The organism is Eubacteriaceae bacterium Marseille-Q4139 (assembly GCA_018223415.1).
Taxonomy (GTDB): Bacteria; Bacillota; Clostridia; order Lachnospirales; family Lachnospiraceae; genus CABSIM01.
In genome coordinates this window covers 2,954,708-3,070,050 of record JAGTTQ010000001.1, presented here as the reverse complement: position 1 = coordinate 3,070,050, position 115,343 = coordinate 2,954,708, and the positions used below count along the sequence as shown (strand labels likewise).

At 48.7% G+C, this 115,343-nt stretch carries 115 protein-coding genes and 4 pseudogenes (2 of these 119 running past the window's edge); 19 read left to right on the top strand and 100 right to left on the bottom strand.

The features are described from left to right. Positions 1-173, top strand: partial view of a hypothetical protein gene (locus KE531_14580; GenBank protein MBR9954814.1) — the end only. 2,017 nt of this gene lie to the left of the window's left edge; only the last 173 of its 2,190 coding nucleotides appear in the window; the start codon falls outside the window, past its left edge; its stop codon occupies positions 171-173. Beyond that, positions 166-888 (top strand): hypothetical protein, encoded by a 723-nt coding sequence (locus KE531_14575; GenBank protein MBR9954813.1) that lies wholly within the window; start codon positions 166-168, stop codon positions 886-888. The genes KE531_14580 and KE531_14575 overlap by 8 nt, the downstream gene beginning before the upstream one ends. 32 nt (positions 889-920) lie before the next feature. Here the strand turns inward: KE531_14575 and KE531_14570 are convergent, their stop codons facing one another. From KE531_14570 to KE531_14530, 9 genes and pseudogenes are all read right to left on the bottom strand, one after another. After that, positions 921-2,195, bottom strand: a complete 1,275-nt coding sequence (locus KE531_14570) for a hypothetical protein (protein ID MBR9954812.1) — start codon at positions 2,193-2,195, stop codon at positions 921-923. Between the two features lie 9 nt (positions 2,196-2,204). Beyond that, entirely contained in the window at positions 2,205-2,738 is a 534-nt protein-coding gene (locus tag KE531_14565) for a methylated-DNA--[protein]-cysteine S-methyltransferase (protein MBR9954811.1), read from the bottom strand. 145 nt (positions 2,739-2,883) lie between these two features. Continuing rightward, positions 2,884-3,768: a hypothetical protein gene (locus tag KE531_14560; protein ID MBR9954810.1), complete on the bottom strand. Its 885-nt coding sequence runs from the start codon at positions 3,766-3,768 to the stop codon at positions 2,884-2,886. 52 nt (positions 3,769-3,820) lie between these two features. After that, on the bottom strand, positions 3,821-5,734 hold the full coding sequence (locus tag KE531_14555; protein ID MBR9954809.1) for a hypothetical protein: 1,914 nt from the start codon (positions 5,732-5,734) through the stop codon (positions 3,821-3,823). A gap of 65 nt (positions 5,735-5,799) precedes the next feature. After that, the gene (locus tag KE531_14550; GenBank protein ID MBR9954808.1) at positions 5,800-6,747 is read right to left on the bottom strand and encodes a hypothetical protein; all 948 of its coding nucleotides are present in this window, start codon (positions 6,745-6,747) and stop codon (positions 5,800-5,802) included. Between the two features lie 219 nt (positions 6,748-6,966). Continuing rightward, positions 6,967-7,566, bottom strand: coding sequence for a recombinase family protein (locus tag KE531_14545; protein MBR9954807.1), 600 nt, complete (start codon positions 7,564-7,566; stop codon positions 6,967-6,969). Between the two features lie 302 nt (positions 7,567-7,868). After that, entirely contained in the window at positions 7,869-8,135 is a 267-nt protein-coding gene (locus KE531_14540; protein MBR9954806.1) for a hypothetical protein, read from the bottom strand. A gap of 111 nt (positions 8,136-8,246) precedes the next feature. Further along, complete coding sequence (locus tag KE531_14535; GenBank protein ID MBR9954805.1) at positions 8,247-8,492, bottom strand: helix-turn-helix transcriptional regulator; 246 nt, start codon at positions 8,490-8,492, stop codon at positions 8,247-8,249. A gap of 354 nt (positions 8,493-8,846) precedes the next feature. After that, a pseudogene (locus KE531_14530) lies at positions 8,847-9,546 on the bottom strand (Rpn family recombination-promoting nuclease/putative transposase). Between the two features lie 267 nt (positions 9,547-9,813). On the opposite strand from KE531_14530, the gene KE531_14525 reads away from it, so the two are divergent. Next, positions 9,814-9,954: a hypothetical protein gene (locus tag KE531_14525; GenBank protein ID MBR9954804.1), complete on the top strand. Its 141-nt coding sequence runs from the start codon at positions 9,814-9,816 to the stop codon at positions 9,952-9,954. A gap of 226 nt (positions 9,955-10,180) precedes the next feature. Here KE531_14525 and KE531_14520 read toward each other — a convergent pair whose 3' ends face one another. From KE531_14520 to KE531_14485, 8 genes are all read right to left on the bottom strand, one after another. Then, on the bottom strand, positions 10,181-11,200 hold the full coding sequence (locus tag KE531_14520) for a GGGtGRT protein (protein MBR9954803.1): 1,020 nt from the start codon (positions 11,198-11,200) through the stop codon (positions 10,181-10,183). Between the two features lie 191 nt (positions 11,201-11,391). Further along, entirely contained in the window at positions 11,392-12,084 is a 693-nt protein-coding gene (locus tag KE531_14515) for a hypothetical protein (protein ID MBR9954802.1), read from the bottom strand. A 109-nt stretch (positions 12,085-12,193) separates the two neighbouring features. Then, the gene (locus KE531_14510; protein ID MBR9954801.1) at positions 12,194-13,582 is read right to left on the bottom strand and encodes an MATE family efflux transporter; all 1,389 of its coding nucleotides are present in this window, start codon (positions 13,580-13,582) and stop codon (positions 12,194-12,196) included. Positions 13,583-13,623: 41 nt separating this feature from the next. Continuing rightward, complete coding sequence (locus KE531_14505; GenBank protein MBR9954800.1) at positions 13,624-14,973, bottom strand: MATE family efflux transporter; 1,350 nt, start codon at positions 14,971-14,973, stop codon at positions 13,624-13,626. A 108-nt stretch (positions 14,974-15,081) separates the two neighbouring features. Continuing rightward, a complete protein-coding gene (gene gltA / locus KE531_14500) occupies positions 15,082-16,467 on the bottom strand; it encodes an NADPH-dependent glutamate synthase (protein ID MBR9954799.1) in 1,386 nt (461 codons plus the stop codon). 25 nt (positions 16,468-16,492) lie between these two features. Then, complete coding sequence (locus KE531_14495) at positions 16,493-17,380, bottom strand: sulfide/dihydroorotate dehydrogenase-like FAD/NAD-binding protein (GenBank protein ID MBR9954798.1); 888 nt, start codon at positions 17,378-17,380, stop codon at positions 16,493-16,495. Positions 17,381-17,471: 91 nt separating this feature from the next. Beyond that, the gene (locus KE531_14490; protein ID MBR9954797.1) at positions 17,472-17,966 is read right to left on the bottom strand and encodes a dihydrofolate reductase; all 495 of its coding nucleotides are present in this window, start codon (positions 17,964-17,966) and stop codon (positions 17,472-17,474) included. Continuing rightward, positions 17,963-18,832, bottom strand: a complete 870-nt coding sequence (locus KE531_14485; protein ID MBR9954796.1) for an MBL fold metallo-hydrolase — start codon at positions 18,830-18,832, stop codon at positions 17,963-17,965. Before KE531_14485 ends, KE531_14490 begins: the two co-directional genes overlap by 4 nt. Positions 18,833-19,072: 240 nt before the next feature. Here KE531_14485 and KE531_14480 point away from each other — a divergent pair, with 240 nt between their 5' ends. After that, positions 19,073-19,693: a hypothetical protein gene (locus KE531_14480; GenBank protein ID MBR9954795.1), complete on the top strand. Its 621-nt coding sequence runs from the start codon at positions 19,073-19,075 to the stop codon at positions 19,691-19,693. Between the two features lie 2 nt (positions 19,694-19,695). On the opposite strand, the gene glsA is transcribed toward KE531_14480, so the two are convergent. Next, the gene (glsA, locus tag KE531_14475) at positions 19,696-20,613 is read right to left on the bottom strand and encodes a glutaminase A (GenBank protein ID MBR9954794.1); all 918 of its coding nucleotides are present in this window, start codon (positions 20,611-20,613) and stop codon (positions 19,696-19,698) included. A 135-nt stretch (positions 20,614-20,748) separates the two neighbouring features. Here glsA and KE531_14470 point away from each other — a divergent pair, with 135 nt between their 5' ends. Then, positions 20,749-21,684 (top strand): LysR family transcriptional regulator, encoded by a 936-nt coding sequence (locus tag KE531_14470; GenBank protein ID MBR9954793.1) that lies wholly within the window; start codon positions 20,749-20,751, stop codon positions 21,682-21,684. On the opposite strand, the gene addA is transcribed toward KE531_14470, so the two are convergent. Both addA and addB read right to left on the bottom strand, forming a co-directional pair. Then, positions 21,671-25,387 (bottom strand): helicase-exonuclease AddAB subunit AddA, encoded by a 3,717-nt coding sequence (gene addA, locus KE531_14465; GenBank protein MBR9954792.1) that lies wholly within the window; start codon positions 25,385-25,387, stop codon positions 21,671-21,673. The two genes, KE531_14470 and addA, sit on opposite strands and share 14 nt — an antisense overlap. Position 25,388: 1 nt before the next feature. Beyond that, positions 25,389-28,784 carry a helicase-exonuclease AddAB subunit AddB gene (gene addB, locus KE531_14460; protein MBR9954791.1) on the bottom strand — a complete coding sequence of 1,132 codons (3,396 nt, stop codon included), beginning with the start codon at positions 28,782-28,784 and terminating at the stop codon, positions 25,389-25,391. Between the two features lie 207 nt (positions 28,785-28,991). Here addB and KE531_14455 point away from each other — a divergent pair, with 207 nt between their 5' ends. Beyond that, positions 28,992-29,438, top strand: a complete 447-nt coding sequence (locus KE531_14455; GenBank protein ID MBR9954790.1) for a hypothetical protein — start codon at positions 28,992-28,994, stop codon at positions 29,436-29,438. A 69-nt stretch (positions 29,439-29,507) separates the two neighbouring features. Here KE531_14455 and KE531_14450 read toward each other — a convergent pair whose 3' ends face one another. The 12 genes from KE531_14450 to KE531_14395 all read right to left on the bottom strand — a co-directional run bounded on the left by KE531_14450 (position 29,508) and on the right by KE531_14395 (position 41,472). Further along, positions 29,508-29,726: a hypothetical protein gene (locus KE531_14450; protein ID MBR9954789.1), complete on the bottom strand. Its 219-nt coding sequence runs from the start codon at positions 29,724-29,726 to the stop codon at positions 29,508-29,510. Between the two features lie 370 nt (positions 29,727-30,096). Beyond that, positions 30,097-32,040, bottom strand: a complete 1,944-nt coding sequence (locus KE531_14445) for a hypothetical protein (GenBank protein MBR9954788.1) — start codon at positions 32,038-32,040, stop codon at positions 30,097-30,099. 123 nt (positions 32,041-32,163) lie between these two features. Continuing rightward, positions 32,164-32,547, bottom strand: a complete 384-nt coding sequence (locus KE531_14440) for a hypothetical protein (protein ID MBR9954787.1) — start codon at positions 32,545-32,547, stop codon at positions 32,164-32,166. Beyond that, on the bottom strand, positions 32,522-34,030 hold the full coding sequence (locus KE531_14435) for a site-specific integrase (protein ID MBR9954786.1): 1,509 nt from the start codon (positions 34,028-34,030) through the stop codon (positions 32,522-32,524). Before KE531_14435 ends, KE531_14440 begins: the two co-directional genes overlap by 26 nt. Then, positions 34,020-35,195: a tyrosine-type recombinase/integrase gene (locus KE531_14430; GenBank protein ID MBR9954785.1), complete on the bottom strand. Its 1,176-nt coding sequence runs from the start codon at positions 35,193-35,195 to the stop codon at positions 34,020-34,022. Before KE531_14430 ends, KE531_14435 begins: the two co-directional genes overlap by 11 nt. A gap of 595 nt (positions 35,196-35,790) precedes the next feature. Further along, on the bottom strand, positions 35,791-36,909 hold the full coding sequence (locus KE531_14425; protein MBR9954784.1) for a tyrosine-type recombinase/integrase: 1,119 nt from the start codon (positions 36,907-36,909) through the stop codon (positions 35,791-35,793). Between the two features lie 260 nt (positions 36,910-37,169). Further along, the gene (locus KE531_14420) at positions 37,170-37,565 is read right to left on the bottom strand and encodes a hypothetical protein (protein MBR9954783.1); all 396 of its coding nucleotides are present in this window, start codon (positions 37,563-37,565) and stop codon (positions 37,170-37,172) included. Between the two features lie 4 nt (positions 37,566-37,569). Next, positions 37,570-37,932 carry a hypothetical protein gene (locus KE531_14415; GenBank protein MBR9954782.1) on the bottom strand — a complete coding sequence of 121 codons (363 nt, stop codon included), beginning with the start codon at positions 37,930-37,932 and terminating at the stop codon, positions 37,570-37,572. Then, positions 37,933-38,331 carry a type II toxin-antitoxin system PemK/MazF family toxin gene (locus KE531_14410; protein MBR9954781.1) on the bottom strand — a complete coding sequence of 133 codons (399 nt, stop codon included), beginning with the start codon at positions 38,329-38,331 and terminating at the stop codon, positions 37,933-37,935. 610 nt (positions 38,332-38,941) lie between these two features. Beyond that, positions 38,942-39,394 carry a sigma-70 family RNA polymerase sigma factor gene (locus KE531_14405; protein ID MBR9954780.1) on the bottom strand — a complete coding sequence of 151 codons (453 nt, stop codon included), beginning with the start codon at positions 39,392-39,394 and terminating at the stop codon, positions 38,942-38,944. A gap of 582 nt (positions 39,395-39,976) precedes the next feature. Next, positions 39,977-40,393, bottom strand: a complete 417-nt coding sequence (locus KE531_14400; protein MBR9954779.1) for a response regulator transcription factor — start codon at positions 40,391-40,393, stop codon at positions 39,977-39,979. A 26-nt stretch (positions 40,394-40,419) separates the two neighbouring features. Then, the gene (locus KE531_14395) at positions 40,420-41,472 is read right to left on the bottom strand and encodes a helix-turn-helix transcriptional regulator (GenBank protein MBR9954778.1); all 1,053 of its coding nucleotides are present in this window, start codon (positions 41,470-41,472) and stop codon (positions 40,420-40,422) included. 368 nt (positions 41,473-41,840) lie between these two features. Between KE531_14395 and KE531_14390 the strand changes: the two genes are divergently transcribed. Beyond that, positions 41,841-42,422, top strand: coding sequence for an isoprenylcysteine carboxylmethyltransferase family protein (locus KE531_14390; protein MBR9954777.1), 582 nt, complete (start codon positions 41,841-41,843; stop codon positions 42,420-42,422). 258 nt (positions 42,423-42,680) lie between these two features. Here the strand turns inward: KE531_14390 and KE531_14385 are convergent, their stop codons facing one another. The 7 genes from KE531_14385 to KE531_14355 form a co-directional block, all read right to left on the bottom strand. Further along, entirely contained in the window at positions 42,681-42,824 is a 144-nt protein-coding gene (locus tag KE531_14385; GenBank protein ID MBR9954776.1) for a FeoB-associated Cys-rich membrane protein, read from the bottom strand. Next, entirely contained in the window at positions 42,825-44,177 is a 1,353-nt protein-coding gene (locus KE531_14380; protein MBR9954775.1) for a radical SAM protein, read from the bottom strand. It abuts the gene before it with no gap. A gap of 151 nt (positions 44,178-44,328) precedes the next feature. Continuing rightward, the gene (gene feoB, locus KE531_14375) at positions 44,329-46,368 is read right to left on the bottom strand and encodes a ferrous iron transport protein B (protein ID MBR9954774.1); all 2,040 of its coding nucleotides are present in this window, start codon (positions 46,366-46,368) and stop codon (positions 44,329-44,331) included. Positions 46,369-46,374: 6 nt separating this feature from the next. Next, complete coding sequence (locus KE531_14370) at positions 46,375-46,590, bottom strand: FeoA domain-containing protein (GenBank protein ID MBR9954773.1); 216 nt, start codon at positions 46,588-46,590, stop codon at positions 46,375-46,377. Between the two features lie 12 nt (positions 46,591-46,602). Further along, positions 46,603-47,976, bottom strand: a complete 1,374-nt coding sequence (locus KE531_14365; protein ID MBR9954772.1) for an MATE family efflux transporter — start codon at positions 47,974-47,976, stop codon at positions 46,603-46,605. Between the two features lie 151 nt (positions 47,977-48,127). Beyond that, on the bottom strand, positions 48,128-48,391 hold the full coding sequence (locus KE531_14360) for a metal-sensing transcriptional repressor (protein ID MBR9954771.1): 264 nt from the start codon (positions 48,389-48,391) through the stop codon (positions 48,128-48,130). A gap of 11 nt (positions 48,392-48,402) precedes the next feature. Beyond that, a complete protein-coding gene (locus KE531_14355; protein MBR9954770.1) occupies positions 48,403-50,976 on the bottom strand; it encodes a heavy metal translocating P-type ATPase in 2,574 nt (857 codons plus the stop codon). Positions 50,977-51,416: 440 nt separating this feature from the next. Between KE531_14355 and KE531_14350 the strand changes: the two genes are divergently transcribed. Together KE531_14350 and cadA are read left to right on the top strand one after the other, a co-directional pair. Further along, positions 51,417-51,635: a cation transporter gene (locus tag KE531_14350; GenBank protein ID MBR9954769.1), complete on the top strand. Its 219-nt coding sequence runs from the start codon at positions 51,417-51,419 to the stop codon at positions 51,633-51,635. Positions 51,636-51,698: 63 nt separating this feature from the next. Continuing rightward, a complete protein-coding gene (gene cadA / locus KE531_14345) occupies positions 51,699-53,564 on the top strand; it encodes a cadmium-translocating P-type ATPase (GenBank protein MBR9954768.1) in 1,866 nt (621 codons plus the stop codon). A 64-nt stretch (positions 53,565-53,628) separates the two neighbouring features. On the opposite strand, the gene KE531_14340 is transcribed toward cadA, so the two are convergent. Further along, the gene (locus tag KE531_14340) at positions 53,629-53,991 is read right to left on the bottom strand and encodes a winged helix-turn-helix transcriptional regulator (GenBank protein MBR9954767.1); all 363 of its coding nucleotides are present in this window, start codon (positions 53,989-53,991) and stop codon (positions 53,629-53,631) included. A 75-nt stretch (positions 53,992-54,066) separates the two neighbouring features. On the opposite strand from KE531_14340, the gene KE531_14335 reads away from it, so the two are divergent. Beyond that, positions 54,067-54,384 (top strand): winged helix-turn-helix transcriptional regulator, encoded by a 318-nt coding sequence (locus tag KE531_14335; protein ID MBR9954766.1) that lies wholly within the window; start codon positions 54,067-54,069, stop codon positions 54,382-54,384. Between the two features lie 48 nt (positions 54,385-54,432). On the opposite strand, the gene KE531_14330 is transcribed toward KE531_14335, so the two are convergent. Further along, positions 54,433-54,951: a nitroreductase family protein gene (locus KE531_14330; GenBank protein MBR9954765.1), complete on the bottom strand. Its 519-nt coding sequence runs from the start codon at positions 54,949-54,951 to the stop codon at positions 54,433-54,435. 145 nt (positions 54,952-55,096) lie between these two features. On the opposite strand from KE531_14330, the gene KE531_14325 reads away from it, so the two are divergent. Beyond that, positions 55,097-55,450: a helix-turn-helix transcriptional regulator gene (locus tag KE531_14325; protein ID MBR9954764.1), complete on the top strand. Its 354-nt coding sequence runs from the start codon at positions 55,097-55,099 to the stop codon at positions 55,448-55,450. 50 nt (positions 55,451-55,500) lie between these two features. Here KE531_14325 and KE531_14320 read toward each other — a convergent pair whose 3' ends face one another. Further along, positions 55,501-56,526, bottom strand: a complete 1,026-nt coding sequence (locus KE531_14320; GenBank protein ID MBR9954763.1) for a radical SAM protein — start codon at positions 56,524-56,526, stop codon at positions 55,501-55,503. 344 nt (positions 56,527-56,870) lie between these two features. On the opposite strand from KE531_14320, the gene KE531_14315 reads away from it, so the two are divergent. Next, the gene (locus KE531_14315; GenBank protein ID MBR9954762.1) at positions 56,871-58,166 is read left to right on the top strand and encodes an IS30 family transposase; all 1,296 of its coding nucleotides are present in this window, start codon (positions 56,871-56,873) and stop codon (positions 58,164-58,166) included. A 425-nt stretch (positions 58,167-58,591) separates the two neighbouring features. After that, on the top strand, positions 58,592-58,945 hold the full coding sequence (locus tag KE531_14310; protein MBR9954761.1) for a helix-turn-helix transcriptional regulator: 354 nt from the start codon (positions 58,592-58,594) through the stop codon (positions 58,943-58,945). A 117-nt stretch (positions 58,946-59,062) separates the two neighbouring features. On the opposite strand, the gene KE531_14305 is transcribed toward KE531_14310, so the two are convergent. The 9 genes from KE531_14305 to KE531_14265 form a co-directional block, all read right to left on the bottom strand. Then, on the bottom strand, positions 59,063-59,467 hold the full coding sequence (locus tag KE531_14305; protein MBR9954760.1) for a helix-turn-helix domain-containing protein: 405 nt from the start codon (positions 59,465-59,467) through the stop codon (positions 59,063-59,065). Between the two features lie 96 nt (positions 59,468-59,563). Then, the gene (locus KE531_14300; protein ID MBR9954759.1) at positions 59,564-61,162 is read right to left on the bottom strand and encodes a type IV secretory system conjugative DNA transfer family protein; all 1,599 of its coding nucleotides are present in this window, start codon (positions 61,160-61,162) and stop codon (positions 59,564-59,566) included. Between the two features lie 13 nt (positions 61,163-61,175). Then, positions 61,176-62,114 (bottom strand): DUF3991 and TOPRIM domain-containing protein, encoded by a 939-nt coding sequence (locus KE531_14295; protein MBR9954758.1) that lies wholly within the window; start codon positions 62,112-62,114, stop codon positions 61,176-61,178. A 120-nt stretch (positions 62,115-62,234) separates the two neighbouring features. Further along, entirely contained in the window at positions 62,235-63,542 is a 1,308-nt protein-coding gene (locus KE531_14290) for a sel1 repeat family protein (protein ID MBR9954757.1), read from the bottom strand. A gap of 114 nt (positions 63,543-63,656) precedes the next feature. Then, positions 63,657-65,279: a recombinase family protein gene (locus tag KE531_14285; GenBank protein MBR9954756.1), complete on the bottom strand. Its 1,623-nt coding sequence runs from the start codon at positions 65,277-65,279 to the stop codon at positions 63,657-63,659. A gap of 99 nt (positions 65,280-65,378) precedes the next feature. Then, on the bottom strand, positions 65,379-65,573 hold the full coding sequence (locus KE531_14280) for a hypothetical protein (GenBank protein ID MBR9954755.1): 195 nt from the start codon (positions 65,571-65,573) through the stop codon (positions 65,379-65,381). Between the two features lie 72 nt (positions 65,574-65,645). After that, a complete protein-coding gene (locus KE531_14275; GenBank protein MBR9954754.1) occupies positions 65,646-66,590 on the bottom strand; it encodes a plasmid recombination protein in 945 nt (314 codons plus the stop codon). A gap of 182 nt (positions 66,591-66,772) precedes the next feature. Next, the gene (locus KE531_14270) at positions 66,773-67,168 is read right to left on the bottom strand and encodes a replication initiator protein A (GenBank protein ID MBR9954753.1); all 396 of its coding nucleotides are present in this window, start codon (positions 67,166-67,168) and stop codon (positions 66,773-66,775) included. A 111-nt stretch (positions 67,169-67,279) separates the two neighbouring features. Further along, entirely contained in the window at positions 67,280-67,693 is a 414-nt protein-coding gene (locus KE531_14265) for a cysteine-rich VLP domain-containing protein (protein ID MBR9954752.1), read from the bottom strand. 441 nt (positions 67,694-68,134) lie between these two features. Here KE531_14265 and KE531_14260 point away from each other — a divergent pair, with 441 nt between their 5' ends. The 4 genes from KE531_14260 to KE531_14245 all read left to right on the top strand — a co-directional run bounded on the left by KE531_14260 (position 68,135) and on the right by KE531_14245 (position 70,950). Next, positions 68,135-68,476 (top strand): hypothetical protein, encoded by a 342-nt coding sequence (locus tag KE531_14260; protein MBR9954751.1) that lies wholly within the window; start codon positions 68,135-68,137, stop codon positions 68,474-68,476. A gap of 15 nt (positions 68,477-68,491) precedes the next feature. Further along, entirely contained in the window at positions 68,492-69,292 is an 801-nt protein-coding gene (locus tag KE531_14255; protein MBR9954750.1) for a helix-turn-helix transcriptional regulator, read from the top strand. A 39-nt stretch (positions 69,293-69,331) separates the two neighbouring features. Further along, positions 69,332-69,901 carry a DNA-3-methyladenine glycosylase I gene (locus KE531_14250; GenBank protein ID MBR9954749.1) on the top strand — a complete coding sequence of 190 codons (570 nt, stop codon included), beginning with the start codon at positions 69,332-69,334 and terminating at the stop codon, positions 69,899-69,901. 182 nt (positions 69,902-70,083) lie between these two features. After that, a complete protein-coding gene (locus KE531_14245) occupies positions 70,084-70,950 on the top strand; it encodes an aminoglycoside 6-adenylyltransferase AadE (protein ID MBR9954748.1) in 867 nt (288 codons plus the stop codon). 601 nt (positions 70,951-71,551) lie between these two features. Here the strand turns inward: KE531_14245 and KE531_14240 are convergent. The 8 genes from KE531_14240 to KE531_14205 form a co-directional block, all read right to left on the bottom strand. Continuing rightward, on the bottom strand, positions 71,552-73,060 hold the full coding sequence (locus tag KE531_14240; protein MBR9954747.1) for a hypothetical protein: 1,509 nt from the start codon (positions 73,058-73,060) through the stop codon (positions 71,552-71,554). Positions 73,061-73,123: 63 nt separating this feature from the next. Continuing rightward, on the bottom strand, positions 73,124-73,465 hold the full coding sequence (locus KE531_14235) for a hypothetical protein (GenBank protein MBR9954746.1): 342 nt from the start codon (positions 73,463-73,465) through the stop codon (positions 73,124-73,126). Next, a complete protein-coding gene (locus KE531_14230) occupies positions 73,465-73,800 on the bottom strand; it encodes a hypothetical protein (protein ID MBR9954745.1) in 336 nt (111 codons plus the stop codon). The genes KE531_14235 and KE531_14230 overlap by 1 nt, the downstream gene beginning before the upstream one ends. Positions 73,801-73,895: 95 nt before the next feature. After that, positions 73,896-74,183, bottom strand: a complete 288-nt coding sequence (locus KE531_14225; protein MBR9954744.1) for a hypothetical protein — start codon at positions 74,181-74,183, stop codon at positions 73,896-73,898. Between the two features lie 86 nt (positions 74,184-74,269). Then, complete coding sequence (locus tag KE531_14220) at positions 74,270-74,683, bottom strand: hypothetical protein (protein ID MBR9954743.1); 414 nt, start codon at positions 74,681-74,683, stop codon at positions 74,270-74,272. Positions 74,684-75,041: 358 nt separating this feature from the next. Further along, a complete protein-coding gene (locus KE531_14215) occupies positions 75,042-75,338 on the bottom strand; it encodes a hypothetical protein (protein MBR9954742.1) in 297 nt (98 codons plus the stop codon). A 76-nt stretch (positions 75,339-75,414) separates the two neighbouring features. Continuing rightward, complete coding sequence (locus KE531_14210; protein MBR9954741.1) at positions 75,415-75,693, bottom strand: chemotaxis protein; 279 nt, start codon at positions 75,691-75,693, stop codon at positions 75,415-75,417. Positions 75,694-75,813: 120 nt separating this feature from the next. Continuing rightward, positions 75,814-76,833: a C40 family peptidase gene (locus tag KE531_14205; protein ID MBR9954740.1), complete on the bottom strand. Its 1,020-nt coding sequence runs from the start codon at positions 76,831-76,833 to the stop codon at positions 75,814-75,816. A gap of 304 nt (positions 76,834-77,137) precedes the next feature. Between KE531_14205 and KE531_14200 the strand changes: the two genes are divergently transcribed. Continuing rightward, positions 77,138-77,473 carry a helix-turn-helix transcriptional regulator gene (locus KE531_14200; GenBank protein MBR9954739.1) on the top strand — a complete coding sequence of 112 codons (336 nt, stop codon included), beginning with the start codon at positions 77,138-77,140 and terminating at the stop codon, positions 77,471-77,473. A gap of 35 nt (positions 77,474-77,508) precedes the next feature. Here the strand turns inward: KE531_14200 and KE531_14195 are convergent, their stop codons facing one another. From KE531_14195 to KE531_14020, 36 genes and pseudogenes are all read right to left on the bottom strand, one after another. Beyond that, positions 77,509-78,024 carry a gamma-glutamylcyclotransferase gene (locus tag KE531_14195; protein ID MBR9954738.1) on the bottom strand — a complete coding sequence of 172 codons (516 nt, stop codon included), beginning with the start codon at positions 78,022-78,024 and terminating at the stop codon, positions 77,509-77,511. An 18-nt stretch (positions 78,025-78,042) separates the two neighbouring features. Continuing rightward, a complete protein-coding gene (locus tag KE531_14190; protein MBR9954737.1) occupies positions 78,043-79,107 on the bottom strand; it encodes an amidoligase family protein in 1,065 nt (354 codons plus the stop codon). A gap of 15 nt (positions 79,108-79,122) precedes the next feature. Then, positions 79,123-80,955 (bottom strand): DUF87 domain-containing protein, encoded by a 1,833-nt coding sequence (locus tag KE531_14185; protein MBR9954736.1) that lies wholly within the window; start codon positions 80,953-80,955, stop codon positions 79,123-79,125. A gap of 72 nt (positions 80,956-81,027) precedes the next feature. Next, positions 81,028-81,627 carry a hypothetical protein gene (locus tag KE531_14180; protein MBR9954735.1) on the bottom strand — a complete coding sequence of 200 codons (600 nt, stop codon included), beginning with the start codon at positions 81,625-81,627 and terminating at the stop codon, positions 81,028-81,030. Continuing rightward, positions 81,605-81,889: a hypothetical protein gene (locus KE531_14175; GenBank protein MBR9954734.1), complete on the bottom strand. Its 285-nt coding sequence runs from the start codon at positions 81,887-81,889 to the stop codon at positions 81,605-81,607. Before KE531_14175 ends, KE531_14180 begins: the two co-directional genes overlap by 23 nt. 62 nt (positions 81,890-81,951) lie before the next feature. Beyond that, the gene (locus KE531_14170) at positions 81,952-82,266 is read right to left on the bottom strand and encodes a 4-oxalocrotonate tautomerase (protein ID MBR9954733.1); all 315 of its coding nucleotides are present in this window, start codon (positions 82,264-82,266) and stop codon (positions 81,952-81,954) included. Positions 82,267-82,384: 118 nt separating this feature from the next. Further along, entirely contained in the window at positions 82,385-84,319 is a 1,935-nt protein-coding gene (locus KE531_14165; protein MBR9954732.1) for a DNA cytosine methyltransferase, read from the bottom strand. After that, the gene (locus tag KE531_14160) at positions 84,313-84,696 is read right to left on the bottom strand and encodes a DUF4406 domain-containing protein (protein ID MBR9954731.1); all 384 of its coding nucleotides are present in this window, start codon (positions 84,694-84,696) and stop codon (positions 84,313-84,315) included. Before KE531_14160 ends, KE531_14165 begins: the two co-directional genes overlap by 7 nt. Before the next feature lie 11 nt (positions 84,697-84,707). Continuing rightward, complete coding sequence (locus KE531_14155; protein MBR9954730.1) at positions 84,708-85,610, bottom strand: hypothetical protein; 903 nt, start codon at positions 85,608-85,610, stop codon at positions 84,708-84,710. A gap of 55 nt (positions 85,611-85,665) precedes the next feature. Next, complete coding sequence (locus tag KE531_14150) at positions 85,666-86,127, bottom strand: hypothetical protein (GenBank protein MBR9954729.1); 462 nt, start codon at positions 86,125-86,127, stop codon at positions 85,666-85,668. A gap of 10 nt (positions 86,128-86,137) precedes the next feature. Then, positions 86,138-87,150 (bottom strand): annotated as a pseudogene (locus tag KE531_14145) (DUF4259 domain-containing protein). A 12-nt stretch (positions 87,151-87,162) separates the two neighbouring features. Beyond that, the gene (locus KE531_14140; protein MBR9954728.1) at positions 87,163-87,498 is read right to left on the bottom strand and encodes a DUF3852 domain-containing protein; all 336 of its coding nucleotides are present in this window, start codon (positions 87,496-87,498) and stop codon (positions 87,163-87,165) included. A 71-nt stretch (positions 87,499-87,569) separates the two neighbouring features. Next, complete coding sequence (locus tag KE531_14135; protein MBR9954727.1) at positions 87,570-89,273, bottom strand: hypothetical protein; 1,704 nt, start codon at positions 89,271-89,273, stop codon at positions 87,570-87,572. 80 nt (positions 89,274-89,353) lie between these two features. After that, entirely contained in the window at positions 89,354-89,950 is a 597-nt protein-coding gene (locus tag KE531_14130; protein ID MBR9954726.1) for a hypothetical protein, read from the bottom strand. Between the two features lie 101 nt (positions 89,951-90,051). After that, positions 90,052-90,558 carry a hypothetical protein gene (locus KE531_14125; protein MBR9954725.1) on the bottom strand — a complete coding sequence of 169 codons (507 nt, stop codon included), beginning with the start codon at positions 90,556-90,558 and terminating at the stop codon, positions 90,052-90,054. Positions 90,559-90,622: 64 nt separating this feature from the next. Then, positions 90,623-91,030, bottom strand: coding sequence for a DUF4320 family protein (locus KE531_14120; protein ID MBR9954724.1), 408 nt, complete (start codon positions 91,028-91,030; stop codon positions 90,623-90,625). Positions 91,031-91,041: 11 nt separating this feature from the next. Beyond that, entirely contained in the window at positions 91,042-91,914 is an 873-nt protein-coding gene (locus tag KE531_14115; GenBank protein ID MBR9954723.1) for a secretion protein F, read from the bottom strand. Positions 91,915-91,919: 5 nt separating this feature from the next. Next, entirely contained in the window at positions 91,920-92,849 is a 930-nt protein-coding gene (locus KE531_14110) for a hypothetical protein (GenBank protein MBR9954722.1), read from the bottom strand. Beyond that, positions 92,846-94,468, bottom strand: coding sequence for a type II/IV secretion system ATPase subunit (locus KE531_14105; protein MBR9954721.1), 1,623 nt, complete (start codon positions 94,466-94,468; stop codon positions 92,846-92,848). Before KE531_14105 ends, KE531_14110 begins: the two co-directional genes overlap by 4 nt. Beyond that, complete coding sequence (locus KE531_14100; protein ID MBR9954720.1) at positions 94,462-95,274, bottom strand: ParA family protein; 813 nt, start codon at positions 95,272-95,274, stop codon at positions 94,462-94,464. The genes KE531_14105 and KE531_14100 overlap by 7 nt, the downstream gene beginning before the upstream one ends. A 3-nt stretch (positions 95,275-95,277) precedes the next feature. Further along, a complete protein-coding gene (gene cpaB, locus KE531_14095) occupies positions 95,278-96,129 on the bottom strand; it encodes a Flp pilus assembly protein CpaB (protein MBR9954719.1) in 852 nt (283 codons plus the stop codon). Positions 96,130-96,279: 150 nt separating this feature from the next. Further along, complete coding sequence (locus KE531_14090; protein ID MBR9954718.1) at positions 96,280-96,741, bottom strand: prepilin peptidase; 462 nt, start codon at positions 96,739-96,741, stop codon at positions 96,280-96,282. Beyond that, entirely contained in the window at positions 96,731-96,970 is a 240-nt protein-coding gene (locus tag KE531_14085; protein ID MBR9954717.1) for a hypothetical protein, read from the bottom strand. Before KE531_14085 ends, KE531_14090 begins: the two co-directional genes overlap by 11 nt. Positions 96,971-97,005: 35 nt before the next feature. After that, on the bottom strand, positions 97,006-97,353 hold the full coding sequence (locus tag KE531_14080; protein ID MBR9954716.1) for a SpoVG family protein: 348 nt from the start codon (positions 97,351-97,353) through the stop codon (positions 97,006-97,008). 82 nt (positions 97,354-97,435) lie between these two features. Next, positions 97,436-97,993 (bottom strand): hypothetical protein, encoded by a 558-nt coding sequence (locus tag KE531_14075; protein ID MBR9954715.1) that lies wholly within the window; start codon positions 97,991-97,993, stop codon positions 97,436-97,438. Positions 97,994-98,008: 15 nt separating this feature from the next. Then, entirely contained in the window at positions 98,009-98,575 is a 567-nt protein-coding gene (locus KE531_14070) for a hypothetical protein (GenBank protein MBR9954714.1), read from the bottom strand. Positions 98,576-98,578: 3 nt separating this feature from the next. Continuing rightward, a complete protein-coding gene (locus tag KE531_14065; protein ID MBR9954713.1) occupies positions 98,579-98,863 on the bottom strand; it encodes an AbrB family transcriptional regulator in 285 nt (94 codons plus the stop codon). Next, a complete protein-coding gene (locus KE531_14060; GenBank protein MBR9954712.1) occupies positions 98,850-98,996 on the bottom strand; it encodes a hypothetical protein in 147 nt (48 codons plus the stop codon). Before KE531_14060 ends, KE531_14065 begins: the two co-directional genes overlap by 14 nt. Further along, entirely contained in the window at positions 98,993-99,937 is a 945-nt protein-coding gene (locus KE531_14055; protein ID MBR9954711.1) for a DNA adenine methylase, read from the bottom strand. Before KE531_14055 ends, KE531_14060 begins: the two co-directional genes overlap by 4 nt. Before the next feature lie 68 nt (positions 99,938-100,005). After that, positions 100,006-101,196, bottom strand: coding sequence for a hypothetical protein (locus tag KE531_14050; protein ID MBR9954710.1), 1,191 nt, complete (start codon positions 101,194-101,196; stop codon positions 100,006-100,008). Between the two features lie 9 nt (positions 101,197-101,205). Continuing rightward, on the bottom strand, positions 101,206-101,670 hold the full coding sequence (locus KE531_14045; protein ID MBR9954709.1) for a hypothetical protein: 465 nt from the start codon (positions 101,668-101,670) through the stop codon (positions 101,206-101,208). Positions 101,671-102,296: 626 nt separating this feature from the next. Next, entirely contained in the window at positions 102,297-102,992 is a 696-nt protein-coding gene (locus KE531_14040; protein ID MBR9954708.1) for a hypothetical protein, read from the bottom strand. Positions 102,993-103,278: 286 nt separating this feature from the next. Beyond that, complete coding sequence (locus tag KE531_14035) at positions 103,279-103,845, bottom strand: hypothetical protein (protein ID MBR9954707.1); 567 nt, start codon at positions 103,843-103,845, stop codon at positions 103,279-103,281. 17 nt (positions 103,846-103,862) lie between these two features. Further along, positions 103,863-104,891 (bottom strand): hypothetical protein, encoded by a 1,029-nt coding sequence (locus tag KE531_14030; protein MBR9954706.1) that lies wholly within the window; start codon positions 104,889-104,891, stop codon positions 103,863-103,865. Positions 104,892-105,011: 120 nt separating this feature from the next. Then, on the bottom strand, positions 105,012-106,337 hold the full coding sequence (locus KE531_14025; GenBank protein ID MBR9954705.1) for a hypothetical protein: 1,326 nt from the start codon (positions 106,335-106,337) through the stop codon (positions 105,012-105,014). Positions 106,338-106,614: 277 nt separating this feature from the next. After that, positions 106,615-107,490: pseudogene (locus tag KE531_14020) on the bottom strand (IS30 family transposase). A 116-nt stretch (positions 107,491-107,606) separates the two neighbouring features. Between KE531_14020 and KE531_14015 the strand changes: the two are divergent. Further along, positions 107,607-108,797 (top strand): IS256 family transposase, encoded by a 1,191-nt coding sequence (locus KE531_14015; GenBank protein ID MBR9954704.1) that lies wholly within the window; start codon positions 107,607-107,609, stop codon positions 108,795-108,797. Between the two features lie 64 nt (positions 108,798-108,861). Here the strand turns inward: KE531_14015 and KE531_14010 are convergent. From KE531_14010 to KE531_13990, 5 genes and pseudogenes are all read right to left on the bottom strand, one after another. Beyond that, a pseudogene (locus KE531_14010) lies at positions 108,862-109,275 on the bottom strand (helix-turn-helix domain-containing protein). 118 nt (positions 109,276-109,393) lie between these two features. Further along, positions 109,394-112,636: a hypothetical protein gene (locus KE531_14005; GenBank protein ID MBR9954703.1), complete on the bottom strand. Its 3,243-nt coding sequence runs from the start codon at positions 112,634-112,636 to the stop codon at positions 109,394-109,396. A 220-nt stretch (positions 112,637-112,856) separates the two neighbouring features. Next, positions 112,857-114,608: a recombinase family protein gene (locus tag KE531_14000; GenBank protein MBR9954702.1), complete on the bottom strand. Its 1,752-nt coding sequence runs from the start codon at positions 114,606-114,608 to the stop codon at positions 112,857-112,859. Further along, the gene (locus KE531_13995) at positions 114,605-114,910 is read right to left on the bottom strand and encodes a hypothetical protein (protein MBR9954701.1); all 306 of its coding nucleotides are present in this window, start codon (positions 114,908-114,910) and stop codon (positions 114,605-114,607) included. Before KE531_13995 ends, KE531_14000 begins: the two co-directional genes overlap by 4 nt. A 19-nt stretch (positions 114,911-114,929) precedes the next feature. Beyond that, positions 114,930-115,343, bottom strand: partial view of a plasmid recombination protein gene (locus tag KE531_13990; GenBank protein MBR9954700.1) — the 3' end only. The gene runs 873 nt beyond the window's last position; the window shows 414 of its 1,287 coding nt (coding positions 874-1,287); its start codon lies beyond the right edge, outside the window; it ends in the stop codon at positions 114,930-114,932.

Genomic DNA, 115,343 nt, shown 5'->3' with positions numbered 1-115,343 from the left:
AAATGCCTCTTAAAATTTTGAAAGCGGAAACGCTGGTTGGCGGGGAAGCGGCCATGGATCAGATTCTTTTCAGGCTCTTTAACCGGGAGCCGGATCCCATGGCGCCGTATTTGACGTATGAAGAATTTTTAGATGCCTGCGGGCTTAGAGAGGAGGACTTGAACCTTGCTTAAGATTTATTTCTATGAATGCCGGAGACTTCTGTTCAACAAATTTTTTGCCGGGCTGGCCTTTACCCTGCTGTTTTACGGCTGGCAGGTGTTAAACCGTGTGACGGTTCTCGGCGTTTCCCATACGGCGCCGTTTTCCGCCTGGAGCTTCGGGGACTATCTCTGCCGTCTCCTTCCGTTTTTATGGAGCGGCACATTGCTTTTCCTGACCTTTTTCACCGCTCCCGCGGCCAGGCGGGCGGCTGTCCTCACGAGGGCGGCTGCCATGTCCCCCCGCCGGTACGGCGCAGTACGCTGCGCCGCCGCCTTATCCGGTACTTGCCTCCTGACGGTTCTTGTATTTTCTGAGGCCGCGGTCTTTTACGGCGTGTATTTTCACTGGCATTCCTGGGGAGAGCTGTTTCTGCCTGCCATGGCGGCCGCCGTCCCGCCGCTTCTTTTTTCGCTCGGGAGCGGCTGGCTTCTGGGGCAGAGGCATCACGTTCTCCTTCTTATCTGGATGGCCGTCCTGCTTCTGCTCCTGGTGCTCCCGCTCCCGGACGCCTTCGGCATGTGGAACGGCAGCTTCTTTCGCCAGTATCCCTTAGCGTGCGGGACGTTAGATCCGGCGTTCTCCGTGCCAGCGGCCGTCGGGACGGTACAGGCGGCGTTCGCTGCGGCAGGAATCGCTGCGCTTTTCCTTAGGATCAGCCGCAGCGATTCCTGTTGCCGGAAGTGAAATTCCATTAAGAAGAGGCGGCAGGCGGCATGTCAGCCCAAATTCTTCCATATCCAGAACTCCGGGTTTTCTTCGGTGATATCCGGATGCATGCCAAAGTCCATGCAGCTTCCGTCTTCGTTCAGGATATAATACGGGGCATATCGGACAATCAGGCCGCTGTTTGGAAGCATCATGGCCGCCTGCATGGGCGGCAGCAGCCCGCCGCCGATCTTTCCGCCTGTTTCCGGGCCGATGACCGCGGCAAGCCCGGCGCTTTTTAGCGTCCATGCAAAGCTCGCGGCCGCCGATGCCGTTGACGAATCAATCAGGCACCAGAGGTTCCCTTCTGCCGCCCAGCATTCCTCTTCTGAAAAGGTCTGCCGTTTTGTCACCTTTAAAAACAGGTCGCAGCGTTCAAGTTCCGAGACGCTGAGCGCCTCCATTTCCATGCCGGTAAGCGCCTCAAGGTCTGTGTCCTCCTCGAGCCGGAAGCTTTCGATTTCATACGTTGTGTCTCGATACCGCGGCTCTGCTGAAAAGTCGATGGGAAACATGCTCCGGTTCAGCTCCCCATTGATGCTTGCCTGGTAAGACGTCATCACCAGCTCGTCCTTTCCCAAATATGGAAGAAAGCCGTTTGTCCACACCAGTGTGTTTCCGCCGCTGTTTCCTCTGAGGTCAATTACAATGTCCGGCGCCTGACTGCACTCCTTTAAGACGGATTTCAGCTTTTCTGCCATGTTCCCGGCCTGCTCCATGTCGGCGCAGGCAAAGGACTCGATGACAATCGCCGGGACTTCTCCGTAATATTTAAGGTAGATACCATTTTCCGGCGCAGAGCTGGCTTTTCCTTTCGTGTCCTGCTGTTTTTCGTCTTCGAGCTGTTTCTGCTCCAGATATGCGTAGGCCTGTTCCGCCTTTTCTTCCCCGTATGCCGCCAGTTCTGCGTTGGAAAACCGGGTATGCGCCTCCTGGTTAAGCCGGAACACTTCCGTATCGGCGACGGAAAGATGGCACGTATAACGGAATTCACTGAGGCAGCCGGACAAAAGCTCATAAAATTCTGTTACATCCATGTCCGACGTCCGGAGCAGGGCGTCTTTGTATCTGGCGTAAATTTCCTTTCTGTCGATCCCATAGCGGTTTTCGGCCGCCTCGAATAAGGGGAAATTTTCCTCCAGAGCAGACCACATATACTCATAATCTTCCAGCAGATCCGCCCGGGAAAAGCTGCCGCTATGGAAGTTTGCCGGGCGGAGCCACAGATATGCAAGAACCAGCAGGAAAAGGGATACGAAAAATGGGATGCATTTTCGGTGCTTCATATGTCTCCTTTACGGTGCCGTACTGTGTCTGGGGATGAAGTATTCTTCCTTCAGGGCGCCTTCCAGCTTAAGGAGCGCAATCTTCTTATCAATGCCGCCAGCGTATCCGGTCAGGCTTCCGTTTGTCCCCACAACCCGGTGGCAGGGGACGAGGATGGAAATCTCATTGTGGCTCACGGCCCCGCCGACCGCCTGCGCCGACATGTGTTCTAATCCGCGCTTTGCCGCCAGCTGCTTTGCAATTTCCCCGTAGGTCGTCGTCTGTCCATAAGGGATGGAATAGAGGATTTCCCACACTTCTTTCTGGAAATCCGTTCCGATGAAATGAAGCGGCACTTTAAAATCCGGCTCTCTGCCTGAAAAATAGACGTCAAGCCATTGTTTCGCCTGCTCGAACACGGGAAGTTCTCTTTCCTCGTGCTCTTTGTCCAGATAAAGGCCGAAATATTTCTGCCCTTCAAACCATAAGCCGGTCAAGCCGGTATCGTCTGCGGCCAGCAGGATCTTTCCGATGGGGGATTGGCAGCGGTTCACGTACTGCATGGGAGACCTCCTTCGCTTCTTTTTGCTCTTTGTTTTATTTTATCACATGCAAAGGCAAAATGCGATGATAAATGTCGTTTTTCCTTCCTGCTGCCGCACCGCAATTCTGCACACCACCTTTCCCCTCACCGGCAAAACCCAATTTCTATTTCTCAAAAAACGGAAACTGATGGGTTTGGCCGTCTGCACCCGTGTAAACTGCGTAGGGATGGCAGGCCTTCAGTTCCGCACACATGCTTTTATTCTTCGCCTCATCCTTTGTGCCGTCATCCTGATACAGGTACACGTACATGGACAAATGGCGCGGCTCCAGCTTTAAGGTGTAGCCGTCAAAATACTCTCCCAGAGGCGTTCCGTCCCCGGCAAAGAAAGAAAAGCGATCCATACGGAATCCCTCAATCTCATCCGGCTCTTTCCCATGATTATCATCAAAAAAGGAAATCGAGAAGAACATTCCGAAACAGTCCTTGCCATAAATGCCGCGCGCATTACCGACGATACAGCATGCCCCATCAAGGAAAGAAAATCCAATTTCTTTTAACTCTTCTTCGGTCATGGGCTCTCCCAAATCAGGAAACAGCCTTTCGGCATATGTACCATCAGGCATTTTTTCAGCGTCATAATCGGAGACACTGAGTCCTAAATCATCAGCCGTATAGTTCTCAGACAATTCGTAGGTGATTCCCAGTGTCCATCCATTGCCTAAATCGCCATAGCCTAAAAAAGCATTCGGCGCCAATTCGCTTCCGTCCGACTGGCAAAAAGACATGCCAATATCTTCCGGGCCGTGAAACGCCACTGCAACAAAATTGTCCTTGGCATAGACAAACCGAAGCTCCGACTCCTCCAGCGTCAGAGGCTTCTCCTCCACATGGGCCGAGGTTTCAACGCTTTTCTCAGAGCTGGCCTGCTCTGTCACCTCCCTGCTCTCACTGGCAGGTTTGTCTGTGCTGGCCTCCTTTTTAGCGCAGGCCGCCGTCATTCCCGCAAGCATTGCGGTTAGAATCAGAAATACGAACCTTTTCTTCATTTTATCTTTTTCCTTTCGATATAGAATATACGGTTCCACATAAGAGCTGCGTTTACCAGTGGAAGGTATGGGTGAAGGTCTCCGCCGTATTCCCGTGAATATGCCGCTGGCTGATCCAGGCCTCCACATGATCGTCCAGCACATCCAGGGAATCGACTCCGGGGATGGCCTCCGATTGATTTTCCAGACAATATTTTACGGCGTCCCCCAGAACCCCGGTGTAGGCCCAGCGGCGGTTCATCTCATCAAAAATATAGTGCGGCATATCCTGAATACGGCAGTCGTTTTCCTGCAAAACGGCGGTCTGTTCCACAGGCGATGCCGCCGCCCGAGCCACAAGCGGACGGATGTCGTCCGGGATGATGCCTTTTCGTATCAGCTCCAGATCCGGAAGTCCTGGCATGGCAAGGGCGATGCTGCACACCCGGCGTTCTCTCTCGACCTTTTCATACGCGGCCTGCTCCTGTTTCGGGGTCTTTCTGTCGGCATCGGTATAGAAACGTTCCACATAACGGCCCCAATAGGTGTCTCTTTCCTTCTGGAGATTGTACAGATGTCTTGCCTTGGCGTAGTCGTGTCTCCATGCCTCTTCTCCCGTCCATTGGTATCCATTCTCTGTTCTCTCCGCAAAATGGCTGCGCTGAAGCTCGTAGCTGGCCGGACTGTAATTTCCCGCAACGGAAAATTTGCCGGATTTATCTACATCCCCCGCGCACCAGAAAAGAAGCGTCTCCTCCCGCATGTCGCCCCGGGCTCTCGCCAGTTTGTATTTCCAGACCATGCCATGATAATCCTTCCGCTCCCGGCAGTCGCCGATCAGGTTCCATGCCATATTCCAGATCATAAAAGCGGCGGCAGGGGAAGCGGGGCCTCCATAGCCTTTTTCCACCATATGCCCCAGGTCGTACAGCGCTTCTATGTTCCCGGTACAGGCTAACGCGGCCATGGCGGACGCGTCTGTTTTCTTCGGATCCAGAAGATACTGGGCCAGGGCGTCTCCCGCGTCCGCGGCTTTCTGAAGCCACTGGATTCCGCGGGTATCCTCATCGCTTCCCGGGTAGGAGGAACACACATCCCGGAGAAGCTGTCCGGCGCGGCGCATGGCCTCCACGTCCCCTCCCTCTGCAAGCTCCTCATAATCTGAGGAGTTATCCATGTACCCGCTCACTTCGTTGCTCTCAATCAGTTCTTGCAGGGCCTGAGAGCGGGAAATGGCCGGGGCCGGGCCCGGAGCAGGCCAGCCGATCTTTTTAAGCAGCCAGGGCAGCCCCTTCGCCGATTTCTCATCAAATCCCGCCTCGAAAAATTCCGGCTCCAGCTTTTCTATCTCGGCCAGGCGCACGGTCTGGAAAGCGTACTGATCCAACAGTTTTTTTGTTTGAAGAAGTTTCAGGGCGTCCACGTATTTCTGGTAATTCGCCTCATAGTCCGAGCGAAGGAATTCGTTCTTTCCCGGCGCATCATCGGGGAGCTGCTGGCGGATGATGTCCTGACGTAAGTACACAGCTTTTGGTTCTCCCGCGTCGATCAGCTTATTCACGATGCCCATGGCCCGTTCCGGATCTCTGGGCACATAGGTTCCATCCAGGAAAAAATCCACCATCTTATCCACGTCGAAGGAATGAAATTTCTCATCACTGCTGCCCCAGCCGCCGATCTTCACAAACAGGGCCACGTCCACGGCTTCCTCCCAGAGACGGCATGCAAGCTCCGTATCCTGCGCCACGCCCTGCCCCTGCGCCGTAAGCCTCGCCAGCTCCTGCAAATTATATACATATGCCGGAGAATACCCCTCGTATCTGTCATTAAGCATTTCCCGGATTCCTTTCAGTTTCTTTTCCAGTTTCTTTTCCAGCTTCTTATCCGTAAGCGGTTTTTCCGCCGCTTCCGCATTCGATTCCCCTTTCTTTCCCGCAAAGTAGAAAAAGACAATCACCGCTGCGACAAGAAGAATAATAAACAGCATGTTAAATCCCCCTTATATCATAAATTTTTCTCTGCTTTCTCAAAGCCTCCCGCCCCGCATGGAGACTATTCTCCGGGGAAGAGCGGGAACTGTTTCGTTGTGCCGTCCTTTGCAGTGTAGAGCGCATACGGCTTCAATGCCCGAAATTCCTCGCACATGGCTTCATTCGCCTCTGCATTATAATCTTTGTCCTTGTTCTTGAAATATAAGGAAATATAATCTCTCTTTGTCTCCCGCTCCATCGTACAGTCCTCAGACCACTCTTCGAGAGGCGTTCCGTCCTCCGTATAAAAGCTGAACCGGTCAGCAAGTCCGTCCATATCCATAAGAATCTCATCATGATATTCGTCATAAAAGAATATATACAGCCGGGGAGCTTCAAAGCCGTGACCGTCGCAGTGAGCTTCGCCAGCGAGAACCTTTCCAATATGTCCCTCCAGGACATCCAGGCCAATTGTCTCAGCTTCTTCTTCCGTCAGCGTCTCTGTCAGGGGATAGAATTCCTCTGGCTCCGAGCTGACCGAGTAATCCGTCACAGAAAGCAGCACATCGTCTGCGCTGTGTCCCTCTCCCGGGAATTCCTCCGAGGTAAACAGGCCCCAGGCTTCGTTTCCGGCTGTCCATTCACGGAACAGGGAACCTAAAGATTCGCCGTTCTTATCCTCCAAATGTTTGCCGGTATCTTCGTAAGGCCCATAGTACATCAGCGAAATGTAGGCATCATCCATATAAATCAGCTTGGCCGCGCCGTCCGCCAGCGTAAGTTCCTGTCCGTCTTCATTTCCTGCATCTGTCTGCGCCTCTGCCTGTGACTCCGTACTGGTATCGGCCTGTGCCTGCTCGTTTGCCTTACTGCCCGCCGTGCCGGAAGCCGAAGGGCTGCTGCTGTTGCTGCCGCAGCCGGCAAGTCCAATGGACATTAACAGCAAAAATGCAGACACCGTAACCCTGCCTCTGAGCTTTTTTAGATGGCTTCGCCTGCCTGCTTGCTCCTGATTCCTTGTTTTTTTCATGGATAGATCCTCCTCCTGTTTTTTGGCTGTGTCATAAGGTACACCTTTTGACAATGGCCGGTATCAGTCCCCCTGCGGCAGTCCGTCCGGCAAAAAATAGCACTTTTATCCATAAAATCCGTGAAATAGATTGAAAAAATGGCCTGTTTGGGTTATATTAAAGAGGTATTGAAAGGCTGTCAAAAGGTGTACTTTATGACAGTCTTTTTATGTCTGTTCTTATTCCGGACGCCGATATTCCCGCAGGCGGCGGTAAAATGTAGCCTCGCTCATGCCGCACCGCTTCAGCACTTCCTGAAACGAGAGCTGCCGTTTTTCCCACTTTCCCACAATCTGCCCGAAATCGGCCGGCACCGCAATTTCCGGCCTGCCGAATTTTACGCCTTTTTCTTTGGCGGCGGCAATCCCCTCCGCCTGCCGCTTTTTGATGTTCTCGCACTCCGTCTGCGCCACAAACGATAAAATCTGAAGTACCAGGTCTGCAATAAATGTGCCCATCAAATCCTTTCCCTGCCCGGTGTCCAGTAGCGGCATGTCGATGACAGAAACATCAATTCCCTTTTCCTTTGTTAAAACACGCCACTGTTCCTGGATTTCTTCATAATTGCGCCCGAGGCGGTCAATGCTGAGAATATAGAGAAGATCGCCCTCCTTAAGCTTCTGAACCAACCGCCTGTATTCCGGGCGCTTAAAATCCTTCCCGGACAGTTTGTCCACAAAGACGTTTTGGGGCGGCACCGCCTTTTTCTGCATCGCTGCCATCTGCCTGTCCTCATTCTGATCTGTGCTGGAAACCCGTACATAGCCATAAATCGTCATACACTCCTCCTTAAAAATCGTTCGTATGTTCATGCGGTTTGTAATAACAAGCTATCCAAATCATACAATCTGCGATTTTGTTCGGGAATAGAGCGTGAGGAAACAGATATCTGCCCGGAGTGTGAAAAAGTACAAAAATAAGGGCCTGCCAGAACCTTTTTGTTCTTGGCAAACCCTCGATGTATATCCTTCACACCCCCTGAAGGGTTCGTGCGGTCTCCTACAAATATGGGAAGACTGGCTGTCATCATTCCGGAAGATGCAGACAGGAGGATTGGTGATGACTTTTCCTCCAGACAGGTCTATCTCTTGTCGCTTATTTTTGTGATGACATCTTTCAATTTCTCTTTCGCATAATCCGAAATACCGCCGCTCACACTGTCCAGTTCTTCCTCCGTCAGCTCATTCTGCTTCTCCAGCAGGAAGGCTTTCAGCTCCTCTTTTGCCGCTTCACAGCCGTTGGCCTTTAGAAAAGACTCCGCACTGTTCTTCTGCATCGCTTCGGCAAAGGCATTCTTCAATTCGTCGCTTGACAATACCTCCTGGTACAATTCTTCCAAGGTTTTCATGCTGTTTCCTCTCTTTCCTTTTTTTGATCTCGTTACTTTGAACCACTCTGCTTCTTTATACGAAGCAGATTCGGAAAAGGACGGTATTTCAACAAAAAATTATGCATTAAATCAATTTAGCAGTTTATCATAACTAATCCCCAGCACCTCCGCAATCACCTTCAACTCAATATCCGTCACGAACCGTTTCCCACTTTCAATCCGCTGCACCGCATTCTTATCAATATCCAATCCTGCCAGTTGCAGCATATCTGCCAGTTTCCGCTGGGAAGTTTTCTCTGGCAGATTCTCCCGGATTTCCTTTATCCTCTGGCCGCAAATATTATTTCCACCGTTTTCCGCCTTGTTTTTATACATAAAACGCTCCTCAATTGACATTCAGTGATTGTCATTTTCTCTATTATTGCGTAGAATTTATAAAACGGCTAAAATGATTGTATGCCTGCAAAGGGGCGTCTCCTGATTGAAAGTTATTCCCACCCGCAAATAGCCATTTAATTGCTCAACTGCAATCTTTTCCACTTTCATTAAATCAGCGGTATCTTTCCGGTCGCCAAATTCTCTTAAAGTTTCATCCGTGTTAAACCGTGTAAGATTGTCCTGATGATGCATTGTCTGGTATAAGGTGTATTTTCCAGGATCATACCATCTCTTAATTCAAGAAGCCGGTCATCGCTCAATTTTGAGCTTTGACCGGCTCTTTGATATCTATTAAAGTTTTTTCATAAGAATGCCTTTGTCCGTTTCAGAAACCCCCATAGCAGTCAATGCCTGCTCTGCCGTCCAGCCTACATTTTTCATAAGGTTACGAAGCGTTTTTAGCAATTCTTCAACAGCAGCTTCTTTTCTCATCTCCTCCATAGCACGGCACATAGTTTCCACTCCTTTCGCATTCCGTTTCATCTTTTATCTGGGAATTTACATATATGATATGTGCTTCATCCCCAAACATTACGCCCGTTTCTTTAATCGTCCGATCTATGTGATAAATAGGCAGGCCCGCTTTCAGTACGTCATTCTCTGTAATAAAAATAATATACGTCTCTATAAGGTTCTCATAATCATCACCTGGCTCTGTTACATTTGCATCCAACAGGCTGCTGTTATATCTGGCCCTCTTAATACTGGCTCCCTTATCACTTCTTTGGATTTCAATATTATACACCCGTCCGTTTTCGTCAGTCGCTACAATATCCAAACGGATGGAACGTCCCTGCAAATTCTTTACATCATGCTGGGCGTGTACCTTTTGAACGCTTAAACCTTTTTTGTCTAAAATGATCTGTAATAAAAACTGTGAACACGCTTTATCTTCAAAGACCTTGCTCATAAAATCATCATCCAGAAGGCGGAATCCCCGCAGTCTCTGCAAATCTTCTGCGTGTTTTCTATCAAAATCCAGTTCTGCCATACTCCCACCGGCCTTCCTCTTCGCTAAAGTCAAGTAACAAAAACCTTTTCTGCTACTTTTATCATATCATAGAAAATTCCTCTTTACAATCAGTGTAATTTTTCTGATTGTAAATTTTTCATAAATCTCCGATTTGTTTCTGCTCCTGCTTTTAAAAGATAATCCTTCCAAAGAAGAATGCTTGCTATGAAACCAGATATTGAGGCACTGCGCAAAAAATATATAGAACACCCACCGAAAGGAGTGACATCCGAGAATATTCACCATATGAGCGAGATTAACCTTCTGGATATGGATTACTTTTTAATGAAGATGACCCATTTGACGATTTGTTTGGAGAAGAAGGTCTCTATATCTTCTAAATCCAACCACCGTCTTATTGTCATGTTCATTTCTCTGCTGATCTAACATATGTTCGATCAACAGGGCTTCTTTTTTTCCTATCCAAAATCAGAATTTCCTATAAAGCAACAAAATAAGAGATGTTTCGCTCAGAAAATCTCAGGAAACATCTCTTATCCATTCTTTCAAACATCAGTATCTTTGTACACTGCGTAATGTGTGCTGCACACTGATTTTCACACCATTTCAGCACACCTCAGAAATTCAGAAACCCTTATAAAATGGGCATTCCTTAGAACTTCCCAGCCTTCGCTGCCTCCTCAATCGAAACAGCCACAGCCACCGTAGCCCCAACCATCGGGTTATTTCCCATTCCGATCAGTCCCATCATTTCCACATGGGCCGGAACGGAGGAGGAGCCTGCAAACTGTGCGTCGGAGTGCATGCGTCCCATGGTGTCGGTCATGCCGTAGGAAGCCGGGCCGGCTGCCATGTTGTCCGGATGAAGGGTACGGCCTGTGCCGCCGCCGGATGCAACGGAGAAGTATTTCTTGCCTTTCTCCACGCACTCTTTCTTGTAGGTACCGGCTACCGGGTGCTGGAAGCGGGTCGGATTGGTGGAGTTTCCGGTGATGGAAACGTCAACGCCCTCTTTCCACATGATCGCAACGCCCTCGGTAACGTCATTGGCGCCGTAGCAGTTTACCTTTGCGCGCGGGCTCTCCGGGTCTGCGGAGTAGCACTTGCGGAACACTTCCTTCACTTCGCCGGTATAATAATCCATCTGGGTCTCCACGTATGTAAAGCCGTTAATGCGGGAGATGATCTGTGCTGCATCTTTTCCAAGGCCGTTTAAGATGACGCGGAGCGGTTTTTTGCGAACCTTGTTTGCCTTCTCGGCGATGCCGATGGCGCCTTCTGCCGCTGCGAAGGACTCGTGTCCGGCTAAGAAGCAGAAGCACTCTGTGTCTTCTTCAAGCAGCATCTTTCCAAGGTTTCCATGGCCCAGTCCAACCTTTCTCTGGTCGGCAACGGAGCCCGGGATACAGAAGGCCTGAAGACCCTCTCCGATAGCTGCTGCGGCATCTGCTGCGCGGCGGCAGCCCTTCTTGATGGCGATGGCTGCGCCTACGGTGTAAGCCCAGCATGCATTTTCAAAGCAAATCGGCTGGATCTTTTTTACCTGCTCATATACGTTCAAGCCAGCATCTTTTGTGATCTTCTCTGCTTCTTCAATCGAAGAGATTCCATAGCTGTTCAAAACAGAATTGATCTTGTCAATTCTTCTCTCATATGATTCAAATAATGCCATGATTCTATTTTCCTCCTTAAAAATATGGGAACTTCATTTTCTGACGTTTTTCACGCCAATTCCAAATACGGGGAACGCGGATTCCGCCCTTCAGGGGATTCGTTCCCGCCAATTCTAAAAACGGGAAACGCGAACTCCGCTTCGCTCCGTTTGCGTAGCGGAATTTTTTGCGCCGCGCGCAAAAAATTCCTTTACTCCTGTCTCGGGTCGATAATCTTGACTGCGTCGGCGACACGGCCGTACTGGCCTTTTGCCTTCTCGTATGCAGTGTTCGGGTCATCGCCTTTCTTGATGAAGTCCGTCATTTTTCCGAGGTTCACGAACTGGTATCCGATGATCTGGTCGTCAGCGTCCAGGGCGATGCCGGTTACATAGCCCTCTGCCATCTCCAGATAACGCGGGCCCTTCTTTAAGGTGCCGTACATGGTTCCGATCTGGGAGCGAAGCCCTTTTCCAAGATCCTCAAGGCCGGCTCCAATCGGAAGCCCTTCCTCGGAGAAAGCGCTCTGGGTTCTTCCGTAAACGATCTGAAGGAACAGCTCTCTCATGGCCGTGTTGATGGCGTCACAGACAAGGTCCGTGTTCAGTGCCTCTAAAACAGTTCTTCCCGGAAGGATTTCGGCTGCCATGGCTGCGGAATGGGTCATACCGGAACAGCCGATGGTCTCCACTAACGCCTCCTGGATGATTCCTTCTTTTACGTTTAAGGTCAGCTTACATGCACCCTGCTGCGGCGCGCACCAGCCGATGCCGTGGGTCAGGCCGGAAATATCCTTGATTTCCTTGGACTGCACCCATTTTGCCTCCTCCGGGATCGGAGCGGCGCCATGGTTCACGCCCTGGGCAACCGTACACATCTGTTCTACTTCATGTGAATAAATCATGATAAAACTCCTTTCAATTTATAGTACCTGGACAGGCCTGTATCGTTAAAAAAATCACACAATACTCGCTCTTATTCTCTCACAAAATACCGGATTCGTCCAGTGGTTTTTACGACAAATTCTGCTCTTTTTTCTGCTCTTCGTTTTTCTGCTTCAGCTCCTTTAAGACACTTCCCACGATCAGGGCCGCCATGATGCAGGTGCAGATATCCGACACCGGCTGGGAAATCTGAAGGCCGCGGATCCCAAAAATCCCTGGAAGGATCATGAGTGCCGGAAGCAGGAAGATGCCCTGGCGCCCGGCCGCCACGATGGAGGCGCGGAAGCCGTAGCCGATGGACTGGGTCAGCATGTTGGACATGATGATCCAAGCCTGGAACGGAAGGGCAAGACACTGGAACCGCATGGCCCAGGTGCCGATTGCAATAACCTCCAGGTCATCCTTCCGGAACATGGACATGATCTGTCCGGCCCCAATGAAGCTGATGACGCCGAGGGTCGTCAAAAGGATCACGGCCACCTTCACGCAGAACCAGAACGCCTCCAGTACCCGATCATACCGCTTGGCGCCGAAGTTGAAGCCGCAGACAGGCTGGAAGCCCTGGCCGAAGCCGATTAAGGCCGAGTTGATGAACATCATGTACCTGGTCACGATGGACATGGCCGCGATGGCCGCGTCGCCAAAGGGATTCGCCGCCACGTTGAGGGCCACAGCCGCCGCGCTGGCAAGGCCCTGCCGACAAAGGGACGGGAGCCCCGCGTGGAGAATCTCGCCGTAAAGCCCGGCTTTAAACGTGAATTTCGAGGGCTTTAAGTGGATGCAGCCCTTCCTGAAATTGCACTGGCCGAACAGGATGCAGAAGCTGATGCACTGGCTCAAAACCGTCGCAATGGCCGCCCCGGCAATGCCCATATCAAAACCGAAAATAAAAATCGGATCCAGGATCATGTTTAAAATACCGCCTGTTGTGATGCCGAACATGGCGTAAAACGCAAAGCCCTGGGAACGCAGCAGATTGTTCATGACAAAGGAGCCTGTCATAATCGGCGCGCCGAACAAGATGTACTTCGCATAATCCTTTGCATACGGCGCAATGGTCTCCGTGGCGCCGAGCATTCGCACCAGCGGATCCAGAAATACAAGGCCGGACACCGTAATCAAAAGTCCCACTGCCACAGCCGTAAAAAAGGCCGTGGCCGCCGTCCGCTCCGCCGTATCCTCATCCCGCTTCCCGAGGGAGCGGGAAATATAGTTTCCGCCGCCCATGCCAAGGGTAAAGCCCACAGCCTGAATCATCGCCATCAGCGAAAAAATGATGCCGACGGCCGCCGACGCGCTGGTGCTGATCTGGCTCACGAAAAAGGTGTCTGCCATGTTGTAAATGGACGTCACCAGCATGCTGATGATCGTCGGCACCGCAAGCCTCGGGATCAGCTTTGACACAGGCGTCTCCAGCATCTCCCGGTACCGTTCTTCTCTCGTAACACTTTTTGCCACTTTTCTATCCCCTCCAGTCTTCTGCTCCTTACCTGCTGTCACTAAGACGCCGACGGCATCCGCCGCATCGTGGCGGAAAAGCTGATGACATAGACAATTCCTTTTACGATGCTGGAGATCGTAATCGCCCACCAGATACCGTTGAGTCCCAGAGGTGTCCCGAGAAGGAGGAGCGCCAGAGGGATCCTGGCCGAAGTAAGGAGAACGCTGATGACCGACGCCTGCATGGTCTTTCCCAGACCGGAAAAAGCGCCCACGGTCAAAAGCTCTTCACACATAAACATCTGGGACACGCCCAGGATCTTCAGATAATCCATGCCGTTTCTCACAACCTCCGGCTCATGGATAAAGATCCTGAAAATGGGCTCCGCCCCGAAAATCAAAAGCGCGCTGCAAAAAAGCCCCCAGACAAAGTTGATTTTCACTGCCGTAAAATATCCGTCCTTCACCCGCTTTAACTGTCCGGCGCCGTAATTCTGTCCCACAAACGAGTTGATGGCCGCGGCAAAGCCGTCCGCCGTCATCCAGGAAATCGACTCGATCTGGCCGCCGACCCGCTGGACTGCAATGGCCGTGTCGCCGAAAGCCGTCACCATTCTCGTGATAATCATTGAAATGCCGCTGTAAATCATGGTCTGGACGGCCGATGGGAAGCCGATTTTCAAAATCACCGAAAGCCGTTTTGCCTTCGTGGGCTTCCAGATCTTTACCTTGTCAAAAATAAGCGTATCCTTCCGTATGGAAATCAGGAAAACAGCCGTCACAAGGGCCTGGGCAGACACGGTCGCAGCGGCGGCGCCCGCCACTTCAAGCCTTGGAAACGGCCCGATTCCGAAAATCAGAACCGGATCCAGCACCATGTTGAGGCACAGTCCGATGACATTGGCAAGAAACGGAGTCCTGCTGTCGCCGGCAGCCGTCAGGATTCCGGTAAAAATCGCATTCAGGAAGGAAAAAAGAATCAATCCGCAGGTGATAATCAGATAAATTTCAGCATCAGAAATGATATCGGGATTCTGCATATTAAAAAAGCCAATCAGCCCTTTGTGGAACAGGATGGCCGCAAGCCCGTAGAGGACGGCGGACACGATCCCGATCTGGAGGGCTCCCTGGGCATACTCCGCGGCTTCCCCGTGTTTGCCTTCGCCCAATGCATGAGCCGCCTTGACCTGGCCGCCCATTTTGGACAGGGCGCTGACTCCCTGGGAAAACCAGGAAAACATGGAGGCAGAGCCCACGGCTGCCACGGCATCCGCGCCAATCTGCCCGATCCAGGCCATATCCGTCAGATTGTATGCCGTCTGGACTAAGGACGTCGCCATGATCGGAAGCGCCAGCTTTGTAAGCGCCGGCAGAATCGGCTCCTTTAAAAGATCAATATTCTTTTTCATGTCATTTGCTCCATGAAGAAGGCAGCCCTTTTCAGGTATCTGCCTGCAAAAAATAAAGTGGGGGCTGCCGTCCGGGAGAAATCCCCCATCCGGCAGCCTCGTATGCTTTTATTTTGCGGAAAGGTACTCGTGGATTCCGCGGGCACCGGCTCTTCCTGCCTCCATGGCGAGGATAACCGTAGCAGCGCCTGTCACGGCATCGCCGCCGGCGAATACGCCTTCACGGCTTGTCTTTCCGTTTTCCTCATCGGCAACGATGCACTTATGGCTGTTGGTTTCAAGTCCCTTCGTCGTAGCGGAGATAAGCGGGTTCGGGGAAGTACCCAGAGCCATGATAACCGTATCCACTTCGATGGTAAAGTCGGAACCTTCCACCTCAACCGGGCGTCTTCTTCCGGACGCATCCGGCTCGCCGAGCTCCATCTTCCTTACAACCATGCCCTTAACCCAGCCCTTTTCGTCGGTCTGGATCTCAACCGGGTTCGTTAAGAGGTTGAAGATGATGCCCTCTTCTTTTGCATGGTGAACTTCCTCAGCTCTTGCCGGAAGCTCTGCCTCACTTCTTCTGTAAACAACGTGAACCTCTGCGCCGAGACGGAGAGCCGTTCTGGCAGCATCCATGGCCACGTTTCCGCCGCCGACAACGACAACCTTCTTGCTCGTTGCAATCGGGGTATCATAGTCATCGCGGAAAGCCTTCATCAGGTTGCTTCTCGTCAGGTACTCGTTTGCGGAGAATACGCCGTTTGCGTTCTCGCCCGGGATTCCCATGAACTTCGGAAGGCCTGCGCCGGATCCGATGAAGACAGCGGAATAGCCCTCTTCGTCCATGAGCTCGTCGATGGTAACGGACTTGCCGATGATGACGTTTGTCTCGATCTTAACGCCAAGCTTTCTCACGTTGTCGATCTCCGGCTGTACGACAGCCTGCTTCGGAAGACGGAACTCCGGAATTCCGTATGTAAGAACTCCGCCCGGCTCATGAAGGGCCTCGAAAATCGTCACCTCATAGCCCATCTTTGCAAGGTCGCCTGCACACGTTAAGCCGGCAGGGCCGGAACCGATGACAGCTACCTTCTTGCCGTTCTTTGTCTCCGGAGCCTTCGGCACAAAGCCATTCTCTCTCGACCAGTCAGCTACGAAACGCTCCAGCTTTCCGATGGAGATCGCCTCGCCCTTGATGCCGCGGATGCACTTTCCTTCACACTGGCTCTCCTGCGGGCAAACACGGCCGCAGACTGCCGGAAGCGCGGAGGATTTTGCGATAGTCTCAGCAGCTCCCGTATAATCTTTCTCTTTTACCTGATGGATAAAAGTCGGGATATCAATCTTAACCGGACATCCCTCAATACATTTTGCGTTCTTGCAGTTTAAGCAGCGCTCTGCTTCCATCACTGCCTCTTCTTCATTATATCCGTAGCAGACTTCCTCGAAATTCGTCGCCCTAACCTTCGGATCCTGTTCTCTGACAGGTACTTTTTTCATAACGTCCATGTCTTTACCTCCAAAAAGTTCCATCCTATTTGCCGTCGCAGTTGCCGCAGCCGCCGTGGTGGGTATCGCCCTCCTGAAGCTTAAGAAGCGCGCGGCCCTCTTCGGTCTTATACATGAGCTGGCGTTTCATCGCCTCGTCAAAGTTTACTTCATGGCCGTCAAATTCCGGACCGTCTACGCAGGCGAATTTCACCTTGCCGCCTACGGTTACACGGCAGGCGCCGCACATGCCGGTGCCGTCCACCATGATCGGGTTTAAGCTGACGATAGTCGGGATTCCCAGCTCTTTCGTCAGAAGACATGTGAATTTCATCATGATCATCGGGCCGATGGCAACACAGACATCATATTTCTTGCCCTGGTTCTCCACAAGATCCTTGATAACCTCCGTAACCATTCCCTTTCTCTCATAGGAACCGTCATCGGTGGTAATGTAGAGGTTTCCGGCAACCGCCTTCATCTCGTCGGTCAGGATCAGAAGATCCTTCGTCTTGGAGCCGACGATAACGTCTACGTCGATGCCGTTCTCCTTCATCCACTTCACCTGCGGATATACGGGAGCTGCGCCGACGCCGCCTGCTACAAACAGATATTTTTTCTTTTTGAGTTCTTCCACATCCTCATGAACGAACTCGGATGCGTTTCCAAGGGGGCCTACCACATCATGGAACGCCTCGCCTGCCTTCAGATAGGACATACGCTCTGTGGATGCGCCTACGGTCTGGAATACGATGGTAATCGTTCCCTTTTCCCTGTCATAGTCACAGATAGTAAGCGGGATTCTCTCCCCCACCTCGTCGATCTTCACGATGACGAATTCGCCTGGCTGGCAGTTCTTAGCAATGCGCGGAGCTTCCACAACCATGAGGAAAATTTTATCCGCCAGCTTCCTCGCCTCAATAATCGGATACATATACCTTAACCTCCTGTATAATGCCCGGTCTCTCCTGAGCCGGTTGATATATTCCAGTTTACCACCCATTAGACAAGATGGCAACCTGATTTCACTTTTGTTTTCGTTCATAACGGCGAAATTCGTAGCAAATGTTAAAATATGTCTGCTCATCACTCTCCGCCGTCAGCTCCCATCCAGAATCTTTTTCCAGATTTACAAAATAAGTATCGGCCTCATAGGCATAGTCGATCCATGTCACATGGGCCGTATTGCAGTATGGAAGGAACTGTTCATAGATCTCCGCCCCGCCGATGATGAAGATGTCGTCTGTCGGGACGTCCTTTAAAAGCTCCAGGGCCTCGTCCACGCTGTGAACCACCTTAGCGCCCTTTTTCCGGTAATCCGGGTTTCTCGAAAGCACGATGTTCGTCCGTCCGTAGAGGGGCTGTCCGCCCGGAAGGCTCTCCATGGTTTTCCTGCCCATGACGATGACCTTTCCGATGGTCTCTTCCCGAAACAGCCTCTGATCCTCGGGGATCGAGACGAGAAGCTTCCCGTTCTTTCCGATGGCCCAGTTTTTGTCTGCCGCAACAATCAGGTTCATCCGATTCCCTCCATGCATTCCCGCCGCACCACGTCCAGGGTGGCCGCCGCATTTAATAAAAACGCGAAATCCGGCTGCGCCTTTTCCGGAACGCCGGAGTGGTACCGCTCCAGCATGGCCGTCATCTGCGCCTCTTTCGTGGGGATGGTTTTTATGATTTCGATGATCTCGTCCTTTGTCGCAAGGAGCTCCCGCTCCAGATAGTCCCAGACGGCCGGAAGGTCCGTTTCCGGCAGGATTCCCCTGTGGGTGATGAAAATCCGCTTCGCCGGGGCTTTTTTTAACTTTCTCACCGAGTCCACGGACATCTGATACCCCACAAGGTAGCATGGCATGTAGGTCTCGTCCGTAAACACGCCGACGGTCTCGCTGGCAAAGAGAAGGTCTCTGTCCACCAGGTATGACAGGGAACAGCGGGTATGCCCCGGCGTCTCATAAACCAGGATCCTGTGGTTTCCAAGGACAAGCTCGTCCCCGTCTCCCACAACCACGTCCACATCCAGTCCGTCCTCGTCATACTCCGGCGCGGCAGGAAGCCCGGCGCCCTTTGCCGCCGCATCGCTTAATTCCCGCATGGTCTTCCTGGCTGACGGTTTTTCTAAAATTTTCTTTGCGTAGGCGCTCCCGTAGGACTTAAGCCCCGGCCATTCTTCCCTTAAAAACGGAAGCCCGGCCACATGGTCATAATGGGAGTGGGACAAAAGCACGTGCATAAGGGGCGCACCGTCCAGCTCCCGTTTGATGTTTTCTATGGTTTTCGCGGCGCCGTAGGCCATGCCCGTATCATAGAGCACCGGCTCGTCTCCCATGATTAGGAAGGCGCTCCGGCAGCCGTCGCCGCTTACGTCTTTGATGATCGTCTCCATGTTTCCTCCATGTCCGGGCAAAACTGCCCATCCTTATGGATTATACTAGGATTTCGGAAAGAAAGCAAGAAGGGAAATCGCACGGAACCGTTTTAGACGGCGCGGGATGAGAAAAATATGTCTTGAATATCCATGCCCGGCCGGATATAATGGATAAGAAAACGCTGACGAGGTCACTGTTTCCCCAAAAGGCCGCCTTCCGGGCCGCCTCCCATTAAGATAAGAAAGGAAATCATTTCCATGATCCGATTTGAACGTACAAGCGTCATGAACCTTGAAAACGCCATCCGCGGCGCCAGGAACCCCATGAATAGCTGGGCCCGCATGGACAGCTATTACGATGAAGACGGGAATTTCGTGCTCGGCCCCAACGACTTAGACCTGGCAAAGCGCTTAAGAAAGGCCGGAAGCGATCACCGGAAATACATCCGCCAGGTGTTCGTGTCCGTGGACATCACGGCGCCGATTTACTGGTGGAAGGAGTACGACACCTATAAAATCGCAACGGTGGCTAACTCCACCAGCACCATGCATAAAATCCACAGCAAACCCTTTTCCATGGACGATTTCAGCCACGATCATATGACTCCGGAAACGCTTGCCTTCATGGAAACCGTCGTGGAACGGCTGGAGGCCATCCGCTTAAAATATGTAAACGAAGGGAAAAACAAGGAAGACTGGTACGATCTGATCCAGCTTCTTCCGGAAAGCTACAACCAGATGCGTACCTGCACGCTGAATTATGAGACTCTCATCAATATCTATTTTGCGAGAAAGGGCCACAAGCTTTCCGAATGGCATGATTTCTGTGACTGGATTTTGACGCTTCCTTACGGAAAAGAACTGATCGCGGGGGAATAGGCTCACCTTCCCCCGCCGAAAATGTGAAGATGCAGCATCTCTGACAGGTATTCCAGCATATGCCTGCCGGCGATGCTGTTTCCTTTTTCATCGAGGGCCGGCCCGTAGATGCCGATTCCCATCCGCCGCTCCACCACGGAGAGGAGGCCGCCGCCGACGCCGCTCTTTGTGGGGATGCCGACGCGGACGGCAAATTCGCCGGAACCGTCGTACATGCCGCAGGTGAACATGATGGTTTTTACGATGCGGACGGCGTCCGAGTCCAGAAGCCGCTCGCCGGTCTTCGGGTGGATCCCGTCGTTTGCGAGGACGAGGCCAAGCCCCGCCAGGCTCTCCGCCGTCACGCTTAAGGAGCACATGCGGATGTAGAGATCCAGGCTTTCCTCCACGTCGTTTTCCAGGATCCCTTTGCTCTGAAGCAGATAGGCGATGGCGCGGTTTCTGGCGCAGTGGCTCATCTCCGACTGGTAGACCGTCTCGTCCAGGACGATTCCATCGTCCATGCAGATGCGCCTGGCGTAGGAAAGCATGTCCTCAAAGCTTGTATCTTTTACAAGATACCCGGCTGTCGTGATGGCACCGGCGTTAATCATGGGATTAAAGGGCTTGTCACTGGCAAGATCCAGCTTCACAAGGGAGTTGAAGGCGTCGCCGGACGGCTCCATGCTCATTTTCTCAAAGACGCGGTCAAAGCCGCAGCGCTCCAGGGCCGCCGCCAGGGAAATCACCTTGGAAATGCTCTGGATCGTGAACCGCGTCTTCGTATCTCCGGCCGCGTACCGCTCGCCCGACTCCGTAAGCACACAGATTCCCAGGCTGTTTTTGTCGGCGCGGGAGAGTTCCGGGATATAGGAGGCCACCTTGCCGTCCTTTATGTACTCCCGTCCGATTGTAAGGGCTTTTTCTAAAAATTTCTGCATGTTCCCGCACCTCCGATTGCATTTTTCTTCTGCTTCCAGTATAATCAGTCCAGTTATAACTGTATAGTACGAATCTGTTATAACCCTTATATCCCCTGGATTTAAGGGCGGAACATGGCACATGGAGGCGATTTTTTGGATCTCAATTTAAACATCAAGCATCTGGAATACTTTCTGACCGTGGCCCAGGCAGGCTCCATCAACAAGGCCGCCCAGGCCCTCTATATCTCACAGCCCTATCTTGGGAAGCTCATCACCGACCTGGAAAACGATCTGGGCACCGTGCTGATGCAGCGCACAAGAAGCGGGATCATCCTGACGCCGGACGGGGAACGGTTCCTCTCCGGCGCCGAGGCCGTCGTCCGGGAGGCGAGAAAGCTTAGGACTTCCTTTTCCCAACCGGCCCTTTCCCCGGCGCCCCTCATCGTTTCCTGCACGAAATGGTCGCACATCATGGACTCCTTTATCCATGTGGTTCAGAGCCATGGCCATGAACCGGCCTTCTCCCACCAGTTGAAGGAAGGGAGCACCGAGGAAGTCATCGACGACGTATTCTCCGGTCAGGCCAACGTGGGCGTCATCCATTTCGACAGCCGGAAATCCGGCGAGGTCAAGGAAAACCTGGCCGCAAAGGGGTTAGCCTACCATTTTATCTCCCAGGTTGTCCCCCACATCATCCTCTCCGGCCGCCACCCGCTCATCCGGGATGGAAAGCCTGTCACCCTGGAAAACCTCGCTCCCTACGGCCTCGTCCGCTACACCGGCCAGTATGAAGATTTTTCCTTTCAGATTAACTGCGGCTCTTCCTATTATAATCTCAACAGGAGCCCGAAAATCGTGTACTTATCCGACCGGGCCTCGCTTCTCCATCTGATCTCGGAAAGCGATTTTTACAGCATCGGGATCCACGATTTTTCCGGCCAGCGCGCCCTTTACGACCTGATTTCCGTGCCGGTGGAGGGGTGCAGCTTCATGCTGGAGTTCGGCTACCTGCTGCCGGCCGGCACAGCCGTGAACCCGGTTACGGAGGAGTTCCTTTCGGAGGTGGAAAAACGGCTCACTTCACTCTGATGGCCTTCTGGAGCGTCAGGGAGTAAAGGAGCGCTTCTTTCACCGGCTTTCCCGTGATCTGGGACAGGGCGCGGCTGTAATACTGCATCTGGGCGCCGTACCGGTCGATGAGAATCTGTTCCCCGCCCTCCGGCACCCGGTCAGTCTTATAATCCACAAGGACGGCGCCGTCCTCTTCCTCGAACCAGGCGTCCATGATTCCCTGGATCAGTACCAGCTCATCGGAGTCCGCCTCGTCCATCTCCCTGGCCGGGATGCCGATGACAAACTGGCGCTCTTTATAGAGGCGGCCTTTTTTGTCTGCCGCGCGCATCCGCTCTGCCAGCGGGGATTTTAAGAACTGTTCCAGCACATAGGGGCGCACCAGCTTTACGGCAGCCGCATCCATCCGGCCGCTTTCCTCCCATTCTTTTAACTGGCTTCGGATGTCATCCGCGCATTCCGTGTTTTTAAAGTCCAGAAGCTCCAGCGCCCGGTGGTAGGCAGTTCCCCGGAAGGCGCCTCCGGCGCCGGAAAGGCGGGGCAGCGGGGCGGCGGGCAGGTCTTTGACAGCGGGTTTGGGGGCCGGTGCCGTGGGAGCGGCTTCGCCCGGGGACGATTCTCCCGCATCCGGCCTCCGCCGCGGTTCCTCCTCCCGCATAAACGCCGGGATCGTCGGCAGGAAATCGCTCTCGGCATCGTCGGCAAACTGCCCCCGCTCCTTTAATTCCGAAACCGACAGCTTCGCATGGAGCGTTTTGTCGGCCTCGTAAGGATACCGGAAATCCAAAAGCTCTTTTAACTTCTCCCGCTCCGCTTCTTCCACAATTCCCTGTTCTCTGAGCTCCTTTAAATACCACCAGAGGCTCTCCTTCTCCCCCTGCATCTTCTTTTCTTCCGACAATAACGTCTCCGCCTTCACCTCGGCCATGCGGATACTGTCCTTCGTCTGCCCGGCGGCCATGAGAAGCCACTCAAGATAAGAGCCTGCGCCGGAAAGTGCCGTAAAGGGAAGCGGCCCGGAGGTTTCCGAAACACCGGCCCATTTTTCCAGCTTGTTTTCCAGGTATTTGTCTCCGGCCGTGATGATGAGCTTCTCCCTGGCCCGTGTCATGGCAACGTACAAAATACGCAGTTCTTCTCCCATGTTTTCCAGATTCATCCTGCGGCTTAGGACGTTCTTTTTTAAGGTCGGCGCCTTGAGCTTTAATTCCGGGTCAAAAAAGTCCGCCGCAATGCCAAGGGCGTCGTCAATCAGGATTTTCCCTCTGGAATCCTGGCGATTAAACTGCTTTCCCGCTCCGGCCAGGAACACCACCGGGAACTCCAGCCCCTTGCTCTTATGGATGCTCATGATCCGCACGGCATCCTCGTTTTCCCCGAACCTGGCGGCTTCCCCGAAATCCGTGTTGTATTTTTTCAGCTTCTCAATGTAGCGGATAAAGTCAAACAGGCTCTGATAGCTGGTCTTTTCATAGGCCGACGCCCGCTGGATTAGCATGTCCAGGTTGGCCTTCCTCGTCTTCCCCGCCGGCATGGCCGACACATAGTCGTAGTATCCGGTCGCGTCGAAGATCCGGTAGATCAGCCGGTGGACGGGAAGATGGACGGCCTCTTTCCGAAGGGAATCTAAAAGCTCCCAGAATTTCTCCAGCTTCCCTTTTATCTCCGCCTCGGAGCCCATGGAACGATAATCGCGGACGGCCGCATAAAGCCCTCTGTCCTGTCCCTTTTCCGGATTTTTCTTAAAAGCCGCCTGGATTTTTGCAAGCTCTTCCTCCGTCATTCCCACCATGGGCGAGCGGAGGACGCCGGCCAGGGGGATGTCCTGCATGGGGTTATCCACCAGAGCCAGCATGTTTAAGACCGTTTCCACCTCAATAGCCGAAAAATATCCGGTGCGGGACTCGGCAAAGGCCGGGATCCCCTCGGAGCTTAATACGCTTAAAAATTCCTCGGCCCACCCGGAAAGGCTCCGAAGAAGAATCACGATGTCCCGTTTTTTTAACGGCTCATAGACGCCTTTTTTCTGGTTCCAGACCTTCATACCCGTCTCCGGGTCGGTGAGCTCCCGGATTTTGGAAGCCACAAGCCTGGCCTCCGCCTCCTTTGCCGTATAGTCGGCCTTTTCCTCGTCAAGGCCGGAAAAAAAGCTGTCGCCGGTGTTTAAAAGATAAAGCTCCGTCCCCATGTCGCTCTCCGGCTCCGGGTAGGCGGCGCCGGGGTAGAGGGCCGCGTCGTCGGTGTATGCAATGTCCCCGAGGCTCTTTGTCATGATGCCGTAAAACAGGTCATTGACGCTTTTTAAGACCTGGGGGCGGCTCCTAAAGTTTTTATGGAGCTCGATTTTCTGGTACGGCCCGTCCTCTTTGGGGTATTCCTCATATTTTTTTAAGAAAAGCTCCGGCTTTGCCAGGCGGAATTTATAGATGCTCTGCTTCACGTCGCCCACCATGAAGACGTTTGGCGTGCCAAACCGCTTTCTTGAGATGCAGTCCACGATGGTTTCCTGAACCTGGTTGCTGTCCTGGTACTCGTCTACGAGGATTTCCTCGTAAAACCGGCTTAACTCGTCGGCCGCCGGCCCCGGCGCATGGTCGGGGGAATCTCCCGTGAGGATTTTTAAGGCAAAGTGCTCCATGTCATTAAAATCTACCAGATCCTTTTCCTTTTTGGCCTCCTGGTAGCGGCGCATAAATTCCTCCGAAAGCTCCAAAAGCATGGAAACCGGCCCGAGGCAGGCGGCCATGTCAGCGGCCACTTCCGTGACGGTGCCCGGAAGGTAGAGCGCCTTTACTTTCTTTACGCCGTCCTTTGCCCGGTTTCGGAGTCCGGCTGCAAATTCTTTCTTTGCCGGATCCACGTTTTTTCCGCGGACGGCTGCCAGGCGGCCGAACATGGGCTTTTCAAGAGCTTCGCAGATTTCCTCGTAGGTCTCTGCCACGGAAAGCGCCTCCATGGCCCTCACGTCCTCCGAAAGCATCGGAAGGTACGCCTGGGGGCCGTCGTCCTCCTCTGCCGTCTCCACGGCCTCAGAGAGCAGTTCCAGATACTCTCCCGCCTGTTTTTTCACGTCGGCAATCAGGAATTTCATCCATTCTGTCTCTTTAAAATCCCCGTCCGCCTCCATGGAAAGCTCGTTTCTGCACTTTAAAAACCATTCCTCCGGCCACGGGCTGCTCTGGGCAAACTGCCAGACCTTAAGAATATATTCCTCAAGCCCGGCGTCGGTGCGCCCCTGGGCGTAGGTGTCCACGAACCGGAAAAAGGCCTCGTCCCCGCGGCCGTAATAGTTCTCCAAAAGCTCCTTCATCACGTCGGCCTGGATTAAAAGCAGCTCGCCCTCATCGCCGGTGCGAAAGCCCGGGTCGATGTCCAGCTCGTGAAAGTGTTCCTTTAAAAGCGACAGGCAGAAGCTGTCGATGGTGGTAATCCGCGCATGGTTTAAAAGCGTGGACTGGCGTTCCAGGTTCTCATCCCCCGGCGATTCCTCCAGGCGCTTTTCAAGCGCCTCTCCGATCCGTTCCCGCATCTCGGCCGCCGCCGCCTTCGTAAATGTCATGACGAGGAGCCGGTCGATGTCCACCGGGTGTTCCCTATCGGTAATCATCTGGAGAATCCGCTCCACGAGGACGGCCGTCTTCCCGCTGCCCGCGGCCGCCGACACGAGAAGGTTCCGGTTCCTTAAGTCAATGACTTTTTTCTGTTCCTCTGTCCATGTCATCTCAGCCATTTTCGCCGTCCTCCTCTTCTTCACCCTCGATTTCCTTCCAGATTTCCTCAGCCTTCATGGGGCGGAACCGCCTGAAGCCGTAGCCCTTTGTCTTTAAGTCAAAGCCGCAGATGCTGTGGTAAGGGCAGTAGTCGCAGGCCGTCCGGTTCCCCTGCTTATAGGGATTGACTGCCGTCTCTCCGTCTAAAATTTCTTCTCCCATGCGGATGAGGCTGTCCTTCACAAAGCCGGTCAGGCGGGAGAACCGCTTCCCGCCGGCTGCCGACGATTTCGCCTCCTGGAGAATGCCGTTTTTAAGAGCCACGGGAATCACGTCCGACTCGGTCTCGATCTCCTTATCCATGTGACGGATCACCTCGAGGTTACTGTTTGCCAGGCCGTTCATCCGAAGCTTTCTAAGAATCGCCGCTTCGGCAGCTTCTTCCGTCATGCCTTCCTCCCGCTCCACCGACGGATCGGCGATATGATAGTAAAAAATCCCGGCCGGTTCCACCTGCTTTCCCGGGTTCCTGCGCTTTAAAAGATCCATAGCCGCATCCAGATAGACAACAAGCTGAAGCTGGAGGCCGCGGTAAAGGAGCGCCAGGTCAAAGGAGGTGCTGCCGGACTTATAATCCATGATTTTCACGTAAATGGTGTCGCCGTCCTCGCAGGTATCCAGCCGGTCGATGCGGCCCTTTAAGTTCATGGCCCCGCCGTCCGCAAGGGCAAACCGGCTGTTTACCTCCACCTCGAAGGCGGCCGGCTCGAAATCGCCTTTCTTAATCTGGTAGATCAAAGCGCGGATCGTCCTGTCGGTGATCGCCTCCACCTTTTTTATCAGATAGCTGTTCCTGGCGGAGCTTTTTAGAATCGTGTTCCGGTATTTCGCCGAAACCTGCCCGACACAGTCTGCCACAAGGCGCTTTCGCTCCTCGTCGCCGATGGCGCGGAAGTCCTCGCCGTTTTCCTTAACGGTACGGAAAAACAGGTCTAAGGACTGATGGAACAGGTTTCCCATGTCCGAGAGGTCGATTTCGTATTCCCGCCGTTTTTTAAGTTCCAGCCCGTAGCTTAAAAAGTGGGCGCAGGCGCAGGCCGCGTACTGCTCGAGTCGGGTGACGCTGCCGTTTAACATCTGACCATAAAGCTCCAGGGCGGCCGCATGTCCGATTCCGTGGGCCTTATAGGCATAGGAGGCCGCCTCTGCCAGCCGCTCCATCCGTTCTTTCTCACCGCCCTCGCCGGAAAGCCAGCCGTAGAGGGCTGCAAACTCCCGGTTTTCTAAAATTGTCCCCGGCTCCTCCAGCGCGCGGACGACGGCCTTTCTCGCCGAAGGCCTGGCGGCGGCCGGCTTCCTTAAGGCTACCGCTTCGAGAACGGGATTTTCCGGGAACCGCTTTCTCATCTGGTTTATGACGCTTGACGGACGCATGGTTTTTCCCTCGGCGGAAAGCCCCGACCAGGAAAGGTAGAGCCGCTCCGAAGGCTTCGTCATGGCAAGGTATAAGTAAAACCGCTGCATGAAGCCCTCTTCCCTTGCCGTGGGCGCCAGCTCGATCTCATGGCTTTTTAAAAGCTCCCGCTCCTGTTCCGTGAGAATCCCGCCGCGGCCCGCATCGGCCGGGACGATGCCCTCATTGACACCAACGAAAAACAGGGCACGGATGTTTTCCAGACGCGTCCTCTTTAAATCTCCGGCTGCCGTACGGTCGACGCAGGCCGGAATCAGCCCCACCTGGAGCCTGGAAAGGCCAGCCGAAAGAATCCCGCCGTACTCCTTTTTCGACACAGTCTCGTCCCCCAGAAGGTCATACAGTTTCTCGAAAAGCTCCATGACGAGGCCGTAAATCTGTTCATACTCCTTTGCCATGGCATAGTCTCCGGCCGCAGCAAAGTCCGCGCTTATTTTTAAGAGCTTCTGCTCGACGGAAAGCTCCTCCAAAAGCCCCGTAAGCGCCTTCGTCATCGTGCCGATGTCCGCCTGCCCTTCCGTTTTCTCACGAAAGCTTTTGAGCGGCGCCAGGATTTCCTCCCGGAATTCGTTTAATTCCACAAGGTTTATGTGCTCCCCGCCTTCATAAACCCGCTCCCAGGCCGAATCCCACTTAGAAAAACCACGGATCCCCAACGCCCGCACATAATTCTCCAGTCGGTCTATTTTTTCCGTTTCCCCGCTCACAAGGCCCGTCCGCAGGTACTGGAACATGCTCTCGTAGTCGAAGCCGCCCTGGAGGACGGACAGGCTGCTTTTTATGAGACGGATCATGGGATTTCCCGTCACGTCCTTTTTCTCGTCCAGGAAAAACGGGATGCCGTATTCCTCGAACCGGCGCACCAGCTCCCTGGAATAGCCGGACAAGTCGCCGCAGACGACGGCCATGTCCCGGTAGCGGTACCCCTCTTCCTTGACAAGCCGCTCCATCTCGCAGGCCGCAAACTCCGCCTCGTCGGCCGGGTTCTCCGCCTGCACGAAGAAAAGCTCCCCGGCCTTTCCCTTAAAGGGGCGGTAGGGATAGCGGAAGGCTGTCCGCTCCAGATAATCGAGGGCCGGGCTCTTTTGAAACCGCGCAAGCGGCCGCGTCCTTAAAACCTCGCTCTGTTCCAGCTCTGTTCCGGCTTCCTTACAGATGGCCGCCAGCTTCCCGGCCATCTTCCGGCTCATGTCAAACAGGTCGGACTCGCGCCCGGCCTCAAACAGATTTTCATTTTCCGTCGCCGTCACCGTGACGAAAAGCCTGCGGCAGGTTTTTAAAAGCAGGCCGATGAGCCGGTACTGCACCGGCGTAAAGCCCGTATAGCCATCGAGGGCGATGACGCTGTCCTTTAGTATTTTGGAGCGCGGCACTTCCCGGCAAAGCACGTCAAGGAGCTCTTCCATGGTGATGTACCGCTCCTTTGTGAACTCCTTAAAGGCCTCATAAAGCAGGCACATGTCATCGAGCTTTCCCGAGAGAATCCTGCTTGTACCCGGCTTTTTCGTCTCTGCCCTCAGCGTTTCCGGGCTCACGCCGTACTGGTAAAGCTCCGAGAGCATGGACTTTACCTCGTCCAGAAACCCCGGCTGGTTTAAGTGGGACGAGAACATGGAAAGTTCCTTTTTCTTCTCTCCGGCCAGCTTTCTTAACACCATCACCTTCCCCGTATCGTCGAGAAGGGCCGGCTGCGGCAGGGAAAGCTCGGAAAAGACGCGGTAGGCCAGTCGCTTAAAGCTTAACACGTCGATGTTCATGGTGCCGTGCTGCGGATGGAGGCGGATTAACTCCTTCTGGGCCTGCATCGTGGCCTGCTCCGGGACAATGATGAAAAACCGGCCGTCCGGCTCCGCCAGGGACATATCAATCATATTTTTATACAGAAGCTCCGTCTTTCCGGAACCGGAGCCGCCGATCATAAGTTTCAGTGACACGATATCCTCCTTTCAGGTAGGTCTTATACCATTATCGGAAGAATGCGCCCGTTTGTCAACGGTTTCGTCAAGACGGTTTTCATGTCGTTTCAAAGCAGTTTCCATACAATCTGGCAGTTGCCGAAAAACCGCTTTTCAGGCGTTCCCGGAATATCCCGCCTGCGCGTTTCATAAACTATAACAAAACTCTTACCGAAGGACCTTGCCATGAGCGCCAAAACGAAAATTATCGTCCTGCGAATGAAGGAAATCATTTACACCGCCATTTTCATCGGACTTGCAATCCTTCTGATCCTGCTGTTTCTATTCATGTTCCGGCCGAAGGAGAAGGAAGCCCAGTCCGCCGGGGCCGAAGCCGTCTCCCGCTACACGCCGGGGCTTTATTCCGCCTCCATTGTCCTCGGGAGCCAGAATGTCAACGTGGAAGTGGCCGTGGATAAAGACCACATCAATTCCATTGCCCTGGTGCCCTTAAGCGACGCGGTTGCCACCATGTACCCGCTCATGCAGCCGGCCATGGACTCTCTGGCCGAACAGATCTGCGCCTCCCAGTCTTTGGAGGGCATTGAATACCCGGCCAATTCCCAGTACACGTCCATGGCCCTCATGAATGCCATCGAGACGGCTCTAAAGAAGGCGGAAAATGACGGGTAGCAGGTACATAAAAGGGGAAGTGGAAACCTTTTTTCCCGGTTTTCACTTCCCCTTTTTTCCGTGCTCTTATTAGTACCCAAGTCCGGCCAGCCAGCTCTCGATTTCTTCTCTGGAGCCGGAGGCCTCTTCCTCATAGCAGTCAAAAACAGAATCGGATATCTCTGCATCCGGCAGCGCCTCTGTGATGATGTCCACGCTCCGCGCAAGTCCGCCTGTGCCGTGGGAACAGAACAGGTACACCTGCTTTCCTGACAGGTCGCTGTTTTCCAAAAAGGTTAAAAGAGCCATGGGGACGCCATACCACCAGTTAGGGTACTAAAATGTAGCCCGCCCCTCCAACTCTTTGAAAATACTGGACTTAACGCTATACAAAAATGTGTTTTGTGTTACCAGATTTTCAAATATTATTGAAACTGGAGTTGCTTTTATAGTACTATCTATCAACCCTTTTATCAAATGCTTGTAGCGTATAGATAATAATGCTTACAGCGCATAGCAGTAGCAAATTCTTATGTTCTATCATAGCGTTATATAAATTTTCCAAAAACCAAATCCTAAAAAATGAACCAATAAAAACAAAATCTCATAATTATAAAAGGCCAGTAGATTTTACCTACCAGCCTTATGTATATGTTCATATAATGAGCTTTGGGGCGCGTTATGTTTCTTCCATCATTTCAATAGCTTCTTCCCGTAAACAAAATTCTTCGTTAATTTTTGTGATAACAAGAATCATAATCTTTAACAACTTTATGTAATCCATAAATTGCACCCTTTCATTTTCGGGATATGTACTATGTGCATATTTATTACGCAAATCATGCCCATTACTATATGCAGATTTATTCAGCTCATAATTAAGATAGTTTTGTTCGGGTTCTGAAAAAAGGCTATTCTCCAATCTCAAATTGCCATTTTTGTACCATTCATCAATTACATTTCTTAATTCACCATTATAATAGTGCGGGCAAATCACATCATGATCATATAAATCTTTCAAAATAAAAGCTTTAGGACCATTTAGTTTCAGATAACCGTTAGAACTTTCTATAACAATGTCCTTTTCAATGAGCCATTGAATTTGTGTTTGCTGATATCCGTTAAAATCAGATATTGATACATCTTCTTGGATTACCAAGTCACAAAAACGATTATACTTATTCTTAGTTTTTCTTATATAATACAGATGACTCTGGTTAGAAAAAAGCAAAAACTGTTCATGTCGAATATCATCACTATTTCCATAAGCATATTTATCTTTTATAAAGCCCGAAAGATTTGAGAATATAGTATGACTTGAAGACATCTCAAATAATTCTCGATCAATCTTACCATCTTGTACATACATACGAAACTGTTTGAGTACTCCATCCATTTCTGAAGAAATGGTTCGACATTTTTCCGCCATCATTGTACCCTCTGATGGAGGGTTAAATCGAAAACCATTAGCGCCAAACTCTTGTGATAAATACTCTTCAAAAAACCATTTTAAAACATCTTCTAACCGTACCTTGTTTCTTTTTAATATTTCATAACAAGCTTGCACTTGCATTGTGGAGAGATTCTCGCCCGCAATAAAATGGTTTCCTGCGATAAATTCTTTAATACCTCTGGTTGAAAGAATTCTTTCAAAAAGCCCTAACTTTGATTCTACTGACACTAGAGTACTCCTCCAGCAGTCATCAAATTGTTCAAAAACATATCGAAAATTATTTAGAAGTGTAGGATAATCCAAATTATCAAGTAGCCATTTTATATCATAAGTAATTTTATAGTTATTATTATCTAGTTTTTTAACTCTTTTTATTTCTGGTATATCTGCAAATTCTACCTCTAATCCATATCCTATTTGTACACCGGTAAAAGGATGCTTTTCCCAATAAGTATCGCATGCTCTTTTAGCAGATAACCTCAATTTATCACTAATAGGGCATTCTTTTGTGCTTTGGGCATAAATTAACAGCTGAAGGTGATTCAAGTTTGCTCTATCTGAATTAACATATTTAGTTAAAATATCTTCGTACTCTGACGGAACTAATTCCTTAGGAAAGTAATAATGGCATTTCTGATCATGCTTTTCCAAAAACTTACTTATAATCAAACGTGGTGACTGTTCGGATATACGCATTACATCTGCCAATTCTTTGCCATAATATTTTACCAGCTCTTTCTGCTGCAGTAATATCCAAAGTGCTGTTTCTGGATCGTTGATATAGATTGCAAATATTTCACCAGACACTCTTTCAAACACCTTAAACTCAGCAAACAATTTCCAATAATCTTCAACATAGTCAATACAAACGGAACGAGTAATTTTCTGAAAATTCTCGTCATTAATCATCCCAAAAAATTTTCCAAAAATTTTTCTAAATAACGAGCAGATTTCCTTATAACGCGCAATTTTCTTTTCATCCCAATCTTGAAGATATACTCCACTTTCAATTAATTGTTGAATATTATATAGCTCAATTACCTCATTGATATCTTTGTAATCTTCATTTTCATCAAACGATTCGAGTATTTTGGCTGATTTCTTCAAATTTTCTCCTGTACTCCAATCATTAATACTATAAAATTTAACACCATCATATTCTGGACGCATTGTATTTTACCCCCATAATTAGTCTGCTTAAAAAATAACAAATATATTTCCATATGTCTATATTCTTTAAGTCGAAAAACAAATTCAGTAATAAAAATTTACTACTGGTTTTATGTAAAGTTTTTACAGATTCTTAAATACGCTCCAATCCTTCTTTTCCTGGCTCTTTCTCAGCTTCTGGTTCTCTTTCCGCAGGCTTTCATTTTCTCTTTTCAGTTCCGCCACCTGTCGCTGCAGCAATTCAATCCTGCCGTCCATCGCCTTATCCAGAATGTTTCTTCTCGGATCAATCACTCCGGCCTGCTGTTCTAGGGCGCGGTTGATTTCAGAACGTATCTCCGGATTTTTATAAAAAAAACCTCTGGAAAGTCCGGTCATCTGCATAAGCCTTGGAACCGAAACCCGTTCTTCATCTTCAAGCATTCGCCGGATTGCAGCTTTGGCCGCTGTGATTTTTTCTTCACTCCGCTTTTTGTTGACCTCAATCATCCTGTCGTATTTGCTCATACTCGTCCTCCCATCCATCTAAGTTTTCAAGCAGAATTCTAGTCTGTTCTTCTCTTGCCCTGCGGGTTTCTGCCGCCAGAATCAGGTTGTTCATTTTTCGGTAATGCACTACCGTATGGACACCTCTGTGTCCGAGTAGTTTTGATATCGTCCAGTCATCCAGATGCAGTTCTGTCAGCTTTGCTCCATAGGTTCTGCGGAACATATGGGATGGGAACCGGAAGTGCTTTCCCTCATCATCCCGCAGGTTTTCTCTCTGAATCAGGGCGAGAACCTTATGTTTGATTGTCGTATACTGCAGGGGGCGGCTTGTATCCTTTTCATCTACAAAAATATATACCGCATCCCCGTACCGTTCCTTTGAATACTGGATTGCCTTTCGGATCAGCGCCGCCAGTTCTGCGCTGATTGGCTTTTCATATACTGTACTCTTTACCTGGCGGATTTTAATCATATCCATGCCATTTGACTGCGACAGGCAGTCCCGCTGTAAGGTCAGCGTATCCGATATTCTGGTCCCCAGCATCTGATGGATGACCATACATCTGGTTATCTGTTCATCCAGCTTTGTAATCTGCTCATTCAGCCGTTTTAACTCATTGTCCGAATAAACCTTGAATTCTGGCTGTATCTCTTGCGGAATATCTGTATTGATGAATAGCTTCTCCAGATGTGGCCAGTCAAAAAGTTTTCCCACTGTTTCCAGAACCGAACGCAGTTTAATTATGTTATCACTGTTTGATTTTCCGGACCCTCCGCTGGTGGCCATATAGGTCAGATATTCTTCTACTAATGTACGGTCAATCTCTTTGCAGGAAGTGATTCCTTTCTGCTGTTCTTCCAGATATTTTGAGAACATTCGCAGCGATGACATTTCTCTTTTTACTGTCCCCAGGTTTTCATATTTTAGATGCAAATAAATCGCCTGCTTGACTTCTTCCCGGATATCCGTTTGACGAATCCCCGTAAAATTCAGTGTATTTGTCCTGTAAATCGGATTCTGCTCAATTTCGATATCCAGTTTATCCAAATGCCAAATATCTTTTTCCTGTTCTTGCCGTTCATCCTCTGGCTGTAAAAATTGGATCAGTCTCCTTACAAACATGATCTGTCGTGCCTGCACAATATGAGCCGTTCCATAAACACTCATCTTATTCTGTGTAAGGGGTATCCCATTCTGCAGCATATAACCTTTCAGAAGCTGTACCCACTTGCTTTCTTCCCATCCCAGCAAGCTGTCGGGCAATTTCCGGCGTCCCTGCATTGCCTGACAAAATAATGTGTAATACGCTTTTTCATGAATTACGGTTCGGAGGCTTACTTGAGTACCTCTATACCGGAAGTACCTGCTTACTTCTTCTTTCATTTTTTTCGTTGGAAGCAGGGACAAATCCAAATAATCTGCATTTCCACACTTCCGTAACAATACGCCATCGGCATCTTTATAACACTCCAGTTCACGATAATAAAGTCTATCTTCCACGCTTTCCTCCTTTCCTTAAGCCGGCCGCAAGATTGTTCCCTGGCTGCTTAAAATATTCATCGTTTGCTTTAGCAATTTTTTGAGGCACATAATCAATGTACTGCTCCGTCATTTCCTGGTAGCTGTGTCCCAGATAATCCCTGACACTTTGCAGAGATGCCCCGCTTTCATAAAAGAATGTCGCCACCGTATGTCGGTAATCATGTGTCTGAAATAAATATTCTCCTTCCGCTATACCCTGCTCCTTGCAGAATTTTTTCATCCGCTCCCGAAAGGTCTGTGTCAGACATGCGCCCCCATTTTTATTCTTAAACAGATATTCATCGGGTCCGATATTGTTCCGTCTGATATATACCTGCATAATCTTATATAACCCTTCTGCTATCGGGATACGTTTATATGTTTTCATCTTGGTCTGATAGAGCTGTATCCACGTTTCATCGTCTTTTTTGTAGTAGCTGTTTCCTTTTAAGGTACAAACCTCGCTGATTCGCAATCCAAGACACCAGAGGTGCAGGTACATACACCGCAGATGTTCCGGCAGCAGATGAAGCAACCCAAGCAGTTCGGTGCAGATCTCCGGCGAAACACTCCTGTCATGATGCCGGCGTATGACTTTCTTTATGTAATATTCCGGGTGGAACGGCATCCGTTCCATATAGCCCCGCACCGTCATAAAGTGGTAAAACTGACTTAATCCGGTAACATATTCATTAAAAGTCTTTGGTATAATCCCCCGCTCCTGTATTTCCTGTAAGTATCTGTCAATCTGTTCTTCTGAACAGGAGCAGGCACTCTCTTTCCTTTCACAGAGCCAGATGAGAAACTGCTTAATCCCGCCAAATTTTATAACCATTGTGCTAACGGACTGCCCAGTGATTCCAATCTGGTACTTCATAAACTCCTGAGCATATCTGCGATTTTCCGGCATGGTTATCTCGATAAACGAAACTGTGACGAATGCACTGCTCGGGTTGACCCGGTGTTCCGGTAACCTCATCCGCTCCAAGTACCAGATATTTGCATCCCAGTGAATGGTTTCATTTTGGAGAAACACGGTTTCCCTGCAATACCCCAAAATGGGAAGCAGCAGCATTCTTCTGCTCTCAGAATCAGTATGCTGTTCCAGGTAGGATTCAAATTCTTCCACCTGGATCTGCTCCATTTTTTCAATATCCTCTATACCGGACTCTGCGCAGAAATGGTATAAATATTGCAGTCCCGACAGCCGCTGTTCTCGTTTTCTCAGTTCTTTAAACTGACTTAATACTGCATTCAATGTAATAAAAATCTGATTTTTCAGAACGGAGGAGCAAGGTTTCGTAAAGTCCCATACCATGTTTTTCCGGTTCCTGACGGTATCAAATTCCATCGCCAGCGTCTGATCTGGATGGTAAGGAATAAATAGGACCTTATTCTCCAGTTTCCACTGACATCGGGTTCGTCCGGAGAGGGTCTGCATCTGCTGGCGGATGGAATATTGCTTAACTCTGTCATATGCTAAGATGTACCGGTCGATTTTCTTTAAATGTTGTTCTTCCAAAAGATACTGTTCGAACCTTTTTCGCAGCAAATAATCCATCTCTGCAATGCTTGTAATTCCTTCGGTAATTAAAAACTTTCTTAACTTCTTTTTTTCATATTTACAAACTTCTGTACAGTTTTCCAGCTCCGTATCAATCTGACGTGGAAACAAACGCGGTTTTTGTTCTTGTTCTATGAGCTGTACTGCTCGAACAGGCACTTATTTTCACTCCCTTCTACAACAGCTCTTTTACACCATATAGGGCAGAATTCCTTGCGTAGAATTCTTCGCTGGCCTCTATCAGCTCATCATCCACAATCTTTAAATACCGGATTGTTGTATCGATGTGCTTGTGTCCGAGGGCCTGCTGGATCAGTTCCAGCCTCCAACCGGCTTTGCGCCGCATATTAGCAAAATACCTGCGGAGCATGTGGGGTGTCAAATCGATTCCTGTCTTTTTCTCCATCCGTTTCAGCATATCGTAAACACTGTCCACCTTTAATGGTTGTCCCGCATTCTTCCCCGCGATATTGATGAACAGGAACCTCTGATGCTGGAGGAGTTCCCGGTATTCTGCCAGATAATACATCAGAAATTCAAAGGTTTCCTCACTGATTCTGGCTTTCCGATACTCTGCATTCTTTGCTCTGGCCTCGTTGTCATTATCCTCCCGGAAGTAAACGCCTATCATGCGGTTCTGGTAATCGATGTCGTGGGTATAATCCACACCGAGGATTTCTCCAATCCGAAACCCTGTTTCCGCGATCATCAGAAGGAGAAGCTGATCCCGGCAGTTGGTACATGCCTGCAAAACCTGGATAATTTCTTCGTGTTCTGCCGGCCGCACATCCCGCTCTTCTGCTTTCATATATCCTTTGAATGCCTGAAACCGCAGTTTCTTCTGGACGCCAACAGCATTGACTGCCATATGATAGCTGTAAGAAAGCACTTTTAAACTGCCGAGCCGTTCATCCATGGATTCCATAAAAAGATAGAACCTGAACACATCCTCCAGGTATGCGTTACAGGTTCCATTATGAATAACCCTTAAATTGTTTTCTTTCGTATGGTTTCCGGCCTTCAGCCACTGCAGAAAACCAGTAAAATGATCGTTCTGGCTCTCGAAGTTTAGCTCATAGACCTGTTCCGGCTCCATTGGAATTTCTTTCAGATATTCCAGATAATAACAGATTGCGAATGCTGCCCGCTTTACGGTGTTTGGTGAGCGGTTGGCCTTGATTTTATGCTTCAGATACTTGGAGGGAAGCAGTACAATCTCCATTGTGTCACAGTCACGGATAAAAAAGTATTTGACTTTCCCTTCTGACAGCGTTTCCACTTCATATCTTCTCATCTGCTCCTCCTCCTTTCCTCTGACGCTATACACAGTATATCGTGTTAGCTGCTATATAGCTATCACGAAATGCACTGAATATCCAACAAAGTTTTCTGCTCCAGATTAAGCATTACCAATAAACATTCAATCCGTCTGATAGCTCCCCGCAATGCGGAATGCCCTCACTGTGAAACCAATAAAGCCTGCTATCAGTAGAATGCCTAAGCCCACTGTTCCCATAATCCATCCCATATCACATCCTCCAATAAGTCTGTGTGTCATTGCATTCCCAGCTCTGCCATTGCTACGAACCGATCTTCTTCAGCAAAGTATTCATCTGCCGTATCACGGCCTACCGCAAGAACAGATCCTGCCTCTGTTTCTCCCAGCTGAATAGGTGCTAAATAACCAATGATTTCCTGACACAACTCCTGATTCGGGCAAGTATCAAGAAACACCATACTGGTATTCACTACCAGCCGATCTGCCACATCTGTAATAATGATTTTTTCTGCATCGAATCCATGTTTCCCTATGAAGTTTGCTATATTCTCAGGAGACAGAGAAATCAGATATTCCTGTCTGATGTTCCCACCCATAGGATACACATAAGCATATCCCATACTTTCTGAATCGAAAATGTCAGAGATCATTTTTTTATCCGCTTCTGTCATCGTTTTACCCTCTTTTCTGGTAATCTCTTAAGTTTATTTTTCCTTCCTGGGGTGACCAAATCTCTATCTGCAAAGACTCTGCCATAGCGCCGAGCTGTGCCATTTGTATGGATGAATATGTCAGAGAATTTCGGCTCACTACCAGCAGGATACTTGCTTTTCCTTCTTTTGCTGCTACTATAAAACGACGAAATCCCGAACGCGCCAGCAATGGTTTTCCACCGCAATCGCTGGAACTGCCAACGGTTTCAACCATCATCTGCTCCGCATAATCACAGAGCTGTTTGAGTTGTTTTTTTAGCACGCCATGTGCATCCTCTGGTGCATCAATGGCACAATAAATCCATGCCTGCTTTCTTTTTTTCACTCAGACCTCTCTCCTTTCTGCTCCATCGTCGGAATCTGCATATTGTTCCAGAACACCTTCAAGTCCAAAGCTGACCGCAATGGCATGGTCGATGTCATGCATGGTGTTAGCATTCAACCGTCCTATGTACTCTTTTAGCCGTACCCGGTCTATGGTCCGTACCTGTTCCAGCAAAACTATGGAATTATCATGCAAGCCCTGCAAATTGGATTTCAGCCGAATATGAGTGGGCAGCGCACGTTTTCCCTGGCGGCTGGTAATGGCTGCCGCAATGACAGTAGGACTGAACCGATTCCCTACATCATTCTGGATAATCAGTACAGGACGTACCCCTCCCTGCTCCGATCCAACCACCGGTGTCAGATCTGCATAGTAAACATCGCCTTTTTTAATTCCCAACATAAAACCTCCCTTCTGCTTTCATATCACAAGGACAGCGACAGGCGCCATTGGACCGTAGTTTAAAAATTTGCTTCCATGGATGGACGCCTGTCACCGTAGTTTCTAATATGAAAACATTTCGTTGTTCTTCGTTTCGCGTGGCTCCTATTCGACACTACTTCCCGGAGCCGGATGTATTTCATGCATCCGTGGGCGGTAAACACAGACCGGTCCTGGCTCCAGACCGTCATGGGACTCTCACCCCTCCGGGGATCTCCCGGAGCCGCCCTCATTGCGTGTTCCCGCGACTGCGGGGCTGTGACTAGACGGAAGTATCATTATAGGCTGTTCAGGTTGTGGCAGGCAGCCGGCCAGGGCTGCTTTGGGATGGACAGTTCTCGCTCTGCACCTTTGATGCGATCTTATTGACAGGCACTTTTGTTCCCTGCAGGTGGTCTTCGCGTATCCTCCACGATGCTTTTCCTTTTGGGCTGAACAACTAAGGTATCTGTGTTGCCGGATATGACCGCCTGCGGCGGTATTTCTCAAAGAGCAGATAAGGGAATTTTATCCCCTCAATTATTTCCACGTTGGCAGAAGCATTTGAGAACCAAAAAGAAGAAAAAAATTAAATTTCTTCCATTAATTTTTTTAGGTGATTAATAATCCGTTTCTTCCGCTTATTAATTCCTTTCTGGGACAGGCGCAATTCCTCCGCCAGATCCCGCTCGGTTCGTTCCTCAAAATAAAGTTGGCAGATCAGATAGCGGTCATCCTCAGATAAACGAGAGATTGCCATATGTAACTGTTTTATTTCTATGCGGTTTATGACCTGTTCTTCTATTCCTGGAGCCTGTTCTACGAATTGAACGGCTGATTCTGATAATCGCTCATAGGAATCTTCTCTGCTGGGGATGACTGTTACAGTCTGTTTTTCTTCATCTATAATGGTCTGTTCAACCTTCAGGTCATATTCCTGATACTGCATTTTTCTTTCTGTCGTTTTTAACACAGCAATGACTTCTTCACTGGCTTCCGGATACATCTTCTTAAAATCCGGAATTCTATATGGCTTTGCCATAGCTTGTCCTCCTTCATTTTCGAATTTGCGCGAAAACGAAGGGCAAGCGGCGGGCCACGGCACCGCAGATATTCTTGAAAACAGCAAAAAAGAACGGCTGCACAGATACTGTTACCTGTGCAGTCGTCCCTTTCCGGTTTTACCTGTTCTGTTGGTTCACTTTTACAGTTGCAAAATGCTGCGGCATAAGCTAAAATTTTTTTGGCTGTTTACCACACAACCAACTTAGATGTATTACAATAGAATGTCGCTGCTACGAATCAGCAGCAACGCGCTAACATTCCAGCGCATATAAAACCTCCAATCTCGATAACGAATTGGAGGGAATCTGTTTAATCTATCAAACCTGCCAAATCGATATCCCCATTTGGCGGTTATCCTCAAAATTAGGGGAAACAGAACATATCTGCAGACTAGAATTGAGATAAACTGCCACATGTTCAGTTTATCTGTAAGATTTCACCGTAATTTCACTGACTCTTGTATAGTTTGCGAGGATTGACATCCCTCTTTGAGCATATTTTCCTTTAAAATAAATCTGACGACTATCATCCCTCTTAAAAATGATAGCCGTCAAGTCTACTAAGTTTCCATTGGTTCAATTTTATAACCAACACGAAACACCGTTTTTATATGAATCGGATTTTTGGGATCTGGTTCCAATTTCTTCCGCAAACGCCATATCGTGTTTTCTACTGTTGTCATACCATATTGGTATTCTTCTCCCCAGGCCGCTGAATATAATTGCTCTTTGGTATATACTCTCCCAAGGGATTTTGCCATACAATGAAGAATAGAGTATTCACTGTGATTCAAACGTATTTCCCTGCCTGCTCTTAGTACACGCCTAGACGCAGGATGAATTTCAATCTCACCAAATGTTAATACCGGAGATGTTATTTCTGTCATATGAATATTACTTCCATGTAAGGCGTCCATAATCCTCTTAAACGAACTCCCATCTGAGTCAAATGTTCGTATTATAATAATTTCATCCATTTATCCATCCCCCTAGTTACTATCCATTACAAATGTTGGTTATCAGAATTTATTTTTCGATACTCAGCTGGGGATATTTTCAAAATATCTCTAAAAGCCGTAGCAAATTTACTCTGATTTTCATATCCAACTTGATTCGCAATTTCGGCTATGGTTGCTTGTGTCTGTCTCAATAAAATTGCAGCCTGTTTAATACGGTATTCTTTCATATATGTTCCGATAGGCTGTCCATAAATGCCTTTAAAGGTATCTTTTAAGGTTGTAGTGTTTATCAAATATTCCTTAGAAAGATCTTCAATGGTTGGCCGCTCTTGGAGATTTGTTGTCAGTCTTTTGTGGATTGTCTTGATAATCTCTACTTGCGGAGAAGTGTATATCTCTCTCCTTTTCTCTTTGGAAACATCGACCATACACAAAAACAAAAGCAGTTCCTGTACTTTTAATCGAAAATAAGGTTTCTGTAAGCAATCCGGTACAGAGTAAAGTTCTGAAAATATGTGTTCAATCTCATCTTTTGTCCGCATGATAAAACAGTTTCCATCAGAACAAAACTTATCTTTAAATTGTAAAATATCTATACCGCTATCGGAGAGAATTTCCGGCGGATTTTTCACTACCACAGACAAATTGATAACAACGGAAATCCCCCGATAATGTTTCAATGGGAATGACATTTCCGCTGCACAATTATCCATGGTATGGATTGAAAAATCGCCTTCTCCAAGATAAAGACAAGAGCCACTTGCTAAGCGACAACCTTCCCGGCCTTCCCGACAATGATTGATCTCCAATATGTTTTTATCAATGTTCCCATCCCAATAACAGCTTGTCGCTTCAAAATCGTTATAGATGAGCTGAATGCCGGGATAGACCTGATAGACTGTCATAAGTCCGAGGCCATCCGCACAATCCATTTTATAGACGGTACAGTAGCCGTCATTATCTTTCGGAATGACTGCGGATAACCCCGTTGATGAAAGAGGAGTATTTTCCATAGCTGTCCTTTCCGTTGTATCTAAGTTGTTTATCTGTTGTGCCAAAGTTTTCCTGGCATCTTTTATTATATAGTTTTTTCTCATATTGAACCGCTCCAATCAGCAGGATTTGAAATCCAAATAGAATACATTTTGAATTATAGTACGTCATGGCTAACTGTGCAAATGGAAAACCTATATCCTTTGTCGGTTCTGCTGTATGATGGCCTTTTCTGACCTGGGTGTTTTCATACACAGACAACTACTGTGTGGAGAAAAGAAGCTGACGGAGTAACCGCACTTTCTATAAATCTCTGCCCCGGCCACCACTGTTGGGCCGGGAATTTTGCTTGTTGGGGAAGGCCCCAATTTCCTGCTGCCATTCATCAAGTGTTTACAAAGTTCTGCTATGCTTGTCTTGATGAATGAGGTATAATCAATCCAGTGATAAAAATAAATTTGGAGGTTGCAGTATGGCATATAAAATTATTGCAATATTGATACTGGCTGCGTTTTACGGTATTTATTACATAAAACTTATTAGTCAGCGAAAGCAGGGAATACAAACAAATTTATTGGGCAAGGGAAAGAAAGGCTTTGTAAAGGCCATAGAAGATTCATTGAAAATTGTAACATTTGTAGCGCCCATTGTTGAGTTGATTAGTATTTTTATGGACACATATATTGATTTGACATGGATAAGGGTATTTGGCTGTATATTGGGAATATTAGGAGTTGTGGTGTTTGCGGTATCCGTACTTACGATGCGTGATAGTTGGAGAACTGGTGTCCCTGATGATAAAAAAACAGAACTTGTCACGTCTGGAATATATGCATATAGCCGCAATCCTGCCTTTTTGGGTTTTGATTTAATCTATTTATCCATCCTTTTTATATTTTTTAATTGGGGCTTGTTAGTGATAACAGTGTTGACGGTTGTTATGTTTCACTTACAGATTGTTAAAGTGGAGGAAGATTTCTTGATAAAAACATTCGGAGACGAATACTTGGAATATAGAAAGAAAGTATGTAGATATATTGGAAGAAAGAGGTAGCAAAATCCATATTTATAAAGAGCGCCGGACGCAGAGGCCAAACAGCCCCACGTCCGGCGTTTCGATTTTATTTGATTACCCGTCTGTAAACTGAAACCGCCGCGCCTCAAAGTCGGTGTCGCTCATGGCGTCCTGTTTGACAGGCCAGCGCCCGCATTTCCCCGTCCATATCCGGACAGCTGCCGCCATCCTGCGCCGGTCGCCTTTGTGATACAGTCTGACACCCTTTGTCAAACATGGGCATCGGCCAGATACAGTTTATTTATTGCAATATTCCTTACCTACACAGCCGGAGCAACCACCACTGCAGCAGGAACCATTCTTCCGATCCCGATGGATCTTCCGAACAGCCCATACCGCATAGAGAACAATCCCGACTGCAATTACGCCTGTTACAATCATTCAGACTCCTTTCTGGCCGGCACTCCACAACTCATCCGCCGTGGGCTGCCAGTTCTTTGCATACAGTTCGCACTTGTCGCAGAGATGGTCTACCGATTCCGGTGACTGCAAATCTGTCGATTTTGCACCGGTGCGCTTTACCATCTCTCTCAAGATCTGCGGGTTCTCCAGCAGAGGGCAGGGCCGCAACATATTCTTGTTGAATGGCTGCCCATCATGGTAAGCCATAAAGATTGGACTTTTCAGTGCCTCCAGCAAAGTGCAGTCATGGATGTTCACATTAGAGTAGTGAATGAATACGCAAGGCTCAACATCCCCGGCAGCATTGATATGTAGGTAATTACGCCCTCCGGCGATGCAGCCGCCCACATACTCCGCATCATTCTGAAAATCCATACTGAAGATCGGCTTCGTACTCCGAAATGCCCGAATACGCTCATAGACTGTTCTTCTCTGCTCCGGTGTTGGCAAAAGCTCTGGAACCGCCTCATTGCCAACGGGCATATAGTGGAAAAACCACACGAACATAGCGCCCATGTTAATCATCATATCGAAAAATGATTCACTGCTGATGTCCTCATAGTTCGCGCTGGTATAGCAGGTGGAAACGCCAAAAGGCAGGTTATGTTCCCGCAGCAAATCCATGGCGCGCATGACCTTTTCAAAAACGCCGCTGCCTCTGCGCCCGTCATTTGCCGTTTCAAATCCTTCCAAGCTGATCGCCGGGACAAAGTTTTTTACCCGCAGCATCTCCTGGCAGAATGTTTCATCAATCAGCGTACCATTTGTAAATGACAGGAATGCACAATCAGGGTGCCGTTCACAGAGGGTAATCAGATCCTTTTTGCGAACCATTGGCTCCCCGCCTGTGTAGATATACATATAAACGCCTAAATCCTTACCCTGCTGGATGATACGGTCAATCGCTTCCAGGCCCAAGTTCAGCTTGTGGCCGTACTCGGCAGCCCAGCAGCCGGTACAATGCAGATTGCAGGCTGATGTAGGGTCCAGCAGAATTGCCCATGGAACATTGCATTTTTCTTTTTTCCGCATCTCTTCCTGGATGGCTCCGCCTTTTAAGGCCGAATTGATGATGAAATTCTGGAACAAGGTTTTTCGCACGCCGGTATCCAACTGGTAGACTTTCAAAATCAGCTCATACCAATTTCCCTTTTCATCAATCGCCTTTCGGAAGGCCGCCCGCTGGCTCTCATACCAGCCATCAGGCAAAGCCTTATCAATCAGATTCATGGTTTTGGGGATATTGGTTTCCGGATCTTTCTCCAGGTAATTCAATGCCATATTGACGGCCGCAGTGAAGGCCGTGTTTTTTACAGATTCAATAATACTCATTTTGTCTTTCTGCCGACAGAAATGGACTCTGCCAGCTTTCTCCCATTTTTATTCTTCGCGCAGAAGATTCCTTACTGCTAAAAATCCAACGCCAATCGCAGAAATAATGATGGCGAAACGTAAAAACTTTTTAAATGTCATAATTCCCACCTCACACAAGAAGTCCTATTCGATAAATAATAAAGGTAATGATCCATGCTACAACTAACTGGAACAGGGCGGACAACAGCATCCACCGGGTGCTGGCCGCTTCTTTACGGATTGTTGCCAATGTAGCGGCACAAGGAATGTACAGCAGGCAAAAAATCATCAGACAGAAGGCATTAAGCTGCCCAAAGCCTGCTGCACCCAGGATACCAACCAGCGTGTCCATCCCCGCAGCAGAATTGATATTCGGGACCCCGAACAAGACGGCGCAGCTGGATACCACCACTTCTTTCGCGGAAATACCGGCAATCAAAGCGACGGCAATCTGCCAGAACCCCAATCCAATGGGAGCAAAGAACGGAACCAGCCAATGTCCCAAAATAGCTCCGAAACTCTCCGTCATTTCTGTTGTGTAGCCATGCGGCCCGAAATTCAGGATGATCCACATGAGAATAGAGGCCACAAAAATGGTGGTGCCTGCTTTGGTCAGATAGTCTTTTACCTTTTCCCAAACATAAATTGCAACGGTTCTGGAGCTGGGTGCTTTGTATTCCGGCAGCTCAATCAAAAGATAGTTTTCTGAAGTCCTGCGGTCAATCAAATGGATGACCGCCGCCACGAGGATTGCAACCACCAGGCCGATCAGGTACATGGAATATGCCACCAGCATCGCACGCTCTGCGAAGAACATCTCTGCAAACAGGATGTAGATTGGCAAACGGGCGCTGCAGCTCATAAAGGGAGTAACCAGCATGACCTTAAAACGGTCTCGCCGGTTTTCCAGAGTTCGTGATGCCATAATTGCCGGGACGGTACATCCAAAGCCCAGTATCATCGGAATAAAGGCCCTGCCGGATAACCCCAGCTTGCTCATAATCCCCTCCATGACATAAGCAACACGCGCCATATAACCGCTGTCCTCAAGAAAGGCCAGAGCAAGAAACAGGATGAAAATATTTGGAAGGAAGGTCAGAATACCACCTACGCCAGCGATGATGCCATCTACCAATAGAGAACGCAGCACATCGTTGACGCCAGCAGCAATCAATCCGCTGTTGACTGCGCCAGACAGGCTTTCTATTCCCATTTCAAAATATCCCTTCAGCCAGTCTCCAATCGTAAAGGTAAGGAAAAAGACTAAGGCCATAATTGCCAGGAAAATAGGGATACTCCATACCCGGTGGGTCAGCACACGATCTACTTTCTGTGTCAAAGCATCCTGGCGGTCTTTATTGACCAGCACTTCACGGATGACTTCCTGAATGAAATCGTACTTCTCGTTGATAATGTCGGATTCATAATTCCGGTCCAGCACATCTGGCAGATCCACCGGGTAATGCTCCGTGATTTCCTTATCCTGCTCCAACAGCTTGATTGCATACCAACGGTAATTCGTCAGACCGGGATACTTCTTTTTCAGTTCCGCCATAATGAGGTCAATCTTATCCTCAATGGTATCGCTGTAAACCATTGCATACTCGGAATGGTGGTCATGCCGGTGTTTTGACGTATAGTTGTGATGATGGATCAGGCAATCCGGGTCTTTGCAGTCTTTATGATGTGCCGCCGCATGGAGCAGCACATCAAGACCGGTCCGCTTTCTGGCGGAAACCGGAATGACCGGAATCCCCAGCATTTCCGGGAGCCTGTGCGTGTCGATCTCCATGCCCCGCTTTTCCACAATGTCCATCATGTTCAGTGCCAGTACAACCGGCTTGCCAAGTTCCAGAAGCTGTAGGGTCAGATACAGATTGCGCTCAAGTGCGGAGGCATCTGCAACATCAATAATTACATCGACTTCATCGCTAAGTATGAACTGTCTGGAAACCTGCTCCTCCATCGTATAAGAAGTCAGGCTGTAAGTACCGGGAAGGTCAACCAGGCGAATGGTCATATCATGGTCCTTGATGGCACCTTCCACCTTTTCAACGGTGACTCCCGGCCAGTTTGCCACTTTTAGGTTTGCGCCCGTATAGGCATTAAACAGTGTGGTTTTTCCGCAGTTTGGATTTCCGATGAAACCGATTGTCATACTTTCACTCATCAGAATTTACCCCACTAAAATATTCTTCGTGATATTGCGCCCCAACGCAAACCGGGTTCCTCGTATTTTCACAATCAGGATTCCATGCCCCTTGCTGTTCAGTACATCAATGGGCGTTCCTTGTGTCATTCCCAATGCTTCAAGGCGCTTTTCAATGTTGATCGGTAACTTTATTTCTTTTACTTTATAGCTGTTTCCTACGGTTCCGTCACAGAGATACATAGCCGCCCCTCCTTACCGCAAAGCCTGCAAAGTGCGCGGCATTTTACGAAATTCAGACGCCATCATCGCAATCGTGATTACAACCAGAACCGCATCTGTCAGAGCAATCGCCAGCCATACGCCGCGAATGCCCAGGCCGCCGATCATCGGCAAGAGGACACACAGCGGAATAAAGAGGATAATCTGGCGGAACAGCACCAGCCATGTGGCCTTATTCGCCTTACCCAAGGACTGGAACAGTGTGACCGCAATCAGAAAACTTCCCTGTAAAATGTAGGTGCTGAACATAATGCGGAAATTCGTCACTCCTGACGCTGCCACCCCCGACGTTGTAATGAACATAGAAAGCACGTGCTCCGGGAGCAGCTCGGCGGGAATCCAGAACAGCAGGGACAGGACGGTGGCCGCCGCAATGAATACTTTGGTCAGTAGCTTTACACGGTCATAATCCTTTGCTCCGTAGTTCGTACCGGCCGCAGGCTGGAATCCCTGACTGATTCCCCACAGAGGGACAAAGGAGAAATTCCAGAACCGCAGGGCAGCACCCAAAAGGATCTGTGAAGTCTCTCCGCCATAGTTGGCAGCTACACGGTAAATCACGGTCTGCTGAACAAGGGTCAAAACTTGCATCAACAGAGCAGAGATGCCAACCGCAAGCACCTGACGGAGAATAGGCCCATCAATACGGATACGGCCTATTTTTACATTTGGACTTTTCTTTTTGAAGTACCACACAGTAATCGCAGCCTGGACAAACTGGGACAGCACAGTAGCATAAGCAGCAGCCTCAATCCCCATCCCATAAGGATTCAGAATGGAAATAAAAATGGGGTCAAGAATAATGTTCAGGATAGCACCGCTGGCGATGATGAACATTGCTTTCTTGAGCTGGCCTTCTCCTCGGATCACCATGTTTGCGCTTTGGAAGAAGTTGACCAGCAGAGAACCAGCAAATATAATCCGCAGATACTTTTCGGCGTAGTTCAGGATATTGTCACTGGCTCCGGCCAGAGATAAAAGCTGACGGGTAAAGACCATGCCGATGACTGTGTAAATCACAGATAGGATCACAACAGCAGCAACCAGATTGCCCATGATCTTCTTTACCGTATCGTTGTCCTTTTTGCCAATGGCTCTCGATAAGATTGAGGCGGAACCCACGCCCAACATGGCTGCGGAACCGGCGTTGATCAGGGTAAACGGATAGGAAACCGATACGGCTCCCATCTGAATATCCCCAACCATCTGTCCGACAAAGATGGAATCCATCATGTTATAGAGGCCCACAACAACCATGCCGAGGACCGCAGGGATGCTCAGCTCCAGCATCAGCGAGAAGGGGCGCTGTGTAAGCAGCTTTGTTCTTGTATCCAGTGATTGTTTCATCACGTTACCTCCTATTTGATATTAGCCACGTCTAACCATAAAAAGTATATAAAATTGCGGGGCGTTTGTACGCTCCAAACCGCAGGAATAGCAATCCAAATTGACACAAAATCAGGAGCGGAAAAGGCTGAACGCCTTTCCGCTCCCGGTATCATTGTGCCATTTTCTCCAGCAGTTTCAAGGCTTCTTCCAACTTTGGATTTTCAGCATCCGTTTGCAGCGCCTCCCGGACACAACTCCGAATATGGGCTTGCAATATCTGTTGGTTGGCGCTTTTAAGCAATGCCATTGTTGCCTGAATTTGGGTAGATATATCCACACAATAGCGATCTTCCTCCACCATTTGCAGGATTCCGTCTATCTGCCCTCTCGCAATTTTCAGTTTGTGGGTGATGTCGCTCCTTTTTGCTTTCATAGGCAGGCCGCTTACTGGATCTCGACAACCTGATAGCCAGCATCTTCGATAGCCGCCTTCAGCACATCGTCCGATACGGTACAACCCATCTGTACCTTTGCCGACTTATCCTCCAGGCTGACTTCAACCTGTTCCACGCCCTGGATTTCCCGCAGCGCCTTATCGACGTGCTTTACGCAGTTCCCGCAAACCATACCTTCAATCTTCAGTGTCTTTTCCATGTGAATTTCTCCTTTTCTATCTTCTTTGCTATTTGATGAGCTGTCTGACTGGAATGTCCCCAACTCCATAGAGGAAATGTGTTTCGCCTTAAACCATCTTAACCGCAGCGCATTGGATACAACAAATACGGAACTGAAACTCATGGCAAAGGCTCCAATCATCGGGTTCAACTTCAACCCAAAAGACAAATAGAACAATCCGGCAGCTACCGGAATCCCGATGACATTATAAATAAATGCCCAGAACAGATTTTGCTTGATATTACGGATAACCGCTTTGCTGAGCTGTACGGCGGTAGACACATCCAGCAGATCGCTTTTCATCAAAACAATATCCGCTGACTCAATCGCAACATCTGTACCTGCTCCGATGGCGATACCAACATCGGCTCTGGCAAGGGCAGGAGCGTCATTGATACCGTCTCCCACCATGGCAACCTTTTTCCCTTCGCTTTGCAGCCGCCGTATCTCTTTTTCTTTATCCTGCGGAAACACTTCCGCTACAACTCGATCCACGCCGACTTGACGCCGGATGGCCTCTGCGGTCTTAGCGTTATCCCCGGTCAGCATAACTACTTCAAGCCCTAATCGGCTCAACTCCTGCACCGCCTGCTTGCTGGTGGGTTTCACCACATCTGCCACGGCAATCACACCGATCAACTCTCCTCCACGGGCAAAGAACAATGGCGTTTTTCCGTCCATAGCCATGTCCTCGCCAAGCTGAAGAAGATGGCCGCCTTCAATCTGATGGTTGTTCAGCAACCGGCGATTTCCGGCCAAACAGAGGTCAGTCCCGATTCTTCCGACAATTCCCTGGCCTGGAATCTGTGTAAATTCACTGGCCGGCAGCAGCGGAAGTTTCTCATTATCTGCCTCTGCCACAATCGCATCTGCCAGAGGGTGTTCCGACAGCTTTTCCAGGGAAGCTGCAATCTGCAAAAGTTCCTTTTTCTGAATGCCTGCTTTGCAGAGCAGATCCGTTACCACCGGGGTTCCCTGTGTAATGGTTCCTGTTTTATCCAGAACAACCGTATTGATGTCGTGAGCCGTTTCCAGGGCCTCCGCCGATTTGATTAAAATCCCGTTTGTTGCGCCTTTTCCGGTTCCCACCATGATGGCGGTGGGAGTAGCCAGCCCCAACGCGCAGGGACAGGAAATGACTAAAATAGAGATGCCGATGGACAGGGCAAATTCAAATCCGTACCCCAACAGCAGCCATATAATGATTGCAATCAGGGAAATGCTGATGACTACCGGCACAAACACACCGCTGACCTTATCTGCCATTTTTGCAATGGGAGCTTTGGAGCTGGTCGCTTCATCCACCAGCCGGACGATTTGAGCCAATGTGGTATCATCCCCCACTTTGGTGGCCTGCATTTTGAAATAGCCGGACTTACTGGTCGTTGCGCCGATCACTTTGTCCCCAATGTGTTTTTCCACAGGGATGCTTTCGCCGGTCAAGGCGGATTCATCAATGGACGCAAAGCCTTCGATAACGGTTCCATCCACCGGCACCGATTCACCGGCTTTTACGATTATGGTTTCACCCAACTGCACTTCTTCCACAGGTATCTGGAGTTCCTGACCATCCCGTTCCACCGTAGCGGTCTTAGGGGCCAGATTCATCAGCTTTGTGATCGCATCTGAGGTCTTACCCTTGGCGCGGGCCTCCAGCGTTTTCCCCAAAGTGATGAGCGTGAGGATCATGCCTGCGGATTCAAAATACAGGTCCATCATAAAGCTATGGACCGTAGCCATATCCCCATGGCCGAACCCAATGCCGATCTTATATATGGCGTAGATGCCATAAATAATTGCGGCGCTGGAGCCTATGGCAATCAAGGAATCCATGTTGGGGGAGCCATGGAATAAGGTCTTAAACCCCATCCGGTAATATTTGAAATTGATAAATACCACCGGAATCAACAAAAGAAACTGGGTAAATGCAAAGCTGATTGCATTTTCCATTCCCAGCAGAAAACCGGGGAGCGGCCACCCCATCATGTGTCCCATGGAGATGTAAAACAGTGGAATCGTAAAAAGCGCGGAAAGCAACAGTCTCTGTTTCATTTGCTTGTATTCGGCTTGAACCGTACTGACTTCCGCTTTCGATGCTGGTGCAGGTGAGCGGTTTTTGCTTTGAGCAGAGGTCTTTGGTATGGCTCCATATCCGGCCTTTTCAACAGCCTGGACAATTCCTGCCGTATCCAGAATGGCTTCGTCGTAAGAGGCAACCATGCTGTTTTTCAACAAATTGACCGATACTTCTTTGATTCCGGGCAGCTTGCCGACACTCTTTTCAATCCTGGCAGAGCAGGCCGAACAGGTCATGCCTGTAATGTCGAATTGTTCTTTTTGCAAAATCATCCCTTTTTTCTCAATTATATTTTTGCGCCGCAGTACCCCTCCCCCGTGGGGAACTAAAAACTGTTATGAAAAGGGGCTTTCGGTATCTTGGGGGAAAGATGCCGCCGCCCCGGTCACAAAGTCTGCGTGCAAGGTCATTGGACCATTTTTCATTATAGGCATTGTCTTAATTGTTTGTCCGCTCCGATAGGCAGGTTTTCAAATCCAATCAGCTTAATTTTGAAAAATCAGATGGTAAATGTCTGTGAAAATGTGTGGCCTTTAAATCTTAAATCCAATCAGCAGGTTTTATAATCCAAAGGGCAGAACCCTTTCCAAATCCGTTGACTTTAAGCCGTTGTGTGAATATACTGTGCCCGTAACAGTTAAATGAACGTTTAATTGTTCAGCCATGTCAAACCAACCAAATACTAAAAGGAAAGGGGGTCTTTGTGATGAAAAAGACCATTAAGCTGATCGACCTTGACTGCGGCCACTGTGCCGCCAAGATTCAGAAAGCCGTACAGAAAATCGACGGCGTAAATGACGTGGAAGTGAACTTCCTGAGCCAGAAGATGGTTCTGGATGCTCCGGATGACCGCTTCGACGCAATTCTGGCTGAGGCCAAGGCGCTTATCAAAAAGATTGAGCCGGATGTGACGGTCAAGGCGTAAGAAAAGCTGAACACCGGCTGCCAGAAACGGCAGCCGGTGTTTGACTGAAAGGAGATGTTTATTATGACACGAAAACAAAAGCACCTGCTTTTCCGCATTATCATTGCGGCAGTGCTGTTCGCTGCCGGCAGTCTGCTCACACTTGATCCGACTGCGGAAATGGCAGTATTTCTGGTCTGCTATGTTGTAATCGGCTGGGATATTGTCTGGAAGGCTCTCACCAATATCCTGCATGGACAGGTATTCGATGAAAACTTTCTGATGACGATTGCCACTATTGGCGCACTGATCTTAGGAGAACACTCCGAGGGCGTAGCCGTTATGCTGTTCTATCAGGTAGGGGAATGGTTCCAGTCCTATGCGGTTTCCAAATCCAGAAAATCCATTGCAAGCCTGATGGATATTCGCCCTGACTATGCAAATGTAGAACGGAATGGAAAACTTGAACAGGTCGATCCTGAAGAAGTAAACATCGGGGATACGATTGTAGTAAAGCCTGGTGAACGGGTGCCGCTGGATGGTAAAATCATCAAAGGCACGTCCGCTTTGGATACATCTGCTCTCACCGGCGAATCCATGCCCCGTGACGTGGAACCTGGGATGGAAGTAATCAGCGGGTGCATCAACCAGACAGGCATCCTGACCATTCAGACCACTAAAAAGTATGGGGAATCCACTGTTGCAAAAATTTTGGACCTTGTGGAGAATGCCAGTGATAAAAAAGGAAAAACAGAAAACTTTATCAGCCGTTTTGCCCGCTACTACACCCCGATTGTGGTCTTTGCAGCGATTGCCCTTGCAGTTCTGCCGCCTCTTGTCACTGGACAGCCATTCACAGTCTGGATTTACCGGGCGCTGACCTTCCTTGTGATTTCCTGCCCCTGCGCTCTGGTTATCTCTATTCCGCTTAGTTTCTTTGGCGGCATCGGCGGTGCATCCAAAATCGGCGTCCTTGTCAAAGGCAGTAACTATTTGGAATCGCTGGCCCATACGGAGGTTGTGGTATTCGATAAAACCGGCACCTTAACAAAGGGTTCTTTTGCGGTCAGCCAGATCAATGCAGTGAGCATGAAAGAGGCACAGCTTTTGGAGCTGGCAGCTTATGCCGAGGACTACTCCAACCATCCGATCTCACTCTCCATAAAAAAGGCGTATGGTAAGAAGATCGACCACAGCCGCATTAGTGATGTGCAGGAAATTGCCGGTCACGGCGTCCGCGCTGTCATAGATGGGAAAACAATTCTCGCTGGCAACGCAAAACTGATGGATAGAGAAGGAATTGCCTATATCCCCTCGAATGCCATTGGTACAGTCATCTATCTGGCCTGCAACGGAAAATATGCTGGTTATATTGTCATTGAAGATGAAATCAAAGCAGATGCTCCGTCTGCAATCAAAGCGTTAAAGGAAGTCGGCGTCAGGAAAACCGTCATGCTCACCGGCGATGCAGATGCCGTCGGAAAGAAAGTGGCGCAAAAGCTGGGGCTGGATCAGGCATATACCGAATTGCTCCCGGCGGACAAGGTTGACCGTGTAGAAATGATGCTCCGGCAGACCACCGAAAAGGGGAAACTGGTGTTTGTTGGCGATGGAATCAACGATGCGCCTGTGCTTGCTCGTGCGGATGTAGGTATTGCCATGGGCGGTCTTGGTTCCGATGCGGCGATTGAGGCTGCGGACGTGGTTTTGATGACAGATGAACCCTCGAAGATCTCCGCAGTTGTCCAGATTGCCAGAAAGACAATCCGTATTGCAAATGAGAATATCGTGTTTGCTCTCGGCGTCAAGATTTTAGTTTTGATTTTGGGAGCTACTGGATACGCAAATATGTGGGCAGCCGTTTTTGCAGATGTTGGCGTATCGGTCATCGCTATTCTAAATGCGATTCGAGCGATGCGGGTAAAGAAATTCCTCCCCGCGACACGTTGACAGATAAGCAGGGATATAAGAATGCGCCGCTGTTTCCACAATGGACAGCGGCGCATTTCACTTATCAATCAGTCGGACAAGATATTTCAAACAAGGCATCAACGGTTTTATGGAGAAGTTTTGCAGGGCCTGTGTTGGATAAAGTATAGTAGACTTCCTTTCCCTCCCTGCGGCTGGTAATCAGGCCGCTGCTTTTCAGATTTTTCAAGTGGTGGGAAATGGCCGGTGCGCTCATTTGTACCGCTGCCGCTAAATTGCAGACACATTCCTCACTGTGGCACAACAGCCACAGGAGCCGCAGGCGTGACGGATCACTCAACTGCTGAAAAAGGATCGCTATATCCCGGAAGTTTTCTTCCGCAGGCATTTTATCTAAAACTTTATCAATGTCTTGTCCATGATTATGGGGCAAATGGTAGTGCGACATATCGGCCGCCTCCTTTCCAAAAATAGAATACCCGCAAATAGTACAGCTGTCAAATACGAAAGATTGGAGGTCACTATGGAGCAACAGCAAAAATCATGCGTACTTATACCTGACGCAGCGGACATAGATCGGTTATCTGAGCTGCACAAAGCAATGGGCGATTTCACTCGCATGAAAATCCTATGGGCGCTTATGGGCCGGGAATATTGCGTGAATGAACTGGCCACGCAAATGAATATGTCCGAATCCGCAGTTTCCCATCAACTGAAAATTCTAAAATTTGCAAAGCTGGTTTCCCCACATAAAGTCGGGAAAAATGTATTCTACGCTTTATGCGACGAACATATCAAGTGGATTTTAGAAGAAACCTACGCCCATATCTCTGAAAGATAAAGAGGCGCAGCCCTGTGAAAAAGGGTTGCGCCTCGGTACGGCGATTGTTTACAGCATATCGTAGGAAACCAGTTTATCCATAGGAATGCGCTGAGCGGCAAAGCGGTTCGGATCGCCCTCGCCCTCGGCGGAGTAGCCGATAGCGAGGATATTGATCGGCTCCAGATTGGCAGGCAGATGAAATGCCTTGCTCAGAACGTCCGGCTTAAAGTAGCATACCCAAACACTTCCCAGGCCCAGTTCCGTTGCCTGGAGCATCATGTGGTCAGTCAGGATAGAGGCGTCAATGTCGCCGGTCTGCTTTTTGTCAAAGGGCCGCACCCATGCTTTGTTGTGGTCTGCACACACGATAATTGCCAGCGGCGCTCCATAAACCTCGGCGGCCTCGCCCACCTTCGCAAGGGCCTCATCACTCTGGGCAACAATCAGATGAACCGGCTGAAGATTAGCTGCCGTCGGAGCAACGTGCGCGGCCTCCAAAATTTTGGCCAGCTTTTCAGGCTCCACCTTCTGATTGGTATAGTTCCGGACAGAGAAACGCTTTTTAGCGATTTCAAGTAATTCCATAGTTATAACATCCTTTCTGTGTGTTCTATATGTCAAATCAACCATCGACTATATTGTAGCACCGCAAATTTTTTTCACAAGAATGTACTTTCCGGGAAGATAGTACCCAAAAGGAAAGTGCTCTTTCGTCAAGGGAGGTACGAATATGCAAGCAGAAAACTTTAGTTGCCCTGTGGAGGCGACATTATCCTTGATCGGTGGTAAATATAAGCCACTCATCTTATGGCATCTTATCGAACAGCCACTTCACTACATGGAGCTTCAGCGGCTCATTCCAAAGGCCACAGCGAAGATGCTTTCGCAGCAGCTCCGGGATCTTCAGCAAAGCGGACTGGTTTCCAGAGAAGTAATACCGGAAAATCCTCCAAAGACAATCTATTCTTTAACATCCTTTGGGAAAAGCATTGTCCCCGTTTTGGAGGCTATGTGTAATTGGGGAACCAGTTATCTGGACGGACTGGATGTGCAGCTCCCTTGCTGCCCATCCATGAGAAAATAAAGAATCCGGCACAGCAGATGCAGACGCATTAAGCTGTGTCGGATTTCTTTTTATATCTGGGACTGTCGTACATAATTGCACAGGAATGCAAAATCCACATTGGGATTTTTCTTTTTGATTTCGTCCATATATAATCGAGCCTGACTGCGCAGCTCTGACTTTTTCAGATCGTCCAAAAAGAAGAATACATTAAACCTACGGCCTACGGCAAATAACAATCTTTCCTCTGGTGGGAGGCTCAGAAAGCGGTCGATGTCTGAAAGCATCTGATCTTTCTCTGAAAGTAAATTACCCCTCACTTCTAAAAGCAGATTCACAATATGTTCGTTCACATAGTAACTGTTCATCTCTTTCAGACATTGTAAAAACAACCGTTGCTCCCGAACGATTTCTTCCTCCGATTGCAGCGAAATAGTCCCCTCTTGGATAAGCTGCCACATCATCGTTCCTGGCTTAAAACCAGTGGCATGAACACGGATAAAATCGGGCCGTATAATGTTGAGTGCATCCGCTGTTTTTCGTGCATTTTCTTCGGAGTATTCTTTCCCTCCAATTCCCAGCAAAATAAATTCCGATAATGTCATATTTGCTTCTTTCGCCAGACAGCCGCTTTGTATAACTGTATTGGAATCAAAGCCTTTATTGACGAGCTGAAGAACACGATCTGAGCCTGTTTCCATCCCGCAATACAGATGGTTCAGACCATATTCCCGTAACAGTTTCAGTTCTGATAGAGATTTGCGTGTTATACTGTCAGCGCGGGCATAAGTAGTGACGGACTCCAGTGCGGGAAAGTAGTGATGCAGAGCATCCAGAATTTTTAGCAGATATTCTGTTTTCAATACCAGGGCATCTCCGTCTTGTAAAAAACAGGATTTGTACCGTTGGTTACTGCGCTGTTCTGATTGTGCTTTTATATCGCTGATTATATCCTCTATTGGACGCATGGAAAATTTCATGGATTTATATAGTCCGCAAAAATAACATTTATTCCAGTGACACCCTCGTGTTACACGAATGAGCAAGCTGTTACTCTCAGAAGGTGGACGGACCGGCCCTGTTTCAATATCGTTCATTTTAAACATCCCCTTTTGGTGTATTCAGTTGAATGGTAACATGAGGCTCCATTACTCACAAGAACGCACTTTTTGGGTAGGAGCTTTCTTTTTAAATACTGCTTAATATAAAATTCAGTAAAAATATGAGAATGCCATAGACCTAGAACTAATGCCCACGCAATCCTCTTCCTTAATTGTAATCCGAGATTCCATACCCTCTATCTCGGATGGGTGTAAAAAGTGAATTATTATTGATGTAAAAGAAAGGTATGGATTTTCTTTTACAAACAGAAGGAGACGGACTGGATCGTTGGTCTCTTTTCTGTTATGCTTTGATTTCTGGCGGCGGGAAAGGAGCCACCATGTCAAAGTTTTTATCCTATGAAGATCGGATCATCCTTGCACAGCGCCTTCAGGAGAATGCCTCCTTTGGTGCAATCGGAAAAGAACTGGGTAAGGACCGTACAACGATTGCCAAGGAGATTAAAAAGTATTCCCATGACAAGAAAAGCGGACGGCCCGGATATCCTTATAATCCTTGTAAATTCCGCATTTCATGCAAAGCAAAAAAACTGTGCGGAACGAGCTGTACGCATCCATCCGCATACAAATGCAGTTTATGCCCGGAGTGCACGCTTCACTGTCCGGATTTTATAGAGGACGTTTGTTCTGTCAAAAATAAACCGCCTTATGTTTGTAATGGATGCGGTCAGCTTCCGAAATGCACGCTGCTGAAGCGTATTTATGGTCCGGCAGATGCACATGAAAGGGCTCATCATGCAATCTCGGAAGCCCGGACAGGAATTCTATCCAATGAAGGGGATATCGCCAGGATCAATCGGATCATCAGTCCTCTGGTCAAAAACGGGCAGTCACTCCATCAGATCTATCTGGATCACGTTGATGAACTGATGTGCAGCGAGAAGACCTTGTATAACTATGTGGATGCCCAGCTTTTTGACATCAGGAACATTGATCTGCCACGTAAAGTTAAATATCGTCCCCGTTATAAGCAGCCCGAATTCAAAGTGGACAGGGGCTGCCGCATCGGGCGTAGTTATACGGATTTCCAGAAGTTTCTGGAGAATAATCCGGAAACTGCCATTGTGCAGATGGACACGGTGATCGGCCGTGCCGGAGGCAAATGTCTGCTTACCATACACTTTGTTGAAACCAGCTTGATGCTGGCGTTTCTGCGGGATGCGAATACGTCTGCCTCTGTGATACGGATTATAAAGCTGTTGGATAAAGTTCTCGGCCCAGAGCTGTTCAGCCGTTTGTTTCCGGTTATCCTGACAGACAACGGGAGTGAGTTCTCAAATCCAAAAGAAATGGAGCGGCGTGACACTGTTCCCTGTAACCGAACGAACGTATTTTATTGTGATCCCAGTGCGCCATATCAAAAAGGGGCCTGTGAAGTAAACCACGAACTGATACGGCGTATTCTGCCCAAGGGAAGCAGTTTCGATGATCTGACACAGTCCGATATTTACCGGATGATGGATCATATCAATTCGTACAAAAGAAAAAAGCTGAACAACCGCAGCCCATACGAAACGTTCAGCTTTTATTACGGAGAAGATGTGCTCAAGAAACTTGGATGTTCACCGGTTGCCGCCGAGAATATCATCCTGAAGCCCAAACTTCTCAAAAAGTAACAAATAAATTTGCGAAAGAGCCGCCAGAAAAGAACAATCATATCCAGCTAAAGCAGGGATGGATTCTCCGAATACAAAAATTTCGAGAGGGGATTGATCTCTGGTTGTTGTGCGCAAATTTACTGCTGAATGTATTATACCATATCTATGTGCGAATGAAAATCCGGGAATCTCGCTTACAAAACGGGAGTTTCATTTACAAAATGGGAATCTCACTTACAAAACAGGATTTTAAATTACAAAAAGAGACTCTTGGATTACAAACGGGACTCTCAGATTGCTATTTACCCACGCAATCCTCTTGTATGAAACATTTCCTCGTTAGCACAACTTTAAAGCAAAATTTGTTCATGTTTTTCACGAAATAACAATGCGTTCACTACTGTGTACCCGAACTGTAAAATGGTGTTGGAGGTGAACTAATAGTGGATAAACCAGAAAAATTAGATATTTCCTACATGGGGCCTATATTTAAAAAATACCGTCTTGACGCCGACCGAACCCAAGAGGAGGTCGCTGAGAAGGTCGGCATCACTACACGCTTCCTCATGGCCCTTGAAAATGAAGAAAAACGCCCAATCCTGGACAATCTCCTGCGGCTTGTAGAAACACTGAATATACCAGGCGACGCCATCCTCCACCCGCAGTTACAGGCCATAGACAACGAGGATGAACAACTCATCCGTATGCTGATGAGGTTAAACCAGAGGGACAAGGAAGTCATTCGCACAGCTATACAGAAGATGTTGGATACTGCGGACAGGGAACACGGATACTAATTCTTTTCTCTGCCTTTAACGCATTTCTTCAGGTGATCCCTTCCCTACATATGTCACTATGCCATATTCCATACGCCACCAAAAGGACAGAGCGTCCCCTTGGCGGCGTATTTGATTTTAACTGCTCTCAATCAGAGTATAGAGCAGGCTGCTTTTACCGCCATTTTCCCTCCATCGCTGCTCTTTTTTAAGAAGTCCTGCCCGAATTAAATCATTGATGGCCCGCTCTACTGTCCTGCGGGACAGGTTCAGCTCTTTGGCTATTGTCCCAATGGCCGGATAGCATTGGTTCTCTTTATTGCAGCGGTCTTTTAGGTACATATACACGGTTTTGGCCCGGTGCGGTAAATCCTGCCCGTAAATGTTTGCAAAATATCCTATGGACCTCACCTGCCTTTCTAATCGGTACGGAGGGGTGGACGCATAGAGGCACTTCTGCGCTCCCGCATATGAGGAGCCGCAGCATGAACCTGTCCACCAGAGTGTGGAGGAGCTGTTTGCTCCGCCGGCATATCCTCCCATCCATCATCTTCTTCCTCATCCCTGCGCCGCACGATTTCCTCCTCCAGTTCAAACCGGTCTGCATAAAATACCTGCCGCGCTGCCTGCTCTGGGACTTCATAAGGTTCCCCCGAAACAGATTCCCCAATTTAAAAACAGGGGAAGTTCGGTCTGCATGGGACAGTTTCCTGTCTTAGCCAGAATGAAATGTCCTTTCGGTAGAGTTTTCAGTTCATCCGGCGACATTAACGAGCGGCTGATCATCTGCAGGCTCTGACTGGGATCATTCTTCCCTCTGGAGATGGAGCCGGAAAGCACCGTCCGGTTTCCCAACGCTTTGGACAGAATCTCTGCACTTTCCGAATTAGGCGCAAAACCTCCGAACAAAATGTCCTGGCAGTTATCAATGATGATGCTGGAACCTTCTTTCCCGTAGTTTTTCTCCAGCTGTGCGAAGCTCTGGATAATCGGGACCATGCTGATCCGCCTGGACCGACCAGCGGAGAACATCATCTCCATGGACTCGATTTTGGGGATTGTACCAATCTCATCGGCAAACATCATTACCCGGTTCGGCAGCTTTCCGCCATGCTCATTGGCAATGGTCAGCATTTCCCGATAGAGCTGCTGGAGGAATAGGGAAACCATAAAATACTTGGTGTTATCTTCTTCCGGGAGCACAATGAAAATCGCGGACTTCTGTGAACAGAAGGTTTCCGTATCCAGCGTACTGTCAAAACACAGAATCTGCTCCATCTCACTGTCCAGGAACGCATTCAGACGGCTCATGGCTGTTGACATGACCGATGCCATCGCCTGATCCGCAGAATTGAGCGCGGCTCCGGCAAACCACTTCGCTTTATGATCGGGCGGCAGCTTATCCATCAAAAGCTGAAACAGGCTACGGTTCTTTACCGGAGAGGGAGCCAGTAAATCCTGAATTAATTTAAACACGGAAATGATGTGGCGTTTCTCTGGTGGACAGTATTCCGCAATCAGCAGAATCACAGAAGCCAGCAGACCTTCTGCCGCATCATAGAAAAATGCATTCTGCCCGTAACTGCTGGCGGATGCCCCATCCGAACATATGATGGTTTTTGCCGTAATCTTTGCGTATTTTTCCGCCTTCGCTTTTGCCGCCAGATTGTTCGGGTCTTTCAAATATGCATCCATATACTTGTTTACCAGCGTCAGGATGTTATTCCCGTCTGAACGAGTCGGATTGCGAAGATCCAGGACGGAGATACGGTACCCGTAACAGTCCCTGGCGATTCCCGCATAGTTCCGGAACAGGTCGCCTTTGGTATCAGTCGTCAGGAAACTCATCCCAGATGCACAGGCATATTCGATATTGGGATACAGGAAATTGGCTGTTTTTCCTACACCTGCAGCTCCAATCATCAGACAATGGATGTCGCCGTTGTCCACCAGTGCTGTGATGGAGCTTCCTCTCTTTTTGTATCCCACCACCAGTCCCTGCTCCTTGGGCAGCGCCACTCCTTTCCGCCACTTTTCCGGCTGGTAGGGGACATGGGCATAAGTCTCTCCGATTTCTTTTTCTGTTGCAAATCTCGCTGTTCCATGCTGACCGTCCCCAACCGTCCGCGACTTGATTCCATTTAATGTATAGTAATTGGACAACATGGCAAGGCCGCCAATCACTGCAAACATCCCAAGCCCAATGCAGACAAACAGAACAATATTCTGCACCTCCATCTCATTCCTCCCTTCATCCCATCTGCACCCCCATCCACTGTTTCTCCTCCAACTCCGGCGGTGGTTTCGACATGACCTGCAGATCCTCGTTCCAGTCTTTTTGCTGCGAGAAAAGCGGGAACACATCGCTGTATCCCCGCTCTGATAAACTCTGTTTGATTCTCTCCCTTGCCTGTATCCCTGCTTTATCATTATCAAGGCACAGGCCAACCTTTCGGACATACGGCGCGTCAGACAAAAGCTGCATAAGCGCATGCTCCGCTACTCCACAGAGGGCCACATAGCTGTGTTCCTGCCAGTCCTTCTGATACATCGTGATAAAAGACAGCATATCGATAGGCGCTTCAAACACATAGACCGTATCACCCCGCCCAATCCAGCGGAAACTGTACCTCGGATCGCAGCTTTCCACATTTCCTTTGAACGGTTCCCCTTTTGTGTAGGTGCTTCTTTTATGTGCGTGCCTGGGAACACCGTCTGTATCGTACCCAACGAATACCGCATTATGATATTTGGCATCCTCATAGAGCATCTTCTGTCTGGCAAATGCAGACACCACATTTCGATCCAAACATCGGGCTTGCGTCAGATAAGCAAAGACGCGCCGCATATTTCCATAGGCTTCCGGAAGCTGGAACGGCTTTGGCGGCTCCGGCTCTTTCTGCTGACTCTCACGGTACGCCTGTCCCTGTTCTCCATCTAACAGCATACTAACTGCGTCTGGAAAACTTCGCCCGTAAAACATCTGCACAAAGTCAATGGCACATCCTCCTTTTTCAGCCGCATGGTCATACCACCGATTTCCACGCACTGTCACGCTGTGGTCACTCGCCAGACGCTTCTCCCTACCGGATCGCAGGAGCTTTTCCCCCTGACGGGTGAGAAAATCCTCCAGATCCACACGATTGGCCCGCTGCTTCTGTTCTTCTGTAAAATAAACATATCCGGACATTCATCCACCTCCATCTTCAAATATGTCTCGGCATATTTGCTGCGAAATGTGCGCCACGCTCTGCGTGGCATCTTCCCTGGCACATTTCTGCAATCCGCCGGAGGCCTCTCTTTGATGTAATCAAAGAGATTGTTGTTGTACTGGCTCATGGTCATCCCGTTTATGACCCTGTGCCTGTTTTTTCTCTGCCAGTTTTCTTCTGCGTTTCCGGTCGATATGATAGGGTGCCTGACCAGTGCCTTTTCGGTAATCCTCCCGGAACAGTTCCTCCAGACGGTGCAGGAGCCTTGTCGCTGCCATAAATGCGGACGGGTCACGGAAAGAATCCAGATGATCCAGAAAAAACTGGGCGTAAATATTCCCCTGCGCAGCAGACGCTTCCAGATAAACAACCGCCTTTTCTCTGTCGCGGGGAACATCTTTCCCGCAAAGATATAACTTACCCAGAGAATACTGGGCATACGGATTCCCTTTTTCTGCGGCGGCCTCCATCCACCGGATTCCTTCTGCCACATTTTTTGTCAGATGTTCTCCAGACAGATATAGCTTTCCAAGCTGATAAGCCGCATACTCATTTCCCTGTACTGCTGACATTTCAAAATAGTGGACAGCACATTCCACATCCTGCAAAACATCTTCCCCCGACAGATAAAGTTTTCCAAGCGTATACTGGGCATAAGCATTTCCTTTTTCAAAAGCAACCTCCAGCCACTTGACTGCCAGCTGCACATCTTTAGGGATTTCTTCATTGGCAAGGTATAACCGCCCCAGCTGATAGGCCGCATATTCATTTCCCCTCTCTGCTGACTGGGAAAATAGTTCAACTGCCCGCTCCATATCCTGCGGAACATAGTGTCCATCCCGATAGAGCTTTGCCAACGCATACTGGGCTGCACAGTTTTCCGCTTCTGCCGCTTTCATCAGCCATTTCAACGCCTGCTCTGGATTACCAGTGCCGTTTTCCAGCCACTGTTTTCCCAAGGCATATTGAGCATGGACATTTCCAAGCCGTGCCGCTTGCTTCCAGTATTCCTCCGCCAGTGCATCATCCTTTTCTGCCCCGGTTCCTGTATGGAGCATCCAGCCCAGACGGTACTGCAGCTTATCATCATGGCTCTTTTTTTCCAGGGAGGAAAACCCGATGAAGGCATCTTTAAAAGATTTTTCTGCCCGCTCGGAGTCTTTCTCCGTACCTACTCCATCCCGAAACATCTTCGCCAGTTCATAGGATGCATACGGATTCCCTTGTTTGGCAGACATCTGATAAAGCCTCCGGGCCTGTTCAAAGTTCTGCTCTACACCCTGCCCACGGTAATACAAACCGCCCAAGGAATACTGGGCATACTTGTGTTTCTGCGAAGCCGCTTTCGCAAACCACTCCGCAGCAGTTTTATAATCTGTTTCCGTACCAAGACCGGCTGCGTACATTTTTCCAATTCGATACCACAGATAAGGGAGTTTCCGCTCTTTCGTCGTTTGCTCCGCAGCGAGGAATGCCCAGTTTCCCTTAGTTAAAGATATTGTTGGGTATCTCAAGATGTGTCATTCGATTTTGCCGATAAAGCGGTAGAAGATTTCTACCTCCTGTTCCCGGCTTCCGTCCTCACTTTTGACCGCTTCATGGACAAGGATTTTTTCAATCAGCGTATTCAGAAGTTCAGCCGTCAATTCTGTGGGATTGACATACTGTTTCATCAGACCTATCCACTTTTCAGCGTCAACCGCTGTCTGGGCGGCGACCTCCATCGCTTCGTGAAGCCGTTCAATTTTTGCGTCCAATTCTCGCTGTTCGCCCTGATACTTTTCGGACAGCATATTGAAATTGTATTCTGTAATGCGTCCGGCAGACCAGTCCTCATACATTTTTGCAAACAGGGTGTCTACTTCTGCTTTGCGCTTTTCCGCCTTTTTCAGTTCGGCTGTCTGCCGCTTCCTTGCAGTATTGCGTTCCTTGTCGCTGGCGTTAAGTAGCCGTTTCAGAAGTTTGTCCCCATCCTGCTGTGCCAGCACAGACCAGTATTGCAGACGGGAAAGGACATAGGCGTAAAGCACATCATAGCGGATATAGTGCATGGAACACTGGTGCAATCCTTGCCCGTACTTGCTACAATGGTAGTGGGCATAGGGATTTTTGTTCTGGCTGTTCATACCATAGGCCAGCGACCAGCCGCAGTCCGCACATTTTACCAGCCCGGAAAATATCTGTGTTGTGCCGTTCTTCTGCCGTCTGCGCCTGTTGCAAATCTGCTCCTGTACTTGACGGAACACATCTTCGGAAATAATCGCTTCGTGGGTGTTCTCCACACGATACCATTCCTCTTTTGGCTTGCGTACTTTCTTCTTGTTTTTGAATGAAATATTGGTCTGCTTATTGTGGACGCTGTGTCCGATATAGGTTTCCTCTTTCAGAATACTTTTCACCTGCGCTATCGTCCACGCATAGGCTTTTTCCTCCGACGCTCCGGCATAGATATTTGCGAAAGTGCCGTATCTCTGGAAATTCAGCCAGCCGGGAGTAGGTACTTTTTCTTCGACCAAAATCCGTGTAATGCTGGCGGCTCCCCGGCCATGAACGGCAAGGTCAAAAATCTTTTCGATAATCCACCTTGTTTCCGGGTCAATCAGAAGATGGCCTTTCTTATCTGGGTCTTTGACATAGCCAAGCGGAGCATAGGCTCCATAGTGTGCGCCATTTGCGAACCGTGTCCGCATGGCCGCCTTTACCTTTTTGCTGGTCTGGCGGGCGTGCATTTCATTCAGAATGTTGAGGAATGGGGCAAGCTCATTCTCTCCGTTGATGGTGTCCACATTGTCATTGACAGCGATATAGCGGACGCCTTTGCTGGGAAAGTAGATTTCCGTGTACTGGCCGGTCAGAATGTAGTTTCTGCCTAAGCGGGATAAATCCTTCGTAACAACGCAGTTGATTTTCCCGTCCTCAATGTCATCAATCATTCTCTGAAAATCCGGCCTGTCAAAGTTCGTTCCAGACCATCCATCGTCGATATATTCATCTATGACATTCAGGCCATGCTCGGCGGCATATTGCCGGAGCATCATGCGTTGTGTCTGAATACTCCCGCTTTCTCCTTGCAGTTCATCGTCCCGGCTCAATCTCATATAAAGCGCCGTGTTGTAAATCGTAGTATTGTAAGGTTGTTTCACCGTAAAAATCCTCCTTCTAAAGAAACAACCCACGCTTACAATACTTTTGCTCTATGGCAATTATATCATAAGCGTGGGCGTGTTATCAATGATGGGCTATCAGGTTGAAGCGGCTTTTTCTGCGGTATGCCGCACCACATCTACAATCAGATCACCGAGGGGCTTCCCGCCTGCGGCGAAGTGTTCGGAGATTTTTATACGGTTGTTCCCACATACAAAATACTGCGTGCCGTTCTCTGCTTGTATAACCTGCCCTGTTCGGGGTGTAAAAATATCGCTTTCACTTTTTGCCATCCAGTGTCCTCCATATTCAGTTTTCAAGGTACAATGCCGCACAAAGGCGGCGAAAATTTCTGCTTATATCTATCACCTTTCCTTTACCGTGTGCCGCTGCTGACGTTTCAGTTCCGCCAGTATATCCGGCGGGATACGGTCAACCAGCCGCTGTAAATTGTCCAGTTCGCTTTTCAGCTTTGCCCGTTCCATCGTATCTTTCATCTTTCCTTTTTCGCTGGCCTTTGCCCTTGCTTCCAACTTCTCATTCTCCGCCAGCAGGTCATTGATTGTGACCTTGTACTTTTTCAACTGCCCGGAGAAATTCTCCATCTGCGGGAACCACTTTTTCAGCATGGAGAGGGCTTCCTCTTTTTTCTTTCCGGCGTTCAGCGGGTTAATGCCGTCCAGTGTGGCTTCAATGGCTCTTGCCTGCCGGGAGAGGGAAACCGCCTGTTTGAAAAGCCGGGTGGGGATATGCTTCCGGCCTGTCCTGCTGGCGCTCTCCCCACGCTCCAAGTCAGGATATTTCTCCACCATATAGGCGTGAAAATCGTCCTGCCACTTCGTCAGGTTTGCCCGGTTGCCGATAATCTCCTTTGCACACAGGCGGTTGTCCTTTGTCAGCGGAACAAAGGTCAAATGCAGGTGGGGCGTTTTCTCGTCCATGTGTACCACCGCCGACACGATATTTTCCCGTCCTACCCGGCCAATGAGGAAGTCCGCCGCCCTCTGGAAAAACGCCTGTATCTCCTTTGGGGATTTCCCCTTGAAAAACTCCGGGCTGGCAGTTACCAGCGTATCGACAAACCGTGTGCTGTCCTTGCGGGTTCGGCACCCGGCCTGCTCAATCCGGCTCTGAATGAAGTGGTAATAGCGTCCCTCCGGCTTGACGATATGGAAGTTGTATTTGCTCCGGCTTGTGTCAATGTCGGGATTGCTGGCATACTGTTCTTTCTGTCTTTCGTGATGGGCTTCCAGCGGCCTTGCCGGGTTGCCCTTGTGCTTCTCAAACCGTAAAATTGCGTGTTGTGCCATTCTGCTCCTTTCCCCATTCCTTTCCTATCCGGGGTTTTCCACAGGGAAAATCCCGCAGAAAATAGCTCGGATAGGATTGGAATGGATAGAATATAAATCAATCTTTTTATCTTTGTATTTCTATATACCGTCCGGTTTTCGTACGTCTCAGGAGTGATTTCCGTACTTCATGGGTACGGTTTTCAGTCCTCCGGTGTACCAGAACGGGATTTCTTAAAGTCGGTGTTTGGAACCGCTTCATAGGATTTTGGGAAAATGCGGTTGGGTTTTCCACAGCCCTGCTTCTGGATCTCCACCAGTCCGGCGTATTGCAGTTCCCGCAGGGTATTCACCGCTTTCTGCCGCCCACAATGGAGCAGGTCAACCACTTCACAGATAGGGTAATACAGGAAAATCCGTCCGCAGTCATCCGCCCACCCATTCTTGCGGGATAACTCTGTCCGGCGCAGGATAAAGGCATACAGAACCTTTGCCTCGTTGGACAGGGGCTTGAATGTGGGGGCTTCAAAGAGAAAATTCGGGAGCCGGGTGAAGCTGAACGCCTTTTCCGGCTGGTGGATATAGATGGTATTTGTCATAGTTCGTTTTGTGGACGGTTAGAAGCCCGTTTTCCGGGGCGGGCGATACTTTATACCACCTGCCCCGGTTTGGGGCTTGCAAAGCCTGATAAATCAAGGCTTTTTTCGCTCCTAACCGTCCACAGCAGACCTCCTTTTCCGTTCACTTTCTGTTTTCTGCCGCCTGTGAACTCTGGCGGCACAGCCGGGGCAGTATTTTGCCCGGTTGGATTTGGGGACGAACACGCCACCGCAGACCGCACAGCGTTTCAAGTCCTTATCCCGGAAAATTTCCGCTTCCAGCGTCCCGTCCAGCGGCAAGACCGCCCAGCGGAACCACTTACAGCAGACCGAGAAAGAAATCGTCTGCGGGCAGGTGCAGGTGTCCCCATCATCAAGGACAATGCAGTTGCCGTCCTCACGGCAACAACACTCCCGGCGTATCAGGCTGGCCGCCTGTTTTCTCTGCGCCGGTGTCATGCGGTAAAGGGAACCGTCCGGCCTGCGTTCCAGTGGCGGCAAGTCTTTATAGGGGTTATCTCTCATGCGTTCCCTCCATTTTGCTTTCCGTTGCCGTTCTCCCCGAAAAGGCTTCCTGCCTCGTCGTCGCAAGCTGCGTATCGTTCGTTTCACCGCAAGCGGCAAAACTCACTCGCTCCGCTGCTCCTCCTCTCCCCACAAAGCCATGCGGCTTTGCGGGGGCCCCGACAATAGCGGCGTGTTCCGGCGTTGGCACGCTCCCCATACTTCGGGACATTTTGTCCCGAAGCTCGGTTCCTTGCGATGCTTCCCCAGCCGGGGTATTCCTTTTCGGACGGTCATTCTGTTTTCAAGGTGCTGTCCATCGATGAACTAAGATAAGTCTACACCTAAATGACCGCCCGCCCCGTATATCCGAAAGGTAGGAAATCGGCTTAAAAAACAGGCTATTTCCACGCTCTCGGAATTGTGGTAAAATGGTAGCAAAATGAGTAGAGGGCGTGACTTATGGAACAGATAGAATTTGATTATACGCAGCCTATCAATGATGAATGGAAAAAGATTATGGAAAAGCATCTTCGGACAGCGAAAACCTTTGAAATCCATTGTTGGAATGAAGAAACAACATGGATTGAGTATGCTTTGAAGTATGGAACACTCAAAAATGACGATTGGCAATACGGAAAAATTATCGTGGGACTGGTATCGACTGATTTTGTAAATATGGTTTTGCAGTTACCCAAACCGAAAGATACGGAGATTTACAATAAGATGACACCGTTCTTTTCAATTTTTCTTGATAACGGTTTTTCCTCAGAACATTATGGAACGGAATTAAATCAACAGTAAGGACGGAGGGATAAGGTGGCTTTATCAATACAAGAACGATTAAAAGACTTGCGTGTGGAGCGTGGGCTGACGCTGGAACAGCTTGCGGAGCAGACGCACCTCTCCAAGTCTGCGCTGGGAAGCTATGAAGCAGAGGACTTCAAGGACATCAGCCACTATGCCCTTATCAAGCTGGCGAAGTTTTACGGCGTGACCGCCGATTATCTGCTGGGGCTGTCGGAAACAAAAAATCACCCAAACGCCGATCTTGCAGACCTGCGTTTGAGTGACGATATGATTGAACTGCTGAAAAGCGGGCGGGTGGACAATTCCCTCTTGTGTGAACTGGCGGCGCACCCGGATTTCCCCCGGCTCATGGCCGACCTTGAAATCTATGTGAACGGCATAGCGGGAAAGCAGGTGCAGAGCGCAAACGCCATTGTGGACGCTGTGAGTGCAACGATTATGAAACAACACAATCCCGGCTTGACTGACCCGCAGCTGCGACAGCTTATCGCCGCCCACATTGACGACGACAGCTTTTGCCGCTATGTGATACAGCAGGACATAAACAAGATAGCCTTTGACCTGCGGGAAGCGCATAAGAACGATTTTTTCAGCGTTCCGGAGGACAACCCGCTGGAAGATTTCTTGCAGACCGCCGAGGAAACCGCCAGAGAGGACAGCGACCCGGAGCAAGCGGCTTTGGCGTTTATCTGTAAGCGGCTTAAACTGAATTACAAGAAGCTGTCTGAGGAAGAAAAGAAGTGGCTGAAAAAGATTGCACAGAAGTCGGACTTGCTGAAAAATCCAAACCCACAGCGGGGGAGAAAATAAGTGGGCGACAAAAACAAATTTTACAAAACGGAGGATACCATGAAGAAAGACGATAGAGAAAGATGTTCGTGGGCAACCACAGAACTCTATAAAGAATACCATGATGAGGAATGGGGAAAGCCCGTTCATGATGATAGAAAACTATTTGAAATGTTGGTTCTTGAAGGTATGCAAGCCGGATTATCATGGCTGACGATATTAAATAAAAGAGCTGCATTTAAGGAAGCCTTCAACGAGTTTGATTATCAAAAAATTGCTCTCTATGACGAAACTAAAATTGATGAGTTAATGCAAAATCCCAATATTGTTCGCAATAGATTAAAAATTAAGTCGACAATCACAAACGCACAGCAATTTATCAAAATCCAAGAAGAATACGGAAGTTTTGATAAGTTTATTTGGTCTTATGTTAAGAATAGACCGATTCATAATCATTTCAAATCGGAAGCGGACATTCCTGCAACAACGCCACTTTCAGATAGAATCAGTAAAGACTTAAAAAAACGAGGCTTTAAGTTTGTAGGCAGCACGATTATATATGCGTATATGCAGGCAATCGGAATTGTAAATGACCATGTGAAAGGTTGCTATTTGTATGTACCAGAATAATTCAATATTTCGGTACAATTTATCGAGAGATAGCAAAGCCAGCCGAGCCAGTCAACGGTCAAGATGAACGGCGCATAAATGCGCCGCCGTTGACAGTCCCGCCCGTCTTTGCTAAAGGGTAATCAAGGCGGGAAAGCCCTAAAATGGCTTCCCGCCCATTTCAATAATTGGAGGAGATAAAAATGAGATCAGAAAAGGAAGTTTATGATATTGTTTTGAATTTTGCAAAAACAGACAAACGCATTCGCATGGTTACTTTGGAAGGATCTAGAACAAATACAAATATTCCGCCTGATGATTTTCAGGATTTTGATATTACTTTTTTTGTTACGGATATGGACAGCTTCACAAGTGATGATAAATGGCTAGATATATTTGGTGAAAGGTTGATTCTGCAAAAGCCGGAAGATATGGAATTATTTCCAGCTGTAGAAAAGGGATTTTCATATTTAATGCTGTTTACTGATGATGTTAAGATAGATTTAACTTTGCTGCCGCTGGAACTGATAGACGAGTATTTTACATGGGATAAACTGGTAAAGTTACTGTTGGATAAAGACAACCGTATCGTAAAGCCGCCAATACCAACGGATATAGACTACCACTTGCAGAAGCCTACTCAAAGAATGTTTGACGATTGCTGTAATGAATTTTGGAATACTACAACATATGTAGTAAAGGGCTTATGCCGCAAAGAAATTCTTTTTGCTATTGACCATATGAATGATATAGTACGAAAAGAATTGCTTCGCATGATTTCCTGGCTGATTGGTATCAAACAGGGATTTCATTTCAGTTTGGGAAAAAACTATAAATTTATGAAGCAATATGTCCCAGAGGAATTGTGGGAACGACTTATGTCCACTTATAATATGGATTCCTATCCCCATATGTGGGAATCCTTTGAACAATGTATGGCATTGTTCCGGGAGGTTTCGTCAGAAGTGGCATGCCAGTTGGATTACCAGTATCCACTATATGATGAAAAAATCAGTAATTATGTGATTCGGCAAAAGAAAAAATATGGCATTGAAGATGATAACAAATAAAATTTTTTCAATCGAAAAAATTTATTTTGATTATTCAATTTTGAAAAACTGAATACCTCAAAATCAGAAAGAGCGCGGACAAGCACTTTGAGGGATTGGCCGCCTTGTCCACCCATTCAGTGGGACGGCGGGTGGCGGTCAAGGCCGGGTGTAAACCCGTTCATTTCAGCCTTGACGGTTACCCGCTGTCCTGTTACTTTTCCGGGAGTGTAGCCACAACTTCGGGACACTTTATCCACAAGTCAGAGCGTAGGACGAAGAACGGGGGCGTTCATATACGCCCTGTCTGCTGTCGAAAACAGACCTGCGCTTGCGGCTCCACGCCACACAAGCACAGCCCTGTTTTCCTGCCGCTTCAAATGCCCTTGCCCTCCCCGGCGGCAACGGCATTTTCACGGCAACGCCGACAGAGCGTATAACACACTACACTTTGCTTCGCAAAGTCGTGTGCCAAATGGGGGCGTTGCCCCCTTTGGAAACCCCCACAAAAAAGGCGGTACGCTACCCCTCCACGGGGCGCATACCGCCTTTTCTTGTTATCCAGCCCTCCGGCTGTATCGGTTGAGCAAAAGTCAGCGTGGGATTGGTGTGGTATCTTTATCTAAGTGATACCCCCCAGTGCTTTCCGGTACCAATGCTCTGCCGCTTCTGAATCTGATTCACACCCCAGTCCGTCCGCACACATCCGCCCCAGATCATACATCGCCAGCGCATTCCCCGTTTCCGCCTCCGCAAGAAACAACACAAATGCCTGCTCAAAGTCCTGACCCACTTCTTCGCTGCCATATAGATAGCCCCGCGCACGTTTGTAGCCATCACTCCAACTGGAATGAAAGACATTTTGTTGTTTCGGTCTGTCTTTTTGCATTCCTTCCGGCAAATCTGTTTCGTCCGGATCCACTTGCTCCGGTTCCATTTCTCCATCTGGAAGGACTTCTTCTTGAATCCATTGTATTTCTGGTTCTGGAGCATACTCGTCTTCAAAAGTCAGCTGATGGCTGCTTAGTTTCCATGCTTCTGCGATTACCATATTTTTAATACTTTTAAATTGTTTCTGTTCTGACAAAGGCGGGAGTGGAGGCAGATCGTTTTGATACGTAGAACGGATTTCATCCTGCCATTTTCCCCATGCCTGATACAGTTCTGATACACGACTGTCTTTCGCCAGTTCATCTACAATCTGATCCACCAGATTTTTCACATCCCGCTTCAGGTACCCATATACCTTTTTCCCGGATGTATTTTTTAAGCGCTCGGATAAGAGAACCATCATTCGCTCAATCTCATCGTTTACAAGGGTTTCACCTTTTAGATCTTCTACCTTCTGCCGTATCACATCTTCCGCTCCGGATTTCAATGCTGCACGCACCTGATTTTGTTCCTCGTAGAGATTTGCGAAATCCTGGCGGAAAATATCATGGGCCAGCTCCGAGCGCATGGCTTCAATGGACGGTTTCGTCAGATACCCGTCATTGTCTTTTGCAGAATACACCATCAGATGTACATGGGGATGGTGGCCCTCATTGTGGAACGCTGCGTACCATCGGAGATTTGCACTGTCAATCTTCATGTGTCTGCAAAGCATGGCCCGTTTCGACCGGAGTAGTGCCATCCATTGGGACGCGCTGTCATACCCAAGCCGCGCTGCATCCTCCCTACGAAGGGAGATGACATGCGTCCAGACCGGACCTTTGTGATTTACCACATCCTCCTGCACCCGTTTTAACACGACGGGAACTCCCGCATCCGTGAACAGACCATGCTCCCCCACACGCTCCACGCGGGGACGGTTTGCAATATAGTCCACATAGTTTTTGCGGTTCCCAATAAGATCCACGTTCTGCTCCAGCGCACAGGAAATAAACTCGGAGGCATTCCCGATGGTCGGACGCAATAAAAAATCCGCGTATTCCAGCAGTTCTTTTGTCTGCGGAATATCACGGATTAGTTGTGCATTCAGTTCTTTCTGGTTACCGGTAGCGGGAAGGGACAGCTTGCTTTCATCGATTTTCTCAACACCTTCACGGGTTCCGATATAACGGACATAATTCTCCAGATGTTCTGGCGGTGCATCCCGGAGATAGTGGGAGGTAAAAATCAGTCTTGGCATGGATTTCCTCCTGGCAAAAAGAAAAGCAGCCATTTCCAGCCGCCTTTCTTAATCTTTTCCATATTACATATTCAACATTTTAGGACTCAACTGTTTCGGTTTCAGAATCTTCATAAGGTCGTGGTTGGTTCCAACATTTGTTACCTCAAAATGATGGAGGCAATCTGGAAACCATGTCATCTCAGTGGCCATGTCCCGTACAAGTTCAAAAATCTCCAGGTCAGTTATTTTTTTCATGGAATGATATCCTGACCACTGTTCGTGAGTAAATTCGTGTTTCAGAAGATAATTCTTAATCTCTTTATACGCTCCAAGATGATTTTTCTTGGGATAAAATTCTTTTAATGCCTGAACACGCATATCAAAGTAGAGGGCTTTATACTGTCTGGCCTCACGTCTTGCCATTAAGCAGCACTGGCTCGGTTGGTATAAAACAGGAGGACATCTTCTACCACAAAGTCATCCTCACTCTCTCCGTCATCGCTATTATACCAAATCCATTTTTCTACATAATTCATAAACCACATTTCCCGTTTCAGGGCTGTAATCAGCATCCCGAAACATCCATAGTCTTTTGCCCGCCCTCTCCCGACAAAAACCAATGTGCCATCGGATTCCTTCCTGCAGTCCAACTGTTCTTCCTCAAATGCAGAAATCAATGTTTGATTTAAGCATTCTGTTGTGTACTTTCCCTCTGTACGGATTTTATTTTCATTCAGCCGGATTTCTAATTTTAACATACGGAACCGCTCCCTTCTCTTGTTTTTTTATTATACCACGCTGACTTCTGTGGCTTCAACTGTTTTCTTGCATTCATCCGGCCATTCCTTTTTTCCTACAGGACACCCAACTTCTGCAGCATCTCCACGCAGTCCTTTGCGCCCTGCACATAGAGATACGCACTTTCGTGCTGTGCCAGAAGATTGATCTTGACAATATAATCTTCCACTACCTGCTGATCTTCTGGAGAAAGTTTCGCAAGCACATCCCGCTTTTTTTCAGCCAGCATACTAATCTCCTGATAGAGATTTTTTTCCTCATCATTACAGGTTTTTCTCCGGTACAGCAGCGCATGCTCTGTCATCTCCTGAATCACCATTTCAAAAATTTCATTCTTATCCATTGTTACTACTCTCCTTTTTCAACACACCATAAACGAACCATGTGCGACCAGTCTATACCAAAATCCAACAAAGATTTTCTATTCTTTTAGGTTTCACGTTTCTGATATTTGTATGCGCTCTCAAAATCAATCGCACCGTTGATGCGCCTGACTTCCTCCACACATTTCGAGTGTAGCCGTTTCATGGCCGTTTCGTCAACATCATGTGTGTAGGCAATCACCTGGGACAGCTTAGAAAGCTCCACTGCGATTTTAAAATCCATCCTCGCCAGTCGATTCTCACTGTCCTGCACCGTTCCGGTCATTACCGAGGAGATTGCCTGGAGCAGATAGTCCTCCGCTTTTTCCGAAGTAAGAAACCCTAGATAGAACTGCAGGGCATCTTCAATCAGCTCGGTGCGGTTCTTTACCGTGCTGTCCTTGATATAGGCATCTGCCAGTGCGACCAGTTCCGTATCCACGCGGATGGAAAACTTGGTTTTATCCGCATTTCCGCTCATGAGCCCCTCCTTTCTGCCTGCTCTGCCGAAGCCACCCTCTTTTTCCCCAGAAATCTTGCCAGACTTCTATACCAGCCACCTCAATTTCTGTAACGGGACTTTTGGGGTGCCAAAGAAAATCCCCGCACGGCTTTGCAGGGCGGTGTGAACCGGGCGAGGGGGCTTTGAAAAGCCACCCGCCCTTTAACCTGCACACATTTCGACCCAACTTAAACCGCTAAACTTTAGCGTTTATCAGCCTCTTGGCCGCTATCCGGCCTTTCTGTCCACACGCGCCCCAACACCTCGAAAAACTCCCGCAGGGGTACAACGGATGCCACCCCTGCACGAAAAAGCCGATACAGCGGCTCACAGGGGCTTACACGGGCGGCCGGTATCCGGATTCACCTCCTGCACTGGTTTCTGACACAGGAGCCGTCCCAGATGTCCTTCTTTCTGGCCGTGCGGGACGCCGCGGCCGGTCCCTCCCGGCCACATCACGTGCCACCTTATCATCGATATATTCGCGGGTTGCCTGGGGGACATATTTCTCATAGAGCCGCTGCATAGTGTCATTCAGTTCTGTCTGCAGATCCGCATCCCGTTTGCCCATGTGGAATGTCAGGGCATCCAGCTTTTCCGTATTAAACGTTACCGTAAGCGTTGTATTCTTCATCTTGCCATTCCTCTCTTTCTGTTTTTCCAAAAGGAACCGGCGGCATAATAGCCGCCGCGTCCCGTTTTCCAGTCCGTCAGATTTTCAAGAACCGCAGGAAATCAATGGCATCAGACAGTCCGGCTTTGTAGAACTTTATCTGTTCCTGTTCCGGAAGCTCTGTCTGCTCCAGCAGCTGATTGTCCAGCCAGCTCCGTTCTTTCTCCGGAAGCATCCGGAGGATCCGGTCCATCCGCCCGACCTTTTCTTTCCTGTTTCGTTGGGATTCCGGCGCTGTGCCATCCTCCATGCTGTTTCGGATCTGGGCTACTCTGGCCTCGATGACTTCATTCAGCTGTTCAAAGATTTCATCCATCGTATGCTGCACCCCCTTTCAGCAACACAACATACCAGGATTCTTTTAGGAAAGCGATACCAGAACCTGACAAACCAGTTTGTGACAATTTCACAGTTTCCCTGCGGGGAGCCGTTTCTATCATCCTGCCGGCAGCCTGCCCATGGCGTAGTAGTGACCGGACCAATACGCGGAATCGATGTTGGCATAGCCGATGGGGGACCCGCAGTGGAGCATCTGGTTCCCACCTACATAAATCCCCACATGGCTTACCGGATTTCCGGAAGCGTAGGTTCCGGTAAAAAAGATCAGGTCTCCCGGCCTCGCCTCCTCCCGTGGAATCACAGCACACTGGTTGAAGATTCCCTGTGCCGAGGTGCGGGACAGATGGTAAACACCGGACTGTGTATAGACCCAGCAGACATACCCGCTGCAGTCAAAGCTGGTTGCCGGTGAACTGCCTCCCCACACATAAGGCCAGCCAATATACTTGGTCGCTTCCGCCATCAGTGCGCCGTAGCTCCCATCTCCCATTGCTTCTCCCGGCAGAAGTCCGTTTCCACCAGGCAGTGCCTGCCCATACTTCACAAGGGTATAAATCCTCTGGGCATTGGTCTGATCCTCCATCGTGATGCTCTGATCCAGCACAGCCGACAAATTTTCATAGATTGCCTGCTGGTCTGTGATGGGAATCGCCACCGTATAAGTGTTTCCTTCCTCATCCTCCCGGTCCTCATAGGTTACAAAACAATCTGCAAAAGCCCGGTAATCTTCCCGGTCCATACGGGGTTGATCCGCGCCGAAAAACAGAGCATAAAAAATGGATTTTACCCGGTAACCATCCACGGTTCCGCCTTCGGCCATGTCATTGATGTCTGTAAGCACACCATCCAGATCTGAGAATTCTCCCTGCATCTTTTCGATGTACATCCGGTATTCGGCAGGCATCTGGGAAGACAGATACCCTCCATGAAATGTCAGGTTCACTGCAGAGGTATTGTGGTTTGCCGTTCCAGACAACGCACACAGGAGAACCACAATGATTAAAATAAACGGCACCAGAAGCGCCGCAAGAACAGAAAGCACAACTGTTCTTGCCCGTTTGTCCGTTGCCACAACGAGGGCGGCCTTGACCGCCACCACAGCAGCGGGAGCTGCCATAGGCGTTCCTCCTTTCCGGGGCAGCAAAAGAAGGCCCCGGAAAGGAACCTTACTCAGCCGCCATATTCAGTTCTTTTTCTCTGGTAATCTCCAGGGTTTTGGGATAAACAATTGTGATGCCCCGTCCAAACTTTCTTGCATACAGCACAGCCTGCCCGCCTTCCATCTTCCGTTCCTCCTTGTCCTCTCATTGATGATTTTATTATACTTGATACAGGTTAATAATCAACCTTTATCAATGATGTTTATATTCGATTGAGTAAGATAAACTATCACTATCAAGGGCATACAAGGTGGTGATGGTTTGAAAAAACAGTTAAACATAGAGATTGGCGGACGGATTCGGAAATGCAGGGAAAATCTCGGCTATTCACGGGAGACCCTTGCAGAAAAAGCGGATCTGGCCAGCTCGTTTTTAGGCACCATCGAGTTAGGAGCTGGCAGTTTTACCGCAGAATCTCTTGTGAAGATCTGCCATGCGCTCGGCGTTTCTGCCGACTACGTCCTTTTCGGGAAAGAAAAACAGGGAGACTTATCAAATGTCAACGCCATGCTTTCCGGTCTGGATCCGGAGTACATTCCCTATGTGGAGGAGATGCTCCGCTCCTATATCAAAGCAATCACAAGCGTTAAGAAGTGAGCCGACCGTCCGGCTCCTCTTTCTTTTCTGCCGTTTCACTGGAGAGTATCCCATCCTCCCATCCCAAACAGGGAGCGCTGGCCGGTCTGCACCTCCTGCTCTTTTACGAGTTCACAGGCATGGTCTATGGCATCTTCCAGAACCTGCGGATCAAATCCGGCAGTCCCATAACCTTCCATGATGGTATCGACATAGAAATCCGATGGCACTCCGAATTCATGCCCCGGCGTCATCACATACACCATGGCAGATACTGTCTTGCCATCCAGCTCCACATTCATCATCTGCTTGTCATAAAGAAACGGATACCCCTCGTATCGGTCAAGAGCGGCTTCGTCCATATCCCGTATCCTCCAGAGAAGAACAGGAACCGAGCTGCCTTCTTTTGGTTCGACCGTGGCCATTGCTCCCTTACGGGCGCCCCGGAACAGCAATTCATAATCCTTCAGTTCACTTTTTCCAACCACCTTTGCAGTCGGGCAGCGATGTGCCATCTGGGGCAGATTGAGATTGCTGCCATAGGCGATATAAAGTTTCGGTTTTCTACTCATCGATGCGATTCTCCTTTCCTACATCTGCATAGAGAAAGACGGGGATTCCTCGCTCCCTCCGGTTTCTCCTGGTATAACATCTGTGGTAACCATATCCTGTCTGTCAATGGAATTCTGCCGTTCCAGCCTTGCCATCTCCCGTTCCTTTTCTTTTTTCTGACGCAGCCGTTCCTTTTGTACCTCCGCCTGTGCCGGGTCCCGCCATGCGATACAGCCGGGAAGATTTTTCAGAAGATGCAGACGCGCTGTGGCAAATTCGTCTCCATTTAGGCCCAGGCGCAGAAGCCAGGTGCGGAACGTATATTTCTCATTGGTGGTCTGGGTTTTCCTGCGGCTGGCACAGCTTTGGTTCAACGCCTGTGCGCCGATTGCGAGACAGAACTGGATATACGCTTTGATTTTTCCTGCATGGAGTGTCCCATTGAAAAGTCGGAACTCAATCGTACCTTTCTGGAACACGGAATGCAGGTTCAGGCAGTGATACCGACTGCCATCGTAATGGTCGCTCCTGCGGCTCTCTCCGTCATACCAGATCCGTTCCACGCCATCCAGAGTCTTAGGCTTTTTCCGGTTCAGCTCATCCAGGAAACGCTGCTCCACCTTCTGGCAGTAGGAATGTTCACGCGCCACGGAAACCTGAAGGGCTTTATAGATCAGGTCCTCTTTGGCTGCCATGATGTTGGTGATGTTTCGAAGCGTCCGGGCATCAAACGGGGAGGCATCGATATGCACATGGATGCCGCATTTCTTATTGGTTATGGCCCCATGTTCTTTCAGTTTCCGGACAATCTCCTGAATGGAAACGATATCCTCATACCTGCAGATGGGACTAACCATCTCCGTCTGGTACTCATCGCCTACTGAAATAATCCGACCGTTTTCTTTCCGCTGCGGCGTGATACTGCTATCACTCATAAACTTCCATTGCCGGCCTTCCGGGTCTAACGCCGCGTAGGTATCATAATAAGTTCCCAGGTATTGGGAGCTGGTCCCGAAATATTGTGCCGTTACTTCCGCTGCTTTCTCACGTGTGATTCCCGTCATCTCAATTTCGATTCCAAACCGCTGCCCCTTCAGTTCCATCCCCCGTCACCTCCATTACCGGCCGCCGGCCTTTCCAAACAGCCTCGCCTTGTGTTCCGGTGCATGGACCATCAGGTTATACCGCTCATTGCCGCATTTATAAAGACACACGCCCCTTTGGGGATACCGGATCAGGTTGTATTCGCTTTCCTCTAACTGCAGCGTGTCCGTATAAAACTTGGCATCAATGCTGCCTGCATTGAACAAAAACTGATGGGTAGGGATGGAAAACAGCGGCTTCGTGTATTCCCTGACACCATCCAGGTTGAAATCCTCCAGGTTCTGGCTGGCAATGATGACCGCGGACTCTTTCTTCCGGACACGCTTCATAAAGTTGCGGATATATTCCACCGCTGTCAGGTTGGAAAGGAACAGATAAAACTCATCCAGGCTGGCCACAGTGTTCCCCTCGCTCAAGAGTTTATCGCTCATAAAGGACAGGATATTGAACAGCAATGCATCCTTCAGACTCTTGCTGGCCTGCAGAAGACCTTTCACACCGAAGGTAATAAGGCTGTCATCTGTGATGTTCGTATGGCCATTGAAGAACTTACTCTCCGCTCCCACACACATGGAGTTTAACCCCAGGAGAATGTTCTGGAGCATTTCTGCGGTATAAAGCTGGCGCCTGTTCTCATCATATTCCTTGTACTCCTGCTCAATCAGAGCGTAGAGATCAGACAGGATCGGGTATTCCGTGTCGGCCATCCGGTCAAAGGGGCTGTGATCGGTAATACCCCATTTCGTATAGAGCTTCTGGAGCATGATCTCAATCACATCAATCTCCCGGTCCGTAAAGTCCTTGTAACTTCGGAAAAAGTCCTTTAAAAAACTGATATGCTGAGACAGGCGGGAACGGATCCGGAAGGTCTGCGGCGCATCCAGATCCTCCGGGCTGTCGGACTCATTCCGTATTTTCGGGGCCAGCGGGTTGATGAGGAACTCCCCGCTCATCAGGTCAATAAAGCATCCGCCCAGGTTTTCGGTCAGATCTTCATACTCCATTTCCGGGTCCAGGCAGATTACCCGCATCCCGGATTCCCGCAAATTGGTCAGCAGAAGCTTTAACAGGTAGCTCTTTCCCTGTCCGCTGTTTCCTAAAATCAGGATACTGGCGGTTGTCTTATCATCGGCACGGCGGTTAAAATCCACCAGCACATTGCTCCCAAACTTATCCCGGCCAATGTAGAAACCATTAGGGTCGGTCTTGCCAGAATAGTTAAACGGGTACAGGTTGGCCACGCTGCTGGCTGGCAGCACCCGCTCAAACTGATCCCCAAACAGGTTCCAGCCCGTAGGCATTACGCACTGAAACCCCTGCTGCTGTCTGAGCATCAGCCGGTCCACATTTAGCTTTGCACGGATCAGCTCCGTAAGCACCTCCGTCTGGAGAAGTTTCAGCTGATCCAAGTCGTGGGCGCAAAGCTCCAGATACACGGCCGTGTGGAGGAGCGGTTCGCGGTTTCGGTGCATCTGTGTCACAATGGTCGCCACATCCTGCAGATTACTCTCCGCCAGCACCGTCTGCTGTAAGTCATTGGTATTGCTGCGGTCCATACGGTTTTTATTTGCCGCATTGCTGATGATCTTCCGTTCCTCCACCGGCGTCACATGGCGGGTGTAGATCCGAAGCGTTACCCCGTCCTTTTCTCCCAGATGGGACAGGATCGCCTGCTCGTCCGTCGCGGTTGGATACTCTCTAAGCGCCCACACACAGCGAAAGGTATTGCCGCAGATGAAATGGTCCGTTTCAAATTTGATGACCGATGGGGCAATCATATCTAGGAATTCCTGAATCCGCACATCGCCTTTCAGTTCAGAAACCTGGGCAGTTCTCGTTTTTCTCAAATGGACACCTCCTAAATTTAGGCACAAAAATACGCCGGTTTCTCCGACGCAGTTCTGTTTTCTTTCCTGTTGTTAATCGTCCGGGATAATCCAGCGTTCCCCATCGAAGTCCTCAAACTTCTCTGTGGTCACGTTCTGCTCATAGTACACGGCCAGTATCCGCTTGATGTCCTCTTTATCCGCTCTTTTAACGGAAAATCCCTGCTCCTTCAAGGACTTTTCAATTCGGGCCAGATAGGGGAACACCTCGGATTCTTTTTCTTCCTTCAGCCGGAGTAAAATGAGAAATTCACGGGCAGTCGCCATTTGTACCTGGATACGGTCCAGGTGCGTTAAGTCTCTTTCCAGGAGCTTTCGGACCACAGGGTTTTCCTCCTGTTCCATGCGGGAACGCAAAAACCGCTTATTGTCCTCAAAACTTTCCCGGCTGTTTAAGCACAGCATCTCAATCTCCGCCACGCCTTTTAACACCGTCATCAACGCGTAGATCCTTGCCCCTACGCTGGCCTCTGACAGCACGGAGATGTTGGTTGGTTTCACAATAAAATACACCAGCTCCCCGTGCCCATAGGTTATCAGGCTGTACTCCGTGATCTCCTTTGCCCCAATCAGTTGGCGGGTGGACGCCCGATGCGCCGCCTCCTGTTTCTCAGATTTCTTCTTTCTGTTCATGTTCTGTAAACCTCCACTCGTAGAGCTGCTGTCTGGTAAAAAAGTAAGCACAGGCATATCGGATGAAATCCAGGATACTGGTATCCTCAAAGCGGATCGTCAGAAAGGCATAAACCGCCGTCAAGACGATGGGCAGAAAAAGTCCTGCCTGTGTAAATGACAGGATGGATACCAACGCACACACCCCGATGACGCCGATGTCCCGAAGCTGCCAGAGCCACAGGGTTGCCCTGGATTTTAAGTTGTCCGGATAGATATACAAGGTTCCACCTCCAATAAATTTACCGCCGGCAGCGTAAGCCCTCCGGCGGTGTTAGACGAATTTCATTCTGCAGTTTCCTCATGCGGCTTTACTTTCTCCGCTTCACTTAAGGCTGTTTCGATCAGCCCGATCACAAAGTCTTTCTGGCTCTGTCCGGTCTGCTTTAAATATTCCTTGATCCTCATAAAAAGTTCCTCTGATACCTGGAATGCCAGTGTCCTTGTCCCGTTTGCCATTGCTTTTCCTCCTTCAAAATGTTCGTTCAGTACCATCTCGACATATTGGCTGAGATTGAGTGCCAGTTTTTCCTTTTCTTCCCCGACTTTCGTATATAACGATTCCGGGATCATGGCGCATAAATTTTTTCGGTTCTCCATGGATGTTCTCCTTTCCTTGATGTTACAAGCCAAGTATATCGGGAATGTTATGGAATAGCTATGACCATACCCAACAAGATTTTTCTCCAAAAGGAAGCAATACCAACAAGAGGATATCTCATGTTTCTTCTCTGATCTTCCGTAAAAAATAAGCGATTCCGCGCAGGACAAAGTCCACACATGGAATCGCCACACTGTTTCCAAGGGCTTTATATCTGGCACTGTCCGAAGCACCGGGGATATCTGTCCAGCCGTCCGGAAACCCCTGCAGCCGTTCACACTCCAGTGGAGTGAGACGCCGGATGCGCTTTCCCATCCGGACCGGATGGATGGAGTTTAAAGAAGTCCCACCCGAACCTGGCTGAAGTGTTCCGGAGATGTCCCCATTCTCATTTCCATTCCGGCAATCTACCCCGAAAACCTCCATTATCAGATCCGTTGCGTCCTTGTGCTGTCTGGCGCTCTGCGTTGCCACAACTTCATTTTCAATCAGTTCATCGCTCCGCTGTCTGCTGAACACCGCATGCCGGTCCATCCCCGTCAGGGTGTAACTGATATCCGGCTGACATCCCAGTCCATTTCCACCGTTCTTATCCTGCCGGTCAATGATATTTCCCGCAATACAGTAGCTCTCTGGCTGGTCTGCAACCAGTGGGACATTATTACCGCCAGTCCCATAGCGTGCAGACATGGTCGGTGCAACTCCATGAGGGCCGGTATAGCGCGCATCAATCCCATGGTTCTCAAACAGTACCGGCTGATTATTTCCGCTGGAGCCAGCCGCTCCTGTAATCGTCGGGCAAATCCCCTCGCCAATCTCTGCCCCGCCCTGTTGTGTTGCCATAATAAGCGGCTGATGCCCATGCTCCTGTGCCCGCAGCGTCCCAGACACATCCTCCGATGTATCCATCTGACTGCCTCCCTGGTCATTCAGACAAAGAACAGACGGGGCTTGTCCTGTTTTAATCGTCGGGGAACACTCTGTCTGAAGCCCAATTCCCCTTGCCTCGGAACTGGCATTACCACAAAATCCTGCTGTAAGCACACAGGGGTAACCTTGCCCAGCCTGACCGCCGCCCTCAGTCAAAGCCGCATGGGTTTCTGTCATTAAAAAACATTCCCCATTTCCTTTGGTGACAACTCCTGCCGCCTGTACCGCCTGTCCGGACACCAATGGCGGATGGTTTCCCATTCCCGCCTGGAAAGTCGCCGTCATATCCTCTGTCACATCCATTGGGCTGCCGCCCTGGTTATTTAAACACAGGAGTTGCTGTTTTCCCTTTTGTTCTGTCCTCTGCAGTTCTGGGGAAATCATACAAGCCCCGCCTGCCACATCAGCGCCTCTTTCAGCTGCTCCGGCAACTCCTTCCCTCTGGCCTTTGCCCTCCGCAGAATCCCCAAACAGGCTTTCCTGCTTAAATAATATCTGGGGTGCGGTGAGTCCTCCAAAATCTGCGACAAGGAAGATACGACGGCGGCGCTGGGCGACTCCCCAGAACTGAGCATCCAGGACTCTCCAAGCCAAGCTGAATTCAGTTCCCAGAATGGCAGCCCCAGCAGGTTCCCAGCGCCCGGAGTCAGGTCGAGGCACATGACAGGTATCGTCCTTGATACGGACGATCTCCTCGATAACCGCACGGAAGTCCTCTCCATTTGCGGAGCTGAAGGCTCCCGGCACATTTTCCCAAACGAGGTATCGAGGTCTGCTAAGGTGATCTGGTATCCCTCGTCCGGCATCTGCATTTCTCATCTCCTTTACAATACGCACCTGATCCATGAACAGACCGGAGCGTTCTCCCGCAAGGCCGCGCCGCTGTCCAGCAACAGATAGATCCTGACAGGGGCTTCCCCCGCAGATCACATCCACAGGCGGGAGCCTGCTTCCGTCCAGTTTTGTGATATCCCCCACATGGATCATATCCGGGAATCGGATTTGTGTTACTTTGATTGGGAAAGGTTCGATCTCACTTGCCCAAAGCGGCGTAATCCCATTGTGGATACCGGCCAGAGGAAATCCTCCAATCCCATCAAACAGACTCCCCAGGGTCAGCATCCTCTAAGCTCCATTCCAAAGAAACTCTGTTCCGGTCCTTCCTCCAGCCAGGAGACCAACTCCTGACCACTGATTCGCTGCACCGGAATGCCCAACTGCTCTGCCGCTTCCAATTCTCTCTGCATCTCAGAGGACATGCGGTCCCCAAACAGCCACAGTTCATCGCAGGCTTCTAACACCCGGATCCCCATCTGCATTCCAGCCTCCCGTTCCTCCACAGAACCGTCATCCAAAAACTGCGGATACATCAAATGCACCGCAATCGGGACAGTTCCCTGCGCCATCGCATACCGGCAGGCATTCTGTGCCGTTTGGATGTTTTCCAGCACATCCCCCGCATATGGGGATGCGATATATACCAGCTTCTTTTCTGACATTGTTTCCCCTCCTATCTCGCTACAGTCTGTACAATGGTCCGGGTCAGATTGACCGCCCCTTGTGCCGCATAAACCGCTCCCATCACATTGGCTCTGGTCCCTGTATCCAGTCCGAACTGTCCGGCAATCCGCGGGACTTCTCCGGCCGACAGCATGAGTCCCAGCCCTAAAAGCGCGTGGTCTTTGACTACCATCAGTCCGGCAATCAGGATCGTTGCCTGCAGGAACGTAGTCAGACACAGGCCAATGACCTGCTTGCACCAGCCAACGAAGCCATCAATGTAACCTCTTGGAATACTGAACATATAGAGGCTTCCAACTGTGATCTGGATCAGCAGAATACCGCCGCGCTTTAAGTTGGCAAAGAACACCTTGATGACTGCATATCCCATTAGGATCAGGATAAAAATCATTAAGATTGGACTTGTGATGCTGTTTAGGCCCCCGAAGATTTCCGCCTGTACTGCATCTTCCCAGGTTCCCGCATCCTGCAGGGAGGTAATGATATTTAGGGCAACCGTCCCAAAACCATCGCCAAGCCCGGTAATCTCCGCAGTAAAACTCCCCTGCAGGGACACGCAGAACTTATACAGCTCCACCGGGACTACCGTAAACAGGCTGACTGCCATAAACCCCTTGATGGCGTTGATTGCTGTTTCCCGGATACTCCCCCGCCCGTTCTGACTTTCGATTCCACACTCAAATCCGGCCACCACAAGCCCCGTGACATACAGCGCCCAGGCCAGATAGGAAAAGAACAGCACGATGGATTGTACCCAGGACATTTCAAAAAGCTCCGCACCCATGTTGCCCATCTGCATAAAAAAATCACCGAGAAACCCTACGAGCTGCCCGTAGATCCAGTCCACAATCTGCCCCAATACGGTATCGGCAACAAAATCCCATATGAACACGCCTTATCCATGCCTCCTTTCACTCGGGTGTCAGCAGAAATAGCCTTACCCCTCATCACATAGATGGACCGTTAAGTGCCGGCGGTTCCAAGGCTTCATCCTCCTGCCCCATTTCCCAATCTGCCAAAGCCCCGAATGCTTCGTCATATTGCTCATAGGTAACTTTCCTGGATTCCCCAGACAGTTCCAGAACTGCGGATGCAATCTTCCTGGTAATCGGATCTTGTCCCTCTTTCATCAGAGCTTTTACTGCATCCTCCGATAATTCACGTTTGATACCCATGCCGAATCCAGCAACCCTTACCTCAATCTCGGACTTCCCTTCCGGCAAACTCCCCGCATCGTATATGGGATACGGCTCAAACAGGAGCAATAGGCTAATCTTAGACGCCTGGGGAACTGTGACGCCGATTCCGCCGGGACCCGGACCAATCACACATATCCCATCAGTCCGGTCAAAGATTTCCTTCCCCAATGACAAAATAGGATTGGCTTCTATCAGTTCTTTTCTGTCCATGTATCCTCCTTCAACACATTTTCTGCCCGGGCTGCAGTTCTTCCGCAGGCTCCTGAAACACTTCCAGGTATGTCCGCACCGCACTGACTGCCTGCTGGTAGTCCGTTTTCGTTGGCTGATACACATACCAGTCCACATCTGCACCGTCACACCAGATATATGGAAAAATACCTTCGCGGAAGTTGGGGTTACGCACCATTTTCCTTCCCCATAAATCCGCAAATTTCAACACCATACTGTCAATGACGCCTTCATTCCGGTTTAAAAGTGTGACCTTGAGACGGTCGTAACGATCCGCAAACATTCCCGTCTTGAAATATATTTTTACGCGGATCTGATCCGTCAGCCTGCCATAGCAGACATTCCCTACAAATTTTGCATTCAGGAATACCGCATCGTGATCAAACATCCGGCGAAGTTCCTGTTCAAACTTTGTCATTGCCCTCTCCTTTCTCATCCCATCTGCGGACCATTGGCCCGCGCTGCCTGCACTTCCATCCTTTGTTCTGCCGTCCTGATCAACTGGATTACAGGCTCCGAACTGCACAGCAGCTGATCCATACGTCCGATCAGCTGCTCCATATGCGTCTGCCAGCCAAACCAGTCTTTTTCGTCAAACCATCCGCCCCGCGGCTGACCTTCCTTTGCCTGGAATTCGGCGATGATACGACTGTGACGCAGGGTAGCCGACAGGTATTTTTTGATCCATTGGATGGATTCCCTGTCTGCTGTAAAAGAGGTTATCGAGGCAAATTTCTTCTCTTGTGCCAGCTGTGGATCATCATAATCCAGCCTCTCCAGATTCTGGTCCATAAATTTTACCATCAATTCAGCAAGCGCCATCGGGCTGGTATGGCTATGCCCCTCCGCTGGATCCGGCGGGGAACACCATTCATCGCTCTGCAAAAGAGCAAGCATCGTTTTTAATTCCAGTTTTCCATCTGCAGGCAGATTCTGCCGGATGGTGCCCACAGCATCCAGCCCTTCGTCAGACTCAAAAGCCCGAATTCCCCAACATCCCATTGTCTGCCTCCTTTACATCCCAAGAATCTGCCACACATACATAGGTGCAGTCAGGGTAAAGACCAGGCAGGCAAACAGGATTGCTGGGCCTGCCCATTCAAACTGCCCGTGCTTGCGGTAGTCAAAATATGCCGTCCCCAGTTTGCCAAAAAAGAACACGGCAAGGATCAGATCGATGGCAGGAAACACCACGTTGTTAACCACCGTCTTGATCTGTTCTGATGCCGTCTTCCAGGTTCCCTCAATCGCTCCCGCCACATCGCCAGACGCTGCATATGCGGGAACACAGAACACACATGCTGCCAGTGCTGCAGCGAGGAAAAGCAGGATTCTTCTTTTTACTTTCATCTAATTTCTCCCTTCCTGTGGAAATAAAAAACTGCAAGACCGCCAATCGCCCTGCAGTTTCTTTTCTGCTATTAGTCTGGATTCTGAGGCGCGATATGCCAGTCGCTCCAGAGGTTGCCGTCAATCCGCAGCGAATCTGTCAGATTTATGGAAAGCATTCCCGCCGGCGTCCAGCAGTCCATTAACCTTGTGTAGGCAATGTAGCTCCCATCCGGATACCATATGGGTGTGAAATGGGTGCGCCGGTTGTAGGTGCTGTACGGGTTTTCCTGAAATTCATGGGTCATGTGATACCCATTTCCCATCCGCTCCAAAAGCCGCCAGAAATTCTGGTACTGAAATTCCGGGAAATAAGTCACTGCGTTCTGTGCCGGGGTTACCGCGGAGCTTTGGTTTGTACTCACATGAGTAGTTACCTTTTCCTGAATCCCATACCCGGATTTCATGGTGCTGTCATTCGCTGTCGGCGCTTTTTCATCCGGCGTGATGTCCATGGACGCAGTCAGGCTCGCGGAGTACCGGTCAAGATCAAACTCCCACCAGCCGTGGTCGCACCAATACCCATCATCATCGTCATCACCGCTGTGCCATACCCAGTGTTCCTGCCACCACGGCCTCCAGACTCCCCAGCTGGCTGTGATCTTTTCTTCCTGTGTGGGAATCTCCGGCCGGCTGAAGCTGTCGTTCCGGTCATCTGCATTGGGATCCGGTGGCGGGTTCTCATTAAGATCCACGATGTTTACCTGGATGGTTCCATCTGCTACGGAGCCGCCGCCATGCACCCTTACGGTGATGGTCATGGTCTGCGGTTCCTCCGGCGTCGTCCAGCGAATCCAGGCCAGCTGACTGTCGCCCGATGGGTAGTAAACATTGTTGACGCGGTAAGTACGGCCTCCTACGTGAAAGGTAACGGAAACCGGGTGATCCGGGTCGCTCTGCCCGCCACTGACATCCACCGCTGTAATCACCTCCGTATTCGTCCGGTACTCGTAATCAAACTCCGTTACTTCTACTTCCTCCGGGGGCATATCGTTAAACCGAACGATCCCAAGTCCCAGGGAACTTTTGATTTCACTGTTGGATCGTACTCCGGTTGTCGGTCCGCCCCAGGCTGGATAGCCAAGATCCGATGTTTCCAGGAACATGGAAAGCGGCAGGTTCTGGAATGCAACCGTAGGGAGAACCGCACGCATCCCGCCGCTTAATACTTCATCATACAGCGCCGCTTCTGTTGCAGTCACTGCAATCAGGTTTCCCTGGAATCTTACAAAGCTGATCGGTTCAATAAACAATCGGTACTCTCCGTTAATAAGCGTATCAAAATCCATGCCGGTTAAACCCGCAATGCTCCGGATGACCTGCTCATCAGTAAAATAGCTTTTGATGGCTTCTATATTGGCCTGTCCGAGACTTTTGGAGCTGATGATCCGCGGAAGCGCCTGGGCAGGATTCACATATTCATACGCACCCGTATTTACAGCCAAGGCAGTTCCGTTGTTGTAGGATACTTTGCAGACCTTTCCAAAAGAATACACGATGGACGGCCGCTTATTGGTCAGGTCAATGGGCCGGGTTACCGGCTCCCGGCTCTCCGCCCGGATTACCGTGACCCGCACCCCCTCATTTCCGGGCGTCCAGGAGTTCTGGCTGGTTCCCTGCCCCATGCTTCCGCCGCCTCCATCCAGGTTCCCCTCCCCGACGGCATAGACAGGAAACGCGAACAGCAGAACGATAAGACAGGACAGAACCAAAGAAATACTGATTTTCTGTTTCAAGAAGGCTCCTTTCCATGAAAAAAACACCGCCTGCTGGCAGTGTTCTTTCATTACGTCTGTTATACGGCCCTTTCTAAAGATCAATCCATGACCCCGATCTTATTGCCGTTCTCATACATATCATCTGCTGTTGTGCCGGATCCGCCTCCGCCCTGGTTCTCTACCCATCCGAATCCCGGAACATAGATCTGTCCGTTCTGGGTATCGCCTGCCTGCGGTTCTCCAACTGCAGGAGTTGTCTCAGGAGGAGTTATGACTTCTTCATGCTCTACCGGTACGGGCGGTGTTTCCACCTTGGTTCCATCCGGTTTCTGAGTCGGGTCCGTTAAGATTTCCTCGCTGGGTACCTCCGGTTTCGTCACATCCGGCTGGATGCTCTGTTCCGTCTGATCCGTCTGGGCCGGACGGCTGTCCACCGGCTGAGTGCCCTCCTCTTTTTTTACGGCTGTACTGGTTTCTGTTTTTATGACCAGTTTCTCATCCTCACCAGGTTCCTCTTTCTGAACATCGGAAGGATTCACAACGATTTCTGTTACAGCAGAGCTTTCCTCCGGAGGCGCATCTTCCCCGGCAGGCGCGTTTCCAAACTGCAGGCTGATGGCTGCGATCAGTCCAATGCAGATCACGGCTCCACCTCCGATTGCAAGGTATCTTTTTGTCTTTTCTGTCAGTTTCATCTCATCGACCTCCTTTGAACATAACGGCCTTCTTTGTTATGTCACAACATACTACATCTTTTCTCACAAGTCTATCTTTTTCCCTGTTTCTTCCCGAAATTTTAAAATACTTCGATATATCCCGCCTGTACTTTCATCGTGATGAACATGGACGGAAGTATCCTGCCGCCAAAACGCACCGGCACTTCCAGACGGATCAGAGCATCCGCCTCAAACCGCTGTGCATGTTCCGGGTCCGACGGAGCAAGCGGTGCGTTGCGGAGCGTTACCTCCAGACGGTCAATCGTAAACTCCATAGCAGTCCCCGCATCGTTCCCATACTTCACATGACGCCCGCCGCGCAGAGTTGTACCGAGAGTCTCATCCAGATAGCGATAAATGTTGCCTTCATCCAGGGTTTCTTCCCAGTCCCCATCTCCGAAAGGCAGATAGCTTCCGGAATATCCTTCCCGCACACCATGGTAAACACCAGCATAATTATCATTTACTGTCGAGATGATTGCGTCCTCCACCGCATCCCTGACTCCTACCGCAATGACCTGCAGGCGGAAATATTCACTGATGCCGCACAATAGGATGATCAACGCCAATACAATCCCTATGGTCATGGGAAAGGATGCGGCACGGTCACTTTTTAAAATCTGCCCGATTCGTTTCCCCAATTACGCCACCTCACTTCCAGTATACTTCCGACTTTCCGGCCGCCTGGGAGCGCAGGGTAATGGGGAAAGATGCAAAATCCCCAAACAGGCCGATATTGGTTTCCATCGTCAAGGTTACGCTCACTTCATGATTCAGCTGGATCCGTCCGCTGTCAGACCATTCAATACGGGGACTTAGGCCCGTCTGCTCAGATAGAACCGCCGCGCGGCGGCTGGTTTCCGAACCAACCCGTCCGGAAATTTCCGCTTCCCGGACTAATTCCGTGGCAAAGGTATCTAACTGCTGTTTCTGGATAAACACCGGCAGCACCCGCATAGCCAGAGCCAGGACGATGACCGCGCACAACACCAGAACGATGACATCCACATAACCTTCCCCACGTTTTTCTCTCCATAACGTGCAAAGTTTCTTTTTCACGATCCCCCTCCTTAAAACATCCCGCCAAGGCTCTGGATGGCCACATAGCAGATGATTGCAAGATAGGTCAGCAGGAAGCACATCAGCATGGCAAAGGAGAATACGCGGATCTTCGGCGGGATTTTCTGGGCCTGGGCCTTTAACCGCTGCAGTTCAATCTGCTTGAAATCGTGAGCCAGCATCTGAAAATAGACGGCGCTGTCATCGCCGCGCAGCACTCCAATCAGTCCCCGTACCACATCGGACAACATGGGAGAATTGAGCCGTGCTTCAAATCGTGTCAAAGCCGCCTCATAGTTTGAGGAGCGCATGTCCGCCAGCAGGATATCCAGCTCCCCGGTCAGGGCCGGCCCTGCGTTCATCTTGAACCGTTCCAACATCCCGATCACGTTGCGGCTGGCTTTCAGTTCCTGCTCAATGGTGGCCACCATCCTTGGCAGCTCTCCCTCTATTTCCTCCCGCTTTGCTTTCATCTTTTCGTCTGCTTTCTGCGTCTCCTTAAAATAAAGGAGTACCGCTAAGATGGCTACGATTGGCGACAAAAGAGGCAGCAGAAACACACACGGGATAATCCCCAAAAGGACAGCTCCGGCTTTCGTTAACGCATACGCGAGGTAAACCTCCGGTGTCACATTCATTCCACTGGCCTTTAGCACATTTGCCATCCGGCCCCGCTTATATTCATCAATCCGGATATACTTTGCCAGCCATACCGCCACCGTCATCAGACTGGTTTCCAAAGTCTTAGCCGTTTTCCGCTCCTGCCGGACGGTCCCCAACATGGCACTGGCTGCTCCGATGGTCGGCAGGCGCAAGACTGCGGCTGACAGAAAGAACATTCCCAGGGCAAGAAAGGTTCCAAAGAAAAACAGTAATCCCATCATCCGGCTCACCTCCTGTACTCAATGGGACGGGTCAGCTTTACCACAAACCCTGCTGATACAAAGATCACTGCAGCGGTCACGGACAGGATGATCTGTCCCAGAGGCGTGTGCATCAGCACATTGTACCAGTCCTTGTTTAATAGATACATGAGCGGGATATTGCCGATCACAAAGATTACCATGATCAGGAACTCCTTTCTCGGCTCCGCAATCAGGTATTCCAGTTCGGCATTGACATTCCGCATATCGGAGAGTTTCGCTACGATTGGGGTCAGGGTCGTCTTTAAGCTCCGGTCATGCTGGCAGTCACTCAACGCATCACACCACTCCTGGAACACCTCATTGTCGATCTGCCCCCGCATGGCGCGTAAGCCCGCCTCCACATCGGGATTAACCAGCTTAATCTGCAGAAGAAAGCTCTGGAACACCTTTGATACCGGCGGATTTAAATAGACGATATTTTCCTCCACTGCCGTTACGATGTCCTCTGTCCGCAGATAGGCAGTGGTGATCACGGAAAGCGCCGTTTCCAGTTCTGCCGATACATCCCGTTTATAGTGGCTGGCCGTCAGCTTCACATACCAGAAAGGCAGGAACAAAAAACCCACTGCCATGACCGGGGCCAGAAAGAAGTTTCCCAGTAAGATTGCGATGGAACCTCCCGCGCAGAACAGCGCCAGCGATATGGCGCAGATGACCGAGAAGCGGTTTCCTCTCCCGGTCATTTTAAGGACCTCCTGTGCCTCTAAAATCTCCCGGCGCAAAACACCTGCCTTTTTCCTTCCTGACGATTCCTTGATATCCTCACGGATGCTTTTTTTCGGGCGCATCAGGAACGCAAACAGGCCGTCCGTAAATTCTACCGGTTTCATCCCCAATAGCAAGAACGCCCCTACGATCATTCCCGCACAGGCTAAGAGCTGGATCGCTGTCATACGGCTTTCGCCTCCTTCCTTTCTTCTGAATTTCCCAATAGCCTTGTGAGCATCTCCTGGGGCATCCCGTTTTCCATGAACCTGCGGGCAAGGCTTTCGGAAATCCCATTGACCTGCTTATGGCTTCCGGTAATAAGGAATCTTCCATTCTCCACCCGGTTCTCCGTAATCTGGTACTGGAACAGTGGCCGGAACACCCTCCCGCCATCCGGTTTTATCTCGCACTCCATGATTTCCATCAGACGTCGTTCCTTGTTTTCCAGCTGCTTGCAGAATGCCACAATCGGGTATGCTTCGGTCACAAATCCCATCAGGGTCTCATCGCTCATATCCACTGCCCGTTTGCACAGGGACACCATTCTCCGGTAAGTGGCATCACAGCTCATGGAGTGGATGGTGGTTACCACGGCTACGCCGGTACGGGCTGCCTCCTGCGCCGCATTTGCCTCCGGTCCCCGCATCTCTCCAACCACGATAATGTCCGGGTTAAATCGGAGCGCCATATCAAGCAGGGCAATCTGGTCTACCCGCTGGCGTTCATTCTCGCTGTCACGGGTCAGGGTATGGATCACGGAATTGACAACCTTGCCGTCTTTCCTGCGCACCAACGCCAGCTCTCTGGAACCATTCTCAATACTGTAAATCCGTTTGCTGTCCGGAATGGTAGTCAAAAGCCAGCCAAGCAGGGTAGTTTTTCCGGAGCTGGTCGCGCCTGCCACGCACACAGAAATTCCGTAGCGGATGCATTTGGAAAGGAAATCCAGCATCTCATCCGTCGCCGTGCCTCCCCGGATGAAATCCTCTTTCTTCATGCTCTGGGGATTGACGATTCGGATGGAGGCCGCGACTCCTACGTCCTCATCCACGATGGGCGTTTTTAACACAGCAATCCGGATATTTTTACTGAGATGCCCCAAGACACTGGGACTGGCATCATCCAACACCATACCGGATACATGCAGCATACGCCGGACTACGTTGATGGCATGCTCCGGGCTGTCAAAGTGTTCGTCCAGTTTTTTTGTCACGCCGCCGGAAAACTGCACCTCGACATCATCCCAGGCATTCACATCGATTTCTTCAATCCCTTCTCCGTAGATATATTTGGTCAGGAAACCAAACTCTGCCATTTCGGAATAAATCGCATCGATCAGTTCATCCATGGTCATTCCATTGACGACAATGCGGTGATCCTGAATATATTTCCCGGCAAAACGGCGGATCTGGGATTTGGCATCCCCGCTTCCCTCCGCCGTCACAAGGCTGCTGTACTCCTTGGAGAGATAGCCTTGCACCTCACGAAGCACATCGGAAAACTCACGGCTTTCTTCCCCGGAAGAAAAGAACAGGTCATGGGTACGCAACGGACGGTCCGGCCGCCTGGGAGGATGGTATTCATCATCTTCTCCGGATACCTCCTGCAGCGTCTCCGGCTCTGATGGCTCCGGCCTTTTCGTCCTATCTTCTGGACTTCCATCGGTATCTTCATCGAGGTCATACAAAGATTCCGACGGTTCCGGAGCCTGTCCGGATGCCTGTTCCTCCGAAAGCATTTCTTCCCGAACATCTCCGCCAGAACCCGCATAGAATGCGGATCTGCTCCGTCTTTCTCCTAACATCCGAACACCTCCTTTGTGATGGATTCGATGGATTTCCGGAATCCCCGGCTTTCTTTTAAGCCCAGTTCCTTTAGGAGATTCCCCTCCAGTACCTGGGAAAACACTTCTTCTGAATGGGGGATTTGAAACGCCACACTTCCCAGCACCTGTTCAATATGGCCGCTGGCCTCATTCGGGCGGACATTGCTGGCAATCTTATACTGCTTTTCCGCATCCCATTTATTCTCCCGCAAAAGGGGCAGCTGGCTGGACAGATAGCTGATGGACTTTAAGTCACAATTGACCAGCCGCAATACTGCATCGGATTCCATAAGTGCGATGGCCGACAGGATATCGTTTGCGATATAACTGCCGCAGTCAATCACGATATAAGGGGCAATCCCCCGCAGGCAGGAAAGCAGTTCTTCCGCCTGGGTACGCTCATAAGGCGGATAGGTGTACTCGTTCTCTCCCTTTCGCATCCCAAGGATTGTCAGGTGGCGGAACCGCTTATGGGTCATGCAGTTATGCCGTACCAGGGATTCCGTAACATGAGCCGCCGCCAGAACACTTCCCAGGGAATGTTCTTCCTCCAGATCCGCCGGCGGGCAGATGCAGGGAAGCATCGGCGTGTTCATATCACACAGCAGAAGCGCCACATCCCGTTTCTGCCTCGCAAGGTGTTCTGCCAGCTTAACGGCCACCGTGGTCTTACCGGAACCGGGACTTCCCCAAATGGCTAACATCTGGTTCTCCGTCTCCTGTCCCCAGTCGGATTCTTCCTCGCCTGAGCCGCGGGTAAATATGCTTCTTTTTAAGAAGTTCAATGCTTATTCCACCCCACTTTCTGTGGATGCACCTTCCGAAACAGAATCTTCCACTCCCCCTGTTCCCTCGAAAGTGCCTCCAGTTCTCTCAGAATCTTCTGTGCCTTCTGCCGTTTCATCCTCCGGTGCATAAAGCTCTGACAAAACCGTTTCCTGTGCCGCAATGAATTCTGCAGCCTGTTTCTGCTCGCCGCGGAACACCAGAGAAAGATGAATATCGCCATCCGCTTCCAGCTCCGCAAGAATCATGGACTGCTCCGGGGTAACTAACAGCGTGACCGTATCCGGAAGCTCCCGATTCTCTCCGTCCTCACTCCGTTCCCCGGTATTGGCATCTGCTCCGCTGTTTGCGGTAACCGCGATAACTTCCACATACTGCAGTTCCGGCGGAATGACGGTGACTCCCTGCTTTTTGAAATCCGGCGCAATCACAGAGACAATATCGCCGCTCTGAAGTTTTCCGGAAAGCCCGTTTGCAAAGGATTTGAGCGATACGGAAATCGCCTGCTTCTCCCCATTCAGGTTATAAAGATAGGCGTTTTCTGCCGCCGGTTCTTCTGCAATCTTCGATGCGATGATATAGTCCCCTGGCGCCAGATCTGCTGAGGCAAACTTTCCAATGGCAGTGTCTGTATTCTTTACCACATCTTCCGGCAGGTTATAGGCACCCACTTCCACAGACTTTACCATGTCCGGCGTGATTTCCTCTCCGAGCCGGATTTCTTTTACCACCCGGACAATCTCCGTTTTTTCACTGATGGTCTGGTTAAACAGCGGCGTAACCGCAAAGCAGATGATCAGGGAAAGCACAATGCAGGCCACGCCGATCACTACCCTATTCTTCAAAAAGTTCATAACGCAATCCTCCTATAAAAAGTGCGGCGGGCCTCTGATTTTCGCCCGCCTGGTCCGTTTATCTGGATATCCATCTTTTCCGGCGGTGCAGGACCGTCACAAGAACAGCAACCGGTACCACCGTGCAGACCGCAAGCATGATCTTTTTCTTCATCGAACCATTCCTCCCATTTTCATAAAATAAGCACAGGCACATCCAACTGCCAGAAACGGCCCTACGGGAAACGGGGAATTTTCCGTTTTCCCATGAAGCCGCCTAAAAGCAAGGATTCCTGTCCCATACACAATAAACCCTGCAAGCCCAATCATGGAGGCTGTAAGGGATGCGGGAAGCCCCAGTACCAGCCCGGTACTTCCCGCCAGTTTCACATCCCCGCCGCCAATCCCATCATCCTGTTTACCGCAAAGGGCTACCAGCAGATAGGGAACCATACACAGGATCCCTGCCAGATGCTCTGGTGAAAAATCCAAAAATACCAACGCTGCAATCCCTGCCTGCAGGACATCCGGAATCTTCCGGTACCGGATATCCCATAGAGATACGGCGGTTAACAGAGCCAGAAACAGGATGCCCTGCACGAGCTGCAAAAAAAATGCCGGATCAGCCGGCATAGTCAAACATTTCTTCCACACGCTCTACCAAGGTTGGAAGAACCGTGTCATTAAACAGAGCATAAAGGCCAGCCAAAAGCAGGGCGCCCAGCACAACGGCGATCAGGATTTTTACAGCGGTATCCACGTAGCCCTCGCCGGACGGTTCCATAAATTTCCGTTTTGCCTGCAGAGCCTTAACGGTAACCGTAGTGCGGATCTTCATCATCGTATTTCTCATCTTCATCATTTTCAATTCCTCCATATTGTTTCATTTTTGTGTGTTTACATCCCGGACATCTGCGGTCCGGCCTGCGCCGGTTCCGGCTGTGCGGGCGCTGCCTGGGGTGTTGGTGCCGCCTGCGCCATGGCAAGGGTCTGATGGTAGGTGTCCAAAACAGCACTGTATAACTGGCTTCTGAATTCCGCCGTCACAGGAAAACAGATATCCTTATAGCCATCCTGCGTCTTGCGGCTTGGCATGGCCACGAACAGGCCGTCTTTACCTCCCTCGACAACTTTGATTCCCCGGACGCCAAAGCATCCGTCGATGGTTGCGGATGCGTAGGCTCTGATCCCACCGGTTGCTCCGGGTGGATACATGGATGTGATGCGAATGTCTAAATCGGGCATAATGGTTCCTCCTTTTCTTCTGCTTTTTCATTTGACTGGTTCCCTTTCTGCATCTATCGCAAAAGCAGACGTTGATTGTCTGCTAAAGCTGCATGGTATGGGTAAATGTTTGGCCCGCCGGCTTAAAGTCGATTTGCTTAAATCCAATACGATCCACATAGTGGAAGGTACTTCCCTGTTCATCATAAAGCTCCAGCACATCACTCATGGACAGGGAATGCCCTGTAAAACTCTCCGGCAACTCCGTGTTGAATTTCGTATAAAGAGCCTCCAAGTCATTGGTCTGTGCCGCGCCGTCATAGACTACTTGGTAGTTCTCGCTATTCGGAGGCCCGAACTCCCGGTTCATTTCTTCGTATCCAATAAACTTCATATGGATATCGACCTCCGGTTTCAGCTGCCATACCCGCACATTTTTTAGCGCTGTCTGATGGATGTCTGCATCTTTCGGCGCGTTCATTAGTCGGTCGTAGATCCCGTCCATCCAACGGACATCCTGGATATTCCGCTGTTTATTCAGGAAATCCGTCAGTTCCGGTCCCTGAAACATAGGGTCTGCTGTTGCACATCCACCTGTAACCTGACCTGCACGGCTGCCATAATACATGATGATGCCGTTTTCAATATAAATCGTTTTCATTTTCCTCATCTCCCCTTATGTCATAGCCATCCCTCCACCCGGTTCCTGTCCCTCAAGATATTCCCGCAAGGTCTGTTCATCCGGAAACACCAGCTTTCCCTCTACGATTTCCATAACCGCAAAATCATCACGGTCGCAGATTAAGACCCGGTGCTGATAGTCTTTCTGCATCTCTACATAGCATTTGACTTCCTCCGGGCTGCACAGCCACACACCGGCGGCGTACCTGCCATCCGGAAGAAAACTGTAACCGGAATACTCCGGTGTATTGGATGCCAAATCTGCAGCTCCGAAAGGCCGGATCTGAGAAAGCTGAAGCTTGGCATCCTCTGGCAAAAGTTCCGGTTTTAAGATACCGGCCACTTCGCTACGGCTGCACCGGCAACGCTCCCCATCCGACAAGGAAACCAGAAAGACAGCCCCCGGCCCGGTTCCATGGGCTGCACCATCGCCGCCCATGCAAAAGAAAAGCTGACCATGTCTCCAAACAGGCAGCGCCTGATCCTTTAAAAGCACCACTTTATTTATGATGGGAATCCTTGGCCTTATGTCACTGCAGTCCTCAAGCCGGAATGCTCTCATGAGTTACCCCTCCTTTTTCTGGAGCAGGGCACTTAATTCCCCAATTAACTCCACCCGGACAGTATCCGGCATAGATTTAAATGCGGCACGGACATAGGCTTCCATGGCTTCCGGAGACTGGTCTCCGGCCTCCACCACATCGACCTTCCGCACAGTGACTTTCCCGTCTGCAAGGCCCAGACGCACAATATCCCCATACTCCAGCTTGGCAGCGTCCCGCAGACTTTTAGGAATCAGCACACGGCCTTTTCCATCCATCAGTTTATAAATTGGTTTATTTTTCAACATATCCTCCTTCCTCCAGAGCCTGCTTTACATCTTCATAGGGAATATCAAGCTCCTTTAAAAGTTCCAGAAGCGAAGCCATATCTGCCAGAGCAGCGACTCGCTCTGTTTCTTTTCTCTTTTCTGCTGCTTTCATACCGCCCTGCTTTCTGACGGTTCCTCCCGGACAACCACATATCCCTCTCCGTCATCTGCCTCTCCATAGAGGCCAAAAAGTTTAAGCTGCTGAGGCTGCGACCGTTCCCGTTCCCCAGGGTCATAGTTCGTGATCAGAACCTCCGGATACTCACAGCCGCCGTCATACCGCTGTGCCAGGTTATTCAGCCGGGTTACCGCGGTAATGGTGTATCCGGCATATAGCTCTCTAATGAAACAGCAGTCATTATAGCTGACCATCCACTTCCCTTTACAGCCTGCCAAGGTATCCCTAAGCCGCGTATGATCCTCCTTCCGGAATACCACCTCGTAATGCCCTTCTGTTTCAAAGTAGGGTGGGTCACAATAGAAAAAGGCGCTTTCCCGGTCATACTGCCGGATCAGCGCCTCAAAATCTTTATTCTCGATGACTGTATCAGAAAGCCTCCTAGATGCCTGCCAGATTGCGTCAAAACACCGCCGCACATCAAAGGGCTGACAGCTAAACGATGTACAGCCGCTTCCATAGCTGTACCGAATGAGTTTGAAAAAAGCCGCCGCCCGTTTAACATCCGTGACTTCCGCATTCTCCAGCAGAATCTGACGGATTTCCTCAAAATCCGGCGGCGGCAGATACCGCTCTGCCAGATCCAGTTCTTCTTTCAGAAAGCGGAGATCAAACTCCTGCTTATCCACAAATTTCCGGATGACCGTAAATTCATCCCTGCTGTTGATTGGCAGAAACCCAAGCTCCCGCAAAAAAGAACCCGTGCGGTTCTTTACACAGTAAAACAGGTTGGCCAGATTGGAATTATAGTCGTTGTAGACCTCCATGCATTTCCTGTCCGGAGGTTTCCCGAAAAGCACCCATCCGCCTCCGCCAAATACCTCAATGTACCGGTCGAATTTAGCCGGGAACATCGTATAGATCAGCTTCCGCAGGGCTTTCTTTCCGCCAACCCATGAAATAAAGCTGTTGATGCAGCATCACTCCCTTCCTGCAACAATATTCATGGCTGCATAGTCATTCCTTCTGTCTGCGTGGAATCTGTCTGACTATACTTTAATACAAATGGATTCTCATTGCGTATAATCATGCCGTATGCTGTTTGAACATGTCCGGCTTGCTGCATTTGCCGTTCCCCGTATCCGATAAAGTCAAATCTGAAAAAAGCCGGATCATCTGGATCGATTCCTGCTTCTCTGAAAATATCTTCAGCATATACTGCCGGAGAGTACACTTCTGGATCAAAATCATAACAGTCCAGATTTTCTGCTACATCCAATGCAAATCCAACTTCATTGCAGATTTCCAGTTCCAATGCTGCCTTAAATTTTGCCAAAGTTCTTTGATCCGGAAATGCCTGAATTTTTTGTGCCAGGGTATTGAGCTTTTCTATGTCCTCATCACCAGCAAGAGGATAGGGGAACGCAGTGCTGACGCTCTCTTTAATCAGACAATGATCAAAGGACGATTCTTTAAGTTGGATCAGCACATCCTGCATTTCCTGTTCTGTCGCAGGTAAGTCCATCCATACGCCTTTTTCCTCTGATCTGTAAACACTGACTACCTGAACAGAAATAATTCCCTGGGGTATCTCCTGGATATCCGGCAGATGAACTCCATCATACAACTCCTGATGCTGCGTACTGTTCGGAAATATATAGCCTGTTTCTGTAAAACTCCCCATATCCAAACGCCGCATTTCCATCCCAACTTTCTCTGCATCCAATAGATCTAATACATCCTCTGATATGCCCCTGATTGTATCTAACAAATCATTTTCCAGCGCAATACTGCCCAATGTAAAATCATCTGTCACGCCTGGATGGTATTCATAGCATTCCAGATTGTAAGCCAGGTTGATTAATTCTCTCATTGTAACAGGCACATCTACATTTTCTTCCTGACGCAGCTGAACTGCACCTGCAAAAATTTCGAGTTGGAATTCGTCCATTTGGCTGATCTGATATGCCAGCAGATTGATTTCTTCCACGGATAAGCTGTCCGTTTCGTTTATGATCGACTCCACAAACTCTGGCCATCCGCTGCGGCATTCCACCAAACAGTCTGAACCTGTTTCGACTCGTGCCCGATATAAGGCATCCGCAATGGCAAGCCTTGTTGCCGGTAACGAAAGGGTAGTAGTTCCATAATACCTGTTTTTTATCAGGCTTTTATTTGCGATATACACCGCCATTTCTCTCATCTACATCCCTCCCATTTGCATACCGGATTCCTGCTCCAGCCCTTTCAGCTGTTCTTCTGTAGCGATGAAGAAATCATGGCCCGAATTCCAGAAACTGACATACAACTCTCCCTCTGAAGTTTGGATCGGACGCTGTTCAAATCCTTCTCCCCATCCATCGCTTTCCTGCCCGCTCCATTCTTCCATAAGGGCGTTAAGCATTCCTGGAGAAAGCGGGCCAAGGCTCTTCACTTCTAATACTCCCCAGAGTCTGCCCTGCCAGGTTTCTACTGTGGGAACCATACTTACGATTTTCCGGCTCATCAGATGGTTATCCAGATATACGGCGAGGCCGCGGTCCCCCTCTGATTCCAGCCGTTCTTCTTCAATCCGCCTCTGGATTGCTTCTTCATAACTGCAAAGATCACCTGCCCACAGCTCTACCGGTTCGTCAGAAAGATCTCCCCAATCATTTTTATAATTCATCTCTGCTTTTAAGGGGCTAAAGAACCGGATTTCCTCCAGTTCATTTGTAGGCTGGCTTATTAGGCGGTCTTTCCGCCAAACCAGGCCATGGCCGGTCTGCACCACGCCATCGGCATTCATACGGTATTTTCCAAAACCTTCAAAGTCCACAAATGGCTCCAGCGCCTGATCTACCTGGATGTTCTCTTTCTCCTGGATATACCGGGCATAGTCACTAGGCGACTGCAGAGTCATTGGTAAACACTCATACTGTTCCAGTTCCTCCGCTATGCCGGTAGCGGCTTCCATATCTTCCGGAAGTTCCGCTTCCAAAGCTGCCATCAAGGTTTTCGCCTGTTCTTCTGACGAAAGGATCCCTTTACTGAAAGCTGCCTTTGCAAAAGTATTAAGCCCTTTTAAATCATAACCGGGAGGAAGATAATCCTCCAATCCCTGTACAGGGCTTGCCACTTGAATCAGCCGGTATTGAGCCAGGGAAGCCGCTCCAAGGCTTTCTCTTACCTGCTCCAGCTGTTCTTCAGAAGCGGGCAAAGAAACCGTGACGTCCCGCTTTAATTTATCTGCTTTTATCTCATACGGCAGGAAAAGCTGTACCTCAAACAGTGCCTGCTGTTTCTTTTTATCCATCATCTCCAGCTCCTTTCTTCCTCCAGAACATCCGCCCCATAACGGCGAATCAAAAAGGCGGCAATCAGCAGGCGGAAGGTTTCATCGCTGACCAGTTCAGGATCCGTCAGTTCCGATAGACTGATATGCTTGGTTCCCTGATAGAGATCCCTGGCAGTATGGAAGAGGACATACCCTCCCAAATCCACACCATGGATTCCAATCTCTTTAAACCGAATCATGTCTGGCTGTACCGCCGCCGCTGACCTTCCCCACAGGAAACAGTCCGCCGATAAAAGATACAGCGCCGCACACATCGCATCCTCATCCACCACACTACAGCGTTTGGGCCACAGACTGTCAAATCGCTCCCGGTGTCCGGCTACAAAAAAGAAATACGGAGGTTCTCCCGACAGGCGCGTCACGCGGGCCACAAACGGCTTTGTCCCCACCTCTGTGGTAAATAGTCCTATCAGTTCGGAAAAGGGCACACATCCCGCCACACGCCCTTCACGGGGGCAGTTGTGCCCATTCACCACCTCGCTGGCTTTATTCTTTCTGCTTTTGCTGGCACATAACCTGCAGCCCCACCCCTGAGCATCACATGGAATCCTGCTGACAATCATCCCGCTCTGGCGCGGGCGGAACCCTGGAGGTCTCTGCATCTCAATTTCCAAGGCCGCATAAGGGGTATCCCCCATAAATCGTACCGTCATTGCTCTCATTCCTTTCTCTCTGGATTTGTTGATACCCGATTCCGGACAGGCACAAAAAAAGACCGGCTATGTTTTTTCGCTGTTGCGAAGAACATAACCGGCCGCTGTTGTGCCTGCTCGTTGGTATCTGTATGGGAAAGAGGATTGTGATATAATTCACACCTCGTTATTTGTTTCTAAAAACAATTCCCACAATGTTCTTTCATACTATAGGAATTGTTATGACTTTATAAACTTTCTCCCCTGCATTTATGGAACTATGAATAACATTTTCCTTTTCCCAATATTATTGTTTCCCCCAAACATATTCTTTTAGTTCAATCTTTCCATCATTTAAACTAATAACATGAATTTTTAAAAGATTATTTATCAGCTCATCAAAACGATTCAAGCTAAATTCTTTAATCTTGCCATTCTTTATCATTTTACATAACTCTTCCTTTACTCTGGATTCTTCAACTTCATTGCGATATGCTCCAATTTCATGAAGTACATATACTACTTCAGCCTCTTCCTTACCCAACTTAACTTGCGTAACTTTAAAAATAAAAATACATCCCTGTAACACCAGCTGAATAAATTCAAACAACGTATCCGGTACACCAACAGAAGATGCAAATTCAACAGCTGCCATAACCAAACCTTTTAAATCAATCTTTATGTTTCCTGGCTTTATAGATTTTGCATTCTTCCCTAAAAAAATAATATCCCGTTTTTGCATTTCCGGAATAATCTCTATATGGTTATCTAAAATACTGAGCGCAAAATCTTTCTTAATCCCGAAAGCTTGTGAATACTCTCCCAAATATTCTATAATCTGTGTATTTAAACGTTCAGCTTCATCTTTCGTCAATTTCATCTTCTCCTCTCTCATTCGCCCTGTCTGATAATCGAATTCAATTTTCCTCTTTCCATTTTTAAAAGTACCTGCTCCTTAAATTCATCAAAGACATCCAGGAAACAACTATATAAATCGTTTCCCATTTTCGAATCAAAAACGTATTTGTCATCATATGGTATTGAAAACAAAATTTCTTTTCTCTTTTTCGGAAACGGATGACTATCATCATCAACCTGCGACTTATATAGGACTCTATCCGTATAATAAAGCAAGTCAAAATAGTCCATATACATTATAGGTGCCAAATATGTATATTCCTCCAACATTCTCTCTGTTCTAGGCTTTTTCCGATCTGCATCAATCATTTTCAAAACAATATCATATGCAATTCTGTCAGCCTTAATTTCTTCTTCTTTAAATTCAGAAGTTGTTTCTGGTTTCTTTACTTGATTTTCCTTTATATATCCATGTGCTATTTCATGAGCAATCGTAAATGCCGCCACTGTCCAATAGCAGTCCTCTGCCAAATTCATGATCTGCTGATCATAACAAATATGTTCCAGAAGGATTCGAGAGGACTCCCGGTTTGGCAGTTGGCCCCAAATACTAATATCATTCATCAAAAAGAGCAAATATCGGAAACAGAATCCATATGATTCAAGATCATCAAATTCTTTAGACCACTTAAATACTACTAAAAAGAATGATAATATGGCTGACTCAAACAATTCGTCAATATGTATAAAATGACTCTCCTGTTCATCATCTCCTAAATAGATATAGCTTCCAACAGAATGTTGATATCTGTTATTTATCTCCAATTTGTAATCTTTATATTGATATTCTTTCTCAAAATAACTTTCAATAGCTTTCATCAAATTATAAAAATTATATTTCTGAAGATTATCTCTCACTGTTTTTTCTGAAAATTGTTCCTTCGGCAGATGTTCCAAAAGCATTTCGATTCCAAATTCTATATCTTTTGTAACCTCTCCACCATATTTTAATATTTCATAATCATTAGGAACCATGAAACGAAACATTCCGGAATTTTTCATCACTTCTCACCTCCAAAATAAGCTACTAAGAGAATGATATATAAATTCATATCTTGAGGTCTACTAATGAATACCCTGTATAACAGAAGTCACACTGATGCACACCTTTATTTCTGAAAGCTATCTGCTTTTAAGTCTATAAATTTCACCTGTTACACAGTCTTCCTCATAAGTAAATACAGCCTCCCAATCACTGCAACTTACAATGGAACAACTTCCCGCATGAATTTCCTTTCCAGCATCTACCAACCAAACAAGTTTCATTCCTGTCTTTTCAAGAAAAGCATCCAAAATATCTTTCCGAACAACAACGCTATTGATCTTTTGGGTCAGATCCGTATCAAAAGCCGCCAGTGCTCCATTAAAATCATAGTAAAATCCATCTTCTTTCTGTTGTGTTAAATCCATCAACTCAATGAGCTTAGCACACGGCAAACTTTGAGAAATTGCATCTTCCTTTGTTGCATCATATTCCTCTTCCCACAATAAATTTGTTGTAGCATGAAGAATTTTACCGATTTTTTTCTCAATTTGTCGTTGTTTTGGTTCATTCTTCTTGAATCGAATCTCTGGAGTTTCAAAGCCATCTTCTAGTTCTTCTGTCATCATCTCCTTATCTTTAGTCAAACAGGAATATCTACGCAATAGGGTTTCCAGTTGAGAATAATTTGGCACTTTTACTGTTTCAGTGACAGCTTCATACTGACCAGTTTTAATCTGCACATCTGCCCAAGCATATGTGTTCAATTCCCGACAACTTGGTGCCCAAGGATATTCTCTATTAAAAACGGAATACGTTTCATGAAAAGATGCTGTTTCATCCGAAATAACGGATTGCCCGTTTTTAACACACTTGAGAAGCTCATCTGCCTGTTCTGGAGTAACAAAATAGGCATATAGCCAGCTCCATACCAGTAATTTTTCTGTGTCCAGGTCTTTACGTTCCGTATCACAATACTTCGTCAAACATATCCATTTCATTCCATCATGATCATCCAAAATCAAGGTATCTTTTAGTTTATTTAAAAATACTCCTTTCGTTTCAAGCCACTCTTTCTGTGTATCTTCTGTAGAAATATCTGCAGTCTTATTTTCCTCTTTTCCTCTATTTACAAACTCGTCCAGAATATCAAATTTCGGTGCAGCATCACAAACCATAAATTTTTCATTCAGCGTTGGATCAAAGTCTCTAACGTATGGCTTCCATGCCCCCTCAAATTTTGCATCTTCATTCTCTGGATAGCCCCAGCGGTCAACCATTTTATAATGATCGGAAATACGTGCCAACATATTATACATTGTGATCCATTGATACTTTTTCCCAATTCTTTCAATTTTTCTAGTCTGATGTCTACTATAGCTGCCATAATGTTGATCATTCTCTCCGAAATATTCCTCTGAATAGCCAAGCTCCGTCTGAATATAATAAATGGCGGTAAATAGCAATCTGAGAGTCCCGTTTGTAATCCAAGAGTCTCTTTTTGTAATTTAAAATCCTGTTTTGTAAGTGAGATTCCCATTTTGTAAATGAAACTCCCGTTTTGTAAGCGAGATTCCCGGATTTTCATTCGCACATAGATATGGTATAATACATTCAGCAGTAAATTTGCGCACAACAACCAGAGATCAATCCCCTCTCGAAATTTTTGTATTCGGAGAATCCATCCCTGCTTTAGCTGGATATGATTGTTCTTTTCTGGCGGCTCTTTCGCAAATTTATTTGTTACTTTTTGAGAAGTTTGGGCTTCAGGATGATATTCTCGGCGGCAACCGGTGAACATCCAAGTTTCTTGAGCACATCTTCTCCGTAATAAAAGCTGAACGTTTCGTATGGGCTGCGGTTGTTCAGCTTTTTTCTTTTGTACGAATTGATATGATCCATCATCCGGTAAATATCGGACTGTGTCAGATCATCGAAACTGCTTCCCTTGGGCAGAATACGCCGTATCAGTTCGTGGTTTACTTCACAGGCCCCTTTTTGATATGGCGCACTGGGATCACAATAAAATACGTTCGTTCGGTTACAGGGAACAGTGTCACGCCGCTCCATTTCTTTTGGATTTGAGAACTCACTCCCGTTGTCTGTCAGGATAACCGGAAACAAACGGCTGAACAGCTCTGGGCCGAGAACTTTATCCAACAGCTTTATAATCCGTATCACAGAGGCAGACGTATTCGCATCCCGCAGAAACGCCAGCATCAAGCTGGTTTCAACAAAGTGTATGGTAAGCAGACATTTGCCTCCGGCACGGCCGATCACCGTGTCCATCTGCACAATGGCAGTTTCCGGATTATTCTCCAGAAACTTCTGGAAATCCGTATAACTACGCCCGATGCGGCAGCCCCTGTCCACTTTGAATTCGGGCTGCTTATAACGGGGACGATATTTAACTTTACGTGGCAGATCAATGTTCCTGATGTCAAAAAGCTGGGCATCCACATAGTTATACAAGGTCTTCTCGCTGCACATCAGTTCATCAACGTGATCCAGATAGATCTGATGGAGTGACTGCCCGTTTTTGACCAGAGGACTGATGATCCGATTGATCCTGGCGATATCCCCTTCATTGGATAGAATTCCTGTCCGGGCTTCCGAGATTGCAGATAAGGTACAATAAGTTTCGCAAATTGAAAAGTAGTTAAAAAGAGACATGGTTTGCAGCCCTCTGGTAGAATGAAGTCACGACACACCATTCTGAAAGGAGACAACAAACCATGTCCGAAAAGATTGTACAGCTTAACGAGGAAGTAATCAAGGGTCAAATCAAAGAACTGGTACGAGGCAGCGTAGAGGAAACCCTCAACGAACTGCTGGAGGCCGAGGCGGAGAAGCTGACCCAGGCGGCCCGGTACGAGCGCAATGAGCAGCGTCAGGGCTATCGCAGCGGCCACTACAACCGTAACCTCACCACCACTTCCGGGGACGTCACTCTCAAGGTTCCCAAACTCAAGGGAATCTCTTTTGAAACCGCCATCATTGAGCGGTATCGCCGCCGGGAGAGCAGCGTGGAAGAAGCCCTCATTGAGATGTACCTGGCAGGCGTATCCGTTCGGCGTGTGGAGGATATTACCGAGGCCCTCTGGGGTAGCAAAGTCTCTCCCTCCACTATAAGTGAGTTAAACAAGAAAGCGTATGTCCACATCGAGGATTGGCGGAACCGTCCTCTGCAAGGCGGACGATATCCGTATGTCTATGTGGATGGGATCTATCTGCGCCGTAACTGGGGCGGCGAATTTGAAAACGTAGCCATTCTTGTGGCAATTGCGGTCAATGAGGACGGATACCGTGAGGTTCTGGGTGCCGCCGAGGGCATGAAGGAGGACAAGTCCAGCTGGGTCAGCTTCTTCCAGTGGCTGCGTGGCCGAGGTCTGGACGGTGTGAAACTCATTGTTGGAGACAAGTGCCTTGGTATGCTGGAGGCCGTGGGAGAAGTATTCCCCGAAGCCAAGTACCAGCGCTGTACCGTCCACTTTTACCGCAATGTATTCTCGGTCACGCCTCGCTCCAAGGTGAAGCTGGTGGCAAAGATGCTCAAGGCGGTCCACGCCCAGGAAAGCAAGAAAGCAGCCCGGGAAAAGGCCAAAGCTGTGGTGGAAGAACTGCGCTCCATGAAACTGAAAGAGGCGGCCAAGAAGGTAGAGGATGGCATTGAGGAGACGCTGACCTACTGCGATTTTCCCAGCGAGCACTGGACTCGCATCCGTACCAATAACGTTATTGAACGACTCAACCGGGAGATCCGCCGCCGTACCCGTGTGGTGGGCAGTTTCCCGGACGGCAATTCCGCCCTTATGCTGGTCTGTGCCCGGCTGCGCCATGTGGCCGGCACCCAGTGGGGCAACAAGAAGTACATGAACATGAAGCACCTGGAGGCAGCCCTTGAAGATGCCTCCATTGCTGGCTGACTTCACTCATGCCAGACCCTGCAAACCATTTTGCGAAAAATACTTGACACTACCAGATTGCATGATGAGCCCTTTCATGTGCATCTGCCGGATCATAAATACGCTTCAGCAGCGTGCATTTCGGAAGCTGACCGCATCCATTACAAACATAAGGCGGTTTATTTTTGACAGAACAAACGTCCTCTATAAAATCCGGACAGTGAAGCGTGCACTCCGGGCATAAACTGCATTTGTATGCGGATGGATGCGTACAGCTCGTTCCGCACAGTTTTTTTGCTTTGCATGAAATGCGGAATTTACAAGGATTATAAGGATATCCGGGCCGTCCGCTTTTCTTGTCATGGGAATACTTTTTAATCTCCTTGGCAATCGTTGTACGGTCCTTACCCAGTTCTTTTCCGATTGCACCAAAGGAGGCATTCTCCTGAAGGCGCTGTGCAAGGATGATCCGATCTTCATAGGATAAAAACTTTGACATGGTGGCTCCTTTCCCGCCGCCAGAAATCAAAGCATAACAGAAAAGAGACCAACGATCCAGTCCGTCTCCTTCTGTTTGTAAAAGAAAATCCATACCTTTCTTTTACATCAATAATAATTCACTTTTTACACCCATCCGAGATAGAGGGTATGGAATCTCGGATTACAATTAAGGTATAATAAATGGCATAATTGAACATCTTCTTGTCATCCACTTCAAAATTTCGGAGCGCACGTTGGAAAACATAACGGCCAAAATCTCCATACATTCCCATACCTTCAAAACGCATGGAATGTATCAGCCAAAACATTGCACCATTATAGCTTTTCTCCAAATAGTGTTGATCTTCTATTTCCGGAATAACATCAGAGTTGTACGGAGGCACAATTCTATCTCGTTTTATCATTCCGTTATATTGTGGATTTTCATAAAGGAATCGCTCAATAATTAGGCGAGCATAATCTCTAAGCAAAATATCCGGATATACTTTTTCCTGTTCAAATACCGTCTGATAAACATATTCTGTCAAAGGTTGAAATCCTATCCTTTCAGTCCTCTTACAAACAGCGCCAAATACGATTCCATATAAACGTTGAATGATATAAGGATCATCTACATCCTTAAATTTCTCAAGAATGGTCTGACATAACTGAAAATGTTCTTTCAAAATCTCTATCATGGCTTTTGATGCATAATCCCTTAACCATCGGTTAGATGAGGATAAAATCCAGCCAAATAAGGTTAATAACAATTCTATCTGCTTCTCACTTGTTATTTTAAGGTTTTCTCCACTATCATACATCTCAATGAGTTGTACAGTTCTGTCAGTATCATTACTTGTCAATTGATTTATATAAATTGTCCAGAGGTAATCACGCTTATTTAACTTATAGCCAGAAAGAAAACGGTGAAGATAATCTGCATTGAAAGGATGTGAAATTTTTACACTATTTCCAATCAGCATTGGCCACAAATCTTCTGGATTGCAAGGATATTTTCTCAACAAGTTCTCAAAATAATCTGCAGGAATATATTGGGCATCTCTCCATTGGAAAGAATCAACATATCTTGAAAAAACCATCCACTTATCATTGGGGTTTTCCAGTTCATCAATTATATCGATGCATTCCTCGCCATATTTAGCCGCATACAGTGCGCAGATATTTACGAACATGTCGATATTCCACGAATTACCTAATTTCCCATTTTCTATTTTCAAAATTTTCTTAGACAGATACCTACGAATTTCATCTTTCGTTTGATATCTTCCCATAATTGCTTTTGCACAGTAGTAGTCATTCATCTGATCAAAAGCAAAATATAGTGTTTCCACATTCTCAAAGGCAGAATCATGAAGAATATGTTCTCTTACAAGATAGCGCACAAATGGCACTGCATTTAATCCATATCTTGACCAAAAATTTAGTCGTTCCAAATCATTTTTGGAAATAGATCTTTCACAATGTGACACCAACCATTCCGCAATTTCCATAATCAAAGGGCCCAAAATATCATCACCCTCTACATATCCTTTTTGCCTCAATTCCACTTCAAGAGCCCGATAAATATTGCGATTTGCATATTTAATTACCCTGTCATAGAGTATAGGCAAACTGACCTCTTCACCATTATATGTTTTACAATACAAAGTAAGGAAAAGAGGATTCGACATTTCATACCCAAAATACTCCAATGGACTAAAAGGAATGTTATAGTGGTTCAGAAATTCTCGTACTGCTGAGATACTATTATTTTCAAATCCTCTATGAATCATAGTTACAATATCTTCCTGACCTTTCAAAACGGAATCTGGCAAAATTAAATTTTGATATTCCGGTCGATAAGATAAAACCAGTTTTACCATAGGAGACTGTTCGATTTTATTTATTATAGATGGCAAACCCAATTTCCACAGTCTTCTATTCCACGTTTCATTAAGGGCATCAATGAAAATCGGTATAATGCAGTTATCCCTTTCACCGATAGTTTCCAGAATATCAATCAGATCCTCAAAACTATAATCAAGTTTTAAGTTTTTCATAATTTGTTCATAGATTGGATCATCAGTAAAATAAATACCCGCCACTAATAGCAGTCCAATTCTCCCATTGTTAAAAAGACTCTGTGTCTTTGTGGCCAATAGTTGCGACTTGCCTGCTCCAGCTCTGCCGTAGATCGTTAATATATTTCCATATAGCAGTTGTTTTTCTCTCTCAGAGATTCTTATCCTTTCTGGCAATTCTATTAAAATATCCAGTTCATGTATCTTGTTCCCTAAATCTTGATAGTTTTTGAATGCATCCTCATGCTCTTTCTGATTCTTGTCACTATCACCAAAAAGCATATATGCTTTTTGCCGCTCTACCTCCAGCTTTTTACGTTCTTCCTCCCACTCATCCAGAAAACTTCTGATTTCTCGCTGTACTATATCATTCCATTCAATAGAATTATATAATGTTTCAATATCTACCTCCGGAAGATCCAACACCACTTTTTCCAACATCCTCAAATAAACTTTTTTATCACTTTGACATTGCAGTTCTCTTATCTTATCAATTAAATCGCGCTTTTTCTTATTCAGATATTCTACTGCCTTCTGATCATGTATAAACAAAGAAAGTTCGTCTGAAAACATGGTTTCAACATTGAAATCACGGTTATAGCGTTCCGCAAGTTCATCTAGCATATACCCCGTATGAGTTACAAACCATTCTTGCTGAATCGAATGATTGCCAAAATAATATAAACCAAGGTAAGGATATTTATTCCTAATAAGATCCAAAATTGCTGTGTCTGTAATTAATTGTATATCTATATTTGCTCTTTTTAAACTTTCAACTGCATTTTTATATCCCCGCGATGTAGAAGTAATTGGTTTATTACAGAAAAGATATACCAGATTAACTATCCCTTCCTTACCTGTGTAATATTCAACGGTTTTCTCTGCAGAATGTTTTATTTGCTCATAATCCACATTTTTATCAAAAAACTTTGCCTGAAAACCAATCCAACGCCTATTTTTTTCGTCATAAATAGGTTCTGTTTCCAAGCCATGATTGTTTGGATTAGAATGAAGATATCTAAACTGTCTATTTCCAGAAAGGTTCTCATTAGTAAATACTTGACGGCAGAGATCTTCAAATTTGAACCGAATCCCACGTACATCATGATTATATGTAACAAAACTTTCCCAATTTATTCGCATTTCAAGTCCCTCATAAAATCCAATTCGTAATATATAAGTGAGGGTTTTAACAGCCTTCACTTTTCTTTTATACTGAAGGTGATTGGCTAACGGAATTTCCAATTGGGATATCACGCCCGGTAATAAATGTGTTAGCCAGCCTTCATGTTCCTGCATTCGATTCAGCAAGTTGTGACAGTTTATCTGCTCCCGTTTCACTAACGAATATGAATGGACCTTGAAGCGTTGGAACCAATCAAATCTTTATCAGGAGGTATCACTATGATTGGTCGGAGTGTAATTATAGGACTTAAAGAAACGTAGTAATATCAAGGCTTAATAGTGATAAGGTACTATTTAGCTTTGCGAGGGGCAGAGAACGGTGTGACCGTAATGGTCACGCCGTTTTTCTGCGTCCAGGGGTAGATTTCGCAACAACAGGCTCGGAAATCACAGGAATCTCTACATCATCCACGAAGTTGAAATAGATTTTTACCTTCTGTACCCGCTTGCCGCTGGATTTGTCCGGTGCAAACACCTCAATTTTCTTGATATACTCATTGACTATCGTAGGTGTCAATTCCGGTACATCCACATACTTCTGAGTCAGGGCGACAAAGGCATCCACATCTGCACTCATGGTTTCCTGAGTTTCCAGCCATTCTTCCGTCACTTCAATTTCGAGTTTTAACCGCTCCTGCTCTGCCTCGTAATCGGCGGTCATTTTCTTATACCGCTCCTTACTCAGATCGCCCAGGACAAAATCCTCATAAAGTCGGGACAGAAGAACATCCAAGTCAGCCAGCCGTTTCTTGGCCTGCTCCACTCGCTTCCGATCCTCACGGATGTTGCGTTCCTGATCGGAACGGCGGCATTGCAGCCATTCTTCCTGAAAGCCTTCCACATCCTGCCGGATATAGGCATTGACCGTACGGATGCGCTCCAGCACCAGTTCCCGCAGTACATCTTCACGGATATAGTGGGCAGAACAGGTGCCTCGACCACTTTTGTAGCTGGAGCATACATAATGGTCTTGCTTGCCGTCAAAGCTTTTGCAGGTAGCAAAGTGCAGCTTATTCCCGCAATCAGGACAGAACAGAAGCCCAGAGAACAATCCCTGCCGTTCCGCTTTTGTGGGACGGCGTTTGTTTTTTCGCAACTCCTGCACCCTGTCCCACTGAGCCTGAGAAACGATTGCTTCCTGCGTATCAGGGAAGATACACATATCTTCGATGGCATTGGGAATCCGCTTCTTCAGCTTATAGGACTTGGAATAGGTCTTGAAATTGCAGGTACAGCCGGTGTACTCCATCCGCTCCAGAATACCCGCAACCGATTGACCAATCCAATGGTAAGGGCGCTCCGGCATTTTCTTACGCTTTTTTGGGTCAGGATGGTCTTCCGACTGTTTGGCATACAGCGCCTTGGTAGTCAACACCTTATCCTTCTCCAGTATACGGGCAATCTGTTCCGGCCCCTTGCCGTCAATGGCCAAGTCAAAGATGCGCTTGACTACTGGGGCGGCATCCTCGTCAATGATCCAATGGTCTTTATCGGCAGGGTCAGTGCGATAACCATAGGGCGGTTTTCCCAGATGCTTTCCGCTGGTGCCTTTCTGCCGGAATACGACTCGGACTTTTTTGCTGGTGTCCCGTGGATACCATTCGTTGAACAAATTACGGATAGCGGCAAAGCCGTCGCTGTCGCCCCGTTCACTGTCCACACCATCATTGACGGCGATAAAACGCACATCGTAGCTGGGGAAAATGATGTCCGTGTACTGTCCAACGGTCAGGTAATCTCGGCCAAACCTACTAAGATCCTTGACCAGCCAGCAACCGACAAGCCCCTGCTTAACCAGTGCAAAGCCTTCCTGCACGCCGGGGCGGTCAAAATTGGTTCCCGTATATCCGTCATCCACCAGAATTTTCAGGTTGGTGTAGCCATGCTCGGCTGCGTACCGGGTTAAAAACTCTTTTTGATTCTGTATCGAATTTGATTCTCCATCCAGCGCATCCTCATTGCTGAGGCGGCAGTACAGGATGGTGATTTTCTGCTGATCCAACATAGCGTCCTCCTTTACGGTTGGGTCAGCTGACAGAATCGGTGTGCATGGTGATATTGTAGCATGAATTTGAGTCTGTGTCATGAACAAAGCGCCTCCTTATCTGAGAAAATGAGCCGTTTTACCTTGTGGGTAAGCGGCTCATTTCCATCACATACAGTCTCCAGCAAATACCAGGTATTTCCGATTTTCCGTTCCACCGTACCGGTGAACGGATTCATCCGGTTTTCCCAGCGTTTCCGGCATTCTTCCAGAAAATCAATCGGCGGTTCAAAAATCGGGTCAAAGCAGGATTCAATATCGATTTCAGCACAAGCGTTAATCAGCTTTTCCGAAGGAGAATCATCGAGCATCAGCTTATTGAGTTTTGTTGTCAGATTGGTCATAAGCAAAAATTCCTTTCTGTTAAAGTTCCATATCCTGCGACTTGCGGCGGGAAGGTTGATTGTGCTGCTTTGTTTGCCGAGTCCGAGTCAAAATGGCATCAAGAAAAGCCCGCACCTTTTCGGGTGCGAGCTTGACAGCGTCCAGATATGGCTGGACTTCCTTTTTCAGTTCTTGGTACTTGTCATAAATCTTTTCATACCGCTGTTTCCAGACAGCAGCACTCTTTTGCGCTTGTTGCAGACTATCTTCCAAACGGCTGTTTTCCGCCTTGGCAAGAATCCCATTGACCGCATAATCCTTGAGCGTACTGCACTCGGATGGGGTCAGAGTGATATTGCCGGTGATCGTCTTTTTCCCCATGGAGCGGATTTCCTGTACGGTCAGGGCGGCAGTGCGCTGTTCTTTGGTCTGCTTTTGCAGGGATTGCAGCTC

Coding starts and splice junctions, on each gene's coding strand:
- KE531_14535 (MBR9954805.1), bottom strand. CDS start 8,492: ATGTATAAAAACAAGGCGGAAAACGGTGGAAATAATATTTGCGGCCAG.
- KE531_14350 (MBR9954769.1), top strand. CDS start 51,417: ATGAAAAAGACCATTAAGCTGATCGACCTTGACTGCGGCCACTGTGCC.
- KE531_14070 (MBR9954714.1), bottom strand. CDS start 98,575: ATGAGAGCATTCCGGCTTGAGGACTGCAGTGACATAAGGCCAAGGATT.
- KE531_14005 (MBR9954703.1), bottom strand. CDS start 112,636: ATGCAGGAACATGAAGGCTGGCTAACACATTTATTACCGGGCGTGATA.
- KE531_14315 (MBR9954762.1), top strand. CDS start 56,871: ATGTCAAAGTTTTTATCCTATGAAGATCGGATCATCCTTGCACAGCGC.
- KE531_14225 (MBR9954744.1), bottom strand. CDS start 74,183: ATGGATAAGAATGAAATTTTTGAAATGGTGATTCAGGAGATGACAGAG.
- KE531_14210 (MBR9954741.1), bottom strand. CDS start 75,693: ATGGATGAAATCTTTGAACAGCTGAATGAAGTCATCGAGGCCAGAGTA.
- feoB (MBR9954774.1), bottom strand. CDS start 46,368: ATGAGTGAAAGTATGACAATCGGTTTCATCGGAAATCCAAACTGCGGA.
- KE531_14215 (MBR9954742.1), bottom strand. CDS start 75,338: ATGAAGAATACAACGCTTACGGTAACGTTTAATACGGAAAAGCTGGAT.
- KE531_14485 (MBR9954796.1), bottom strand. CDS start 18,832: ATGGAGACGATCATCAAAGACGTAAGCGGCGACGGCTGCCGGAGCGCC.
- gltA (MBR9954799.1), bottom strand. CDS start 16,467: ATGGACGTTATGAAAAAAGTACCTGTCAGAGAACAGGATCCGAAGGTT.
- cadA (MBR9954768.1), top strand. CDS start 51,699: ATGACACGAAAACAAAAGCACCTGCTTTTCCGCATTATCATTGCGGCA.
- KE531_14490 (MBR9954797.1), bottom strand. CDS start 17,966: ATGAACCTGATTGTTGCGGCAGACAAAAACTGGGCCATCGGAAAGAAC.
- KE531_14260 (MBR9954751.1), top strand. CDS start 68,135: ATGGAACAGATAGAATTTGATTATACGCAGCCTATCAATGATGAATGG.
- KE531_14495 (MBR9954798.1), bottom strand. CDS start 17,380: ATGTATCCGATTATTGAGGCGAGGAAGCTGGCGGATAAAATTTTCCTC.
- KE531_14370 (MBR9954773.1), bottom strand. CDS start 46,590: ATGTATCTCTGTGACGGAACCGTAGGAAACAGCTATAAAGTAAAAGAA.
- KE531_14230 (MBR9954745.1), bottom strand. CDS start 73,800: ATGTTAAAATTAGAAATCCGGCTGAATGAAAATAAAATCCGTACAGAG.
- KE531_14280 (MBR9954755.1), bottom strand. CDS start 65,573: ATGGCAAAAAGTGAAAGCGATATTTTTACACCCCGAACAGGGCAGGTT.
- KE531_14390 (MBR9954777.1), top strand. CDS start 41,841: ATGGCATATAAAATTATTGCAATATTGATACTGGCTGCGTTTTACGGT.
- KE531_14450 (MBR9954789.1), bottom strand. CDS start 29,726: ATGGCTCTTTTAACCTTTTTGGAAAACAGCGACCTGTCAGGAAAGCAG.
- KE531_14455 (MBR9954790.1), top strand. CDS start 28,992: ATGAGCGCCAAAACGAAAATTATCGTCCTGCGAATGAAGGAAATCATT.
- KE531_14150 (MBR9954729.1), bottom strand. CDS start 86,127: ATGGACAGAAAAGAACTGATAGAAGCCAATCCTATTTTGTCATTGGGG.
- KE531_14405 (MBR9954780.1), bottom strand. CDS start 39,394: ATGGCAAAGCCATATAGAATTCCGGATTTTAAGAAGATGTATCCGGAA.
- KE531_14540 (MBR9954806.1), bottom strand. CDS start 8,135: ATGAAAACCTTGGAAGAATTGTACCAGGAGGTATTGTCAAGCGACGAA.
- KE531_14545 (MBR9954807.1), bottom strand. CDS start 7,566: ATGACGATTTATGGCTATGTACGGGTTTCCAGCACAGATCAGAATGAG.
- KE531_14235 (MBR9954746.1), bottom strand. CDS start 73,465: ATGGCAAGACGTGAGGCCAGACAGTATAAAGCCCTCTACTTTGATATG.
- KE531_14045 (MBR9954709.1), bottom strand. CDS start 101,670: ATGAATTATAAAAATGATTGGGGAGATCTTTCTGACGAACCGGTAGAG.
- KE531_14335 (MBR9954766.1), top strand. CDS start 54,067: ATGGAGCAACAGCAAAAATCATGCGTACTTATACCTGACGCAGCGGAC.
- KE531_14555 (MBR9954809.1), bottom strand. CDS start 5,734: ATGCTGTTTATTATTCTTCTTGTCGCAGCGGTGATTGTCTTTTTCTAC.
- KE531_14330 (MBR9954765.1), bottom strand. CDS start 54,951: ATGGAATTACTTGAAATCGCTAAAAAGCGTTTCTCTGTCCGGAACTAT.
- KE531_14305 (MBR9954760.1), bottom strand. CDS start 59,467: ATGGGAGGATATGCCGGCGGAGCAAACAGCTCCTCCACACTCTGGTGG.
- KE531_14445 (MBR9954788.1), bottom strand. CDS start 32,040: ATGCGTCCAGAATATGATGGTGTTAAATTTTATAGTATTAATGATTGG.
- KE531_14395 (MBR9954778.1), bottom strand. CDS start 41,472: ATGAGAAAAAACTATATAATAAAAGATGCCAGGAAAACTTTGGCACAA.
- KE531_14430 (MBR9954785.1), bottom strand. CDS start 35,195: ATGGAGCAGATCCAGGTGGAAGAATTTGAATCCTACCTGGAACAGCAT.
- KE531_14420 (MBR9954783.1), bottom strand. CDS start 37,565: ATGACAGAAGCGGATAAAAAAATGATCTCTGACATTTTCGATTCAGAA.
- KE531_14165 (MBR9954732.1), bottom strand. CDS start 84,319: ATGCTGACCCTGGGGAGTCTGTTTGATGGGATTGGAGGATTTCCTCTG.
- addA (MBR9954792.1), bottom strand. CDS start 25,387: ATGACATGGACAGAGGAACAGAAAAAAGTCATTGACTTAAGGAACCGG.
- KE531_14080 (MBR9954716.1), bottom strand. CDS start 97,353: ATGCCCGATTTAGACATTCGCATCACATCCATGTATCCACCCGGAGCA.
- KE531_14295 (MBR9954758.1), bottom strand. CDS start 62,114: ATGTCCGGATATGTTTATTTTACAGAAGAACAGAAGCAGCGGGCCAAT.
- KE531_14240 (MBR9954747.1), bottom strand. CDS start 73,060: ATGCCAAGACTGATTTTTACCTCCCACTATCTCCGGGATGCACCGCCA.
- KE531_14050 (MBR9954710.1), bottom strand. CDS start 101,196: ATGGCGGTGTATATCGCAAATAAAAGCCTGATAAAAAACAGGTATTAT.
- KE531_14160 (MBR9954731.1), bottom strand. CDS start 84,696: ATGTCAGAAAAGAAGCTGGTATATATCGCATCCCCATATGCGGGGGAT.
- KE531_14115 (MBR9954723.1), bottom strand. CDS start 91,914: ATGATGGGATTACTGTTTTTCTTTGGAACCTTTCTTGCCCTGGGAATG.
- KE531_14030 (MBR9954706.1), bottom strand. CDS start 104,891: ATGAAAAATTCCGGAATGTTTCGTTTCATGGTTCCTAATGATTATGAA.
- KE531_14000 (MBR9954702.1), bottom strand. CDS start 114,608: ATGACACAGACTCAAATTCATGCTACAATATCACCATGCACACCGATT.
- glsA (MBR9954794.1), bottom strand. CDS start 20,613: ATGCAGAAATTTTTAGAAAAAGCCCTTACAATCGGACGGGAGTACATA.
- KE531_14565 (MBR9954811.1), bottom strand. CDS start 2,738: ATGCAGTACGTGAACCGCTGCCAATCCCCCATCGGAAAGATCCTGCTG.
- KE531_14505 (MBR9954800.1), bottom strand. CDS start 14,973: ATGAAAAAGAATATTGATCTTTTAAAGGAGCCGATTCTGCCGGCGCTT.
- KE531_14180 (MBR9954735.1), bottom strand. CDS start 81,627: ATGAACAGAAAGAAGAAATCTGAGAAACAGGAGGCGGCGCATCGGGCG.
- KE531_14520 (MBR9954803.1), bottom strand. CDS start 11,200: ATGGCATTATTTGAATCATATGAGAGAAGAATTGACAAGATCAATTCT.
- cpaB (MBR9954719.1), bottom strand. CDS start 96,129: ATGAACTTTTTGAAGAATAGGGTAGTGATCGGCGTGGCCTGCATTGTG.
- KE531_14320 (MBR9954763.1), bottom strand. CDS start 56,526: ATGAACGATATTGAAACAGGGCCGGTCCGTCCACCTTCTGAGAGTAAC.
- KE531_14250 (MBR9954749.1), top strand. CDS start 69,332: ATGAAGAAAGACGATAGAGAAAGATGTTCGTGGGCAACCACAGAACTC.
- KE531_14190 (MBR9954737.1), bottom strand. CDS start 79,107: ATGGAACTGAAGGGGCAGCGGTTTGGAATCGAAATTGAGATGACGGGA.
- KE531_14360 (MBR9954771.1), bottom strand. CDS start 48,391: ATGAAAGCAAAAAGGAGCGACATCACCCACAAACTGAAAATTGCGAGA.
- KE531_14340 (MBR9954767.1), bottom strand. CDS start 53,991: ATGTCGCACTACCATTTGCCCCATAATCATGGACAAGACATTGATAAA.
- KE531_14205 (MBR9954740.1), bottom strand. CDS start 76,833: ATGGCAGCTCCCGCTGCTGTGGTGGCGGTCAAGGCCGCCCTCGTTGTG.
- KE531_14525 (MBR9954804.1), top strand. CDS start 9,814: ATGAGCGAGATTAACCTTCTGGATATGGATTACTTTTTAATGAAGATG.
- KE531_14380 (MBR9954775.1), bottom strand. CDS start 44,177: ATGAGTATTATTGAATCTGTAAAAAACACGGCCTTCACTGCGGCCGTC.
- KE531_14440 (MBR9954787.1), bottom strand. CDS start 32,547: ATGAGCAAATACGACAGGATGATTGAGGTCAACAAAAAGCGGAGTGAA.
- KE531_14220 (MBR9954743.1), bottom strand. CDS start 74,683: ATGAGCGGAAATGCGGATAAAACCAAGTTTTCCATCCGCGTGGATACG.
- KE531_14275 (MBR9954754.1), bottom strand. CDS start 66,590: ATGGCACAACACGCAATTTTACGGTTTGAGAAGCACAAGGGCAACCCG.
- KE531_14480 (MBR9954795.1), top strand. CDS start 19,073: ATGATCCGATTTGAACGTACAAGCGTCATGAACCTTGAAAACGCCATC.
- KE531_14040 (MBR9954708.1), bottom strand. CDS start 102,992: ATGACGGTACGATTTATGGGGGATACCCCTTATGCGGCCTTGGAAATT.
- KE531_14290 (MBR9954757.1), bottom strand. CDS start 63,542: ATGTACGCAGCCGGTCTTGGTACGGAAACAGATTATAAAACTGCTGCG.
- KE531_14245 (MBR9954748.1), top strand. CDS start 70,084: ATGAGATCAGAAAAGGAAGTTTATGATATTGTTTTGAATTTTGCAAAA.
- KE531_14550 (MBR9954808.1), bottom strand. CDS start 6,747: ATGAAAAAAACAAGGAATCAGGAGCAAGCAGGCAGGCGAAGCCATCTA.
- KE531_14425 (MBR9954784.1), bottom strand. CDS start 36,909: ATGAGAAGATATGAAGTGGAAACGCTGTCAGAAGGGAAAGTCAAATAC.
- KE531_14385 (MBR9954776.1), bottom strand. CDS start 42,824: ATGATTGTAACAGGCGTAATTGCAGTCGGGATTGTTCTCTATGCGGTA.
- KE531_14110 (MBR9954722.1), bottom strand. CDS start 92,849: ATGACAGCGATCCAGCTCTTAGCCTGTGCGGGAATGATCGTAGGGGCG.
- KE531_14170 (MBR9954733.1), bottom strand. CDS start 82,266: ATGGAGAACCGAAAAAATTTATGCGCCATGATCCCGGAATCGTTATAT.
- KE531_14140 (MBR9954728.1), bottom strand. CDS start 87,498: ATGAAAGTAAAAAGAAGAATCCTGCTTTTCCTCGCTGCAGCACTGGCA.
- KE531_14265 (MBR9954752.1), bottom strand. CDS start 67,693: ATGAGAGATAACCCCTATAAAGACTTGCCGCCACTGGAACGCAGGCCG.
- KE531_14065 (MBR9954713.1), bottom strand. CDS start 98,863: ATGTTGAAAAATAAACCAATTTATAAACTGATGGATGGAAAAGGCCGT.
- KE531_14130 (MBR9954726.1), bottom strand. CDS start 89,950: ATGAAACTGACAGAAAAGACAAAAAGATACCTTGCAATCGGAGGTGGA.
- KE531_14560 (MBR9954810.1), bottom strand. CDS start 3,768: ATGAAGAAAAGGTTCGTATTTCTGATTCTAACCGCAATGCTTGCGGGA.
- KE531_14105 (MBR9954721.1), bottom strand. CDS start 94,468: ATGTTAGGAGAAAGACGGAGCAGATCCGCATTCTATGCGGGTTCTGGC.
- KE531_14060 (MBR9954712.1), bottom strand. CDS start 98,996: ATGAAAGCAGCAGAAAAGAGAAAAGAAACAGAGCGAGTCGCTGCTCTG.
- KE531_14300 (MBR9954759.1), bottom strand. CDS start 61,162: ATGGAGGTGCAGAATATTGTTCTGTTTGTCTGCATTGGGCTTGGGATG.
- KE531_14125 (MBR9954725.1), bottom strand. CDS start 90,558: ATGACCATAGGGATTGTATTGGCGTTGATCATCCTATTGTGCGGCATC.
- KE531_14270 (MBR9954753.1), bottom strand. CDS start 67,168: ATGACAAATACCATCTATATCCACCAGCCGGAAAAGGCGTTCAGCTTC.
- KE531_14075 (MBR9954715.1), bottom strand. CDS start 97,993: ATGAAAACGATTTATATTGAAAACGGCATCATCATGTATTATGGCAGC.
- KE531_14570 (MBR9954812.1), bottom strand. CDS start 2,195: ATGAAGCACCGAAAATGCATCCCATTTTTCGTATCCCTTTTCCTGCTG.
- KE531_14515 (MBR9954802.1), bottom strand. CDS start 12,084: ATGATTTATTCACATGAAGTAGAACAGATGTGTACGGTTGCCCAGGGC.
- KE531_14400 (MBR9954779.1), bottom strand. CDS start 40,393: ATGGATGAAATTATTATAATACGAACATTTGACTCAGATGGGAGTTCG.
- KE531_14325 (MBR9954764.1), top strand. CDS start 55,097: ATGCAAGCAGAAAACTTTAGTTGCCCTGTGGAGGCGACATTATCCTTG.
- KE531_13995 (MBR9954701.1), bottom strand. CDS start 114,910: ATGACCAATCTGACAACAAAACTCAATAAGCTGATGCTCGATGATTCT.
- KE531_14085 (MBR9954717.1), bottom strand. CDS start 96,970: ATGATGAAGATGAGAAATACGATGATGAAGATCCGCACTACGGTTACC.
- KE531_14015 (MBR9954704.1), top strand. CDS start 107,607: ATGTCCGAAAAGATTGTACAGCTTAACGAGGAAGTAATCAAGGGTCAA.
- KE531_14365 (MBR9954772.1), bottom strand. CDS start 47,976: ATGAAACAATCACTGGATACAAGAACAAAGCTGCTTACACAGCGCCCC.
- KE531_14090 (MBR9954718.1), bottom strand. CDS start 96,741: ATGCCGGCTGATCCGGCATTTTTTTTGCAGCTCGTGCAGGGCATCCTG.
- KE531_14195 (MBR9954738.1), bottom strand. CDS start 78,024: ATGAGTAGAAAACCGAAACTTTATATCGCCTATGGCAGCAATCTCAAT.